The organism is Bacillus sp. FSL W8-0848, from assembly GCF_038007805.1.
Taxonomy (GTDB): domain Bacteria; phylum Bacillota; class Bacilli; order Bacillales; family Bacillaceae; genus Bacillus; species Bacillus glycinifermentans.
In genome coordinates this window covers 3786078-3901420 of the sequence record NZ_JBBOYB010000001.1, presented here as the reverse complement: position 1 = coordinate 3901420, position 115343 = coordinate 3786078, and the positions used below count along the sequence as shown (strand labels likewise).

Genomic DNA, 115343 nt, shown 5'->3' with positions numbered 1-115343 from the left:
TCGATTCCCAGTCTTTTCGCCGTTTCGATTTCTGAAGAGGCAAATTCATCTCTGATCCAGCGAAGCACGATTCCTCCATTGTTAACCGGACCGCCGATGACCCAATGCTTTTCCGTCAAGGCGTAGCAAAAGATTCGCCCTTTTTCGTCGGTTTGCGGCTTGTCGATGATCGTGCGGATGGCGCCGCTTGTCCCGATCGTGACTGCGATCTCGCCCTTCTTAATGGCATTGACGCCAAGGTTCGACAGCACGCCGTCGCTTGCCCCGATGACAAAAGGCGTTTCCGGATCAATTCCCATCTGCCTCGCGATATCCGGGTTGCAGCTGCGAAAGATCTCTGTCGTTGGCACGAGTTTAGATAAATGGTCAGGTGTGATGCCTGCGATCGTTAATGCTTCTTCATCCCAATCCAGCTTTTTGAGATTCATCATCCCCATGGCCGAAGCAAGTGAATAATCGACCACGTATTGACCGAAAAGTTTATGAAAGATGTATTCTTTGATCCCGATATATTTTTTTGCCTTGGAAGCGATTTCAGGATGTTCATGCACAATCCAGGCAATTTTGCTTAAAGGCGACATCGGATGAATCGGCGTCCCGGTCCGTTTGTAGACTTCGTGCCCGTTCAATTCGTCCTTGATTTTGCGCGCCCAGCCTTCGCTTCGGTTGTCCGCCCATGTGATGCAGGGCGTAAGCGGCCGTCCGTCTTCATCCATGGCAATGACGCTGTGCATGGCGCTGCTGAATGAAATAAATGATATCTTTTTTTTCTGGTGATGTTTCATGATGCCGGCAACCGCTTGCATCACCGCCTGAAAAATCTCTTCCGGCTTTTGTTCAGCCGTTGAGATATCCGGTGTGTAAAGCGGATAGCCGATATTTTCTTTTTGGATCACGTCCCCGTTTTCGCTGAATAAAACGGCCTTCGTGCTCGTTGTGCCGATATCGATGCCTAACATGTAACTAGTCATTTTCCTGTTCAGCTCCCTTCGTCAGCATTTGTTGCGACAGCCAAAGATCTTCTACTTTATCTTGAACATCATCAAAATTTTGATGTAAGGACTTTATCATCAAAGCCCGATCTTTCGTTTCGATCGCTTGAATATAAAGCTCGTGATTATCAAAAATTCTTGTGAAATCTTCGTATTTTTCTTTTAAACGGGCCCGCATCGACAACAGAATAAAGCTCTCCATAACGGGTTTTAAATTATTCCATATCATCTGAATGTACGAATGATTGATGGAGCGGACGATCGTCTCATGGAACAAAACGTCCTGATATGAGAACTCATCAGCATCTTCGTATTTGATCGAGACTTTCATCATTTCCAGTATCTTGCGAAGATCCTTGACTAACTGATCGGTGTCTATTCTGACAAGCCGCTCAAAGACGAATGTCTCGATCAGAAGGCGGACATCGTAAATCTCTCTGATCTCTTTTTCCGTTAGGCCGATGACAACTGCGCCCATTCTTTCCAGCCGGATGATTTTTTCGGTTGCCAATGTCCGCAGAGCCTCCCGTACGGGGGAGCGGCTTACCGAAAAATCGGCAGCAATTTTATTTTCAGACAGAATGGTACCGCTTTCAATCATTCCGGAAATAATCCGCATCCTCAGTTCGCTCGCCACGCGAACCCCTGTTGAAGCTTTTGAAAGCCATTTGACGGGATATAAAAGGTCATTTGATTCGATCATAAACTCACCTTCCCACACAATGAGTATACTTGTATACAAGTATGATAACTCTAATTTTATATTTGTGCAAACACTTTCATTTCTAATTTTTCGAAAAATTTTTTCCAGAAGAGGAGACTTAAGTGATTCCAGCATCTATATTAATTGTAAAATAAAAGGTTGGAGAGGAGGGTGAATATTATAATAGAAAAATGAATACACAAAGCTGATAGGAGGCAAGGAGCAGGAAGGAAGGGGGCTTTTATGAAAGGTTAAGAATTAAAACTTTCGAGAGCATAGTGGTTGTGCTTCAGAATTCATTAGCAAGAAAGGTCCTGATCTCTCAAGTAAGTCGCGAAATCTTGTAATGGTTTCGACAGCCTTTTTAAAGGACTAGCAATTGATTATAAATATCCATTCATTAATTAAATTAACTAATTATGTTACAATAAATCCAATGATATGTTCACTTGGAGGTTTTCCATGCAGCGCGGCACATTTCAATTAATGAAATCAGTCAATAAATCGATCATTTTAAATAAAATTCGTACGTCGGAACCTATTTCACGGGCGCAAATCGCCAAAGAAACGGGCATCACGCCGCCTACGGTCAGCAGCATTGTCAAAGAGCTGATAGAGCAGGGCCTGGTCACAGAGAGCGCACTCGGCCATTCGAGCGGCGGGCGGAAGCCGACGATGCTGCATATCAACAGCGGCGCGTTTTACGTGATTGGGGTCGATGCGGGGCCCGAGACGGTGGAATGTATACTAACCGATTTAACCGGCGAGATTTTTCACCGAACGTCAAGTTTGCTGAAAAAACCGTTAACAAATGAGCAGTTTATCAGTATTCTAAAGGAAAATATCTATACCATCTTGCGTCTTTCCAATGCCGATCAGGAAAAAATCATCGGAATCGGGATCGCGATGCACGGGGTGGTCGACGTTGAAACGGGGACTTCGCTCGTCGCGCCTATTTTGCATTTAACCGACGTCCCGATCAAAGAAGCGCTTGAAGAAGAGTTTGGCTTTACGGTAAAGGTCGAAAACGATGCGCGGGCGATGGCATTGGGCGAATCGTGGTTTGGCGGCCACGGCGACGACGGCAGCATGGTTGCCGTCAACATCGGTCGCGGCGTTGGTGCAGGTGTTGTGATGAACGGAAAACTGTATCATGGGGCACACGGAATCGCCGGAGAATTTGGCCATATGATCGTTGATGTCAACGGCGACACTTGCGAGTGCGGCAACCGGGGCTGCCTTCAAACGGTCATAAGCGGCCCTGCAATTGCCGAACGGGGGAAAAAGCGGATAACGGACAGTGACGCCCGCCTTACGGCTAAAGAAATATTCGATTTGGCGCAAAACGGCAGCGAGGCTTGCATTGACCTGTTCCGCGAAACGGGCAGGATGATCGGGATCGGCTTAATCAACCTCATTCATCTCGTCAATCCGAACAAAATTGTGCTTGGAGGCGGGGTCATGAAGAGCGAGAAATTCATGATGCCGGCGATTCTTGAGACGATTCAGCAGCGGGCGTTGACAGCCGAAGCGAAGCAGACAAAGGTGGCCGTCACCCAGCTTGGCGATGATGCGACACTGCTCGGCGCCGTTTCCTTGCTGTTAATCGAATTATTTGATCCGGTTTGAAAAAAGGCTGAACCAAGCTTAAAGGTTCAGCCTTTATTGACCGTATCAATAAACCGGAGGTAAGCCTCACGGTCTTTTAATACCCCTGCGTCTTCGAGCGCTTTTACAAATTTCTTTCCGAGTTCTTCCCTTACGATCGATTCAGCCTCTTTGGGGTCGGAAACCGTCCCGTATTGATCTTTCAGCTGTTCGGCCCATTCCTCGTGATACGGTTCCACGCCGCTTGGACGGCCTGACAGAAATTCCTTGACCGCCGCCAACTCGTCTTTCAGCCTCGGCGGCAGAACGGCCAGCCCCATGACCTCGATCAAGCCGATATTTTCCTTTTTGATATGGTGAACGTCTGCATGCGGATGAAAAATGCCGAGCGGATGTTGAGCTGAAGTCCGGTTGTTTCTCAGAACGAGATCGAGTTCAAATATCCCGCTTCTGTTTCTCGCAATTGGTGTAATCGTGTTATGCGGCGTGTCACCAGTAAACGCAAGGACGTCTGCTTGTGCATCCGAGTAGTTTTTCCAAGCGTGCAGAATGTCACCCGCTGCATCGGTAAGGCGGTCGATTTCTCTTCCTTTTAAGCGGATGACCGACATCGGCCATTTTAAAACAGAAGCTGCAATCTCCGGATGTTTCTTCAATTGAAACGAAAATGCATCATCCGCGCGGGTCATGGCAAACTCGTAGCGTCCGGCCTGGTAATGGTCGTGGCTAAGGATCGATCCTCCGACGATCGGCAAATCGGCATTTGACCCGATGAAATAATGCGGAAATTTGTCGGTAAACACGAGCAATCGTTTAAATGCATTTTTGTCGATTTTCATCTCGCGGTGCTCTTCGGAAAACAAAATGCTATGTTCGGTATAATACGCGTACGGCGAATATTGAAAATACCAATTTTCCTCAAGCAGCGGAATCCTGATGATCCTGTGGCTGGCCCGCGCCGGATGTCCAAGACGCCCTGCGTATCCTTCATTTTCCTTGCACAACAGGCATTTCGGGTAGCTCCCTGCCTGCTTTGCCGCGCGCTCCCGTTTGATTTGTTCAGGGTCTTTTTCGGGCTTTGACAAATTGATCGTAATATCCATTTGACCGTAGAAGGTGTCCGCTTGATAAGAAATATTTTTGGCGATCTGCTTCGTTTGGATGTAATTGCTGTTTTTGCTGAGACGGTAAAAATAGCCGGTTGCCGCAAGGGGCGATTGATGATACTTTTGGTTGAAAATCGCATTGATCACGGAAGGTCTTGCGACAAAGCAATTCATGATATTTGCCGACAATATTTCTTTCGCCTCCGGGGCGTCTGTTATAACGCCCTGTTTGACGGCGCATGCGATTAAGCTTTCAAGCAGGTCGGGAATGGATTCATCGATTGTTTCAATCTTCTCTTCGGGGAACGACGCCAGCCCGAGCTGGTTCAATACTTGATTTCGCGCGTAATTGACGTCGGCCGGTTCGATTAATTCCGCTGCAAGCGCTTTTTGAATAAGGCTCTCAATATATTTGTAAACCAATGTTACTCTCCTTTTCCGTAGCCGTGTGGATGTGAGGAATGCCATTTCCAGGCGTCTTCGATGATTTTGGCGACGGACGTGCGCGACGGTTTCCAGCCGAGCACTCGTTTTGCTTTAGAGGAGCCTGCTATTAAAATGCTTGGATCGCCGGCTCTCCGGTCGCCGATGTTCGCGGGGATCTCTCTGCCTGTTACCGTTCTTGCGGCATCGATCATTTCTTTTACCGAAAAACCCCGGCTGCTTCCGAGGTTGAATACGTCGCTTTTGCCGCCGTTTCGCAAGTAATCCAATGCCAACAAGTGGGCATCGATCAGGTCTTCAACATGGACGTAGTCGCGGATGCAGGTTCCGTCGGGAGTGTCATAATCGCCGCCGAAAATGGTAATGTGTGATCTTTGTCCGAGAGTCGTCTGCAATATAATCGGGACGAGGTGTGTTTCAGGGCGGTGGTCTTCGCCGATATCCCCCGTTTCCCTTGCTCCTGCGACATTAAAATAGCGCAGAGAGACATAGTTGATGCCGTGGGCTTCGTCAGTCCGCTTGATCAACTTCTCCATGATCAGCTTCGTTTCCCCGTACGTACTGGTCGGAACGGCCGGCATCTCCTCTGTAATCGGTACAGATTCGGGTTCCCCATAGACGGCCGCGGTCGAGGAGAACACGATGTTCTTCACCCCGTATTCGATCATGACCTGAAGCAGAACCTGCGTCCCATACACATTGTTATCAAAGTATTTGAGGGGATGCTTCATCGATTCGCCGACAAGCGAATTAGCGGCGAAATGGATCACATCATCGATCTGTTCTTTTTGAAAAACCGAACGAAGAAAATCGATGTCCCGCACGTCTCCTTCATAAAAATGAGCCTCGGGGTGTACGGCTTTTCTTTGGCCCGTTTCAAGATTATCAACGATTACAACGCTTTCACCTTTGTCAATTAGCTGATAGACGGCATGTGAACCGATATAGCCGGCTCCGCCTAAAACCAACACGCTCATATGAATGCTCCTTTCTCGATTTCTTTTGCACCGTCGCTAATCTCTGCTGTATAAAACGCCGGCTCATATCCTACCTTTTCACGGTATACGGCATGAATGCTTTTCTTTACATCATCAGCTTTTTCCTTCTCAACGATCGCAATCGCGCAGCCGCCGAATCCGGCTCCGGTCATGCGGGCGCCCAGCACTCCCGGCTGGTCCCAAGCGGTTTCTACAATCGTATCAAGCTCAAGTCCTGTTACTTCATAATCGTGTTTTAAGGATAGATGAGACTCGTTCATCAGCTTGCCAAAACCGATGAGATCGCCTTCTCGAAGCTTTTCCAGCGCATCTAAAGTCCGGGCGTTTTCATATACGGCGTGCCTGGCGCGTTTTCGATTGATATCATCGCGGATCAGGTGTTGGAAGGCGTCAAATTCCCCGATTGTCAATTCGCCGAGGCTTTCGATGGCTCTCTCCTTTTGCAAATCGCTCAGCGCCGCTTCGCATTGAGTGCGCCTTTCATTGTACTTGGAGCCTGCCAGATCGCGCCGCTTATTCGTATTGATGATCAGAATCACATGGTCATTCAATACGACCGGTGCGTATTTGTATTCCAGCGTGCTGCAGTTCAAGAGGATGGCATGATCCTTTTTCCCCATGCCGATTGCGAATTGATCCATGATTCCGCTGTTGAGGCCGATGTATTCGTTTTCTACTTTTTGTCCAAGTTTAATCATGGGTACGGGTTCCATATTCAATTCAAAAAGTCCGTTCAACAGAACGCCTGTTGCAAGTTCAATCGAGGCAGAAGAAGAGAGCCCGGCTCCGTGCGGAATATTTCCGTAATACAAAATATCAGCGCCGTGAGAAATGCTGCAGCCCGCTTCTTTCATAAAAAGAAACATGCCCTTCGGATAATTTGCCCACTTGTGAGATGTGTCAAAAGCTAAATCGGACAGGTCGCATTCAATGACTCCGGCGTCGGGAAAATTCATCGAGTAAAAACGGATTTTCGAATCGTCCCGCTTCACACCAAGCGCATACGTACCATACGAAATAGAAGCGGGGAAGACATGACCTCCGTTGTAATCCGTATGCTCGCCGATCAAGTTGATTCTCCCCGGGGCAAAAAAAGTTCTGGGCGTCTTTGCCGTACCAAAAATAGAACGAAATTCGTTTAATAAAGAAGAAGCAGTATTCATAATTCCTCCTATTATTTTGACATTGGCCAAACTTAATAAATTAATTTAATTAAGTTAATCCAAGTGTACTATGTCTGATGAAGCGGCGCAATAAAAAGTGTTTTGTCAATTTGTAAAATTTTCAGCGGGAGGATCAGCACTTGACTTTTGGAGAAATACAAGTTAAATTAGTAAAATATTTTACTAAAGAGATCGGCTCATGGAGGTTAAAATCGTGGCGACTATTAAAGAAGTGGCAGAAGCGGCAGGGTATTCAATTTCAACGGTTTCCCGCGTTTTGAATAATGATTCGACCCTTTCTGTGCCTGATGAGACACGGAAAAAAATATTTGAAGTGGCGGAAAAGCTGAACTACCGGAAGAAAACGGTCAGAATGCTGGTGAAAAACATTGCCTTTTTATACTGGCTGACCGATAAAGAAGAGCTGGAAGACGTTTATTTTAAAACGATGAGGCTGGAAATCGAGAAGCTGGCAAGCAAGTTTAACGTGGAACTGACCACGTATAAAATTTCCGACGGCGTCGAGGCCATCCCCGAGGATATCGGGGGATTCATCGCAGTCGGGTCGTTTTCGGAAAAAGAACTCGCCTATTTGCGGAGCATTACGCCGCACGGAGTTTTTATTGATTCTTCCCCTGATCCCGATCATTTTGATTCGGTAAGGCCCGATTTATTGCAAATGACCAAAAAAACGGTCGATTTTCTTATTGAAAAGGGGCACGAAAAGATCGGGTTTATCGGCGGAACTTATTACAACCCGAACACAGACAAAGATGAGATGGACATACGGGAACGGACATTTCGCGCTTATATGAGCGAAAAAGGGCTGCTTGAGGAACATTATATGTTTTGCCGCAGAGGCTTTTCCGTCGAAAACGGCTACCATCTGATGGGCAAAGCGATCAAAGAGCTCGGCGAAAAGCTGCCGACGGCTTTCTTCACGGCGGCGGACCCGATTGCTGTCGGCTGTCTCCAAGCGTTGAATGAAAAAGGGATCGCCATACCGGGCAGGGTCAGCATCATCAGCATCAACAACATCAGCGTCTCCAAATATGTATCGCCTCCGCTGACGACGTTTCATATTGATATCGGAGAATTGTGCAAAAACGCCATTGAGCTTCTGCTCGAACGGGTATTAGAAAAGCGGAACATCGTGAAGACGCTGTATCTTGGGGCTGAACTGGTGGTAAGAAAAAGTACAAAATAAAACAAGGGCACGGCTTTCAATAAGCCGTGTTTTATTTTTCGTAAAATATTTTACCTTTTTAAGTAAAAAAGTTGTTTACAGTTTTTCTTGGCCGTGCTATATTGATTCTGTAAAGCGTTTTCAATTCATTTAAAGGAATGAGACAAACGATGAAATTGAAAAAGTACGTTGGAATGTTCAGTATCATGGCTTTATCCGTATCATTAGCTGCATGCGGCCCGAAAGAAAGCAGCAATGAAGCCTCAAGCTCGGATAAAAAGGAACTGGTAATCTGGGAGGATAAAGAGAAGGCGGAAGGCATTCAAGATGCTGTTGCCCAGTTTGAAAAGGAGCATAACGTCTCTGTCAAAGTCATTGAAAAACCATATGCCAAACAAATCGAAGATTTACGAATGGATGGACCGGCCGGCACGGGGCCCGATGTTCTGACGATGCCCGGAGACCAAATCGGCACGGCGGTAACGGAAGGTTTGATCAAGGAATTGTCGATCGGTAAAGACGTTCAATCGATCTATACCGACGCTGCGATGAAATCGCAAATGATAAACGGCAAAGTCTACGGACTGCCGAAAGCGGTCGAAACGACGATGCTCTACTATAATAAAGACCTGATTTCCGAGAAAGAACTGCCGAAAACGCTGGATGAGTGGTATGAATACTCGAAAAAAGTGACAGACGGCAAGAAATACGGCTTTTTGGCCTTATTCGATCAGATTTATTATGCCGAAAGCGTCATGAGCGGCTACGGCGGGTACATTTTTAAAAGCAAAGGCGACGGCAGCTATGATCCGGCTGACATCGGTTTGAACCAAAAAGGTGCAATCGAAGGCGCAGCGTACATAGAGAAGTTTTATAAAGAAGGATTGTTCCCGGCGGGCATCATCGGAGAGCAGGGCATAAATGTACTGGAATCGCTGTTTACGGAAGGGAAAGCGGCGGCGATCATTTCCGGCCCGTGGAATTTGGAGCCGTTCAAAAAATCGGGGATCAATTACGGCGTGGCGAAGCTGCCTGAGCTGCCAAACGGCAAAAATATGAGCGCTTTTATTGGCGTAAAAAGCTACAATGTCAGCGCTTACTCAAAAAATGCCAAACTTGCGGAACAATTGGCCGTCTTCCTCGCCAATAAAGAAAATTCGAAAAAGCGGTATGAGGTCACAAAAGAAGTCCCGGCCGTCAAAGCATTGGCGGATGATCCGGCCGTTACAAAAAGCGAAGCCGCCAAAGCCGTTGCCGAACAGTCAAAGTTCTCAGAATTGACGCCGAATATTCCTGAGATGAATGAAGTATGGACACCGGCCGATGCGGCGCTGCAAACCATCGCAACAGGCAAAGCAGAGCCGAAAAAAGCGTTGGATCAAGCTGTTGAAACGATTCAAGGACAAATCAAGGCCAAACACAGCGGCAAGTGATGGGGAATGGCGTCAGGCGAATTGGCGCCATTTCATCATAAGGACGTCCGTATAAAGAGGTGAAAGAGAAGGTGCAGCATCGCAAAACGGCTTTGCTATTATCGATTATTCCGGGCTTCGGCCAATTTTACAATAAACAATGGATAAAAGGTCTGCTATTCCTTATTTTAGGTGCAGCGTTCTTCGCGGTTTTTGGCGATCTGCTGAATATGGGACTGTGGGGCATCTTTACGCTTGGAACCGAAGTGCCGCGCGACAACTCGATTTTTCTTCTGGCACAAGGCATTATTGCCGTGATTGTCACGTGTTTCGGACTGGCCGTATATTACGTAAATTTAAGGGATGCGTATCAAAACGGAAAATTGCGCGATGAACATCAGGAATTAAGCTCCCTTAAAGAGCAATATCAAAATTTAATTTCTCAAGGCTATCCATACGTGATCAGCGGTCCGTCGCTGTTTATCCTAATTTTTGCCGTCGTTTTCCCGATCTTATTCAGCTTTGCATTAGCCTTTACAAACTATAATTTATACCATTCGCCGCCTGCACATTTAGTCGATTGGGTGGGACTGAAAACATTTTCTGAGATTTTCACCGTTGATATTTGGCGTTCGACCTTTTTTGATGTGCTGGCATGGACTGTCGTCTGGACGCTTGTCGCTTCTTCCCTGCAGGTCGGATTGGGGATTTTGCTGGCGGTCGTCGTCAACCAGAAAGACATTCGCTTTAAAAAATTGTTTCGTACGATTCTCGTTTTGCCTTGGGCAGTGCCCGGTTTCGTCACGATCCTTGTCTTTGCCGGTCTTTTTAATGACAGTTTTGGCGCGGTCAATCATACGATTCTGGCTGCTTTAGGAATCGATCCGATTCCTTGGATGACAAATGCGGGCTGGGCGAAACTGGCGCTGATCCTTATGCAGGGCTGGCTCGGTTTTCCGTATGTGTTCATCGTCACGACCGGCGTCCTTCAGTCGATCCCGGATGACCTTTATGAAGCGGCAACCATTGACGGTGCATCCGTTTTTGCTAAGTTCAGGCACATTACGCTGCCGCTGATCTTAATTGCCATGGCTCCGATTATTATTACGCAGTTCACCTTTAATTTTAATAACTTTAACATTATCTATCTCTTCAATGGCGGCGGCCCGGCAGTTCCCGGATCGACCGCGGGGGGAACCGATATTTTAGTGTCCTGGATTTATAAGTTGACGATGCAGTCGAGCCAGTATTCTTTGGCGGCGGCATTGACGATTCTATTGTCCGTCTTTGTCATTTCGATTGCACTGTGGCAGTTCAGGCGGACGAATTCTTTCAAAGAGGGGGCTTAAGACGATGCTGACAGACATGAGAAAAAGAAAGTTTTTCCGCCTTTTTTTCTCTTACGCGCTATTGATTTTCATGATCGTTGTCATCATTTATCCCCTGCTTTGGACCGTGGGAGCCAGTTTTAATCCAGGCAACAGCTTGATCAGCACATCGATCATTCCGGACAATCCGACATTGGATCATTATAAAGAATTATTTGCCGGAAAACAGAGCCTTCAATATGGGAAATGGTATCTCAATTCGCTGAAAATCAGCATATTTACGATGATCGGAGCGGTCATCAGCGTTTCTTTTACAGCTTATGCTTTTTCCAGATTCCGGTTTAAGGGCAGAAAAAACGCGCTGATGCTATTTTTGCTGCTGCAGATGATCCCGCAGTTTTCGGCTTTAGTCGCGCTCTTCGTTTTGGCGCAAATGCTGGGAATGATGAACAGCCACTGGCTGTTGATTTTGCTGTATATCGGCGGACAGATTCCGATGAACACCTATTTGATGAAAGGCTATATGGACTCGATTCCGGTTGATTTGGATGAAAGCGCCAAGATAGACGGCGCCGGCAACACAAGGATCTTTTGGCAAATCATCATGCCTTTATCAAAGCCGATGATTGCGGTAGTCGCCATGAACGGATTTACCGGGCCGCTCGGAGACTTCGTATTGTCGTCGACTATCTTGCGCTCGCCTGAATCTTATACGCTGCCGATCGGCTTATACAATTTAGTGAATGAGGTCATGGGAGCAAGCTATACGACGTTTGCCGCCGGAGCCATTCTGATCAGCATACCGGTCGCCGTCATCTTTATCATGCTGCAGAAGAATTTTGTGTCAGGATTAACGGCAGGCGGAACAAAAGGATAAACGAATGAAAAGGAGAGTATTATGTCTAAATCTTATACGACAGAGGCAAAATTCATGCTTCACGGAGGAGATTACAATCCTGAGCAGTGGCTTGATCGGCCCGATATTTTAGCGGACGATGTAAAATTGATGAAGCTTGCCCATGCTAATACGTTTTCTGTGGGGATTTTTGCATGGAGCGCACTTGAGCCTGAGGAAGGCTTCTATACGTTTGACTGGCTGGACGGGATTTTCGACAGCATCCACCGGATGGGGGGGCGGGTGATTTTGGCGACCCCAAGCGGAGCGCGCCCGGCCTGGCTGTCGCAAACATATCCCGAAGTGCTGCGCGTGAATGCAGCCAGGGTGAAACAGCTCCACGGTTCAAGGCATAATCATTGTTTTACTTCCCGCGTATACCGCGAAAAAACGAGAGACATCAATCGCTTGCTGGCCGAAAGGTATGGCAGGCATCCGGCGCTCCTCATGTGGCACGTGTCGAACGAATACGGCGGGGAATGCCACTGCGGGGAGTGTCAGAACGCGTTCAGAGACTGGCTTAAAAAGAAATACAACGATGATCTGAAGGCGTTGAATGACGCCTGGTGGGGGCCTTTTTGGAGCCATACGTACAGCGACTGGTCGCAAATCGAATCCCCTTCTCCGATCGGGGAAAGCGCCGTACACGGTCTGAATTTGGACTGGCGCCGGTTTGTCACCGACCAAACGATTTCGTTCTATCACAATGAGATCGCTCCTTTAAGGGAAATCACGCCGAACATTCCCATCACGACAAACTTCATGGCAGATACATACGATTTAATTCCTTTTCAGGGCCTCGATTACAGCAAGTTTGCCAAGCATGTTGACGTGATCAGCTGGGATGCGTATCCCGCATGGCACAATGATTGGGAGAGCACGGCCGATCTGGCGGCGAAAGTCGGTTTTATTAATGACTTATACAGGAGCCTGAAGCAGCAGTCGTTCCTGTTAATGGAATCCACGCCAAGCAGCGTCAATTGGCATGATGTGAACAAACCGAAGCGCCCGGGGATGAATTTGCTGTCATCGATGCAGATGGTCGCTCATGGATCTGACAGCGTCCTCTATTTTCAATGGCGGCAATCCCGCGGTTCTTCAGAAAAATTTCACGGAGCGGTCGTCGGCCACGACAATAGCCCGGAAAACCGCGTGTTTCAAGAAGTCTCCAAAATCGGTCAAACATTGGAACGCCTTTCCGATGTCGCCGGGACCAATCGTCCGGCGGAGACGGCCATTCTTTACGATTGGGAAAACAATTGGGCGATTCAGGATGCACAAGGGTTCGGGATGAAGACGAAGCGCTATCCTCAGACATTGCAGCAGCATTACCGGGCGTTTTGGGACCGGGATATTCCCGTCGATGTCATTACGAAGGAACACGATTTTTCATCATATCGATTGCTGATTGCGCCGATGCTGTATTTAGCAAGTAAAGAAACGATAGCCCGGCTCAAGGCATTTGTTGCAGACGGGGGCACATTGGTGCTGACTTATATCAGCGGGATCGTCAACGAGCATGACTTAACCTATTTATCCGGGTGGCCTCAGGATCTCCAAGAGATGTTCGGCATGGAGCCCGTAGAAACAGACACGCTGTACCCAAGCGATAAAAATGCAGTCCGTTATCAAAACAAATCGTATGAAGTGACGGACTATGCAACCGTCATTCGCACGCACACGGCGGTTCAGGAAGGCGTCTATGAGGACGATTTTTACGCAAATACGCCGGCCGTAACAAGCCATCAATACCAATACAAAAAAGGGAAAACATACTATATTGGTGCGAGGTTAAATGACGAATTTCACGGCGATTTTTACGGGCATTTGATGGAAGAGCTGTCGATCAAACCTCCATATTCGGTGAAGCATGAAAAAGGCGTGTCCGTTCAGGTTCGGTGCGACGGGGAGCATGACTATATTTTTGTCATGAACTTTACAGAGGAAAAACAGCCTGTTGTGTTTGAATCAAGCGTGAGAGATATGGTGACAGGGGAAGTCATTACGGATGATTTGACACTGGACAAATATGAAGTCAGAATCGTGGCGAACGCAAAAAAAGACTAGCTTCTGAGAAACATCCGCCCATAGAGAGCGGATGTATTTTTACTCATTTATGATAACGCTTTCATTATGAGGAGGGTGATTATGGGAGGAAAAGGGGTTAAAACGCTGTTTGCGGTTTTTTTCACGCTGATAATGATCATTGGTTCTTTTCAAGGATCGGCCCGGGCAGCCGCTCAGAAGCCGGTCAAGGCTGATATTTTTGTGGAAAAAGTGCCGGGTCTTAACAAAGATTTTATAAAGGGTGTGGACGTTTCAAGCATCATTGCCCTTGAAGAGAGCGGTGTAGCGTTTTACGATGAAGCCGGAAAAAAGCAGGACATTTTCAAAACGCTGAAACAAGCGGGCGTCAATTATGTAAGGGTGCGCATATGGCATAACCCTTATGATGCAAAGGGAAACGGCTACGGGGGAGGCAACAATGATCTGAAAAAAGCCATTGCCATCGGAAAAAGGGCGACTGAAAACGGTATGAAACTGCTGGCGGACTTCCATTATTCCGACTTCTGGGCCGATCCGGCTAAACAAAAAGCGCCAAAGGCATGGACAAACATGAATTTCGAAAACAAAAAAGCAGCGCTGTACAACTATACAAAAGAAAGCCTGCAAGCAATGAAGACAGCGGGAATTAACATCGGGATGGTGCAGGTCGGAAATGAAACGAACGGCGGGGTGGCCGGGGAAAATGATTGGTCAAAGATGTGCGAGCTCTTTAATGCTGGAAGCACAGCGGTTCGGGAAACAGATTCGAACATTCTCGTCGCCTTGCATTTTACGAATCCCGAGCGAACCGGAGGCTATGCTTCGATCGCCCGCACGCTCAACAACAATCGCGTCGACTATGATGTATTTGCAAGCTCGTATTACCCGTTTTGGCACGGTACGCTGCAAAATTTGACGTCCGTGCTCAAACATGTGGCCGGTACGTACGGCAAAAAAGTGATGGTGGCCGAGACATCGTACACCTACACGGCTGAGGACGGAGACGGGCATGCAAATACGGCGCCGAAAGACGGCCAGACGCTCCGCTATCCGATTACGGTTCAAGGCCAGGCAAATGCGGTAAGGGATGTCATTAAAGCTGTAGCCGATGCAGGCGATGCGGGAATTGGGGTTTTTTATTGGGAAGCGGCGTGGATTCCGGTCGGACCCGCGCGCAATCTCGAGAAAAATAAACGCATCTGGGAGACGTACGGTTCAGGATGGGCCACAAGCTATGCCGCAGAATACGATCCCGAAGACGCCGGAAAGTGGTATGGCGGCAGCGCCGTCGACAGTCAGGCATTGTTTGACTTTACGGGCCGTCCGCTGCCGTCCATTAACGTGTTAAAGTATGTCGATACATGTGCGATTGTCCGTTGACCACGAATCGAAAGAGGCCGGGGCCATTAGCGTCAGGCCTCTTTCTAACTTAACGAGACGATTGAATGTGCATTTTCATGACAATCTGTTCTCCGATGGGGCCGATTTTTCTTTCTCCGGTATCGGCAAAACCGGCTTTCTCATACAAACGCCGGGCCGGAACATTTTTTTGATTGACAACCAACACGATTTCATCGCAGTGTTTGAATTCTTGTGTAATAAAGGACGCAAGTTTCAGCAATCCTTTTTTGGCAAAGCCTTTTCTCTGCTGTCTATGATCAATGGATAACGCGGTTAACAGCATGGCGTTCGGATTCGTTGAATAGTCTTTGACTCTTTCTGTTGAGTGAAGCAAAAAAAATCCGACAGGCGTTGCTTCACTGACAATGACGATCGGATATTGTCCGTCAGCCGCTTGCATAACATCGCGAGGAAACGCGGTGAAGCGTCTTTGTTCTTCCGGAAGCTCAAACCCTTTCAAAACGGGCAAATGCTCTTCAGAGCAATGCGCAAGTTCAATGCTCATTTAATAATCCCCTTTCGGCAGCGGGTAAGGTTCTTTCTTATAGAATAGAACATTTGTTTGCTGTTTGCAAAGAAAAAATGAAGGGGAGTGCCCCCTTCACCACGATCTATATCAAACAAATAAAAAGCTGACACTCGGCTTATTTCATCTCCGCCAAAGCGCCTTGAGGCACTTCCTCCCGCTCGATCTCAATCCAGCCTTTTCCGTAGGTTCCGACGGTATACATTTTGAGATAAGCTCCTGCCCGCAGCTTTCTGTCCATCACCCTGACGATTTTTTGCTTGTTTCCGTTTTTATCGTATCCGGTGAATGTGTAGCGGTATTTGCCGTTCCATAGCTTTTCGTAAGCGTCCGTCGTTTTGACGTAGTATGCTTCAACCGGAAGGCCTTTCAGAAAATTATCAGACAGCGGGGTGAGGCCCGCTGTCGTCTTTTGGAGGGCAAACAGTCCTCCAAAAACGATCAAAACAGAGGCGGCGAGTCCGATTCCCAGCTTTTTCATTGCATCTTCTCCCCTTTTCTATTGTTCAGTCCCATTTTATAAATTATCGGCGGGCTAAGACATTGATTCAAATTACAGTACGCTTACATTTTTGTAAGATTAGATTTTGTGAATCGCGGGGCAACGTGTCATAATAGACGCAAACAAAGGAGAGACGGAACATGCAAACCATTATGATTGTGGAAGACGATCCGAAAATCGCCGAACTGCTGCGGTCCCATATCATCAAATACGGCTATCGCGTACACGTCGTTCATGATTTTGACCGCGTGATGGACGAATTCAGAAATGAACGGCCTGACCTTGTACTCCTCGACGTCAATCTGCCGAGCTTTGACGGCTATTATTGGTGCCGGCAGATCCGGCAGGAATCGATCTGCCCCGTTTTGTTTATATCGGCGCGGACAGGTGAAATGGATCAGGTCATGGCGCTTGAAAACGGAGGGGATGATTTTATTACGAAGCCGTTTCATTCTGAAATCGTCATGGCGAAAGTTCGCAGCCAGCTGCGCCGGGCTTACGGCGAATATGCGTCAAAGGCCGATGAGCGGATGCTGGAAAGGGATGGGCTCAGGCTTTTCCCGGAAAGGCTTGAATTAGCATTTGGAGCAAAAACGGCTGCTTTGACGAAAAAAGAAGCCGATATAATCGAAAGCTTAATGGAGCGCTATCCGAGGGTCACCGGCCGCGAAGACCTGCTTGCCAAGCTTTGGGACGATCAGGCGTATGTCGACGAAAACACCCTCAATGTCAACATTACACGGGTCAGAAAGAAATTTTTGGAGCTTGGCATCGAAGACGCGGTAGAAACGGTCAGGGGCGCCGGGTATCGCCTGAATGTATCCTGGGTGAAGGCGGGAGAAGAATGAAGCTGTTTTTCAAGGAGCATTATCTGCTGATCGGCGTGCAAATCGTGCAGTTTACCGTCATGTTATCGGTGTATTGGCTTGATGGATACCGGAGCATCAAGCCCCTTTTGTATGCCGTTTTTCTCGGTTTTTTCTTTCTCGGCTGCTATCTTTTTTATCATTACTATACGCGCCGCAAATTTTACAGGCGCCTCGCAAGGCCCTTAGAGACGCTTGACGAATCCATTCAAAAAAACGGCGGGGCCCCTGCGGCAGAAGCGCTTGAGGAGCTTTTGAAAAGCCAGTACAGGCATTACCGGCACGAATTGAAAACGTTGGAACGTGCGCAAAAAGAGCATCTTACGTTTATGGAGCAATGGGTGCACCAAATGAAAACGCCGCTGTCCGTCATTGAGCTGACGGCCCAGGATCTCGATGAGCCGGAATCGTCGAGCATTCGCGAGGAGACCGAGCGGATGAAGACCGGATTGAACACGGTTCTGTACATGGCCCGCCTTCGGACGATTGAGCAGGATTTCCGCGTCAAGCCGGTCGTTTTAGCTGATATCGTCCATGAAGTCAACCGCGACAACAAACGGCTCTATATCCGCAGCCGGGTGTATCCGAAGTTCAAGGAAGAAAAGCAAGGCCTCACGGTTGAAACAGATGAAAAATGGCTGTTCTTTATGCTGTCTCAGCTCGTGAATAATGCGGTGAAATATTCTGCGGGAAAAAGCAGCACGATCATCATCTCCCTTTATGAAAAAGGAGCGGAAGCGGTATTGGAAGTGACGGATTTCGGCGTCGGAATTCCTGAAGCGGACCGGAAGCGGGTGTTTGATCCGTTTTTTACGGGCGAAAACGGCCGCAGGTTTAGAGAATCAACGGGAATGGGCCTTTATTTGACAAAGACGGCGGCCGATCAGCTCGGCCATCGCCTTGAGCTCGATTCAGAAGAAGGCAAAGGTACGACGGTCCGGATAATGTTCACTTCGACGCAAAACCTTACACCGATGTAAGGAAAGTGAAAGAAGAATCGATAGTTTTGACTTTGCTTTTTTAGATAGACTAAAGTCACAGATCGAAAGAGGAAAGGAGATCTTGTGATGCTTCAAGTTAAACAAGCGAGCAAAATATACGAAGGAAAAATCGCCTACAGGGCGTTAACCGATATTAACTTAACGATTGATGAAGGCGAGTTTGTCGGGATCATGGGGCCGTCCGGAAGCGGGAAAACGACCCTTTTGAATATGATCGCAACCATTGACGAGCCGACGACTGGAGAAATTCTGATCAACGGCAGGAACCCGCATGTGCTGAAAAAAGAACAGCTGGCCAAGTTCCGCCGCAGGGAACTGGGATTCGTCTTTCAGGACTTCAACCTTCTGCACACATTAACGGTTGAGGAAAACATCGTTCTTCCTTTGACGCTTGACGGGGAAAAGGTCAGGGAGATGAAGCGGAAAGCGAACAGCCTTGCTGAAAAACTCGGGATTACACACATTATGAAAAAGCGGACATTTGAGATATCAGGAGGGCAGGCGCAGCGTGCCGCTGTGGCAAGGGCAATGATTCATTCGCCGAAGCTGCTGCTGGCCGATGAACCGACGGGAAATCTTGATTCCAAATCGTCCAAAGACGTCATGGAAATGCTTGAATCGATCAATCGCCATGAGAAAACGACGATGATGCTTGTCACGCATGATCCCCAGGCGGCAAGCTACTGCCAGCGGGTGATCTTTATTAAAGACGGAAAGCTGTATTCGGAAATTAACCGCGGCGATCACCGCCAAGCCTTTTTCCAAAGGATTCTGGACACGCTTTCCTTATTGGGAGGGGATGCAAATGACTTTTCGTCAATTCGCGTTTAACAACGTCCTCCGCAATAAAAGGCTTTATGCCGCTTATTTTCTCAGCAGCATGTTTACGGTGATGGTGTTTTTTACGTTTGCCATGTTTACGTTCCATCCGGCGATCAATGGCGATGCAGGGCAGTCCGGAATGGGTCTTAAAGCGCTGTCAGGCATGTATGTATCGGGCGGCATCATCTTCGTCTTTTCGTTCTTCTTTATTCTGTATTCGATGAGCTCGTTTCTTCAATCAAGGAAAAAAGAGTTCGGGGTATTAATGATCCAAGGGATGTCGATGCGCCAAATCCGCATGATGGTTTTCCTGGAAAATATGCTGATCGGGTTTTTTGCCACCATCGGCGGAATTGCTGTCGGCCTTATATTCGCGAAATTGATCTTGCTCGCAGCCGAAAATGTGCTCATTATTGAAAACAGGCTTAATTTTTACTTCCCGCTGATGGCGGTCATTGTCACGTTCGTTTCGTTTACGGCTTTATTTTTGTTTATTTCGTTTCTCGTGACGTTCGTGCTCAGGACCGGGAAGCTGATCGACCTGTTAAAGGGAAATAAGAAACCGAAGGGAGAACCGAAGGCATCCGTCTTTTTGGCGATCTTAGCGGCCGTTCTCCTTGCATCGGGCTATTATGCAGCTTTGACCGCCAAAGGAAACGGCGTTTTTCTGGCCATGCTTCCGGTGACGGTTGTCGTAATTCTCGGAACGTACCTGCTCTTTACGCAATTAAGCGTCTATGTCATCCGCAGGATCAAAAAACGGGAAACTCTTTTCTGGAGAAAAACGAACATGCTCTTATTTTCCGACCTTTCCTACCGCATAAAGGATAACGCCCGGACGTTTTTTATGGTGGCGATCATTTCTACCGTGGCGTTCAGCGCAATCGGGACGCTCTACGGTGTGCAGTCGGTCTTGCTCGGAGCGACAAAAAGCGTGAACCCGAATACGTTCACATATCAGTCGCGGGGAGATGACAAAAAGGCAGAACAAGATACAGCTTTTATCAATCAGACGCTGCGAGACAGGAATGTGAAGGCGCAAAAGGCAGAAGCGGAATTCAAGTATGTGAAGATAAACGGTGAAGAGCAATTGCTCGTTAAGCTGTCCGATTACAATCGGCTTGCTGATCTGATCGGCGAGAAGCCCCTTAAGCTGGCTGAAGGAAAAGCCGCGGCGGTTGAATTCGACGGCTATGCCGGCAGCTATGAAATCGAGAGGAACAAAGAGACCATCGAGCTAAAAACAGGCAAACGGGTTCAGGCCGATCACGCCATGTATTCAAGGGCAGTGGGCAAGCCGGGAATGTATTATGTCGTTTCTGACGAAGATTTTGAACAATTGAAAAAGCCGGTATCAGAGGAACGGTTTTATGCGTGGCAGGCACAAGGGGAAGACGAGACGTCTTTGATTAAAACAGGAGAGATATTAAACAATAAGCTCGACCCGCTCAATTTCATGGCCGTTGATTACGAGGTTTATGATCTCAGCAGGGGATATGGCCCCATGTTGTTCATCGGGTTGTTTATCGGAATCGTCTTTTTCGTTTCTGCGGGAAGCTTCCTTTATTTCCGCCTGTACACCGATTTGGATGAAGACAAAGAGAAATTTAAAGCGATATCCAAGATGGGCTTGACCAGCCGCGAACTGAAAAAGGTGCTGACAAGGCAGATGGCGATCCTTTTCTTTGCGCCTATTATCGTTGCGCTGATTCATGGAGCGGTGGCGCTCACGGCATTATCGAATGCGTTTCGGTACAATCTCTTTACGGAATCTGCAATCGTTCTCGGCGTGTTTTTCGCGATTCAGGTCATCTACTTTTTCATCGTGCGTTTCTACTATACGAAGCAGATTAAAGCTGCGCTTCGTTAGGAGATTAGACCGCTGTCTAATCTCCTTTTTATATTTCATGCGGCCTGAGCACTTCGCCTCTTTTTTGATTTGGATGATTATGTTAATTTTAAAATATTTCAAATTTGAAAGAGGAGTGGTAGATGTGCAAGTGAAAGAAATTTTCGTCATTCGCTGTATATCCTGCTTAAGCGTCGTTTTGCTCCATACGATTTCCATGGTCCTTTTCTTTCGGGGAGACATGCTTAGTGATACCGTCCGCGTTGTTGAATCTTTCAGAACCCTCCTGATGTTCAGCACGCCGGCGTTTATTTTCATTTCCGAGTTTTTGCTGGCGCACGCATATCCCGGCGGTGTTCCGCAGGGGTTTTTGAAAAAGAGATTCAAGACGATTTTCGTTCCCTTTCTATTCATCGCCGTTCTTGATGCGTTTGTCATGACCGGCTTGATGATGCAGCAGTTTCATATGACGGCGATCGTAAACAAGCTGTTGGCCAACATTTTCTTAGGGAATTTCATCGGCTACTTTATTCTCGTCATCTTTCAGTTTTACCTTCTGCATATGTGCTTTCACTCTTTTTTGCAAAAGGCCTCCCCGAAATGGGTGCTTTCCGTTTCTTTTGCGGCCACCGCTATTTACTTAAGCTATTTTACATTCATCAACCCGCCCGTTTTAAAAGAGATGGCGCCGTTTCCGTTTTCATGGGTGCCTTTTCCCGGCTGGCTTTTTTACTTTTGCCTGGCGTATTATTGCGGAAAGAACTACAAGAGCTTTTTGGCTCTGTTGGACAAGTACAAGTATGCGGTGTACGGTACAGCTCTCATTTCGGCTGCTGCGATTGTCGCCATATCGTTTTTCGGGGAGAATATTGCTGTTAACTCAAAGCGCCCGGATATCATGTTTTACTCCACGAGCATCATTTTCTTGTGCTTTCACCTGTTTTCCAAGCTGAACGCAGTTCCGAGGCTGATCATGATGATCAGCAACTATTCTTTTTCCATCTATTTATTGCACGCCTTCCTGCTCATCTTCGGACTCGTGATTTTAACCGCCTTTGAGGGGCTCCATGCGGCGGCTGCCTGTGTGCTGCTTTTTGTCATTTGTACAGGCGGTGCGATGTTCATCTCATGGGCGGTCAACAAGTGTAAATACGGTTATATGTTCGTCGGCAAAATCTATCAGCCGAAACAGCGGAAAACAGAGCAGAACATACAGCATCACGCAGGGTAGAATCCAAGCGGAAAATCGACAGATTTTCCGCTGTTTTTTTTGCTAAAATATTCACTTGCTTTTTAAATGACGAGTTACCTATAATCATAATATGATAACGAGAATCATTTTCATCAATGGAGGCACCGATGATGGTTTTAGCAGAATTGAATCAAAGGGATAAAGCGAGAATCATAGATTTTTCAGACGTCAATGAGCTGGTGCAGCAGCGGCTGATTCATCTCGGAGTAAAAGAAGACACAGAGATTTGTATGAAGCGGAAACTGCCGTTCGGCGGGCCGTGTATGTTTGAAACATCCGGGCAATCGATCGGCATTCGATTAACCGATGCGAAAAAAATAAAGGTTGAAAAACGATGACTGGACAGCAAATTGCGCTTTTTGGAAACCCGAATACGGGAAAAACCTCATTATTTAATGCATTGACAGGTTCCTATGAATACGTGGGGAACTGGAGCGGCGTCACCGTCGAGAAAAAAGTCGGAAGGATCCGCAATAAAAAAGGGATGATGATTGATCTTCCCGGCGTATATACGTTAAGCCCCCTGTCGCGGGATGAAGGGGTTGTCACCGATTTCTTATTGCACGAGCCGTTTACCGAAGTCTTAAATATTGTGGATGCTTCTCAATTAAAACGAAACCTCCATTTGACGGTACAACTTCTCGAATTCGGGAAACCGCTGACGATCGGTTTAAATATGACAGATGTGGCCAGGCAGCGCGGCATCATCGTCAATCATGCCGGCTTGTCAAAACAGCTTGGCGTTCCGGTCATTCCGATCATCGCCCGGAACGGCACAGGGTGCGACGAACTCAGCCGCCATCTGCTGTCGCGGAACGGCGAAGGGCAAAAGCCGCTGGTGATCGATTACGGCAGCGTGTTGGAGCAGGCAATTCGTCAGCTTGAAACAGTGATACCGGAACGGCCCGGCGTTCCGAAGCGCTGGATGGCCCTTCAATATTTAGAAGGCAATTCGAAAATGAAGGAGCAGCTGGAGTCTTCGGCTGATCAAGCCGCCTTGGAAAAGATCCGCCAGGCGGCCGAAGAAGAAATCGTGAAAGAGAAAACGGCGAAGCCCTTGCACCAGCACATTTACCATGTCAGGGAACAGTATATCGAACGCGTGATTTCGAACTCCGTTCAATTCGAATCAAGCGGAAAACGGACGTTAACCGAGCGGGTTGACGCGATTGTGACCCATCATGTGCTGGGGATTCCGATTTTCCTCGGATTCATGTATCTCATGTTTATGCTGACGTTCGACTGGCTCGGCGTCCCGCTGTCTGATGCGCTTGACGGATGGATGAGCGGTCCGCTGACAGACTGGACGTCTTCGGTTTTAGCGGCGGCTGGGGCGAGCACGTTCATCAAAGCGTTGATTCTCGACGGGATTATTGCCGGGGTCGGCGGTGTTCTCGTATTCGTACCGCAAATATTCATTCTGTTTTTCTTTATATCGCTCCTTGAAGATTCGGGATATATGGCGAGAGTCGCGATGGTGATGGACCGTCTGATGGAGGCGATCGGCTTAAACGGAAAAGCATTCATTCCGCTTATCATCGGCTTCGGCTGCAATGTGCCGGGCGTCATGGCGGCCAGAACCGTTGAGCAGCCGAAAGAGAGGCTGTTGACCATCATGCTGACGCCTTTTATGTCTTGTTCGGCGCGGCTTCCGGTATACGCGCTGTTTGCCGGAGCCTTTTTTGCGGCTCACCAGGCGCTGGTCGTGCTTTCCTTATACGTCCTTGGCATCGCAGCAGCATTGGCGCTGGCAGCCTTTTTATCTTCGTCCAAGCTGAAGGAAGAAAAGTCGTTCTTTGTCATCGAACTGCCGCCGTACCGTCTGCCGCAGGCCCGTACGCTATGGCGGTCGACGTGGGAAAAAGGAAAAGGATTTGTCCGCAAAGCCGGGACATATATTTTTGGCGGGTCTGTCCTCATTTGGATCTTGTCTTATACAGGACCGGGCGGAACGGGAGTAGAAATGGATCACAGCTTTTTGGCAATGATCGGCGGCGTAATTGCCCCGCTGCTTGCGCCGCTCGGCTTTGGAACGTGGCAGGCCGCCGCATCGCTGTTAACGGGATTTCTCGCCAAAGAAGTCGTCGTCGCTTCAATGAGCATTATTTACTTTGTGCCAGAATCACAATTGCAGGGGGTCATGGCGCATCAATTTTCGCCTTTGGCAGCGTACGGATTTATGGCATTTGTGCTGTTGTATGTTCCGTGCCTGGCGACAGTAGCCGTGATAAAAAAAGAGACAACCTCGAAAAAATGGATGTTTTTGTCGATTTTATACGGTCTGGCGACCGCTTACGCCTTGACATTCGTGATTTATCAGGGCGGAAAATTGCTGGGGCTATCATAAGGAGGGATCTGGCGGTATGCTGTTTAATATTACGGTCGGGACGCTCATCTTCGGATATGCGGCTTGGACGCTGTTTAAGTTTGTAAAAAGAAGCCGGAAAGGAAAATGTGCCGCCTGTGAGCTTAATCGCACATGCCAATCCGCCTGTGACGACGTGAAAATGAAAAACAGTTGAGATTGTCTCAGCTGTTTTTTTATGTCCGCACTTCGCTCATAAGGGCATGGGTATTTTCTTCCGAATCCTTGTAGTTCTCATTCCAAATTTTACGGTGTTTTAAATCCATTGCCATTATCCACTCCTATTAAAGTAATATAGGTATTATTAGGTTAACTTATATTAATTTCCTTTTTTTGCTTGAAAAATAAAAAAGCAGTGTGATTTCAATTGCGAAATCCACTGCTTTTATCATGTATCTTATACTAACAACGCAATATAGTTCGGTTGGAAGCGCCTTTTTTATTTTTTCTGATTTTCCTTCTCGCGCTTCACCAGCATATCAGTAATCAAATCGATCTGCCTGCTGACAGAGATCGGATCGTATGGATAGAAGGTGTCAAAGTCATTGATGAAAACGCGGTTGTTTTTAACGGCGTCAAGGTTTTTCCAAACTGCAGATTCCTTCAGCTTGTCGAGCGTTTTGCTGTCTCCGTTCGGATTGTAGTCGGTAACGAACATGTAGTCAGCCGCATATTCAGGCACGACTTCAAGCGAAAGTTCTTTCATTTCCCCGGTTTTGATGACGTCTTTTTCGATTTTTTCAGGGGCTTTTAAGCCGAGGGCATTATAGACGGCTTGGCCTCCGCGGCCTCCGTTGTCGTTGAATACCCAGAACTTTCCTTTATCCGTGTTTTCGTAAATTCCGAATGTGGCGTTTTTATCGATGACTTTATCAATTTTTTTCCTTGCGGCCTTCGCTTTTTGATCAAAATCGGCAAGGAATTGTTCCGCTTCTGTTTTTGCACCCGCGATATCGCCGAACATCTTTACGGTTTCCTGAACGTTTTTGGCGGTGTTGTAAGGGATGACGACAGTCGGCGCGATTTTAGAAAGCTTGTCATAATTGTCATCTTTCATGACGACGATTAAATCAGGCTTCAGCTTCATCACTTTTTCGATGTTGATCGGGTCGCCCACATCAGTGACATCCTTCATTTTATCCTTTAAAAATGGGTTTGTAAAAGACCAGGACCCGGAGCCGACAACGTTCGCGCCTACTGAGAACAGCTCCCCTGCGTAAAAGTCTGTGACGATCCGTTTTGGCTTGACGGGAATTTTTACATTGCCGCGTGTCGATTTATAGGTTCTTGTCGCCGCCTCGGCAGCCCCTTTTTCACTGCCGGTGTTCCCGTTGGACTGTGACGAGCTGCAAGCGCTGACGAACAAACATAATATCATAATCAATCCGATAATAAACGAACGCTTTTTCATTTGACCCTCCGTATATATGTATATAATTGATAATGATTCGCATTATCAAAGTAAATATAGCAGAAAAAGTCCTCATTCGTCCATCACTTTTTTTGCTTTGTATGATGATTATTGTTTTGGATAATTTGTTACTATAAACAGAAAAGGATTGATCAAGAGATGGCGGAAACACATCCGATTATAAAAAAATTGCAGTTTAAGGACTTCGGGCAGCCTGTGCTCATCGTAAACGCGCCAGAGCCTTACAATGAAATCAAGGCAGCATTTCAAGGTGAAGTGCATGACAGGGCTGAAAATGGCAAATATGACTTTGTGCAAGTTTTTGGCACGGCAAATGAAGATCTGCAGGCATCAGCCCGGGAAGCGGAGCATCATGTGGCAGAGGATGGATTATTTTGGCTTTGCTATCCGAAAAAATCCTCCAAAGTGTACAAGGGTTCGGATTGCAGCCGCGAGACGGTAGCCGCATTGCTTGCTGATCAAGGCTATGAGCCGGTTCGCCAGATCGCAATTGATGATGATTGGTCTGCCCTGAGGTTTCGAAAAGCGGAAAAGATCAAGAAAATGAAACGGAAATTTGCCGTGACGGAAAAAGGGAAACAGCGTACTGGGAAAGAATCATAAACACTTGACGATGTATTTTTAGCCCGGCAGGAATGTTCACCTTGTGAAATAAAGGACACAAAAAAGAAATATCATCATGTTCAATATTTCACAAACTTCTGTATAATATATCTTATATTTTAAATTCCATAGAGAAAAGAGGTATGCAGCATGAAGGAATGGGCATTTGTATCAGACTTTGACGGGACGATTTCCAAACAGGACTTTTATTGGATGGTCATTGATAAATATTTTCCTGAAGGCCATGAATTGTTTAAAAAGTGGAAGGCGGGAGAATTAAAAGATATTGAATTTTTAGGCACCGTTTTCGCTTCAATCAATCAAAGCGAACAAACAATCATCGATGACATCCATTCCATTCCGATTGATGAGTATGTACCAGACTTCATTCAGCATGTCCGGGAAAATGGCGGCGACTTTTTCATTCTAAGCGCAGGAACAGATTATTATATTCATTATATTTTGAAAAAATACGGCATTAAAAATGTCGAGGTTTATTCAAATAAAGGCTTTTTTAAAGAAGACAACGTCCATACGACAATTGATAAAAACCATTGGCACTACTCTGAACGATATGGCATTGATAAATCAAAGGTTATACAAAGGTTGAAGGAACAGTATCAGACGATTTATTTCGCGGGTGACAGCGAACCTGATTCCCATCCGGCAAAGTTTGCGGATGTTACGTTTGCAAAAGACGCGCTCCAGGATATATTGCGTGAGCAGGATGTGCCGTTTGTAGCGGTTGAGACTTTCGAGGATATCGAACGGCACTTAAAGCAAAAAGGAATGATCGTCTAATGCCGCGCCGGGTGACGAATATCGCCATTCCATCGGTTTTGGATATTAGTGAAGGCGTATTTGGCCGGTTGGAGGCGATCTTGGAAAAGCACCAGTTTGATAAGGCCATTATGTTTTTTGATGACTTTTCATATCAGCAATATGAGAATTCATTAAAATCCGCTTTTCAAAAAGTCAAAGTCGAAGCCGTTAAACTGCCGTCCGGCCTCGATCTTCAGCAGCTGATTCAGAAAGCATTTTCCATCGGGAATTATGATGTCATGATCGCCATGGGCGGTGGATATGTCGTTGATTGCGGAAAATATATCGCTTTTTCAAAACGCACCCCGTTCATCAGCATTCCGACATCGGCATCCAACATCGGGTTTGCGAGCAGCAATTGCTCTCTTCTGGTCGAGGGCAAAAAAACGACGGTGCCGGCCCGGGTTCCTTATGGGATTATTGCCGATTTGAATATCATTCAAAAAGCACCAAAATGCTTTATTTTAGCCGGGATTGGAGACCTGATGTCCAATATTACCGCCCTTTATGATTGGGAATTTGAAGAGCGGCACGGAGCCGGCAATGTGAATGCGTTCGCGTCTATGCTCAGCAAAAAGGCAGTGAACAGTTTCGTCCGTACGCCGATGAAGGATATTAAACAGCCGATCTTTTTGAAAGAGTTGGTCAGTTCATTAACAATGGGCGGCATCGCCACGGAAATCAGCGGGAACAGCGCACCCATCAGCGGTTCAGAGCACCTGATATCCCATGCGCTCGATAAAATCTCAAAAAAACCGCAGATGCACGGTATACAAGTAGGGTTGGCCACCTATATAATGGCCCATGTCCAGGATCACCGTGCTGAGAGAATTGAAAAGGTGTTTACAAGAACGAGTTTTTTCGATTATGTAAAAACGCTTCATCTTGACAAACATGAATTTCGTGAAGCGATCAGCCTTTCCCACACGGTGAAGCCAAATCGTTATACATATTTGCATGAAAAGGCATACCGTGAAAAAGCGCTTCGTTTGCTTGATGAAGACCCCATTCTTCAAGACATATTTTAAGACATGCAAACAGTCTCCGCGAGAGGCTGTTTTTTTGCTGTGGGGGGTTTTCCGGATGATGTCATAAAGGAAAAGGCAAGGACTGTGGTAAAATAAAGGAGAAATAGGTCATAGGTATGAGTTTGAGGCACGATTTTAATCAGGGAGAGTGGAACATGTACAAACTAATCGCGATAGATATGGATGGAACATTGTTGAATGACCTTCATGAGGTAACAGAGGAAGTGCGTGATGCCCTTCATGCGGCGAAAGCGCAAGGCGTGAAGATCGTCCTTTGTACCGGACGCCCTCTCGGCGGAGTAAGCCGCTATCTGGAAGAACTGAATTTAAATGAAGATGGCGATTATGTTATCGCCTATAATGGCGCGCTTGTTCAAAATACGCATACACAGGAGGTCGTATCAGAGCTGACGCTTCGCTATGAAGATTTGAAATCTTTATATGAACTCAGCCAAACCCTTGATACCCCGATGCACTTTTTCGACTCATCTTATTTATATACGCCAAACCGCGATATCAGCCCCTATACAGTCTATGAATCAAACGTCACCCAGGTTCCGCTCCGTTTTCGGACGATGGAGGAGATACCGGAAGACATACTGGTGACGAAGGCGATGTATATTGATGAGCCGGGGAAGCTTGACAGGACCATCGCCGCTATACCGGAGGAAGTAAAGGAACGTTACACAATGGTGAAGAGTTCGCCGTTCTTTTACGAAATTCTTCATCCTGCGGCCAGTAAAGGAAATGCCGTTCGGCAGCTCGCCGATCTGTTAGGCGTCGCAAGAGAAGAGGTGATGACGATAGGTGACAACGGCAATGATCTGACAATGATCGAATGGGCAGGCTGCGGAGTTGCGATGGGGAATGCCATACCTGAGGTGAAGGCCTCTGCAAATTATGAAACGAAATCAAATAATGAAAACGGCGTTGCCCACGCCATTCACGAGCTTGTATTATCCAAATAAAAAAGCCGGCCTTTCGAAAAGGCCGGCTCTTTCTTTACTTGCGCCGCCAGTCTTCAATCTGCCAGACGTGCGTCACCCAGTCTTCATAAAAGGACGGTTCATGGGACACGAGCAAAATCGTTCCGCTATAGTTCGAGAGCGCTTTTTTTAAAGCGTGCTTTGCCGATCTGTCAAGGTGGTTCGTCGGTTCGTCAAGGACGAGCAGGTTGCTTCTTGAAAGCATCAGCTCCGCAAGCCGGACTTTTGCCTGTTCGCCTCCGCTGAGCGTGGCAAGCGGCTGGCTGATATGCTCCTGTGTCAAACCGGACATCGCCAGCGTCTGCCTGATGTCTTTTTCTGCTACATTCGGAAAGAGCGCCTGTACTTTTTCAAGCGGCGTCTCGCGTGAGGCGAGGCTTTCCTGTTTAAAATAAGCGGCCTGCAAATGCTGTCCTGCCGTGACAATGCCGCTTAAGGGCTTAAGCTCGCCTAGCAGCGTGTTGACAAGCGTCGATTTTCCGGCGCCGTTTTCTCCGACGATGGCGATTTTATCGCCCCGCTTTACAGTCAGGGAAAGCGGTTTGAATAATGGCACCGCATAACCGGCCTCAAGCTTTTCCGTCTTGAGCACGGTCATCGCCGGATTTCGCCCTGTCTGAAATGCAAAGCGGGGGGCGGGAGGATCTGCCGGTTTTTCGATTCGCTTGATTTTGCGCAACGTTTTTTCCCGGCTTTTTGCCTGCTTCGCCTTCCGGATTCGATTCCGGTCAATAAATGCTTCCAATTTTTCGATTTCCCTGCTTTGTTTGGCGTAAGCAGCTTCCATTTGCGCCCTGCTTTGTGCATATTCCTTCTGAAAGTATTGATAGTTCCCAGGGTAGCGCTTGATCGTTTGATGCTCCAAATGAAATGTCACCGTCGTGATCTCATTTAAAAAACGTTCGTCATGCGAGATGACGAGAAACGCGTGTTCATAGTGCTTCAAATATCCGGTAAGCCAGTCAATATGCGCTGCATCCAAATAGTTGGTCGGCTCATCCAATAAGAGCACATCTGGTTCCTCGAGCAAAAGCCTGGCCAGCAGCAGCTTTGTTCGCTGACCGCCGCTTAATGCCGTGACATCCTGATGAAGCCCGATCTCCGTCAGTCCGAGTCCTTGGGCCGCATCCTCGATTTTTGCGCCGATACGGTAAAACCCCGAAGCATCCAGTTCAGCCTGAAGCTCTCCGTATGTTTTCAGCATGGCGTCCAAGCCGTCTCCGGCGTTCGCCATCTTTTCGGCAAGCATATTCATTTTCTTTTCAGTTTCAAAAAGCCGTTCATAGGCTTTTTCCAGGTATTCCATGATGGTGGTGCCCGCCGTCAGCTCGGCGTGCTGCTTGAGAAAACCGGCCCGGATATTCGGATGCTATTCGATGTACCCGTCATCAGGCAGCAGGCTTCCGGTCAAAAGCCGGAACAATGTCGACTTTCCGGCGCCATTTGCCCCGACGAGGCCGGCATGCTCGCCTTTCAGCAAGCGGAAGCTGACATTCCGGAATATGATCCGGTCTCCGTACATATGGGTAAGGTTCGTTACATTGACAATACTCATGATCATTCTCTCCTTCAGGCTTATTTTTGAAAAACAAGCCATCTAAAGAGAACAGCGCGAAGCATCGCCATCCTGCCGGCAAAAAAAGCGGGTAAGGCAAATACACCTCACCCGCTACATATGAACATACAGCAAGAAAGGATGTGAAATCGTATCAAACTGTTCCCGAGATGGCTTGTCTAAAAAAGGGCAGACTTCTCCCGTCTTTAAGCCAATTCTCTTTTAAGAACAGTTGATAAGATTTTCATTCCTTTCCACCTCATGCAGTCAAAATTTCCTTCATTATCAAATTATATGAAGGACGGGTACGGATGTCAAATTGCTCATTTCCATTACATATTGACATCAATCAGACGGTATGTTATTTAAGATGTGAATAGGAAGGATATTGAAAAATCGTTTTCATCACAAAAAGGAGAGAGAAAAGATGGCTAAAAAAGAATTCAAAGCAGAATCCAAAAGATTGTTAGACATCATGATTAACTCAATTTACTCCCAAAAGGAAGTCTTTTTAAGGGAGCTGATCTCCAACGCGAGCGACGCCATCGATAAAATCTACTACAAAGCGCTCACGGATGATTCTTTAACATTTCACAAAGATGACTATTACATAAAAGTGAAGGCCGATAAGGAAAACAGAACATTGACCGTATCAGATACCGGGATCGGCATGACAAAAGAGGAGCTGGAAGAGCACCTCGGAACGATCGCAAAGAGCGGTTCGCTTGCGTTTAAGCAGGAAAATGAACTGAAAGACGGGCACGATATCATCGGCCAGTTCGGCGTCGGATTTTACGCCGCGTTTATGGTGGCTGATGTTGTCACCGTTATCACAAAGGCGCTTGGCAGCGATGAAGCGTATAAGTGGGAATCTGCGGGAGCCGACGGGTATACGATCGAGCCCTGCCAAAAAGATAACGTCGGTACAGACATCATTCTGAAACTGAAAGAAAATACGGATGATGAAAGTTATGATGAATACCTTGACGTGCACCGTTTAAGATCAATCATTAAATCGTATTCCGATTTCATCCGCTATCCGATCAAGATGGATGTCACCGTCAATAAGCCGAAAGAAGACGGCGAAAACGAATTCGAAGAAGTCCAGGAAGAGCAGACAGTCAACAGCATGGTGCCGATTTGGCGGAAAAATAAAAACGAGCTCACAAAAGAGGATTATGAAGCGTTTTATGCGGAAAAGCACTACGGTTTTGACAAACCGCTCGCCCATATTCATACGAGCGTCGACGGTGCAGTCAGATACCATGCCATATTGTTCGTACCGGAGAACATTCCGTTCAACTATTATTCAAAAGAATTTGAGAAAGGCCTGGAGCTGTATTCAAACGGGGTCTTGATCATGAACAAATGCCCGGATCTGCTCCCTGACCACTTCAGCTTTGTGAAGGGAATGGTAGATTCAGAGGATCTATCCCTCAACATTTCAAGAGAGATGCTCCAGCATGACCGCCAGCTCAAGCTGATCGCCAAAAACATCAGCAAGAAAATCAAAAATGAGCTGAAAAGCCTGCTGAAAAATGACAGGGAAAAATACGAGTCTTTTTATCAATCGTTCGGCAGACAGCTCAAGTTTGGCGTCTACAACGAATTCGGCGCCAACAAAGACATGCTGAAGGACTTGCTGCTGTTCTACTCTTCCAAAGAGAAAAAGCTTGTCACGCTGGATGAGTACGTATCGAGAATGCCTGAAGATCAGAAATTTATTTACTACGCGTCAGGAGACTCGTATGCCCGGATCGAAAAGCTTCCGCAAACTGAGCTCGTTTCGGAAAAAGGATACGAGATTTTATACTTTACCGAAGACATTGACGAGTTTGCCATTAAAATGCTGGGGCAGTATCAGGAGAAAGAATTCAAATCCGTCTCAAGCGGCGACCTCGGAATCGAGGCAGACGAAGACCAAAACAAATCTGATGCGGACGAGAAAGAGCACAAAGCCCTTTTCGATGAAATGAAAAGCATACTGGCCGACAAAGTCAAAAGCGTAAGGGCGTCAAAACGCCTGAAAACCCACTCTGTATGCCTTGCTGCCGACGGCGAAGTCACGATCGAAATGGAGAAAATTTTAAACGCCATGCCTGACAATCAGCATGTCAAAGCCGACAAAGTACTGGAGATCAATACAAATCACGACGTTTTCAAAACGCTTCAGGACGCTTTTGAAAGCGATAAAGAAAAATTCAAACTGTACACAGGCCTCCTGTACAACCAGGCCCTTCTCATCGAAGGTCTGCCGATCGAAGATCCTGTCGAGTTTACGAACGATATCTGCAAAGTAATGTCGTAAAAATAAGCTGCGTCTCGAGAAGCCTCGAGACGCAGCTTTTACTTTGCTTTTTTTTACGTCTTTGCCAAGGACAAGAATGCACCGGAAGTCTTGAAACTCTTCAGCAGCCAGCTCTTTGATATTGGGGGATCACCCATTTCTATCCTTTCACTTAATGCTTGACGACCTCCTGTCCACGAACATTCCAAGTCATCGCAAAGATGAGGGCAGCAATCGCGCAGGAAGCCGTTAATAAAGTAAATCCTGCGTTCCAGCCGGCTGCATCAACGATGGCTCCCATTAAAGCGTTGGCTGTCATCGTTCCGCCAAGGTAGCCGAACAGGCCTGTAAGCCCTGCGGCGGTTCCGGCTGCTTTTTTCGGTACAAAGTCAAGCGCCTGCAAGCCGATCAGCATGACCGGGCCGTAGATGAGAAATCCGATCGCAATCAAGGAAATCATGTCGACCAACGGATTTCCCGCAGGGTTGAACCAGTATACGAGCACGGCGATCAACACGCCGAGCATAAAGACAAAGCCGGCAGGTCCGCGGCGTCCTTTAAACCATTTATCAGAGATCCAGCCGCATAAAAGCGTTCCCGGAATACCCGCCCATTCATACAGAAAATAGGCAACGCTTGATTTGCTCATATCAAACCCTTTTTCTTCGCTTAAATAGGTAGGCGCCCAGTCCAATACGCCGTAGCGGACGAAATAGACAAAAATGTTCGCAAGTGCGATCGCCCAAACCCATTTATTATTTAATACGTATTTAAACAGGATTTCCTTTGTCGATAATTCGGTTTCAAACGTTTTTTTCGTTTTTGTTGAATAATCGTTGCGATATTCTTCAATCGGCGGCAGTCCGACAGACTGCGGCGTATCGCGGATTAAGAAATATGAGATAAATGCGATGACGATTGCGACGAGTGCAGGCAATATAAACACGCCTTCATATCCTGAAGAAGATGTGCCGGCGATTCCGGCGAATACTGCAACACCCGCAATGGCAATTGGAGCCATCAATCCGCCTCCGACATTGTGGGCGACGTTCCAGATCGCCGTTTTATTTCCCCTTTCGCTCACGCTGAACCAGTGAACGAGGACGCGTCCTGACGGAGGCCAGCCCATCCCCTGAAACCAGCCGTTTAAAAACAGCATAATAAACATGACGGCTACAGAAGAAGTAAAGAAAGGAACAAACCCCATAAGCAGGCTGATGATGGCGGAAAGAATCAAACCTGCCGGCAGGAACATTCTCGGATTGCTTCTGTCCGATATCGTCGCCATCACAAACTTGCTGATGCCGTAAGACAGCGAAAGGGCTGACAAGGCCAGGCCCAGCTGTGATTTTGAAAACCCTTCTTCGATAAAATACGGCATGGCGAGCGAGAAATTTTTGCGAATTAAATAGTATGCTGCATATCCGATGAAAATGCCGAGAAACACTTGCAGTCTGAATTTCTTATATTCAGCATCGATTTTTTCATCAGGCAATCTGTCAATCGGCGGTGCAGGTTTAAAAAGCTTAATCATGTTGTCCTCCTGTGTCTGTATTACTTGTTTTCGTTTAACACTTCATGCAGGCGATCGGGAAAGTTGGTGAACATTCCGGTGACGCCCCAATCGAACAGTCTCTGCATGTCTTCTTTTTCATTGACAGTATAAGGGTGAACGAGCAATCCGTGTTTGCGCACCTTTTGGACGTATGCTCGATCAATTTGATCAAAGTTCATCCCGAGACCGACGCTGTAAGATTGATACGCCTCAAGCTCGTCATCCGAAACGGCCGCCGGCCCATCGTACCAAAGCAGCTGCACAAGAGGGATGCCAGGGTCCAGGCGGTGAATGATCTTTAAGCTTTCAGTGCTGAACGATTGGATGATGACTTTGTTCGAATGAACGCTTGGCCCCGTTAATTTATATTTTTTTAGGATTTGCAGCAGCTTTTCTTCCATTTTTGGATAGACTTCGGGCGATTTTGTTTCAATATAATAGCGGGCGTTTCTGCCGAACTTTTGAATCACCTCTTCGAGCGTTGGAACCTTCAACCCGGCGTACTCATCTTTCGCCGATTCGGGATATTTTTTATTAAACCACGAGCCGGCATCCAGTTTTTTGATTTCTTTTAATGTATGATCTTTGACCGGTCCCGTTCCGTTTGTTGTGCGGTCCAGTGTTTCATCATGCATGGCAATCAATCGGCCGTCTTTTGTCATTTGCAGATCGATTTCTATGTAATCTCCTTTCATACGCTGTCCAAGCTCATAGGCTGATAGAGTATGTTCAGGGGCATGGCCCGATGCACCGCGGTGGGCGATGTTTAGTATTTTATTAGGATTGAGCGGTTTGGCGGCCGGTTGCGCAGCCTCCGCCTGAACGCCCGCTCCTAAGCCGGTTCCGATCAGAGCGGCGCACATGAATACACTGCGTAAAAGTCCTTTCACTTTGTTCGTTTCCCCTTTCTTTTTTTGGATCAAAAATTCACTTTCCCCCTTTGGATATGAATCTGCTAATAAAGCGACATAGAAAAAAGACCCCAAAAAAACCTCTGAAACTAAAGGGTTTTTCTGTGGATCTCCTGAATCTCCGTCACTATTATTAACTTAATCCCTATCATATCAGAGTTGGAAGCGCTGTCAATATTTTTTGTAAAAAAACCTATCATGGAAGATAGGTTTTTTAAATGTTTATTTTGCAAACAATTGGTCGATGTCATCGATATCGTCTTGAGACAGTTTGACATCAGCCGTTTTTAAGTTATCCAGCAGCTGGTCTGCGCGTTTTGCTCCCGGAATCAACATGTCAATCTCCGGTCTTGCAAGGTACCAGGCTAATACGACGTGAGCGATGTCAACATTGTGCTTCTCAGCGATCGGGACCAGCTCGTTCACTTTTCTGATATTTTCTTTAAAACGGTCGCTTTGGAAATGTTCCATCTCCCTGCGGAGGTCGCCTTCAGGGAATGTCGTGTCTTCTGTATATTTACCTGCGAGCAGTCCTGATACGAGCGGGAAGTACGGAACAAACGAAATATCATGCTCCTGGATATACGGGAAATAGGTCGTTTCCGCTTCCCTGTTCAACAGGTTGTATTCGCCTTGGAAAACATCAACAAGTCCGTCTTTATTCGCTTCTTTAAGCTGTTCGAGAGAGAAATTGGAGACGCCGATCGCCCGGATTTTCCCCGCTTTTTTCAGCTCGTTGAGCGCTTGGACGGCTTCATCTTTCGGCGTATGTTCGTCTGGGAAGTGAATGTAGAAGAGATCGATGTAATCTGTTTGCAGACGCTGTAAGCTCTCGTCCACAGACTTCTTCAAAAATGCCGGAGAGTTGTCAAAGACAAAATCGTTTCCTTCTTTCCTGTGAGCCGCTTTCGTTGCAATCACAACATCTTCGCGGTTGAATTCGCGGAGGACTTCACCGATCAGCTCCTCAGAACGGCCGATTCCGTATATGTATGCAGTATCCAGCATCGTCACGCCGTTTTTGAGCGCTTCCCTAACCAGTTCTTTTCCCGTTTCTTCATTCAGGTTCGGATAGAGGTTATGGCCGCCGACTGCATTTGTTCCCAAACCGATCGGAAATACGTGAAGATCAGACTTGCCCATTCTTACTTTTTTCATCGTTTCCCCTCCAAAAAATTAATAGACAGACTTGACCGGCCCGGCCGGCCAAGTTGTTCTCTTTCACTATAAACGCTATGCAAGATGGATTTCAATTTTATGCTCTTGGCAGAACTGATTGTAATCCTCATCAAGAGGCTTGGATGTTACAATGGCGTGCAGCCTGTCAAAGCGCGCATACGTCAGCAAGGTTGATTTGCCGAATTTGGAGTGGTCAGCCAGCAAATAGACTTCCTTTGCTTTTTCAGAAATCTTCTTTTTGATTTCATATTCGAGCAAATCGGAGTTTGTCAGCCCGTGTGTCAAAGTTGCTCCTGTGGCCGACATGAAGGCTTTGTTGATGTTGTATTTATCCAATGTCCCCGGATCATCCATCCCGACAAAGGACTGCGTTTTCCGCTTAAAGTTGCTGCCGATGATAATAAGGTTTATGTTTTTCAAGGCTGCCGCGGCATTGATAATATCAAGACTGTTCGTTAAAACGGTTACATTTTTATTTGGATCAAGCGTTTCTAAAATGGACCGCGTCGTCGTCCCGGAATCGATAAAGACGAGATCGTGATCTTCGATAAACCGTGAAGCGTAATGTGCGATTTTCGTTTTGGCGTCTTTATTTTGGATTGTGCGATTTTCGAAAGGGATCAAAACCGTTTTTTCAATCGCCGTCACGCCGCCGTATACCTTTTTGATAACCCCTTTCTCAGTCAATTTGTTGATATCGCGTCTGACCGTGTTTTTAGAAACATTAAAGACCTGGCACAGTTCGTCTAATGAAACGGTGCCATTTGTCAAAATATACTCTTCCATCTCCTTTATCCGCATCAATTTCATATTTTAAAATCTCCTTCATGGAATCTTTAATTAAAATATAGATAAAAACCAAGAGTTAATCAATAATTGCTTAAGAAATGATAACATTGGTGATTATTTTTTGCAAGGATTGGCTGTATTCCATATTATTACACATATATTATACTAAGATTTTCAAGGAAAAATTTATTTTTTTAATGATTGACTTATGGGTATGATCGGATTAGAATATAACCAAGAAGTGACCAAAACGTGATAATTTTTATGAAATGTTGAGCTTAAAAAGGCTTTACATATCGTTTTCGGTTCTTTTATTGTAGCGAAGTTAGTTGTTTTTTTGTAAGCGTTTAATTTTTTTCGAATCGGTCATGCATGCCGTCTATGACGCCCTATCTGTACCAGAGGATTAATAATTAAGGAGGTTATAAGAATGGCAGAAATCAGAAAGTTAAGAAACTATATTAATGGCGAATGGGTTGAAAGCAAAACCGATAAATACGAAGATGTCGTCAATCCTGCAACGAAAGAAGTACTGTGCCAGGTGCCGATCTCCACGCGGGAGGATATAGAATACGCCGCCCAAACAGCGGCGGAAGCGTTCAAAACTTGGTCGAAAATAGCCGTGCCGCGCCGGGCGAGAATCCTATTTAACTATCACCAGCTTTTGACTCAGCATAAAGAAGAGCTTGCCCGCCTGATCACGATCGAAAACGGAAAAAACACAAAAGAAGCGCTTGGCGAAGTGGGACGCGGGATCGAAAATGTCGAATTTGCCGCGGGGGCTCCGTCTTTAATGATGGGTGATTCGCTCGCAACGATCGCAACTGACGTTGAAGCGGCAAACTATCGCTATCCGGTTGGTGTCGTCGGCGGAATTGCCCCGTTCAACTTCCCGATGATGGTTCCGTGCTGGATGTTCCCGATGGCGATTGCTTTAGGAAACACGTTTATTTTGAAACCGTCCGAGCGCACGCCGCTGTTGACGGAGAAGCTGGTTGAGCTGTTTGAAGAAGCCGGACTTCCAAAAGGCGTATTCAATGTGGTATACGGCGCGCATGATGTCGTCAACGGCATCTTGGAGCACCCGGAAATTAAAGCAATTTCATTTGTCGGCTCCAAACCGGTCGGAGAGTATGTTTATAAAAAAGGAAGCGAGCATTTGAAACGCGTTCAATCGTTGACGGGAGCCAAAAACCATACGATTGTGCTGAACGACGCCAACCTGGAGGATACGGTGACAAATATCATCGGCGCAGCCTTCGGTTCTGCCGGAGAACGCTGCATGGCCTGTGCGGTTGTAACCGTAGAGGAAGATATCGCCGATGCATTTATGGAAAAATTGGTTGAGAAAGCGTCCGAAGTCAAAATCGGAAACGGCTTGGATGACGGTGTATTCTTAGGCCCGGTCATTCGCGAAGAAAACAGAAAGCGCACGCTCGGATATATCGAAAAAGGGATTGCAGAAGGCGCCAGACTCGTCTGTGACGGACGCGGAAACGTATCTGACGAAGGTTATTTCGTCGGCCCGACGATCTTCGACAATGTGACAACCGATATGACGATTTGGAAAGACGAAATTTTCGCGCCGGTTCTGTCGGTTATCCGCGTGAAAAACTTAAAAGAAGCGATTGAGATCGCCAACAAATCTGAATTTGCAAACGGTGCATGCCTGTTTACCTCAAATTCCAACGCGATCCGCTATTTCCGCGAAAACATTGATGCGGGCATGCTCGGGATCAACCTTGGCGTTCCGGCTCCAATGGCATTCTTCCCATTCTCAGGCTGGAAGTCATCGTTCTTTGGAACGCTGCATGCTAACGGAAAAGACAGCGTCGATTTCTATACGCGCAAAAAAGTCGTAACTGCAAGATATCCGGCGCCTGATTTCAACTAAACAGATCATTTCCGAACGGCGTGAATCCCGCGCTGTTCGGTCCATGTTTCAAGATATAAAAAGGAGGCTGTTTCAATGAGTCATTTGCTGCGCAAGCCGCAGGCGGTTGAGCTTTCTCAAGGCGTGAAGGTTGTACACGAAGTCAAAACGTCAAATTCGGATCTTCAATATGTGGAATTTAAAGTCATCGATCTCGCACCCGGCGCCCGCTACTCGGAGGAATTAAACAAACAGGAATGCTGCATCGTCGCGGTTACCGGAAAAATCACGGTGTCTGATCGAGATGTGACATTTGAGAACATCGGCACGAGGGACAGCGTGTTTGAAAAAAAACCGACGGACAGCGTCTATGTGTCAAATGACCGCACGTTTGAAGTGACAGCGGTTACACAGGCGAGGATCGCCCTTTGTTATTCCCCTTCAGAAAAACAGCTGCCGACGAAATTGATTAAAGCGGAAGACAACGGCATTGAGCACCGCGGAAAATTCAGCAACAAACGGACCGTCCATAACATTCTTCCCGATTCAGACCCTTCGGCGAACAGCCTTTTGGTCGTCGAAGTCTACACCGAAAGCGGAAACTGGTCCAGTTATCCGCCGCATAAACACGATCAAGACAATCTGCCAGAAGAATCGTTTTTAGAAGAAACGTACTATCATGAGCTTGACCCTGCACAGGGCTTTGTATTCCAGCGCGTGTATACGGATGACCGCTCCATTGACGAGACGATGACCGTCGAGAATGAAAACGTTGTCATCGTGCCGGCGGGATATCATCCGGTGGGGGTTCCTGACGGCTATACATCCTACTATTTAAATGTCATGGCAGGACCTGTGCGCAAGTGGAAGTTTCATAACGATCCAGACCATGAATGGATCCTGGAACGCTAACAATCAGGCGAGGAGTGGCTGTTGAAGATGAAATATACGTTTAACGAAGAGAAGGAATTTGACATTGTGGCGATCGGCCGCGCATGCATTGATTTGAACGCTGTCGAATACAACCGGCCGATGGAAGAAACGATGACGTTTTCGAAATATGTCGGCGGCTCGCCGGCCAACATTGCGATCGGCAGCTCAAAGTTGGGATTGAAAGCCGGCTTTATCGGCAAGATTCCGGATGACCAGCATGGCAGATTTATAGAATCATATATGAGAAAAACGGGCGTCGACACCTCTCAAATGGTCGTTGACAAAGAGGGGCATAAGGCGGGTCTTGCCTTTACCGAAATCAAAAGCCCCGAAGAGTGCAGCATTTTAATGTACCGGGATGATGTTGCAGACCTTTACCTCGAACCTTCAGAGGTAGACGAAGGCTACATCGCCAAATCGAAGATGCTCCTTGTCTCCGGTACGGCGCTGGCAAAAAGTCCGTCGCGCGAAGCGGTTTTAAAAGCGGTGAATCTTGCGAAAAAACATCGCGTCAAAGTCGTATTTGAGCTTGACTACCGCCCGTATACATGGACATCACAGGAAGAGACTTCGGTTTACTATACGCTGGTTGCCGAGCAGTCTGACATCGTTATCGGTACGCGCGATGAATTTGACGTGATGGAAAACAAGAGCCGGGGAAGCAACAAAGAGTCTGTCCAGCATTTATTCGGGCACTCTGCAGACCTCGTCGTCATCAAGCACGGTGTGGACGGCTCATACGCCTACAGCAAATCGGGTGAGGTCTTCCGCGCAAAAGCCTATAAAACAAAGGTCTTGAAAACATTCGGGGCGGGCGATTCGTATGCTTCGGCCTTTATCTACGGCCTCGTGACAGGAAAGACAATCGAAACGGCTTTGAAATACGGAAGCGCCTCAGCCTCTATTGTCGTCAGCAAGCATAGCTCATCAGAAGCCATGCCGACCGTTGAAGAAATCGAACAGCTTATTGCGGCACAGTCTTAAAAAAGAACGAATAAAGGTGGGATCGTTTGTGGGTAAGAAAATACGTTTAACAACGGCACAAGCGTTAATTAAGTTCTTGAACCAGCAGTATATCAATTTCGACGGCGAAGAAACACCGTTTGTCGAAGGAATCTTCACAATTTTCGGACACGGGAACGTCGTTGGAATCGGTCAGGCGCTTGAACAGGATGCCGGCTGCTTAAAAGTGTTTCAAGGCAAAAATGAACAGGGAATGGCGCATGCGGCAATGGCTTACAGCAAGCAGATGCTGAGAAGGAAGATATATGCCGTGTCGACATCTGTTGGACCGGGAGCGGCTAACCTGGTGGCCGCCGCAGGTACGGCGCTTGCGAACAACATCCCCGTCCTCTTGATTCCGGCTGATACATTTGCGACAAGGCAGCCTGATCCGGTTCTTCAGCAAGTTGAACAAGAATACAGTGCGGCGATCACGACAAACGATGCATTAAAGCCGGTTTCGCGGTATTGGGATCGTATTACGCGTCCCGAACAGTTGATGAGCAGTTTGATCCGCGCTTTTGAAGTGATGACAGATCCTGCAAAAGCTGGTCCGGCAACGATTTGCATTTCTCAAGACGTTGAAGGCGAAGCATTTGATTTTGATGAGAGCTTCTTCCGGAAGCGCGTTCACTACATCGACCGCATGGAGCCGAGCGAACGCGAGCTAAAGGGAGCGGCAGAGCTGATCAAATCAAGCAAAAAACCGCTTATTTTAGTCGGCGGCGGTGCGAAGTATTCCGGCGCACGCGACGAATTAATCGCGATGTCTGAAGCTTACAACATTCCGCTGGTTGAAACCCAGGCCGGAAAGTCTACGGTAGAAGCCGATTTCGCCAACAATTTGGGAGGAATGGGGATCACAGGTACACTGGCAGCTAACAAAGCCGCACGCCAGGCCGATCTGATCATTGGAATCGGCACGAGATACACCGATTTTGCAACATCCTCCAAAACGGCATTTGACTTTGACAACGCAAAATTTTTGAACATCAATGTCAGCAGAATGCAGGCTTATAAACTGGATGCTTTCCAGGTTGTCGCGGATGCGAAACTGTCGCTCGGCAAGCTGCACGGCTTATTGGAAGGCTACAGTAGCGCGTTCGGTTCAACCATCAAGGAGCTGAAAGACGAATGGCTGGCTGAACGCGACCGCCTAAGCAAAGTAACATTTAAACGCGAAAACTTTACGCCTGAAATTAAAAACCACTTCTCCCAAGAAGTGATGAACGAATATGCAGATGAACTGCAAACCGAACTGCCGCAAACAACGGCATTGCTCGCCATCAATGAAACGGTTGATCCAGACAGCGTCGTCATTTGTTCAGCGGGCTCTCTTCCGGGCGACCTGCAGCGGTTGTGGCATGCAAACGTGCCGAATACGTACAACTTGGAATACGGCTATTCATGCATGGGATATGAAGTATCGGGCGCGCTCGGCCTGAAATTGGCCCATCCGGATAAAGAAGTCTATTCACTGGTTGGGGACGGAAGTTTTCTGATGCTTCACTCCGAACTGATTACGGCCATTCAATACAACAAAAAAATCAATGTCCTGCTCTTTGACAACTCAGGCTTCGGCTGCATCAATAACCTGCAGATGGACCATGGAAGCGGCAGCTACTATTGCGAGTTCAGAACAGAGGATAACCGGATTTTGAATGTGGACTATGCAAAGGTTGCCGAAGGCTACGGCGCCAAGACGTACCGCGCCAACACGGTCGAAGAGCTAAAAGCGGCAATTGAAGATGCGAAGAAACAAGATGTCTCTACATTGATCGAAATGAAAGTGCTGCCAAAGACGATGACGGACGGCTATGACAGCTGGTGGCACGTAGGTGTTGCAGAGGTTTCAGAACAGGAAAGCGTTCAAAAAGCGTATGAAGCCAAAGAAAAAATGCTCGAATCTGCAAAGCAGTATTAAAGGAGGCACCAGGATGGTCAAATCGGAAATTCTATGGGGCATCGCCCCCATAGGATGGCGGAATGATGACATGCCGGAAATCGGAGCGGGCAATACCCTTCAGCATTTGCTGAGCGATATCGTCGTTGCAGGCTTTCAAGGGACAGAGGTTGGGGGCTTTTTCCCGGAACCTGTGATTTTAAATAAAGAGCTTGAGCTGAGAAATTTAAGGATTGCAGGAAAGTGGTTCAGCAGCTTTATTCTCCGCGACGGCATTGAGGAAGCTGCCAAAGAATTCAAGGCCCACTGCCAGTACTTGAAAGAAGTCCGTGCGGATGTTGCGGTCGTGTCTGAACAAACGTACAGTGTTCAGGGACTGGATAAGAACGTGTTTAAAGAAAAGCCGCATTTTTCTGATGAAGAATGGCAGCGTCTTTGCAAAGGGATGAATCATCTCGGGGAAATCGCCGGCGAATATCAGCTCAAGCTTGTTTACCATCACCATCTCGGGACGGGAGTGCAGACGGAAGAGGAAGTCGACCGCCTGATGGCAGGCACTGATCCGACGCTCGTTCATCTTCTTTATGATACGGGGCATGCCTATATTTCCGACGGTAATTACATCAATATCCTTGAAAAACATATTGACCGCATCAAGCATGTTCATTTTAAAGACGCCCGCCTTAATGTCATGAAGAAATGCAAAGAGGAAGGAAAATCGTTCAGGCAATCGTTTTTACAAGGCATGTTCACAGTTCCCGGCGACGGCTGCATCGACTTTACGGAAGTGTATCAAATGCTTTTAAAGCACGGCTATTCCGGATGGATCGTAGTAGAAGCCGAGCAGGACCCTGAAGTTGCAAATCCTCTTGAATACGCGCTGATCGCCAGAAAATATATCGACCGTCATTTGTTAAATCCCGCAGCAACCAATTAAGGGGGCTTTACATTGAGCAATGGAAATGCAGCAGTTTCACCATTCAATAAACGAACCATAGCAGCAGCTTTGGCAAACTACATCGACGCGGGTTCCATTGTAGCAGGATCAGCCGGTTTATCTTTATGGGTCAGTTATTTAAAGCTTACGGATACACAGATCGGACTGCTCGGCGCGTTGAGCGCAAACGCCATCTCAGCAGCAATCGGAGCGCTGCTCGGCGGATTTCTTGCTGATAAAATCGGGCGCAAGGCTGTCTATACGAACAGCATGTTAATTTACGCGCTTGGGATTTGTCTGGTTTTATTCGGCTTCAACTTCCCCATTTTGTTAAGCGGTTACATTATCATCGGTTTATCAGTCGGAGCTGATATTACAGCTTCTTGGACGATTATCGCAGAGAATGCTCCGAGAACAAACAGGGCCCGCCACTGCGGCGTTGCCCAAGTCGCCTAGGCTGCCGGAGCGGTTGTCGTCCTCCTGCTGTCAGTATTGCTGGGCGGGTTTGGCTTATTGGGCAATAAGATTGTCTTTGCACATCTGCTTGTTATTGCATTGATCACTTATGTACTTCGGATGAAACTGCCGGAATCTGACGCCTGGCAGGATAAATCCGAGACGGTGCAAGTCATTCACAAAACTTCTTATTTGGATCTGCTTCAGCCTAAGTTTTTAAAAAGCATTCTGTTTTTAATGGGCGTGTACTTAGTCTGGAATCTCGCGGCCGGCGTGATGGGATTCTTTATGCCTTACATTTATCAGCAAGTCGGCGGTGTTTCGGCAAACATGGCAAACATTCTGCAGATGGGGCTGTTTATTTTCACCGGGCTTGGCGTCGCTTTTATATTCATGCCTTTCGCAGACAAATATAGAAAGACGGTTTTTGGTATTGCGGCATCAATGGCCGTCATCGGCTGGTCGTTGTTTTTGCTTCCGGCAGAAGGATTGCCGATTCTCGTTCTGTTTATCGTGATGATCGGCATTAACAACGGAGCCGGACAACAGGCAAACTACCAACTATGGGCCAGCGAGATCTTTCCTACGGAGTACAGTGCATCTGCACAAGGATTGATGTTCTTTCTTGTTCGTATCTCAATAGGAGCCTGGAGCCTTTTTGTCCCGATGGTTATCACGAATATGGGCATTGGATTCATGGCTGCCATTCTCCTCGGGTGTGTGACTGTCAGCATGATCATCGGGCTCGCTTTCGCACCGAATACATCAGGCAAATCGCTTGAACAAATTCAGGAAGAACTGTACGGAACTCCGCCAGCTCAAGCTGAACAAGGACAAACAAGAAAAATTATGTAACTACTTTTGAAGGAGTGGCTATCAATGAAATTACGCATAGGTGTTATTGGTACAGGAGCAATCGGAAAAGAGCATATCAACCGCATCACGAATAAATTAGCCGGCGGAGAAATCGTTGCGGTTACAGATGTGAATCAAGAGGCAGCTCAACAAGTCGTAAGTGACTACAGCTTGAATGCCAAAGTCTATCCGGATGATGACAGCCTGATCGCAGCCGAAAATGTAGATGCGGTTTTAGTGACAAGCTGGGGACCGGCTCACGAGACCAGCGTCTTAAAAGCCATTAAAGCGAAGAAGCATGTATTCTGCGAAAAGCCTCTCGCAACAACCGCCGAAGGATGCATGCGCATTGTCGAAGAGGAAATCAAAGCGGGAAAACGCCTCGTGCAAGTCGGTTTTATGCGCCGTTATGACAGCGGTTACGTCCAGCTGAAAGAAGCGATCGACAACCGGATAATCGGCGAGCCGCTGATGATCCACTGTGCGCACCGCAACCCGTCTGTAGCGGAAAACTACACGACGGATATGGCTGTCGTTGATACACTTGTTCATGAAATCGATGTCCTGCACTGGCTGATCAATGATGATTATGAGTCTGTCCAAGTGATCTATCCGAAAAAATCGAAAAATGCACTTCCTCATTTACGGGATCCGCAAATTGTTGTCATCGAGACAAAAGGCGGGATCATTATTAATGCGGAAATCTATGTCAACTGCAAATACGGCTACGACATTCAGTGTGAGATCGTCGGGGAAGACGGCATCATCAGGCTTCCTGAACCGTCAAGCATTTCTTTGAGAAAAGACGGGAAATTCTCTACAGATATCCTGATGGATTGGCAGCGCCGCTTTGTGGATGCGTACGATGTGGAAATTCAAGACTTCATTGATTCGATTCAACAGAAAGGCGAGGTCAGCGGACCGAATGCATGGGATGGTTATATCGCCGCCGTGACAACGGACGCTTGCGTAAAAGCCCAGGAATCCGGGCAGAAAGAACCTGTGGCGCTTCAGGAGAAACCGGAATTCTATCAAACGTTTACAACTGTTAAAAAATAAAAACTTTTCGAGGAGTGAAAACTATGAAGTTAGCATTGGATCCATCGATGTATCGTGATGATTTAACTTTGGAGGAAACGGTCTATAAAACGGCGGAGCTTGGCTACGAATATATCGAACTATCGCCGCGCGAAGATTTTTGTCCATTCTATAAATATCCGAAAGTCGATTCAGCAAAGATCAAACAACTCAAGCGGTTTTTAAGAGATACCGGTGTTAAGCTTTCATCGCTCCTTCCGCTTTACCACTGGGCAGGTCCTGATGAAGATCGCCGTCAGGCAGCCGTGCGCAATTGGAAAAGGGCGATCGAAATTGCGGTTGAGCTTGAAGTCGACTTGATGAACAGCGAATTCAGCGGTTCAAAATACGATCCTTTAACAAGTGAAGAGAAATTTATCAAATCCATGGATGAGCTTCTGCCAATCTTTGAAAAAGAAGGCATTAAACTCAATCTTCAAGCCCATCCATATGATTTTATTGAAACACACAAAGGTGCGATGGATATGATCCGCGCGCTTGACAAGGATTGGATTAATCTTGTCTACTCGACTGCGCATACATTCTTCTATGATGACGGCAAAGGCGACATCGAGACAATGTTTGACGAAGCCGGCGACCGCCTCACACATGTTTTATTTGCAGATACCTATAATCATAAAGCGGCTCATGGTCTTCGCTACATCGTCAATCCGCCTGACGCAAAAGTTACGGTTCACCAGCATTTGGACATTGGTCAAGGTGAGGTCGATTTTGATACGATTTTCAGAAAGTTGAGAGAAATGAAGTTCGACGGAATTGCAACTAATGCCGTTTTTGCTTGGGTCGACGAAAGAGCGGATGAATCAAGCAGATTTATGCTTGAAAAATTGAAACAAGAACTATTAGGCTAAGCCCCTGGAGTTCGGCGCCCTGCCGAACTCATCTTCACAAGGATATGAGAGAAGGAGAATCTAATATGAAGCTATGCTTTAATGAAGCAACGACGTTGGAAAATTCAAACCTTGCAAAGGATCTCGAATACTGTGAGAAGCACGGATACGATTATATCGAAATCCGGACGATGGATAAGCTGCCTGAGTATTTAAAAGACCATTCTCTCTCAGAGTTAGCCAAGTATTTTCAAACTCATCATATTAAGCCGCTGGCCTTGAATGCGCTTGTCTTTTTCAACAATCGCGATGAAAAAGGGCACCGTGAAATCATCGAAGAATTTAAAGGCATGATGGAAACATGCAAAACGCTTGGTGTGAAATACGTGGTCGCGGTACCGCTTGTCACCGAACAAAAAATCTTAAAAGAAGATATTAAAGCAAGCTCCGTCGAAGTGCTGACAGAGCTGTCAGACATCGCTGAGCCGTACGGCGTTAAGATTGCTCTTGAGTTTGTCGGGCATCCGGAATGTACGGTCAATACTTTCAAACAGGCTTATGACATCGTCAGCACCGTAAACCGTGATAATGTCGGGCTTGTGTTTGACAGCTTCCACTTCCATGCAATGGGCTCAAGTCTTGAGGATTTGAAGAAGGCGGACGGCAAGAAAATCTTCATTTATCATATCGATGACACGGAGGATTTTCCGATCGGCTTTTTAAGAGATGAAGACCGTGTTTGGCCGGGACAGGGAGCCATTGATTTGGATGCACACTTATCCGCGTTAAAAGAAATCGGCTTTTCAGACGTTGTCTCTGTTGAACTGTTCAGGCCGGAATATTATAAGATGAGCGCTGAAGAAACGATTAAAACCGCAAAGGAAACAACAGTTGATGTCGTTTCAAAATACTTTAAGATGTAACACGAGAAGGAGGGGTGAACGTGGCTTTCGTTTCCATGAAGGAGCTTCTTACAGAAGCAAAGGAACAGCATTATGCAATCGGACAGTTTAATATTAACGGCCTTCAGTGGACAAAGGCGATTTTACAGGCGGCGGAAGAGGAACGCTCACCCGTCATTGCGGCCGCCTCAGATCGCTTAATCGATTATTTGGGCGGATTCAAAACGGTTGCCGCCATGGTCGGCGCGCTCGTTGAAGAGCTGTCGATTACAGTTCCCGTCGTGCTGCACCTTGATCACGGAAGCAGTGCGGAACGCTGCAGACAGGCGATTGACGCGGGGTTCAGTTCAGTGATGATCGATGGTTCGCATTTTCCGATCGACGAAAACATTGCCATGACGAAAGAAGTCGTGTCATATGCCCGGCTATACGGCGTTTCGGTTGAAGCTGAAGTAGGGACGGTAGGCGGTATGGAAGACGGCCTTATCGGCGGGGTGAAATACGCCGACCTGCATGAATGTATCCGCCTTGTCAAAGAAACGGATATCGATGCGCTGGCTGCCGCTCTCGGATCGGTTCATGGCAAATATCAAGGCGAGCCAAAGCTTGGATTCAAGGAAATGGAGGAGATTTCGGAAGCGACGGATGTTCCGCTCGTTCTTCACGGGGCCTCGGGAATCCCGGCTGATCAAATTGCAAGAGCGATCAGGCTCGGCCATGCGAAAATCAACATCAATACCGAATGCATGGTCGCCTGGACCGAAAAAACCCGAACCATGTTTAAGGAAAACTTGGATTTATATGAACCGCGCGCGTATATGACGCCTGGGATCGGCGCCGTAAAGGAAACGGTGAAAAATAAAATGAGGGAATTCGGTTCAGCCGGAAAAGCGGCAGGTGCCCGCGAAATGAAAGTATAAAACACTCACAGCTTCATAGTGAGTGTTTTTTATTATATTGTTAAGAGATTTTAAATGTTGTTGACTGGTATTGATATAAAAGTTATAATTTCCCTCATAATCCATTTTGATCAGATTTTTCAGAAAATAAACCGCAAGACGATAACAAACAAGGTGAAGTGTGTGATATGTTGACAAACGTTTTAAAGTACCGCGTGCATGTGCTGTTTGGACTTTTATGCTTGATCGGCGGAACGACGTGGGCTGTGCAAAAAGCGGGGCTCAAGGACAGCCTGCCGTTTTGGTCGGCCGGCATGCGCTTTATGATCGCCAGCGTCATGATCGCCGTCTTTCTGTTGATCCGCAAACAATTTGTTGTTTCAAAGGAGCTGCTCGTACTATCCTTCTTCAACGGCATCATGTATTTTTCGATCCCTTTCGGTTCCGTCTATTGGGCTTCTCTGTATTTGCCAAGCGGGCTGGTCTCCATTCTGGCCGCAAGCATCTCCGTCTTCGCCCTGATCATCAATCGGCTTGTCAAAGGAACCCCGGCTACAAAGATTCAAAAGTGGGGCATCTTCCTCGCGTTGCTCGGCATTACGATCGTATTCGGCAATCAGCTGTTTATCAAGGTTGAAGTCATCGAAATCATCTCCATGGCTGCCATCTTATGTGCAATGTTCGGATCTGCCTTTATACAAATTAAAGTGCAGCAGAAAATCCAAACCCTTCCGATACTAAGCTTCAATTCTCTGTCCATGCTCTCGGGCGGAACGATTTTGCTCATCAGCAGCTTAGTAGTAGAAAGCGGAACGCGGACATTTTCCGGCATCAGTCTCTACTCATTGTTGTACTTGGCGATTATCGGTTCTATATTGGGATTTTGGATCAATATTTACTTGCTTAAAAACTGGCACATCTCAAAAGCGACTTCCCATCTGTTTATCTCTCCAGTCATCGCCCTTTATATCGGCTTTCTGTTTTTGGACGAAACATTAAACGCAAATATTTACTTAGGGACGTTGTTTGTGATTTTCGGAGTCATGTTTATCAACATTAAAAAAGAAGAGAGGGCAGAAAAAATTGACAAAGCTAAACAAACGCTTGGCCATCATTTGCCAAAATAAGCAATTGCCGTTTATTTTTGAAGAAGCTGAACATTTAGGCCTCGATGTTACATTTTTCTACAACTCGCAAGAAAATTGCCCGGGAAATCTCCCGGCAGTTGACCGAAGCGTTCCGATCCCGCTGTTCGAGGATGAAGAGAAAGCAATGAATATCGTCAAGCAAACATTTGTCGAATCTCCTTTTGATGGAGTGGTGACATTGTTCGAGCCGGCGCTTCATTTCACTGCAAAAGCCGCGGCGGAATTAAATCTTCCCGGACTTCCTTTACAAACGATTGAAAACTGCCGGAATAAAAGCGAAACCCGCAGGATTCTTCGGCAGCACGGGTTGAATATCCCTTTCTTCCAAGAAGCTGCTGCTTATGAAGACTTGGAACATGTTCAGCTGACGTTTCCTTTGGTCGTGAAACCGATCAACGGTTTTTCAAGCCAGGGGGTCGTTCGGGCCGATGACCGCAAACAGCTTAAGGAGGCGATGCGCAAAGCAGAGGATATCAATAAGGGCGATCTTAGCCGGTTTGTCACAGGAAAAAAAGGCATCATTGTTGAGCAATTTGTCGACGGCCCTGAATTTGCGATTGAAACATTGTCAATTCAAGGAAAAGTCCACGTATTGTCGATCGGTTATAAAGGCGATTGTAAAGGGCCGTTTTTTGAAGAAGGCGTCTATATTGCACCGGCTAAATTGGATGAGGAGGCGCACGATTCGATCATACGGGAAGTGACGGCGGCCGTTTCAGCTTTAGGCATTCATCAGGGGCCGGCTCATACCGAACTAAGGCTCGATAAAAGCGGACAGCCTTATGTCATCGAAGTCGGGGCGAGAATCGGCGGCTCGGGTATCTCCCATTACATCGTTAAAGAGAGTACGGGCATCAACTTCATGCAACTGGTCATTCAAAATGCCCTTAAACCGCTGGACAGGCATCTAGAAGACGGGATTCGCGCCAAGAGGACGGCCGGCAACTACATCATTCCCGTGCAGGGCTCGGGGACGTTTGAAAAAATCGACGGTCTTGAAGACATCAAACAAAGGCCGGAAGTCAAACGGGTTTTTCAATTTATCAAACCAGGAGCCGAAATTCTTCCGTATCCGCATTTTTCCGGATACCCGGGGTTTATTTTAACAAGCCATGATTCATATGAAGAATGCGAAGCTTTTTACCGGAAATTAGATGGTGACCTTGCCATCATCTATAAAAATAATCTGACGGGTACAATGGGAGGTTAAGATGATCTCGACAAAAGTGCAGGAAGATCAAGCGGTGATGGTTGTTCACACATTGGGTCCGAAAGGTACAAACTGTGAAAAAGCGGGTTTTTTATGGCTTGAGAACCAAGGGCTTCAAGGTGAGGTCAAGCTTTATGAAACGCTGGAAGAGGCGCTGCTTCATGTAAAAGAGACTGAAAATTCAGTCCTTTTGGGCTGCGCGGTGTATCCGTTTTTGCACAATATCGTATTTGAGAATTTGCTCGATTTACAAATCATAGATAGCTTTGTCATGCCGACATACAATATGGTGTTTGCCGTGAAGCAAAACACGAGGGAACCGGATGTCAAAATAGTCGCATCACATCCTGCACCTGCTCATCTTGCAAAACTGTTCAGCGATCATGTGGATTTGGTCAGCCAATTCCCAAGCAGCGCTTGCCTGCGCATCAGGAGCAGCCGACGGCTGTATTACGACGATTAAAGCAGCCCATGAAAACCATTTGCATGTCATAAAGGATTTCGGCGAGGTGCCGATGTGTTTTACCATTCACGGAAAAAGCGAGGGAGGAAGCCGATGAAGACGTTGACGCGTGGCATCGTAAATATGGTAAACGAACAAATTGTACCGCAGGTTCATGAATTGCAAATGTATCAAAACGAAAAAGGACAGATTACAGAGCAGCAGGTCAGGGCGAAACAGCTTCTCCTTCAATTAGCCGAAGCTGCCGGAATCATATATGAGGCGGTACATGTGCCTGAGGCCGGCGCAGCGTTTAAAGAGGATGTCTTGGACTGGATCGGCCGCGGATTGGACGACACGCCGTATTTTGACCGTTTATTAACGGCATATCGCCCTCCGCAGGATCAGGAGACGACCTTCTTTCTCGCCCCTGTCGTTACGCCTAACGGGCCGCATACGAAAGGCTGCTTTTTTGAGGCTTTCCTGGCCGTTCGCGATGAGCCGGCGATGATGAAGCCGATTGAGGTGGAGATGCCTCACCCGGAAAACGGCTGCCAGTCGCTGAAGCTGATAGCGGGAACCAGGGGGTTCACAGAAGAAAAATGCATTGTATTTTTTCCTGAAAATGTGAAGACAAAAGAAAAAATAACAGAGCAGACGTTTGCGATTTTTTATTTCAATAAGTTCTACCAAATCTACCATGAGGATACGCTGAAGAGGGCGCGGGCCATTTTTGAACATGTTCCTTTCAAGTCGGCGCACATTTCTCCTGAAAACACGTATGAAGCAAGGGTCCTTTGGGGTTATTTGCACGACTATTACCATCACTGCGGCAACAAGCCTTTTCACAAGCACATTCAAGCGAAAATGAATTTTTTTGCGGGAATATTGGAGGAAATCAAAGTGGATTGCCAGTCTATCCTCGCTTTAGCAGAACGAAAGTACGATTATTGGGAGGAAATTATCGAATTTGTCCTGTTTGAACGTCTGCTGCGCTACCCGAGCCAGCATAATGCGACACACAACTTTGATTCCGGGACGGGATTTTTTCTGTTCAGCTGGATCATCGACAACGGCCGCTCCATCCAAAAGGGAAAAGATAAGCCGGCATCGCTCGATCTTTCATTATGCATGGACGACTTGAAAAAACTAGTTGCCGAAATCGAAGAGCTGGAAGAAATAGAGGATGATTCGGTTTATAAAAGAGAGGCTGAACGCTATGTGAGGAAATATTTGCCTCCCGGAAATGAGGGAGGGCGGTTCGGCGTCCCGACGCAGTATTTTATCCATGATATAAACAACGCCGTCAAAACGGACCGTATCATGTTTAGGGGGTAAAACATTGAAGCCGAAGCTCAGCATCATAGGCGAAAAAATGAATGAGAAGACGGGGATCAGGGCGGTGATGGGCGATATTCAGGAAATCCTTCATGTCGGCTCGCGTGAATATCTCAATTTGAGCGCCGGCAATCCGATGATCCTTCAGGAAACGGCCGCGATGTGGCAAGCAGTTTTAGAGAGACTGCTTGAGAATGGTACGTTCCTTTCGGCCATCAGCCAATACGGATCAAGCTATGGAACGGACGAGCTGATCAACAGCGTCGTCCGGTTCTTTTCACACCGCTATGGTCATGACATTGAGAAAGAAAATGTGCTGATTACGGCGGGAAGCCAGCAGTTGTTGTTTTTTGCGATCAATTTATTTTGCGGCATGGGAAGCGACGGTGTCGTGAAAAAAGCTTTGATTCCGATGCTTCCGGATTATGCGGGGTACAGCGGTGCGGCGTTGGATATGGACACGGTCGAAGGCATCCCGCCGTTAATTTCAACATTGGATGATCACATGTTCCGGTACGAACTGGACCGGGAACGCTTTTTAAAGAGGATGCAAGGCGCTTGCGATATCGGCGCCGTCGTGCTGTCCCGGCCGAATAATCCATCAGGAAATGTTCTTTCTGAAGAAGACGTGCTGCTTATTTCTGACGCCTGCCGTGACGCCGATGTACCCCTTCTCATCGATTCCGCATATGCGCCGCCTTTTCCGGCTATCAACTTCATCGAAATGGAGCCCGTTTTTACCGATCAAATTATCCATTGCATAAGCCTTTCAAAGGCGGGCCTCCCCGGTGAAAGGGTCGGGATCGCCATCGGTCATCCGCGTTACATGAAGGTGATGGAGGCTTTTCAATCAAATGCGGCGATTCATTCTTCAAGGCTGGGGCAATATATGGCGGCAGCTGTGTTGGATGACGGGCGCCTCGCCGCCGTTTCGCAGCATGAGGTGCGGCCTTACTACCATAACAAATTTTTGCTGCTGAAGGACGCTTTGCTTCGAGAAATGCCGGGCGATATCAAATGGCATTTGCACAGAGGGGAAGGCTCGCTTTTCGGTTGGCTGTGGATCGAGGATCTCCCTGTTGCTGATATCGAGCTGTACGCCCGGTTGAAAGCAAACGGCGTCATCATCGTCCCCGGTGCGTCTTTCTTTCATCATGTTCCGTGGGATTCGCCGCATGTCCGGCAGTGCATTCGCATCAGCCTGACGGCAGCCGATGAAGATATTAAAAAAGGAGTCGGCATTTTGGCCGGTGTCGTCGAAGGCGTGTGTCAAGATGAGAAACTAATAAAAAACAGGGGCTGATCGTTAGCCCCTGTTCTTTCCGTTGTCAGTCTTCCGTTTTCTGCGTCTTGCCATGATCCAAATCAGAACGGCCGCTACCGCTATGATCAATGCGATGACGCCGAAATATATCATATTCTGCTGACCGTTTTCCTTCGTTTTTTCGGTCTGTGTTCCGCTTGGTTTTTCTGCAAGCTGCTGATGGTTTGTGAAGAGCTGACTGCTGTCCGTTTCATTGATGACGGTCGCTGTGTTATCGTTGCTGTTCAGAAAGCTGATCATTTCTTTTGTGACGGCAGCGCCTTGCCCGTTAAACGGTGCAAACACGGCCATCGAGTAGTTTGAATCCCACGGCGATGTCTGTGTAAACGCAACTTGTTTTGCCGTTTCGTTCAGCATTTGGAAGGATGACACGTCGAGCGTCCCGTTTTTCGCTGCCGGCACGGCCAAGTCCGATGCTTTCTCTTTCAGAAGAGGAAACTGGCCAATGCCGCCGATGAACATGACGTTCCGGCCTTTCATATCATCTGCTTTCACTTCAGAGGATTTTTTGACCGTGAATGAATGCTGGGATTCACTGCCGAATGAATCTGTCACAAGCGAAAGCTCCTGAAGCTTCGATTGATCGACTTTGTCAGGCAGGACAATCAGCGTTGTCTTAGCTTGAATTCCCGCGAAGGGAAGCGGCCATTCCTGAAAGTCGGCTGACGCTGTCGTGCTGCTGACAGGGTACGTGAGTGCGCTGCTTTTATCAATGAATACCCATTTGTCATCGTCTGTTGCATAGCAGGGATTGTTCTCCTTCAAGCCGGAAGTGGCAAATTGAATATCGATGTAGCGGTTTTTTTGCAAAAGCTTCGGATCGACTTTTAAGGTCACATGATAAAAGCCGTTTTTGTCTTCTTTTCCTAAATCGTCAAGCCGGACGGAGTGAGGCTGGCCGTTGATCATGACCTTCAGCTCCGCCTCTTCGGCGGATAAATCGCTTTGGGACGTTAGCTTTTGAATCGTTTTTGATTTTTTTAATGCAAGGGACAGCTTCGCCGATTGATCCTTGTCCAAAATTGCAGGTGCAGGATAATAATAATGCTCAGAAGAAGATTGCCCTGCGCCGATTGTCAAATCGCCCGCTCCGAAATCCTCAAGCGTCAGCTTACCCGCGTCCCGTTTTGTTTGATATTGCAGCTTCCCGATTGCGAGCGTTTCGCCGCTGAGCTGGCCGGCGTATGTTTTATCGGTGATGACGCTGATTTTCCCGGAAAGCACGTCATCAGACGCCGCGTTGACAAACAGAACAGGCTGCTGTTTACCGTTTGCCGTGAGCACCCGTTCCGCAAGCAGAAGCTTATCTTCTTGCGCTTTTATATCGCTTTGTGCCAAAAGCTTTTCCACTTTGCCTTTCCAATGCTTTTGAACGCCGATTAAAATCGACGGCCTGTCGATGCGCTTCATGTCTGATTCGTTCAAAGTCGTGATGCTGATGCTGCTGTCAATCGTTTTTAGATAGCTTTCCGTTTTAACAGCCGCTTCTATTTCTGCGGAACTCGGATCGTCCGGAATGACGATTGCCGTTTTTTCCACGGTGTTTCCTGATTGGGCAAATGGATACGGATAGTGCTCAAGCGCCGCTCCCTTTGCTTCGTTCTTGTCCCCCAATGTCAGATGGCTGTCCGGATAAATTTTGATCCAGTTCCCGGAGGAATCCTGCCGGACGCAGACGCCTTCCTTCACCACTCCGTAAAACTTCAATGACAGGCTGTGAAAACCCTGAGACGCTTGGCTTTTGTTCAGCGTCAGCTTTAATGTTTTGCGCTCTGCATTCCCTGTAAGCTTTACCGTTTTGACCGGTTCGTTATCGATCTCAACCGTCAGGGAAGAAGGGGAGATTAACAGGTCAGAGGCTTCATATTCAAGCGCAAGCTGCTGATGGGAGGAAGAGGCGCCGGCTGGAATTTGATACGTCAGCTCCGTGCTGTCCTTTGTACCATACATTGTGATGAGATCGCTCGTAAGCACTTGCTGCTTTGCTTGTTCACGGCTGTTTTCTCCGAGGATCGAGCCGTCCACCTTTACTTCTTTGGCTAAAGCGGCTTCCCCTGTCACTGCCGCCAGCATGAAGCCTACGAGACATATGATTGCATATTTCAAAAACGTCACCCGCTTTTCTTTTGATTGTATCGTTCTGTCTTGTACCATTTAACCTCCTGCTTGAACAGACGGTGCTTGATTTCCACGAATAACGAATAAATGACAAGCACGATCCATGCCTGCGAGTATGTAAAGTACATCAGAAAAACGATAAAAAAGTTTTGCCTGTTCATTTCCGTTTTTTCGATGCTCAACGTTATCATGACCTCCGTCATAAAGAGAAAGAAAGCCAAAATCCACAGGATCATCGACAAAAAGCCGACAGACAAGTGCAAATCGTAAAATAAATTAATAACAAAAATCGCATTTGACATGATCACGCCGAAGAAAAACAAAAAATACGTAAAGAAGAAATAAAACAAATCAAAGATAATCCGTTTTCGTTTCAGCTTAAAAAACTGCGATAAAAATTTCAGGACGACGTATTGGTTGCCGCGCGCCCATCTTGTCCGCTGGCGCCACCAGACCTTCCACGTTTCCGGTTCCTGCTCCCATGTAACAGCCGCCGGAAAGAAACGGATATGGTAGCCGAGGTTGTACACCCGGATCGTCAGCTCGGTATCCTCAGCCAGCGCTTTATCATCCCAGCCGCCGAGCCGTTCGATAATGCTTCTGCGGATGGCAAAATTCGTGCCGGGGATCGTGGCAATTTTGAACCATTTCCAGCGCCCGCCCTGCGCCATCCACTGAAAGCAGATCGTTTCAATGTTGATGAATTTTGTCAGCAGCGTCTTCGCCGCATTGATGACGCGGAATTTTCCCACAACGGCGCCCGCCTTCGGATCGTTCATCAGGCCGAGAACGAGGTAATAGACAGCCATTTTCTCCGGTGTGTTGTCGGCGTCATAGACGCAAATGACATCACCGTTCGATTCGGCAAAACCGCAGTTGAGAGCCGAGGATTTTCCTTTTCCGGCATGCGGCGGTTTCGTTACGACCATTTTAATAAAGTCGTATTGTCTGGAAAATTCGGTCACGATCTCACCCGTTCGGTCGGACGAATTGTCGTTTACGACGATAATCTCCAGCCTGTCCTTCGGATAATAGAGGTTCACCATCGCCTTCAGTGTCTGCCGAATCACGACCTCTTCATTATGTGCCGGGATCAGAACGCTGACCTTCGGAAGGTTCTTCACATTTTCTTTCCACTTCGGAATGTTCAGTTCGTAGGTCATGTAATGGCGGAAGCCTCCCTGCATCAGAAACATGTGATACAGCAGCATGACCCATATTAAGCTTAGCGAGGCAAAGAACAGAACATTACCCACGGCTTTTTCTCTCCTTAAAGATTCGTTTTTTTAGTGTGGCTCTCAAATAAAGGGTGTAGATAACGAACATCACCACAAACAGGAGCACAATCGCTGAGAGAATCCACAGCGCCTTTTCCAGCGGACTTTGCTGATGATGGTCGAAAAACTCCTCAACGGCATTCACCTTATTGTTAACGTGAATCGTTCCGTCTCCGTTTGTATGGATTTCCACTTTGTCCGTTTTTACGGTTTGTTTTGTTTTCTTTATATCGAGCCATTCGCTGTTCGGAATGCGTTCCATTTGATCGACAAGCTCAGGCAAATATTTCATGCCGAGATAAGGGTGGTAAAATGCTCCGGCTACCCCGCCTTCGAAATCGATCATTTGAGAAATGCGCTCATCCACGCCACCGAGCGGATTCTCGGCTGATGCATCGACATAGCCCAGCGTTTCAGGGTACAGCGTCATCCCGTGCAGCATGGCCGGCTTTGTCACGAACGGTGCCGTACCCGACGTTTTCCACGTTGTATCGCTGAGCTGAACCTGGCCGAAAATGCTTGAGAAATACTCGGAGGTGATCTGATAGCCGTGCTCTGACATCGTATAGTGAGGCGCTTCAAATCCGAGCGGATAGAGTCCTTCCGCAGTTAAATCCTCAATGGCGTGCGTCAGCTTTTGCCGTGTGTACGTTTCTTCGTTTTTTCTAAACGGCTTCAAATAGCTGTTATAGGCTGCTTCATTCGGAAAGTCCTGTGCTTTTTTTAAAATCGACGGCGGATCATCTGCATTTTGCGATGTGATCGGCTGATCAGCCTTGGCATCCCAAAATTCGAATCCTTCTCCGGTTTCGCTGTAGCGGTAAGCATGGGTATATCCGTGGACGATCACGCTTCCGCCCATGTCTTGCAGTTTTCTCAACACTTTGACAAGCTTCGGCTTATCAGACATATAGACTTTTTCGCCTGTTTCAGGGTTCACGTATACCGGGATGACAGCCAGAATAAAAGGAATATTCCTTTTATGCAGATACGAACCCGCTTGAAGCAGCAATTTTTCGTCTGCCATCGGACTGATATCCTCAAGCCGCAAGTATAAAAGCGTGCTGTCCGCTTTCTCTCCGAACGCTTGTCTCAGCTCCTTCGCCGTGAGCTGGCTGTCGTTTAACAAATTCGTTAAGCCGATGTATACGTTTGACTTGTCCGTTTTCCACATAAAAGGGTGCGTTTTCCCATCGTCGGATTGATGGGTGTACAATGCCTTCCCCTTCAGTCCCGAGACTTCGAGCACATGAAGCGCGCTTTCCAATGAAACCTCGCTTTTCTCACTGCTGCTTTTGATCTCGTACACGTTTTCTTTGCTTTTTAAGGAAAGGCCGGAAAACTGGCTGAATTGCCCGGCATTAAAGCCGATCGCAATCACGGGTTTTTTGTATGAGCCGATCAGGGATACGAGCTTCCTGCCGAGCTTTCGTTTCGTTTGGCCGTAATAGATGACGCGCATTTTGCCCGACAGGTCCGCTGCTTTGACATCCTCGTCTTTTTTGACGGTTACGCTGGATGAGAAATGGCCTGAGATCAAATCGAGCATTTTTACATGAGCCGATTCTGTTCCGTCCAACGTTGAATAGATGATAAGAATTCCGTTCTCCTTCTCTTTCGCTGCGGCGGAGTCCGGCTGATATAAAGCCGCTGCGATTATGAGCAAGGCCGCCCATAAAAGGCATATTCTTTTACAATTCATTCATCATCATCTCGTTTTCCAGTTCTTCTAAAAATTGCTCAGCCGTCTTGATATCGTTGCGATACGGCAGGTAACACACATGGAAGGTTAAGGTTACATATTTGCCGTTCTGAAGCTGATACGTTTCAAGCTGTGTTTTCAGCTTGGACAGGACGGCGGGCATATGCTCAACCGGCGTATGGGTCAGCACAATGCCGAACCGTTCTTCAGAGGGACGGAATTTCTTGTCCGTCTCCCGTACGCTTGACCTGATTTGACTGCCGACAAATTGGAAGAGCCTGTCGGTTTCTTTTTCTCCGTACAACGATTTAAACTCTTTGAAATAATGCATTTGAAGCAGCAGAAAAACAAACGAATTGCCGTACCGTTCTGCCCGTTTGATCTCTTCTGAAAGCTCAAGCTGCATTCGCTGTTTATTATCAAAACCCGTCACTCTGTCAATCGCGACAAAGCTGTTGATTTCAGACTGGAGCCGTTTGACAGAACGGTGAAGCTCTGCCGCGATATCGTGGATTCTTCCGGACATAAAGGAAAACACGATAAGCGCAATTCCCCAGATGACGAGCGTCCACAGCCCTTCTTCAGACGGAAACACGACTTGCCCCGCTTGAAAAAACATCATTAAAGTCCCGAGAACAAACAGGACGACGATGGTGCCGGACAGTGCATAGATCGGTCCGAGCCATATACCCGCTCCGATCACGGCAAAGGTGATGCAGGTGATTAAAGTCCCTTCCGATTGCTGGGTGGAGACATAAAAGATAAACAGAGAAAGGGCTGCTGCGAGCCCTATCGTATAAGCAAACAGTTGTTGTTTGTCATTGAATGATATTTTCATCGAAAAGCTTCCTTTCAGCCAGCAGCGGCAGCAGGTTGTCAAATGAGTGCGTCTCATTGCCGCTCATATATCCCCCGTAATACGTCTTGGTCGGGTCAAGAATTTCAAAATCATTCATTCTTTCATATATCGCCTTGATCACGGTGCTGTCTGCATTTTGCTTTGTTAAAAACATAATGGCTAAAGCGTAAACGGATGGGGACTCATATTGGACTGCCGGTTTTTTTGTATCCGCCAAATATCGTCCATAAAGCTTTCCGTTCGTCTGAAATTCGTGAATGATCCAATCAGCCAAAACAGCGGCATTTTCATCTCCCGGCCGCAAATGCCAAGCCGCATACAGCTGATCGATGATATTGACTTCGCTGTCATAGCTGTATTCCTTTGTTTCCGTATTGTATGTTTTCGGCAGAAAACCGTTTTTCAAAGGAGCCGAGAAAAGGATATTTTTGTTCCGCTGCAGGGTTTCTTTATCTATGATTCCGTTCTTTTTTAAGACTGATAGTGCATCAGGCATGATATACGAAAGCGTAATATCCTTAGATGCTGCCTGTGAGGCGGAATCGTAAAAATCAGTGAATACCCCGTTGTTCATGTTGTACGTTTTTAATGCGTCTCCGATTTTCTGAGCGGTTTGCTCATACTGGCTGTTTCCCCAAAGAGCGGCAGCTTGATCAAGGCTCCGCATGATTCTGAGATCATCGATCAGGGCGTTCACCCCGCTTGCTTCTCCGTTTTGAATTTCCCAAGAAACCAGGCCGTTCTTCATGAGAAAGGATTCGGTCAGACGCTGGTATTGCTCCTGAAAATGCGGGGCGTCTTTTCTGTTGACCAAAAATTCCATCCATAAGCCGAGAGATTCCGATAAGTAAACCGGCTGATCAGAGAGATCGGTTTTGATGAGCCCTTGATCATTCATTAAATGATGATAGACAAAGTACTCGGCAGGCTGTAGCGGCTCATTGGCTGCATCAGCGGCCGACCGTTTTTGGAGATTGCTTTCGGCTGTGAAGCCGCCGGCGGAAAGACCGATGAATAAACAGCATAAAATCAGACCCATCAATACATGCCTCACGGGCACATCCCCCCTGTGTCAGATCTGTGACTAATGAAATATATTATAAATGAAAAAACGAAGATTGCCAGCTTTTTTGCGCCTTTTTGATTATTAAACAACGGGACTATAAGACTGATAAAAGTGGGGGATATTTGTGGAATGTCAGCATAACTAATGAGAACAAGAAAAAAAGGCGTTGTGATAACACAACACCTTTTTCCTGAATATTACTGCCCGAATCAACCAAAACCGGCGTTTTCCGTGACTTTGACCGGAATTTGGCTTACCGCCTTATGATCCGATACCTCATGGGTAGTGAGCCCCGCTGCCAGTATACCCAATAGCAAAGTGACGCCTGTCAGCTTTTTCATGAAATCGCCTCCGTTAATTTGAATATTTGATCTTTCGCATAGCACGCTTTCTCAAAGTATTTTGCTGAATGCTCATAGTTGTTTTGGTTTTTGAAGTATTTTGCACAGTTGATGGCGAGGTCGGCTACGTCTGACCAATGCTGTTTCATTTCCAGATACTTGAGGCCTTGATCGATTCTGTCTGGATCGTTTTTCTCATAAAGGGAATGTATGATGAAGAGTTTTGACTGACATTCAGTCTGCTGTTTTTTCGCAGCTCGGGCTGCAGCTTGTTGATACCACTCGCGCGCCTCGGCATACAACTCCATCTTGTACAGAACGCGGCTCAGCATATACTTCGTCCGCAAAGAAAAGACGGATTGCCTGTGTTCGGGGATGCTCAATGCTTTTTCCAGGCACCGCCTCGCTTCTTGCAGCTGATCATGGCGCTCATAGCAAATCCCCAGGTTCATGCAGGCAAGTCCGGCCGAACGGAAATCGCCGTCTGCGGACGCGCCCTCATACACCCTCTGATAAAGCGCCTCTGCTTCTTGAAACCGCTGAAGATCTACATAGTTGGCCGCGATCACCATTTTGCTTTTGAGCGTTTTGCTCGTATATTCGTCGTGTGCCTTAAACGATTCCAGCGCTTTTTCAGCATGGTTTAATGAAAAGATATTTTGTCTGATTTCATAATAGGCAATGGCCAGATGATAATGGAACTCGGCTAATTCGATTTCATCAGGGATTTTGTGGAGTGAAAGTTCAGCGATTTTATAGAAATTAATAGCGGTGATGAAGTTCTTTTTGTAAAATTCATACATTCCGCTGAAGAAATAAAAATAGTATTGAATCATGTTGTCCGTGCCGATTTCTTCCGGTGTTTTATTGATGTTTTGTAAGAGTGTCCCGGATTCCTCATACCGTTCTGTCAACAGTTTGAATCGTGAATCGATGAGGTTGAAATACAAAAGCACATCCTGATTTTCTTCCATTGCATCAAGCGTCCTTTTAATTTCTTCCCTCATGGCGGCTGCCTCGGTAATGTTGTTCTGTCTGATCAGCCCGTACCATTGATTCAAGCTGTTTCCCACTGCCTCGAACGCGATTTTTGCTGCCACTCTTCACCCTCCGTTCACCGATATGGTAACCTGCCCTACATTACCCATTTTATCATAATAATGGTATGTGAATAGTTATAAACAGTACAAGTTTACTATAGTCAACATGGCATACAACTTGATTTCCTGCCGGAGCATATCTGCGCCTTCCAGCCCCCCAAAGGGCTAAAGCAGGTTGAAAAAGTCCGCCGGTCTATATATGATTGTATGAAGCGATAACGATAGGGGAGGCTTGTGATGGACAGGGAAAAACAGCAATTGAGCATTGAAGCTGCCAGGCTTTACTATCAGTCCGATTACAGCCAGCGGCAGATCGCCGAACAGCTTCAAATTTCAAGGCCGACGGTATCCAGGCTGCTCCAATTTGCAAAAGAAAAGGGGTATGTCCAGATCCGCATCGTCGATCCGTTTGAGGACATGGGCGCACTCGGGGCGATGCTGGAGGAGAAATACGGGCTCCTTGAGGCGCATGTCGTCTTTTCTCCGACTGAGGATGATTCGACCATCACGCACTACCTCAGCCGCTATGGTGCGGAATATATGCACGATACCGTTAATGACGGCGACATCGTCGGGGTCAGCTGGGGAATGACGATGTACCAAATTGCGCAGCACCTTGAAGCCAAACAAGTGAAAGGCGTAGAGGTCGTCCAGCTGAAAGGCGGTATCAGCCACTCACAAGTCAATACATATTCGGCAGAAACGATTCAGCTGTTTGCCGAGGCCTTTCAAACCATGCCGAGGTATCTCCCGCTCCCGGTAGTGTTTGATAACGCAGAGGTCAAACAGATGGTGGAGCAGGACCGCCATATCAAACGCATTATTGAGATGGGCAAACAGGCAAACATCGCGCTCTTTACGGTTGGAACGGTTCGCGACGAAGCGCTGCTGTTCAGGCTGGGCTATTTCAGCGAGAAGGAAATAAAGCTGCTCCAAACGCAGGGGGTCGGCGATATTTGCTCCCGCTTTTTTGACGCCGACGGGAACATTTGCAGCGAAGCCATCGACTCCCGGACGATCGGCGTGGAACTGGCTGATCTAAGGCAAAAAGAAAAATCAATCCTCGTCGCCGGCGGCATTAGAAAAACGGCTGCCATTCACGGAGCGCTCAAAGGAAAGTATGCCAATGTGCTGATTATCGATCAGCATACGGCAAAGGAACTGCTAAAAGAGGAGGAAGATTAAACCTTTTTCTGGGCTATTTCCCATTGAACAAAATTTCATATCGTAATTTACATTTGTTCAAAAATCAGTTATGCTGAAACTATCATAGAACAAAGGAAGTGCTCGTATATGACGATTGCAAAACAAATTGATCATACAGCATTGAAACCGCATACAACAAAATCAGACATCAAAAAATTAATAGAGGAAGCAAAAACATACCAATTCGCTTCAGTCTGCGTCAATCCGACATGGGTCGAATTTGCCGCTAAAGAATTGGCCGGTACCGGCATTGACGTTTGTACCGTCATCGGCTTTCCGCTCGGAGCGAATACAACTGAAACGAAGGCGTTTGAGACGAAAGACGCCATCGCAAAAGGCGCGACAGAGGTTGACATGGTCATCAACATCGCCGCTCTAAAAGACGGCGACGACGAATTGGTCGAAGCCGATATCCGCGGTGTCGTAGAAGCGGCAGCCGGAAAAGCTCTCGTCAAAGTCATCATTGAAACATGCCTTTTGACAGATGAAGAAAAAGAGCGTGCATGCCGTTTGGCAGTTGCGGCGGGAGCAGATTTCGTAAAAACGTCAACAGGATTTTCAACAGGCGGCGCAACGGCGGAAGACATCGCTTTAATGCGTAAAACCGTCGGACCTGACATCGGTGTAAAAGCATCCGGGGGCATCAGAACGAAAGAGGATGTTGAAAAAATGATCGAAGCGGGAGCAAGCCGCATCGGCGCAAGCGCAGGGGTTTCAATTGTCGGCGGTGAAGCCGGGAAAAATGAAGATAATTATTGATATGATATGAGAGCGGGAAGCTTTTAAGCTTCCCGCAGAATATTGAAGATATATTTGTACAAAATTGTAAGCGAATACAATTTCAGGAGGACGCAACATGAAGTTTTTAATTGGGATCGCAGGATTAATCGTATTCTTGGCCCTTGCATGGGTGGTATCTAGCGCGAAAAACCGGGTGAAGTACCGCCCTGTCATCGTCATGATTGTTCTGCAGTTTGTTTTAGGGTATGTTTTGCTGAATACGGGTGTCGGTAATTATCTTGTCGGCGGCTTTGCTCAAGGCTTTGGCTATCTCCTTCAATATGCCGGAGAAGGGGTAAACTTTGTTTTCGGCGGGCTGGTGAATGTGAATGAATCTACATTCTTCATGAATGTTCTCCTCCCTATCGTGTTTATTTCGGCTTTAATCGGAATTCTTCAATATTGGAAAATACTACCGTTTATTATTAAATATCTTGGGCTTGCGCTCAGCAAAGTAAACGGAATGGGAAAACTGGAATCATTCAATGCCGTTGCGTCAGCGATTTTGGGCCAATCTGAAGTGTTTATTTCTTTGAAAAAGCAATTAGGTGGGCTTTCTAAACAGCGCCTCTACACATTGTGCGCTTCAGCAATGTCTACGGTGTCCATGTCAATCGTCGGTTCCTATATGACGATGCTGAAGCCTGAATACGTTGTAACCGCCCTTGTCTTGAACTTATTCGGCGGATTTATCATTGCTTCCATTATTAACCCTTATGAGGTGACAGAGGAAGATGATGTCGCAGAGACGGTAGAAGGAGAAAAACAGTCCTTCTTCGAAATGCTCGGCGAATACATCATGGACGGCTTTAAAGTTGCGGTCGTCGTGGCAGCTATGCTGATCGGATTCGTTGCCATTATCGCTATGATTAACGGTATTTTCAATGCGGTTTTAGGAATATCCTTCCAGCAACTGCTCGGGTACGTATTTGCTCCATTTGCTTTCTTAATGGGCATTCCATGGAACGAAGCAGTTAATGCAGGAAGCATCATGGCAACGAAAATGGTGTCGAACGAATTTGTCGCTATGCAGTCGCTTGCACAAGGCCATTTCGGTTTCAGCGGCCGCACGGAAGCAATTGTCTCCGTCTTCCTTGTCTCTTTCGCCAACTTCTCATCAATCGGCATCATTGCCGGCGCGGTGAAAGGCTTGAATGAAAAACAGGGGAATGTCGTCGCACGTTTCGGATTAAAATTATTGTACGGTGCAACACTCGTTAGTTTCTTGTCAGCGACAGTCGTCGGTTTGATTTACTGAACATTATAGAAAAGGATCGGTGATGATCATGAGAATGGTCGATATCATTACGAAAAAGCAGAGCGGTCAAGAGCTGTCTACGGAAGAAATCAACTTCTTCGTCGACGGCTATACGGACGGCAGCATTCCCGACTACCAAGCCAGCGCACTGGCTATGGCGATCTATTTTCAAGATATGACAGACAGAGAGCGGGCTGATTTAACGATGGCGATGGTCAACTCGGGGGAGACGATTGACCTCTCCGCCATCAAAGGCATCAAAGTCGACAAACACTCGACCGGAGGCGTCGGCGACACGACGACGCTCGTCCTCGCGCCGCTAGTCGCCGCTCTTGATGTGCCGGTTGCCAAAATGTCAGGCCGCGGGCTCGGACATACGGGAGGAACGATTGACAAGCTGGAAGCGATTGAAGGGTTCCACGTGGAACTTTCGAAAGACGAATTCATAGAGCTTGTGAACCGCGACAAGGTCGCCGTCATCGGGCAAAGCGGTAACTTGACTCCTGCCGATAAAAAGCTGTACGCCCTTCGCGATGTCACGGGAACGGTTAATTCTATCCCGCTGATCGCGAGCTCGATCATGAGCAAAAAAATCGCCGCCGGGGCGGACGCCATCGTCCTTGACGTAAAAACGGGTGCAGGCGCCTTCATGAAAACGGAAGAAGACGCCGTCAACCTTGCAAAAGCGATGGTTCGCATCGGCAACAATGTCGGCCGCCAAACGATGGCTGTCATCTCCGACATGTCCCAGCCGCTTGGGTTTGCAATCGGAAATGCCCTTGAGGTGAAAGAAGCGATCGATACATTAAAAGGCGAAGGTCCTGAAGACCTGCATGAGCTCGTCTTAACGCTTGGCAGTCAAATGGTCGTCCTCGCCAAAAAAGCGGACACACTCGATGAAGCCAGAGAAAAATTAATCGAGGTCATGAAAAACGGCAAAGCGCTGCAAAAATTCAAAGACTTCCTGCAAAACCAAGGCGGCGACAGCTCTGTCGCAGATGACCCGTCAAAACTGCCGCAGGCCGCTTACAAAATCGACGTCCCTGCAAAAGAAGCAGGCGTCGTCTCAGAGATTGTCGCCGATCAAATCGGAGTCGCAGCCATGCTGTTAGGCGCCGGACGCGCAACAAAAGAAGACACAATTGATCTTGCTGTCGGCATTATGCTCCGCAAAAAAGTCGGCGACCGTGTTGAAAAAGGCGAACCGCTTGTCACGCTTCACGCCAACCGCGAGAATGTCGATGATGTCATTGCCAAAGTGTATGAAAATATCCGGATCGCAGAAAAGGCGGAAGCGCCGAAGCTGGTGCATACGGTGATTACGGAATAGAGAAATGGGAAACAGCACATACCCTGTGGGTGTGTGCTGTTTTTATATCAAGTGGGCCTTTTTTTTTATTTACCTATTTTAATCTTTCTTGTAGCATGAAACAGGTCTTAGGTGTCATCTTTTTACATGGACGGAAAGGTATAGATAAATAGGAGGTTTTTTAAAACGTGGCCAAACGTATTCTGGTATCTTCTGGAATTAATGTTTTAATCTTTATCATTGTTGGTATATTCTCGCTTATTCTATATGCTGTACTGTCGTTTTTTTTCATGCAATCTTTTGCGACGGGAGAACCATCCCAGGATGAAGCGCTGGGATGGGGGTATTTGGGTTTCTTGTTTATTTCAATTATATTGGCAATTTTGACAGGTATAATTGGCGGAGTCATTTCCTTTTGTATATGCTTCAAAAAATTTAGGAAATGGAGCAGTTAAAGAGGAACTGCCGGAAAATCCGGCGGTTTTTTTAAACGAATATTTTGAGAAAATCGTGGATGAATTTTTTGATTTATAGAAGAAAGGGTTCCTGTCTATGTGCTCTTTCAGAAAAAGCTTCTTTTTTTGGCTTAGAAGCAACACAGTTCTTTTGTTGATTGTATTGCTTCTGCTGACGTTTTCCATGCTGGAAACCGGCATTAAAACAAGGAGGCACGACTGTCAACAGGGCCAAATGAATGGATGAACGATTTTCAAGGTAAAATCATTTATCCCGCCTTCTTTTGGTGCTGCAGGGTCTCTTGGACGTTATGTTCATGTACGTGCTTACGACAGTACAGTTTTAAGGGCTGTGTTTATACAGCCTCTTTTTCATGTCTTTTTGAAATCAAGGATCATTAGCGTATAATCACATTCATAACACCATCATTCACTGGAAATCATATGACCAAAAGGAGTCCGTTCATGAGCAAAGCCAGTTTTAGAGACTATGCATTAAGCGGTGATATTACGAAAGCGCTCGATCATTTAGGGTATAAGCAGCCGACTGTTGTGCAGAGCAAAGTGATTCCCGAGGCGCTTAAGAAGCGGGATGTTGTGGTGAAATCGCGGACGGGGAGCGGGAAGACGGCCGCGTTCGGAATTCCGCTTTGCGAACTGGCCGAATGGGAAGAGAACAAACCGCAAGCCTTGATTTTGACACCGACGCGCGAGCTTGCCGCTCAGGTTAAAGAGGATTTGACCAATATCGGCCGATATAAAAGAATAAAAGCGGCGGCTGTTTACGGGAGGTCGTCCTTTGAACGGCAAAAAACGGAGCTCAAGCAAAAATGCCATATCGTTGTCGGGACGCCGGGACGCGTATTGGATCACATTGAAAAAGGAACCCTTCCATTAGAAAAACTGAAATGCCTTGTCATCGATGAGGCCGATGAAATGCTGAACATGGGATTTATCGATCAAGTGGGGGAGATCATCCGCCATTTGCCAGGAGAAAGGATGACGATGCTGTTTTCAGCGACCTTTCCTGAGGATGTGGAGCATCTTTCCCTTCAATATATGAAAACCCCTTTGAAAATCGAGATCAAAGCAAGCGGTATGACAACCGCAGACATCGAGCATCAACTGATCATTGTAAATGAAAATGATCCATTTTCGCTTTTAGTGGATCTGTTAATTGTTGAAAACCCGGACAGCTGCATCGTTTTTTGCCATACACAGGAGCGTGTGAATGAGCTGCATCGGCGCTTAGCCGGTTTGGGTTATCCGTGCGCGAAAATTCACGGCGGCATGCCTCAGGAGGACCGTTTTGCCGTGATGAACCGCTTCAGACGGGGAGCGTTTCGCTATTTAATCGCGACAGATGTGGCGGCAAGAGGCATCGACATTGAGAACATCACACATGTGATCAACTATGAACTGCCATTAGATAAAGAAAGCTATGTGCATCGTACCGGAAGAACAGGCCGGGCCGGCAGGCGGGGGAAAGCGATTACCTTTGCCAGTCCGCGTGAAAAAAGGATGGTCGCTGACATTGAAGAATATATCGGTTTTTCCATTCCTGTCATTCAGGCGCCGTCAAAAGAAGAAATTGCGCGGGCAAAAGCGGCCTTTCTTAAGAAAATCAATAGGAAGCCGGAGCCCAAAAAGGATAGGAGTGAACCGTTAAATAAGGAAATCATGAGGCTCTATTTCAACGGGGGAAAAAAGAAGAAGCTGAGAGCCGTTGATTTCGTTGGAACGATTGTGAATATTGACGGCGTCTCTGCTGAGGATATCGGGATTATCACGATACAAGAGCAAGGTTCATTCGTTGAAATTTTAAACGGCAAAGGTCAGTTAGTCTTAGACGCGATGAAAAAGACGACTGTGAAAGGGAAATTGCTGAAAGTGCATAAAGCAAGGTAATAAACTTAGGCTGCCGACTTTGTCGGGAGCTTTTTTGCTCGTAATAAACCTTGGATAAGCAGCATATGATGGATTGTCAAAAAATGAAAGCGCTTCAAAAGAGAGGAGAACAAATGAAGATGAGAAAGTGGTTCATCCAAGTCCTTGCATTGCTTTTCATCATTGCTGCATGTTTTGCGCCAAGCCAAGCCTCTGCACAAACTCAAAAACCTGGTTTTTCAGAAGTGACGGTTCATGATCCATCTATTATTAAAGCGAATGGGACATACTATGTCTTCGGCTCCCATTTAGCTTCGGCCAAATCGACGGACCTTATGAATTGGACGCAAATTTCCTCGAGTGTCCACGACGGCAATCCCCTGATTCCGAATGTATATGAAGAATTAAAAGAAACCTTTGAATGGGCTGAATCTGATACGTTGTGGGCGCCTGATGTCACCCAGCTTGAGGACGGCAAATTTTATATGTATTACAACGCCTGCCGCGGGGATTCTCCGAGATCTGCCCTCGGGCTTGCTGTCGCAGACGACATTGAAGGTCCATACAAAAATAAAGGCATTTTTCTGAAGTCGGGAATGGACGGGATCAGCAATGACGGCACCCCGTATGACGCGACAAAGCATCCGAATGTCGTCGACCCGCATACATTCTTCGATAAAGACGGCAAGCTGTGGATGGTCTACGGCTCCTATTCGGGCGGTATTTTTATTTTGGAAATGGATCGGAAAACCGGGTTCCCTCTTCCGAATCAGAGGTACGGAAAAAAGCTGATCGGCGGCAACCACAGCCGGATTGAAGGCGCATACATTCTCTACTATCCTGAAACACAGTATTACTACCTGTATATGTCCTTCGGCGGACTCGCCGCTGACGGCGGGTACAACATCCGCGTCGCACGCTCCAAAAACCCTGACGGCCCATACTATGACGCTGAAGGCCATCCGATGATCAACGTGCGCGGCAAAGAAGGAACTCTTTTCGATGACCGCTCAATCGAACCGTACGGCGTCAAGCTCATGGGGAATTTTCTGTTTAAAAATAAAGGCGGATCAGACGCCGGCTACGTCTCACCGGGCCATAACTCAGCCTATTACGATGAAAAAAGCGGCAAATCGTATTTAATCTTTCACACCCGCTTCCCGGGAAGGGGCGAGGAGCACGAAGTCCGCGTCCATCAGATGTTCATGAACAAAAACGGCTGGCCCGTTGTCGCGCCTCATCGCTATGCTGGAGAGAAGCTCATGAAGGTAAAAAAATCGAAGGTGATCGGGAACTACAAATTGGTGCGGCACGGAAAAGACATCTCTGCGGAGATCAAAGAGTCAGAAGAGATCCGATTAAATCGCAATGGCAAAGTATCCGGCGCAGTGTCCGGCACCTGGAAGAAGACCGGGCATAACAGGATTGAGCTGACGCTGGATGGAAAGCGGTATGACGGTATGTTTTTAAAGCAGTGGGATACAAGGACCGGGAGGAAAGTGATGACGTTTAGCGCGTTGTCTCGTGAAGGTGATGCGGTTTGGGGGAGTACGTGGTAAAAATAGTCTAAGTAATTTGCTCAAGTGTACTTCATTGCAAAGGATAAACAAATAAGATTGGTCCATAGGAATATACTTAGTGTACAGTGAGATGGATAAAAAAGGGTGGTTTCATATCCACTCTTTTTTATTGAACAAAGCTATGAACTTTAAAACTGTATGCGGCTTTTAAACAAACTTATATTGAAATATAAAGATGAACAACCGATAATATAGATATACTTGTCTTTAATGGAATAAGAAAGATTTTTTGATGGGTTTCTGTAAATCGGTTTTAATGTCTAACATATGTTTTTTGAATATTATAAGCGCTGTTAAGTAGACCTAATTTATAAATATTTATTTAAGATAAAGGGGATTGATTACATTATGTTAATATCATCTTTTATAAATGGTTATAAATCATATAATAAGGCTTATTTTGTTCCAATACAATTGGATTAGAGGATAAATATTCAGTCTACATTGGCAATAATGGGGTTGGAAAAAGCGGAATTTTAGAAGCGATAGATGTTTTCTTTAATAATAGAGATTGGAATATTTATAAAGGTTCAAAAAAAGATGAGGTCTATATATCACCGGTTTTCTTAATTAATAAAAAAGAATTTAATTCAAGATTTGAGAATGATTCTAGATTTAGTAGATCAGAAATTAATGAATTTAAAAGTACTATTGCTGATTTAACTAAAATAAGTGATTACATATGGAATAATTTAGACAGCCTTGTGCAGGGGAGTTCTAGAAGAGAGCATATTGATAAATTCTTTGAAATTAAAAGGAAATTAGAAAGTAAATATAAAGAAGATTATTATCTCTTAGTTATTGGTGTTAAGAGTAATGGTAAGGCTACCTTAAGTCCTTTTCATGGATACCTATCAAAGTTACTTGAAGGAAAAGAACCAGAAAGAAAACTTGAAAAAATAAAGAAATTAATTTTATTACATTACTCTTATGTATATATTTCAGTAGAACAAAGGGCGAATGATATTCTTAAAATTGAAGCAGAACAGATGCAAAAATTAATGAGTAGAGATGTACTAGAGTTAGTAGATAAAATTATTGAAAGGCCTTTAAATATTGACGGTAGAAATATTAGTTTTTTAAGCTTTATTAACCAAAATCTTGATGAGTTCATGAATGAAATAAATGAAAAAATAAAAAGTATAGATAAAAGATATGATTATGGGGTTAGTGCAAATTTTAAAAAAAGACTAACAAGAACTGATTTAAGAGATAAAATATTAGAAGCTTATTTTTTAAAAAAATCCTTAAGACATAATCAACGTGAAATTTCCAAATTAAGTTCAGGAGAGCAGAGAAAAGCACTAGTAGATATAGCATATGCATTTCTTTCTAATTTTAATCAAAAGGAAAAAGAGATTGTACTAGCTATCGATGAACCAGAGGTTTCTTTAAATGTAGCAAACTGTTTTGCTCAGTTTACGAGGATTGAGGACTTAGCTAATAAATTCAATAGTCAGATAATAATAACAACACATTGGTATGGATTTTTACCTATTACCACTAAGGGACAGTTAATACATTTAGAAAAAAATCTCGACAATTTAAGAATAAGCCAATATAGTTTTTTTAATTACTTAGATAATCAAAGAAGCTTTCCTGAAGATGTAGAGTTGAAAAGCATGTTTGATTTAGCTACTAGTATTTTGAGTTATATAAAAACCAATGAAGAAAATAGTAATTGGATAATATGTGAAGGAGGGGATGATAAAATTTATCTGGATACCATATTGCCAGATAGTAAAGAGTACAGAATATTACCAGTGGGCGGATGTGGAAATGTAGTAAAATTATTCAATCTGTTACTTAATCCGCTTCTGATAGATAAAAAAGAAAGAAAGGATTTTAAAGGAAAGATTCTTTGCATAATCGATACAGATGAGACAAAAATGAATTATAAATTTGAAAATTTAAAAGATATGCCTATATCTTTAAGACGTTTACAAGTTTTTAGATCTAACAACGAAGAAGTTATAAAATTGTTAGACGTTGCAAAACAAGGAACAATTTATGAAAAAACAGAGATAGAAGACTGTCTTGATCCTGAAATTTATTATAACTCAATCAAAAAGGTAATTTTAGCAAATCAAGACAGCACTATCATAGACTTATTTAACAATTATGAACTTAATAGGGAAAAGAAATTTTCAAAAATAAGCGGAGACGATTCATTGCTATTACCTAATGGAAATGAAGCATATAGAAGAAAGAATGAGCTAGTTTCCTTTCTAGAAAAGCCTGAAGTTAAGATGTTAGTAGCAAAGGAATATAGTCAGGAGGCTCAAGATAAAAAAATAACACATTCATTAGCTATCGAAATTATAGAGTATTTTGAAGAATCGATGATAACAGTCTGTTAGCATAATATTTATAAACTTAAATTTCTTTAATATGAACGGTTTTTAAAATAATTATTAAGTACATTTAACACCTTGAATGCAAGAACAATGGCAATCAAGGTGTTTATTGGATATTACACCTTTTTAGGGCCGGGATTTTGACTAATCCTTTCCAATTCGTTAAGATGAACATAAATTGTTCACTAAGTGTAATAACCAAAAAGGACTGAGGCACAATGTGTACGAGTGTGACGTTGACGACTGCAGATCAGGTGCATCTATTGGCAAGAACGATGGATTTTACTTTTCAGCTTGACGGAGAGGTGCTGTTGCATCCGCGCATGTATCAATGGATGAGTGAAGCTGACGGCAGGGAACATAGGGGGCCATACGCGTTTATCGGAATGGGCAGGCGGTTTGAAAACGCTTTGTTTGCCGATGGTGTGAACGAAAAAGGCCTGTCGTGCGCTGCGCTTTATTTCCCGGGTTATGCCGTGTATGAAAAAGAACCAAAGGATAACCATGATAACATCGCGCCGCATGAATTTGTGACATGGGTGTTGTCGAACTGCGTCAGCCTGGAGGATGTGAAGGCTGCGTTGTCTTCTCTTGCGATTGTGGAGAGAGAGGTAAAGCTGCTCGGTACGGTTACGCCGCTGCACTGGATATTGTCGGACCGTTCCGGACGGAGCATCGTTGTCGAACCGACGGCAGACGGCATTCAGGTTCATGATAATCCTGTCGGCGTAATGACGAACAGCCCTGAATTTTCGTGGCATTTGACCAATTTGAGAAATTACATCGGGCTGCGGCCCGGGCAGTGTAAGGCTAAAAAATTAGGTGAACTGACGTTGTCGGCTTTTGGCGAAGGATCGGGTTTAGCTGGACTGCCGGGAGATTTCACCCCGCCTTCCCGCTTTGTGAGGACGGCCTATTTGAAAGAACATATGAAACCCGTCACAGGCGAAACAGAGGGAGTGTCTGCAGCTTTTCATATTCTTTCAAATATGAATATACCGAAAGGCATCGTCATTACTGAGCAGGGGGAAGATGACTATACGCAATACACGGCGGCCATGTGCAGCCATTCGGGGAGCTATTATTACCATCATTATCAAAACCGACAGATTCAGAAGGTTTGCCTGTTTCAAGAAGACCTTGACCAGAAGGAACTCAAATCGTTTCCGGCAAATGCTGAAGAGGCGATTCACTCACTTCAATCATAATTCGAAAAAAGGAACATCATGCAAAACAAAGCAGCAAACAATCTCACTTTATTAGGAATAGTGTTGCATATTGGGTACTGGTTCGGCATCTTATTCGTTTTCCTGCGCATCAAAAGCGGGTGGTTTGATTCTTACACCGTTTGGAATCCGGATGCCGTGAGCGGATATACGCAGTCTGATACTTTGTATGCTGAGAGCGATGATTTATTCGGGGACACTGTTTAATTGGGGCTGTTTTTTCCTTTTGATCATGTTAATCGTCATTTTGGCGCAGTCGCTTATTTTTATTGCCCTGGAAATCACCGCGTATATCAAAATCAGAAAAAATCCGTTTTCTGCGTGGGGTTCTTTTATTTTGGCGATGGGCATTAAAAACATCTTTACGAATACATCCGGAATTCCGTTTCTCATTGCAGGCTTTCTCCTTCATAAACAGCAAAAGGAACCGCAGGAACCTGAAACAAAGGCTGTGCGCCGCAAGAACAGAAGAAGGGCTTCCGCATTCACCAAACGAAAAGCAGCAGCGGTGAAAAAACGGAGAAAACCAGGAAGAAAGTCTTAATAGAAAAGGAGATTTTCAGAAGAAAAAAGCTGCCAAATTCCGATTTTACAAGGAATGGCGGCTTTTATTTTTTTATCCGACAATTGTAATGAAAGCGTTGACATAAAGATAGGCAGGTGCTACAGTATAGATACAAACTAATATCAGCAAGTTCTTAAGGATTGTTACTGCTTTAGCAGGCAAAACCTAAGTTACGAGAGTATCATCGGGACATTGTCCCGGGAAGCTGTCCGTAATTTAGGTTTTTTTTGTGCCTGAAATTAAGGAGGTGATGCAAAAACGAGCAGATATGTTTCCAGAAAAAAAGCCGGGTGAAGGCGGCCACCTTCAGTCCGGCATATTCCCCCAAAAGGAGGAGGTACTCATATGGATTATAATAAAGTATCAAAAGACATTTTACAACTCGTCGGCGGTGAGGAGAACGTACAGAGCGTGATTCACTGCATGACAAGACTGCGTTTCAACCTTTATGACAATGGCAAGGCTGATCGTGCGAAATTGGAAAACGTGCCCGGTGTAATGGGAACGAACATCAGCGGTGAACAGTTTCAGATCATTATCGGAAATGATGTGCCTAAGGTGTATAAGGCGATGCTCGCCAACAGCGGCCTGAGCGACGCAAAGGCCGGGCAGCCATCTTCTCAAAAGAAAAACGTGCTTGCGTCCATTTTTGATGTCATTTCAGGCGTATTTACCCCGATTCTCCCGGCGATTGCCGGTGCGGGTATGATCAAGGGAATTATTGCGTTAGCCGTGACATTCGGCTGGATGAGCGAGAAGAGTCAGGCGCACACCATTCTGTCTGCCATCGGCGACGGAGCTTTCTACTTCCTGCCTTTACTGCTCGCAGTCAGTGCTGCAAGAAAATTCGGCAGCAACCCTTATGTAGCAGCGGCTATCGGAGCGGCGATTTTGCATCCGGATCTGACGGCTCTGCTTGCTTCAGGCAAAAGCATTTCCTTTATCGGGTTGCCTGTAACCGCTGCCACGTATTCGTCGACGGTCATTCCGATTTTGCTTGCCATCTGGATTGCATCTTATGTAGAAAAATGGATTGATAGAATTACGCCGACATCTTTGAAGCTCATCTTTGTACCGACTTTCACCCTGCTGATCGTCGTGCCCGTCACATTGATCACGGTCGGTCCGCTCGGTGCGATTATCGGAAACTACCTTTCCGTCGGCGTGAACTATCTGTTCCAGCATGCCGGTCTGATTGCGATGATCCTGTTGGCCGGAACGTTCTCCCTTATCATTATGACGGGGATGCACTATGCATTGGTGCCGATCATGCTCAACAATATCACTCAAAACGGATACGACTATTTGATGCCGGCTATGTTCCTGGCCAATATGGGACAGGCGGGAGCGTCATTCGCCGTCTTTTTACGATCAAAAAATGCGACGTTTAAATCGTTGTCGATGACCACAAGCATCACGGCTTTGATGGGAATTACGGAGCCGGCGATGTACGGTGTCAACATGAGGCTGAAAAAGCCGTTTGTTTCCGCGCTTCTTGGGGGAGCCGTCGGCGGTGCATTTTACGGCATCACAGGAGTTGCATCTTACATCGTTGGCGGAAACGCCGGATTGCCAGGTATTCCGACGTTCATCGGCCCTACGTTTGTTCAGGCGATGATCGGGCTCGTCATCGCGTTCTTTGCAGCGACCATTATTGCTTATCTGTTAGGATTTGAAGACATTCCTTCAGACGAAGCCGATGAACAAGCAGCTGCTCCATCTCCATCTGAAGCGGGAGCGGGAGAGATCATTCAAAGCCCGCTGAAAGGCGAAGTCAAAGCATTGAGTGAAGTGGATGATGCGACATTTTCTGGAGAAGTCATGGGAAAAGGCGTCGCCATTGAGCCTGAAGAAGGCAAAGTGGTGTCCCCGGTATCAGGCACGATCACAACCGTTTTTCAAACGAAGCACGCCCTCGGCATTACAAGCGACAATGGGGCGGAAATTATTATCCATATCGGAATCGACACGGTGAAATTGAACGGTGAGCACTTTACCGTGCATGTCAATAAAGGCGACGCTGTAAAGCCGGGAGACCAGCTTGTCTGTTTTGATATGGATGCGATTAAGGATGCTGGCTATCAGTTGATCACGCCGGTTATCATTACAAATACGGACCGGTACCAGTCGATCAAGCCTTTGAAAACAGATGAAAGCGTTGACATTGAGGAAGCGCTGATCGCGCTGGCGTAGAGAAAGGAAAGCCTGACAAATTAGGATGAGGTGAAATGATATGACTGAACAAATGAAAAGGTTTCCTGAAGGTTTTTTATGGGGCGGAGCGGTTGCCGCAAACCAAGTGGAAGGCGCCTATAATGTCGGCGGAAAAGGACTCTCGACAGCCGATGTGTCGCCGAACGGCGTCATGTATCCATTTGACGAATCGATGGAGTCATTGAACCTGTATCATGAAGGCATCGATTTTTACCACCGCTACAAAGAAGATATCGCTCTTTTCGCCGAAATGGGATTTAAAGCATTCCGGACATCGATTGCCTGGACACGGATTTTTCCTAACGGCGATGAGATTGAACCAAATGAAGAGGGCCTCCAATTTTACGATCGTCTCTTCGATGAGCTATTAAAACACGGTATTGAGCCTGTAGTGACGATTTCCCACTACGAAATGCCGCTCGGTCTGATTAAAAAATACGGCGGCTGGAAAAACCGGAAAGTGATCGAGTGCTATGAACATTATGCGAAAACGGTTTTCACCCGCTATAAAGACAAAGTGAAATACTGGATGACGTTCAATGAAATCAACATGGTTCTGCATGCGCCGTTTACAGGCGGAGGCCTTGTATTTGAAGAAGGCGAAAACAAGTTAAATGCGATGTACCAAGCGGCGCATCATCTATTTGTCGCAAGCGCCCTGGCGGTCAAAGCCGGACACGAAATCATCCCGGACGCTAAAATCGGCTGCATGATCGCCGCAACGACGACATACCCGATGACGCCAAAGCCGGAAGACGTGCTCGCCGCGATGGAGAATGAGAGAAGAACGCTGTTTTTCTCGGACGTACAGTCGCGCGGAGCTTATCCGGGCTATATGAAGCGCTTCTTTAAGGAAAACGGAATTACCATTGAAATGGCTGAAGGTGATGAAGACATCTTGAAGGAAAATACCGTCGACTATATCGGTTTCAGCTACTACATGTCAATGGTCGCGAGCACGAGTCCGGAAGACTTGGCAAAAACGGAAGGCAATCTCCTCGGCGGCGTCAAAAATCCGTACTTGGAATCGTCTGAATGGGGCTGGCAGATCGACCCTAAAGGGCTGCGCATTACGTTGAATACGCTGTATGACCGTTACCAGAAGCCGCTGTTCATCGTAGAAAACGGCCTTGGCGCGGTCGATGCCGTCGAAGAAGACGGCTCCATTCAGGATGATTACAGAATCAATTATTTGCGCGATCATTTAAAAGAAGCAAGGGAAGCGATCGCCGACGGCGTCGACTTAATCGGCTACACATCATGGGGACCGATCGATTTGGTGAGCGCCTCCACCGCCGAAATGAAAAAACGCTACGGCTACATTTACGTCGACCGGGACAATGACGGAAAAGGAACGCTGAAAAGAACGAGAAAGAAAAGCTTTTACTGGTATAAAAACGTGATTGAAACGAATGGTGAAAGCTTGTAATGTGAACCGGATCGGCTGCCTCTATGAAGGCAGCTTTTTAAATGCAGAGCCGGATTTTTCTGTAGAATGTAACATCATTTTGCTATACACTTGAGAAAAAACAGGTATTCGGATTAGAGGCATGGTCCCCGATGATTATGGTGATGGTATTGAATACTGTTCTGTATTCTATTTTCGGCTTGTTGTCTGTTCTGTACTATAAGAAGGTCATTAAATCGGCGTTATGACATTAAGAAAAAGCCCATCGGACATATCCGATGGGCTTTCAGCTTGTAGAGAAAAGCCCTTTTTTAATATCTGTAAAAAGAAAAAGGCCTCACACACACTTAGCCAAGCTAGGCTAAGTGTGTGGTAATCATAACCGTATTCCGGAAATCAACTTTAAAACTAAGGTTTAGGTGACGAGACAACATGGGCTAATACGTCTGGTATATACTTTAGCTACAGTAAATCTCTCTATTTACATTAAAGGAAAATCCCTTCCTACAGTCAGAATAAAACTTACTCTACTGGATAGGAAGAGGCCATACTATAACAGTCTAGAAAAGTTCAGTTTTCCAGGATTTTTTAGGAGCCCAGAACCACAAATTCCAAAAGTCATCCTTTGATTTAACCGCATATCTGTAGATTGTCGTTGACTTAGAAGCAGATGGCGCGCTTAAATAGAACTCATGGTTTGGAGCTTTATCGTGTTTACCTGAAATGGACGCCATTCCCTTCGTCAGAATTACATTGTAACTGTAGGCAATCTTTGGATAATAGTCTGCGAATGGTATTCCAACTGCATGAGTTACAGTCCAATGTAGATAGTTGCTCTTTTTACTGTTAATATAAAGTTTTATTCCGGCGCTGCTTGCGGTTTTTCTTTCGATAACCTTTTTGCAGTCCGGGTCACTACATCTTGAGGATTGTCCAACTTTTTTATATAAAGTTATACTTGTTGGTGAATGGAATTGCGTATTGACCAATGCCTGTGTCCTGATTTTATTAGAAGTGTCTGAAAACCCTCTATTATCTCCCTTTAAGTATGTATTTTTAAACTCTGGTTTAGGGTCAGAAACAGACTTGTAGGGAATAAAAGTTTTATAATCCCACCCCTTCATATTATCCTTTGGTAGTTTTTCTTGTACTGAAAAGTTATCGTTATTCGTTACATCATCTAATATAGAATCTTTCGAATCTAGGTATGATTCTTTGTTTTCCGGCATGTCTACAACTGCAGAGAGTGAACCTTCGACACTCATGATTTCAGATTTTTCTTCCTCAGAAAGGTTTGAACCTAGCTCTTGCATCTTTTTCTCGATCTCTTTTTGCTCTGGTGCGGAAGGGTCTATGCTTACATGTATAGAGTAGTTGTACCTTTCACCCGATTTCACATTGTTGTCTGTAAACTCCCTATTTTTAGTTTCACCTATTTTTTGGTCGTCTCTATAAACCTCATATATCCCGTCCTTATCAGGGAGTTCATCCCATGAAAGCTCCACGCTTTCAGTATCTGCTACAATATTTAAATGACCCTTTTGAATTTGATAAGCCATTAAATCTTCGGCATATGATCCCTCGAACGAATTTGGAGTCTCTTGTTGCAAATCATTAGGGACGTTGAGAGTGACCACTTTTTTTAGTTTGTCATTTTGAAAAATTCCAATTTTATATTTGGCTCCAATCATTGATATATCACCACTGATTTCATTAGAAGAGCCTTCGTAAACAGGTTCCCCATTTTTGAAGAACTTGTATTTATCCCCATTTTCGTTTACCTTTAATATAAAATGTCCATTTTTCACTTTTGTATCAATAGAGGCTAGAGGCTTCTTTTGCATAGCTTTTCGGTGTTGAACATAAACAAAGAAACACTATTAGTAAGAATGGTAAAACAAAAAACCTTTTCACAAAAAATCCTCCGATCTTTGGTTAAATTAATTGAATTTTAGAAGAAAAGGAGTTTACTAATGGGTATTTTGAGTGGGATTATCGGTTATTTGTGTACTGTTGTCTTTTCCGTTTTTTCAGCGACAATAGTTTACACATTGATGTTCTTAGAGGGTTTTGGTTTTGCGTCTTTTAGATCGATAAGTTTGTTTATGTTGGTCGCATATCTTATTTTTGCAACTCCAGTTCAAATCTTTTTAAATCGCAATCCCCAAAAATTTCATGTTTGGTATTTAGTGATTTACTTCATAGTTTCTCTAGTTGTTTGTGGGATATTGGCCTTATTGGCTGGCTATGGCCTTATTGTTTTTTTGTGGTATAAATTGTACGTTTTCAGTTTTCTTTTGGCTTTGGTTTACTGGTTTTGGGATTCTTTCTTTATCCAAAAGAATTGAGCACAAAAGATTTAAGTCAAATTTCACCCCTTTTTGTTTATTTGCCCGAGTCAATTGTATCACATTTTGTAGTAATAAAAAGAAAATTATCTATTTTTTTCAATTTAGTAAGTCCAAGTCGTACAGTTGTAATTGTGCCCAATGTGAAAAGAGCGCCCTAATTGGGCGTTCTCAGTTTAAAGAGAAAGTGGGGGGGTGAAGACGCAGGTCAAAAAATCATCATTTTTTTATTTCAGCAGTTTCAAGACACTATATATAGAGGATTTCTCGATAAAATCATCTGCATACTTTGTGGTCATAATTAAAAAGGCTATCGAGATTTTCTCGACAGCCGGAAAGCCCATCGGACATCTCCGATGGGCTTTCCGCATCTCTTACAATTCAACTTTATAAAGCGTCGTCTCTCCTCCGCCGCCGGGGCCGCCTCTTGTGCCCTGCTGAATGGTGCTTGAGGAACTGCTGTATTCGTCTGACGAAATTTTTTCACCGTGTTTTTTGATCCAGGAAACCAGCTCGCTGTTGCCTGAGTTGTTGCCCGGGATCAGGAAGTACTTCACTTTTCCTTCTTTGACCAGTTTTTTCAGCTCGCTGACCGTCAGGATCGGGTCTGTGCCGTTGAAGCCGCCGAGCGCCATGACATTTTCGTCGGCATTGATGATATACGGTGCGGCGGTGACCGTCGTCAGCGTAGCGAATAGGTATTCTTCGCCTGTATTATTTTTGCGAAGGTAGGAGAGCAGCCCTGTGTCCACATCTGAACTGAACATGCCGCCGCCTGATGAGCTTTTGAGCTGCGGGCCTGCTTCTGGAAGGACGCTGCTGTTGCCGTACATGAGCGGCGTTGCCGACCAGTAGACCGGTGTGAGAAGCAGGACGCACAAGCTGATGATCGTCAGCTGATTTCCAAACGGATGGCTGCGCTTGAGCATGAGAAGGGTGATCGTCAGGCCGACTCCCAAGGTGCCCAGAACGTATATCCAGGCGCTGCCGATTTGATTCGTATAACCGCTTAAAATATAGACCTGGAATGCAGCTGTGATGAACACGGCTGCCGGCAGCAAATAGCTTGCCCAGTCTTTACGGTTTTTGTACAAGCCGTACATCGCATGCCATCCGATTCCGGATAATGCGGCGATCGGCGGTGCCAGCATAATCAAATAGTAATGATGGAAAAAGCCCGCAACGCTGAAAAAGCCTGCGACAGGGATGAGCCATGCCGCCCAGAAAAGGGTTTCTTTCATTTGCCCCGCTTTTTCGCGGCGGTCGCGGAACCAGCTGATCATCATGCCGAGCAATCCGAACAGTGCGAATGGAAGCATCCAGCTGATTTGTCCGGAAAGCGCAGATTGGAACAGTCTCAGCGGACCTGCAGTACCGGTGCCGAACATGTTCATGCCGCCGCCCCCGCCTGGGCCTCCGTTTCCTCCGCCGAATCCGCCATGGCCCCCTCCGCCAGACGGCTGCCCGCCTCCGTTTTGGCCTTGAGCATCACCGCCGGCCGGGCCGTTACCGTTCGGCGGCTGCATGCTTCCGTTTTGCGATTTGGAGCTTCCGCCAGTCGAGCCGTTTCCGCTCGGCGGCTGCATGCCTCTGTTTTGCGATTTAGAGCTTTCGCCGGCCGGGCCGTTACCGTTCGGCGGCTGCATATCTGCGCCAAATCCGTTCATATCGCCGCGGGAATTGCCTGTCGTCTGTCCGAGCAGGCGTTCTGTACCGTTGTATCCGAAAGCCAGTTCAAGCACGGAGTTTTTCTGGCTGCTTCCGACATATGGACGGCTGTCCGCCGACGTGTAGTCGACAACGAGTGCCCACGAAAGGGAAACGCCGGTAAGGACGATAAGCGACAGTACGGCCGACGCGATTTTTTTCCTCCATTTGGCTTTTGCCGCAACCAGGTAGAATAGCAAAAAGGCCGGGATGACCATAAAGGCTTGAAGCATCTTCATATTGAATCCGATTCCGACGATTCCAAACGCGGCGAGCAGCAAGATCAGCTTTCCTTGTTTGACCGCCCTCATCAGGCACCATGTACCGAGAAGCAGCGTGAATACGAGCATGCTGTCGATATTGTTCGTCCGGCTGACGGCGACTGCGATCGGCGTCAGCGCCATAACAAGAGCGCTGATTCGCGCTGCACCTTTGCCGAATCTCGGCTTGATCATGATGTAGAGAAGGAAGACAGAACCGACTCCTGCTAGCGCCTGCGGAAGGATCACGCTCCACGTATGAACGCCGAATACGAGCGCGAAGATCGTCTGTATCCATAGGACGAGCGGCGGCTTATCAACCGATACAAATCCCGAAGGATCGAATGAAGCATAGAAGAAATTGTGGAAGCTTTTCGTCATGCTTTTAACTGCTGCCAAGTAATACTGGTTGGCCGCATCATCCTGCCAGATGTTATATGTATTCAGAATAAGTGCTGCCAGCAAAATCAAGATAAGTGCGATATCCGGTTTTTTTAATTTCATCATCTCTCACCTCTTTATGGTTACCTATTTTAGATAAAAAATATGAATAAGTTATGAATAAAAAAAGAAATATTCTTTGTTATTGCACGATGGGAAAAAATAAATAATTTTGGAAAAAGTGTGTACATTTTCGATTTCCCGCTGTATACTGTACTACAACAGAAATAAAAAAACAAAATCTGTTGTATAAAAAGGAGGGGGAAACAATGAGCATGAAAAGCCCGCTCGAATTCTTTCGAACGCTTCCAAAAAAAACGTGCCCAGAATGCGGGGAGCAGGTGGAAGAACAGGCTGAATCCTATTTCATGGAATGCGAGCGCTGCCTTGCGAAGAAGGGAGAGTAACTGTTTTATAACAAAATGCGAAAGGGGCTAGAGAGATGAAGACAGAAGAGAGAAGGCTGCAGATCAAGGGAGACATGAATCCGGAATATGAAGCAATTTTAACAAAGGAAGCGCTTCAGTTCGTCGGGCGTCTTGAACGCCACTTCGGCAAAAGAAGGCGCGATTTACTGCACTTGCGAAATATCGTTCAGGCGGAAATTGATCAAGGAAAGAACCCCGATTTTCTAAAAGAGACGCAGTACATTCGGGAAGGAAACTGGACGGCTGCGCCGGTCCCGCCGGATTTGGAAGACCGCAGGGTAGAGATTACCGGGCCGGTGGACAGAAAAATGGTGATCAACGCTCTCAATTCGGGGGCGAAGGTGTTTATGGCCGATTTTGAAGACGCCAACTCACCGACGTGGAAAAACTGTGTAGAAGGACAGATCAATTTAAGGGATGCAATCCGCGGGACGATTGATTTTACAAACGAAAACGGCAAACGGTATCAGCTCAATGAGAATCCGGCGGTCATCATGGTCAGGCCGCGGGGCTGGCATTTGGAGGAAAAGCACGTGCTGGCTGACGGAAAACCGGTTTCTGCAAGCTTGTTCGATTTTGGCCTCTATTTTTTTCATAACGCAAAAGCGCTGATCAACAAAGGGAGCGGCCCTTATTTCTACCTTCCAAAAATCGAAAATCATCTTGAAGCAAGGCTATGGAATGACGTATTTGTTTACGCCCAGAACGATTTGGGCATCCCGCAGGGCACGATAAAGGCGACCGTCTTAATCGAAACAATCCTGGCAGCTTTTGAAATGGATGAGATCTTGTATGAATTGAAGGAACATTCGGCAGGCCTCAACTGCGGCAGATGGGATTACATTTTCAGCTTCATTAAGAAATTCCGCAGCAGGGAAGACGTCATCTTTCCCGACCGTTCAGCCGTGACGATGACGGTTCCGAACATGAGAGCCTATTCCCTTTTGGTCATCAAAACGTGCCATAAGCGGAATGTCCATGCGATCGGGGGAATGGCGGCGCAGATTCCTGCAAAAGACAATCCTGATATCAACGCTGCGGCTTTCGCGAAAATACGCGAGGATAAGGAGCGCGAAGTAAAAGACGGGCATGACGGGACATGGATCGCGCATCCCGGCATGATTCAAACGGCTCTCGACGTATTTGATGAACATATGCCTGAAGCAAATCAGATTCATAGAAAGCGTGAAGACATCAAGGTTGAAGGGAAAGATTTGCTGGAAGTGCCGACAGGGCGGATCACGGAAAAGGGCGTCCGCACGAATATCAGCGCCGGCATCCGCTATATGGCTTCCTGGCTGTCCGGAAAAGGCGCTGCCCCGATTGACCATTTGATGGAGGATGCGGCAACGGCCGAAATTTCAAGAGCTCAATTATGGCAATGGATCCGCCATCCGCAAGGCATTCTGGATGACGGCCGGGAAGTGACTGCAGAAATGTTCAAGACGATGAAAGAGGAAGAAATGAAGAGGATCATCGATGACATCGGGTTGAAGCGTTATCAAGAAGGCCGCTTTGAAGAGGCCGGACGGCTCTTTGAAGCAATGATTTTGGATGATCAATTCGCTGAATTTTTGACAATACCCGCTTATGAAAAATTATAAGGAGGAATGGGAGATGAGGTCTGAACAGGCAAAACAATTGGAGGAGAGCTGGCAGGATGAACGGTGGAACGGAATCACAAGGCCGTACAAGGCTGAGGATGTGATCCGCCTGAGGGGGTCCCTTGAAATCGAATATACCATCGCAAGGCGCGGCTCTGAAAAACTTTGGCGGCTTCTCCATTCGGAAGATTTCGTTCCAGCGCTTGGAGCGTTGACGGGAAACCAGGCAATGCAGCAAGTAAAGGCCGGATTGAAAGCGATTTATTTAAGCGGCTGGCAAGTGGCGGCCGATGCAAACCTTGCGGGGAGCATGTACCCTGACCAAAGCCTGTATCCGGCAAACAGCGTTCCGGAAGTCGTCAAAAGAATCAACCGTACGCTCCAGCGCGCAGACCAGATTCATTTCATGGAAGGAAAAGAAGAGATCGATTGGTTTGCACCGATCGTAGCGGATGCTGAAGCGGGATTCGGCGGGCAGCTGAATGTCTTCGAATTGATGAAAAGCATGATTGAGGCAGGTGCCGCTGGCGTTCATTTTGAAGACCAGCTTTCATCAGAGAAAAAATGCGGACATTTGGGCGGAAAAGTGCTGCTGCCGACGCAGACGGCGGTTTGTAATTTGATCGCGGCCCGCCTCGCCGCAGATGTCATGGGCGTCCCGACGGTTCTCATCGCCCGGACGGATGCGAATGCGGCCGATCTCATCACAAGCGACATCGACCAGTATGATGCCCCGTTTTTGACGGGAGAACGCACATCAGAAGGATTTTTCAAAACGAAAGCGGGCCTTGATCAGGCGATTGCCAGAGGGCTTGCATATGCGCCTTACGCCGACTTGGTCTGGTGTGAAACATCAGAACCTAATCTTGATGAGGCGCGCCGGTTTGCAGAGGCGATTCATGAACAATTCCCGGGAAAACTGCTTGCGTACAATTGCTCGCCTTCTTTTAACTGGAAAGCCAAACTCGATGATCAAACGATTGGTGATTTTCAAAAAGATCTCAGTGAAATGGGGTATAAATTTCAATTCGTCACACTCGCTGGGTTCCACGCTTTAAATCACGGCATGTTTGAACTGGCCCGCCAATATAAAACACGCGGGATGGCCGCTTACTCTGAGCTGCAGCAGGCCGAGTTCGCCAGCGAAGCCCACGGCTATACGGCGACAAGGCACCAGCGTGAAGTCGGAACGAGCTATTTTGATGAAGTCGCACAAGTCGTTACAGGAGGGACTTCTTCGACGACGGCGCTAAAAGGCTCGACGGAAGCGGAGCAGTTTCAGCAGTAAATCGCTGTGAAAAAGCCGCCTTGCTTGACAGGCGGCTTGCTCGTTTGTATAAAAATATTTTAGCAATTGGCATCATTGGAAGGGGCAATCAAAGGATGTTCCCGAAGCACAATCACATTCTGATGAGCTTTGTTACTTCTTTTGGCCGGCCGGTTGTCTTTGCTGAATGAGTAGAACAAATACACGGTCATTGTCAAAATCAAGATAAACATCATCATATCTATCCCCTCCAATTGAAATTTGCCTTTCAATATATAAGACGGATTGCGCCCAGTATAAGTTTCAGAAAATTTGTTTATTTCTTAAAAAATATCAATCTATACCAAATTCTGTAAATATACGTTATGATGAAGTAGAGATGAAGAAAAGGAGTGAAGTGAGTTGGGAAAGAGGGTTAAACGATTTTCATTCATGTTCGCCGTTTTGCTCATGATCTCGTCGGTCCCGGCGATGGCCGAAGGAGCAGAACCGCCGAAGAAGGAAAAAGAGATTGCAGACTACCAGCAAAAGCTTGAAGTCAAACGGGAAAACATTGCGATCGATCGGGCCAATATAAAAGATTCCTACAGACTCAATGAAGACGGGCAGTCTTTGAACGTAACAAAACCCAAAGCTTCCGTCAAATCAAACTATTCTTCTTCAGAACAATCCTTTCAGCACCAGGCCTCACTGACGGAAACCAACAAGGACGATCTGTGGTTTTTCAGCACGCCTTCAGACAGAACATTCATCGCGAGAATCCTATCAAACAATGCCGACTACACCGTGCAGCTTTACGTGGTTGACTGGGAAAAAGGACAAGCCATTCCGACGAATATCTCCGCGTCAGCCGGCAATTTGATCGCACTCAATGAGCTTCCAAAAGGCGACTATGCGCTCAGGGTTTTTTCGGCGGGAGATGTCGGAGATTCCTATACGATTCAAATGAACGCCAGGAACCCGGCCCATTTTACATCGGCAGTATCTGTCTCATCTTCCCTGCAGCAATTTGTCGCGGAATATGAAGACGGTTCAGTTTATGCCAACGGCACCTTTGTATATAACAAAAACGGCGGAAATAGCCACCTTGACTGGAAGAGAGTCTTTTATTTTCCGTATGGCGGCGGCTACACCCAGCGGACTCACGAGATTGCAGATGCAAAGGTCAAATCGGTTTCCGCACCTGTATCATACAAAGCAAGCTATGCCAGCTCTGAAGAAGCCATCATGGTCTATCTCGATAAAGGGACATTGTTTATGCACCACCAGTCCGCCTTTCAATCCGGCGTCGGCTATGAAGGTTCGTTTGTCGATACGCTTGGAAAGGTGACGCCGAGAAGGATCGATGACAACGATTTTGAATACGGCGATCATATTCTCATCGTCGATTTAAAAACGGGTAAGTCTATCGATTTCTTCAGTGTATTAAACTACTACTATGCAAGCGGGGTCGAAAAAATCCCGGCGATTCAATACTTGAATTAAAGCATTGACATGTAGTTTATAGATGTGTAGAGTAAAAGTTAATGAAATAGGAAGTCCACTGGGGGAGCCATAAAGCTGGCTGAGACAAGAGGTGATCTTGGACCCTTCGAACCTGATCTAGTTCGCACTAGCGTAGGGAAGTGGAGCCGGTGTCTTTATGAGTTCATCATCTTAAGCCGCTCCATTTTGGGGCGGCTTTTTTGCATAAAGAAGCCGTTTTCCCCTTGTGCCTTCCTTTATAAATGAATGTAAGGAGGCTTTCTTCATGAGTTTTTCAGCGCAACTTCGCCGCGAGGCAAATCCCATCTTTGAAGCCATTTTTCAGCATCCTTTTGTAAAGGGGCTGGCGTCGGGCGACCTAAAAAAGGAACAGCTCATCCATTATGTCAAACAGGATGTCGCGTATTTGAATTCCTTTGTACAAATCTACGGAATCGCTATTTCAAAATGCAAAAAACGGGAAGACATGACCATGTTCAACCGGCAGATTTCCTTTGTGCTGGACAGCGAGGTGCATCCCCACAACAATCTTTGCCGGGTTGCAGGCGTACAATATGAAGACCTGCACGGCTATCCTCTCGCACCGTCGGCTCATCATTATATCAGCCATATGCTGACGGCCGCGCACGAAGGCACGATCGGAGACATATTGGCCGTTTTGCTGCCGTGTCCGTGGACATATTGGGAGATTGGCAAAAGATTGCTGAATGAGGTGCAGCCTGATCCGTCGCATCCGTTTTATGACTGGATTCTATTTTACGGAGACCGAACCGATTCGATTACAACGGCATTTTGCGCTCGTTTGGATGAATGGGCAAAGGATGCACGCGAGGAAGAAAAAGAGAAAATGAAAGAGCTCTTTTTGTTAAGCTGCCAGCTTGAATATCAGTTTTGGGAGATGGCCTATACCCTTGAAGATTGGCCTGTGAATATGGAGGCGGCGGGACGATGAATTGGAGGATGAAAGAAGTCGTCATGACCGTGATATTGTCAGTCGCCTGCGGTGTAATTTATTTAGGGTGGTCCACCTTGTGGATTCCGGTTTCGGCTATCGTCGGTCCAGTCGGTGCAAACTTTATGTTCGGCATATGGGTGATTGCGAGTCCGATCGTTGCCTATATCATCCGCAAACCGGGGGCGGCGCTGATTGCCGAGACGGCAGCTGCGGCGGTTGAACTGCTGACGGGAAGCCATTTTGGGTTATCTTCACTGCTCATCGGCGTTTTCCAGGGGGCTGGAGCGGAAATCGCTTTTGCGATGTTTCGTTATCAGCGCTATAACCTGTTTACCCTTATGCTGTCCGGAGCGCTTGCGGCCGTCGGCAGCATGACCTACAGCCTGATCGCAAACGGCTTTGGCTACTATACGACAGAAAAGCTGGTTCTGACATTTATCATTCAGGTCATCAGCGGAATCATTCTCGGCGGCTGGCTCGCCAAAGCGGTGGTCGGGGCGCTCGCGAAAACAGGTGTGCTCGACCAATATGAGATCATGAAGGAACAGCGGAAAAAGGATGAATCAAATGAATTCGTATCTAGGATGCAATAATCTATCCGTTCGCTTTTACAATCGTTCGGAAACGGTATTGGACAGCTTGAGTCTATCGATTCAAAAAGGAGAGAAGGTGCTGATACTCGGGCCGAGCGGAAGCGGAAAATCGACATTGATTTCGGTGCTTTCCGGAATTATACCCGAACATATTGAAGCCGAAGTCAAAGGCGAGGTAGACCGCAGAAAAAGCGCCGGTGTCATGTTTCAGGACCCGGATTCGCAATTCTGCATGCTTCGGGTTGATGAAGAAATCGCCTTTAGTCTGGAAAATCGCCGTGTTCCCCCCGAAGATATGGAGCGGATGATCTCTTCTCTCATGGATCAGGTCGGGCTGAATGTTGATAAGAAAACGCCGATTGAGACTTTGTCAGGGGGCATGAAACAGCGGCTCGCGCTGGCGTGTCTTTTGGCTTTGGAACCGGAAGTGCTGTTTTTTGACGAGCCGACGGCGCAGCTTGATCCGGTCAGCCGGAACGCGATCTTCGCCCTGCTGAAAGACGTCTCTGAAAAAACGGGGCAGACGATGGTGTTTGTCGAGCATGTGTTGGACGGCTGCATCGAATGGATGGACCGCGTCATCCTTTTAAACGAAAACGGACGCATGATCGGCGACGGAAAACCCGGGGACATTCTCCGTCTCTATCAGCGGCAAATGAAGGAGGCCGGCATTTGGCTGCCCAAGCTGTATCCGGCTGTATGGGAGGAAGTCGTCCGGGACGAGACCCATCCGCTTGCCGTCAAGCTGTCTGCCGAACTGAAAAAAAAAGAACGTGAGGAAGAAAGCGGGACGCCCAAAAGCAGGACATTGATCCGCACCGAAGATGCAGCGATCGGCTATCGAAAAAAAACGGTTGCGGACGGCATCAGCGTTCAGATTCCAAAAGGCGCCTGGGTATCGGTCATCGGGGAGAACGGCAGCGGGAAAAGCACGTTTCTCAAAAGCCTGATCCGCTTGGAAGCGGTGAGAAAAGGACGCATTTATTTGGAGGATTGCGAGCTGAAAAAATGGTCTGACAAGGACTTGTATGACAAGGCCGGCTTCGTCTTTCAAAACCCGGAGCTCCAATTTATTCAGGATTCGGTCTTTGAGGAAATCGCGTACGGAGCGAGACAGAGAAACTGGTCTGGGGAAGAGATTGAGAAAAAAACGTCCGGCCTGTTACAAGAGTTCGGGCTTACATCACACCGAAAGGCCCACCCGTTCACATTGAGCCTGGGGCAAAAACGTCGTCTGAGCGTGGCGACGATGCTTTTGTTTGATCAAGATTTGCTTCTCCTTGATGAACCGACATTCGGACAGGACGAAAAAACGTCAGGAGAGCTGATTAAACGGTTAAAAGAACGGCAGGAACGGGGAACCTCAATCATCATGGTGACCCATGATATGGATATCGTCGACCGGCACTCTGATCAAGTCATCGTGTTTCACAAAGGAAAAGCGGCTTATCAGGGAACGCCTTACCGTTTATTTTCCGATCGGAGCCTCATCAGCCGGTTCTCGATCGTTCCGCCGCTTCACTATAAACTGATGCATGCCAGAGAAAAGAAGGTGCCTGTATGAAAAGCAATGATTCATACCTTTCAACATTGAATCCTGCGGGAAAGCTTTTTTTCCATCTGCTTGTCATGTGTATATTAATGACCGTTTCAAACCCGAAGCCGACTTTTTTCATATGGCTTCTCGCGGTGATGACCGGCATCGTTTTCGGAGGCTGGACGGCTGCATATTTGGCGAAGCGCCTGCTGCCTTATCTGCTTTTTTTCGTTCTCGTCTGCTGGATGATGGCCGCTTTTGGAAAAGGAGAGGAAACGCTTTGGCAATGGGCATGGTTCCATGTGACGAAGGAGAGCCTTGGAAACGGCCTGACGATCGCTTTGCGGATGCTCGGGTTTGTCACATACGGACTCCTGTTTACGTCAACGACCGATTTAACGGCGTTCATCATGAGCTTAATTCATCAATGCAGGCTGTCGCCGAAATGGGCGTATGGACTGCTGGCCGGATTTCGGTTTGTTCCGCTCTTTCAATCAGAGCTCTCGCAAATGAAAGCCGCGCATAAAATCAGGGGCTATAAACAAAAAAACAGCTGGAAAGCCTTTATCACATATTCGCTCCCATTGTTCTCCCAAGGCATCCGCAAATCGGAAAGAATTGCGGTGGTAATGGAAGCGCGGGGTTTTACGGGCACGAGAAACCGGACGTATTATCAAACGCCCCGGCTTGGCGCAAAAGATGCGCTTTACGGAATCGTTCTGCTTCTCGCCGTGCTGGGGATATTGATAGTATTTTCCTGAAAAATACATTTGTTAGAGCCGTGAAAGCGGCTCTTTTTTAATAATGAGAATAGAAAAACTCCGGAACAATTGACTTAAACATATTGACCTGGTCTAAAAAGGTTGTACAATCAATGTGTAACATGTGAAAAAAGAAATATAAATCATCCCCTTCATTCTAATAAAACGGGAGGTGCACCAGTGAAAATAGCCAAGGTGATCAACAATAATGTGGTCAGTGTTTTAGACGAACGGGATCAGGAGCTTGTGGTCATGGGCAGGGGAATCGCCTTTCAGAAAAAACCCGGTGAAATGGTTGATGAATCAAGGATAGAGAAGATTTTCAGGCTTGATAATAAAGACATCTCAGAACGATTTAAAACGCTTCTCGATGAAATACCGATCGAATTTATGGAGATGACGGAGGAAATCATCAGCCTGGCAAAAATGCGGCTCGGAAAAAAGCTGAACGACAGCATATACGTGTCGCTGACCGATCACATCCATTTTGCCATTGAAAGGCATAAAAAAGGGATGGATATTAAAAACGCTTTGCTCTGGGAAACGAAACGGCTTTATAAAGATGAATTTGCCATCGGCAAAGAGGCGCTTTTGATGATTAAAAACAAAACCGGCATTGAACTTCCTGAGGATGAAGCCGCCTTTATCGCGCTTCATATCGTAAACGCCGAGCTCAATGAAGAAATGCCGAACATCGTCAATATTACGAAGGTCATGCAGGAAATATTAAGCATTGTGAAGTACCACTTTCATGTCGATTTTGACGAAGAGTCGCTTCACTATTACCGGTTTATTACTCATTTGAAGTTTTTCGCGCAGCGGCTGTTCAGCGGGTTCTACATGGAAATCAAAGACGATTTTTTATTTGACACCGTAAAAAATAAATACCGGGACGCTTATGGATGTACAAATAAAATCAAGCAGTATATTGAAAAAGAATACGGCTACAAGCTGACGAGCGAAGAATTGCTCTACTTAACGATCCATATTGAAAGGGTTGTTCATCAGGCGTGATCAGAAAATGAAAGCGTTGACAATAGGGGAAATGTGTGCTAATTTGAATATAAACAACACCACCACCATCTATTTTAGGATTGTTACTGGTGATGCAGGCAAAACCTAAATTGCTATGGGACAGGGGCGGAAGTCTCTTTTCATGGCGATTTAGGTTTTTTATTTTCATACGCTCACATACGGATTGTTACTGCTTACGGCAGGCAAAACCTAAATGAAGCCTTTTCACAGGCTTTGTTTAGGTTTTTTCTTTTTCATAGATACATAGGTTCCAAGTGAGATGAGGGGATGATCACAGATGGATTTTCAATCATTAGCCAAACAGATTTTGACTCATATTGGAGGTGAAACAAATGTTGCTTCTCTTGTCCATTGTGCGACAAGGCTGCGCTTTAAGCTGAAAGACCGTTCAAAGGCCGATAAGGAGGCGATTGAAAGCATCGACGGCGTCGTGACGGTTGTCGAGAGCGGGGGACAGTTTCAAGTTGTCATCGGCAATCACGTCCCTGAGGTTTACAAAGAGATCGGACTCATGTCCGGCGTTCTGGAGAATGCACAAGCAGGCGGAAGCCGGGACGAAAAAGGAAGTCTCGCCGGCAGACTGGTCGACATTATATCCAGCATCTTCATGCCGCTCCTCGGCGTCATGGCCGGGGCGGGGATTTTAAAAGGGCTGCTTTTAATATGTACGAACGCCGGATGGCTGACTGCCGAGGAGACGACATATACGATTTTATACGCGGCCGCAGACAGTTTATTTTACTTTTTGCCACTACTATTGGCCGTTACGGCAGCGAAGAAATTCGGAGCGAATATGTTTGTGGCGCTCACGATAGCCGGGGCGCTCATTTATCCGTCGATTATTGAATTGAAAAACAGCGGCGCAGATGCGGAATTTTTCGGTATTCCCGTCGTTTTGATGAATTATACGTCAACCGTTATTCCGATTATCCTTGCCGTATTCGTGATGAGCTATCTCGAAAAATTTTGTATGCGCTTCATCCATGAAAGCGTCAAAAACTTTATCACCCCTCTCATTTGCCTAGCGGTCATGGTACCGCTGACCTTAATCGTGTTCGGTCCGCTCGGGGTTTATACGGGAAACGGCATTGCCGCAGCGATTTTGTCGATTTTTGATGTCAGTCCGATTCTGGCCGGGGCGCTCATCGCGGCATTGTGGCAGATCCTTGTTATCTTCGGGATTCATTGGGGCATCGTCCCGGTCATCCTCAACAACATTGCCGTCCATGGAAAGGATTACATCAAACCGGCGACGGCGGCGGCCGTTTTTGCCCAAACAGGAGCCGCCTTCGGCGTGATGTTGAAGACGAAGAACAAAAAGCTGAAGGCTTTGGCAGGATCTGCCGCGATAACGGGAATTTTCGGCATTACCGAACCTGCCGTTTACGGGGTGACCCTGAGGCTGAAAAAGCCGTTTGTATGCGGTGTCATCAGCGCGGCGGCGGGCGGAGCCATTATCGGCTATTCCCACAGCATCGCGATCGCGTCAGGCGCCCCGGGGCTGTTGACCATTCCGATTTTTTACGGACCGGGCTTTCTCGGGTTTATTATCGGCATCTCCGTCTCGTTCATATTATCGATCGTGCTCACCTACATCGTCGGATTCGATGATCCCGCGGATGAGAAAAAGCAGCAGCATGGCGGCGAACAGATTTACAGCCCATTGCAAGGAGAAGTGCTTCCGTTAACCGAAGTATCTGATACAGTCTTTTCGTCTGAGGCGCTTGGCAAAGGCGTTGCGGTGCTCCCGGCGAAAGGAATCGTCACCGCACCGGCGGCCGGCGTTGTCTCAACGGTATTTCCGACAGGGCATGCATACGGCATCACGACGGAAAGCAAAGCCGAAATCCTCATTCATATCGGAGTGGACACCGTAAAGTTGGAAGGAAAGCATTTTTATCCGAAAGCCGTACAAGGGCAAACCGTGAAACGGGGTGATATTCTCGCAGAATTCGATTTAGAGGCGCTGAAACGGGAAGGATTTGACGTGAAAACGCCGATCGTGGTGACAAATTCAGATCGATACGGCGATGTCATCAGGACTGACCAAAAACGGATCAAACCGGATGACTGGATCATCACATTAATGTAATCTGCATAGGAGGAATAGAAGATGAAATACAGCACTTTAGCCAAGTTTCCGGAAGGTTTTTTGTGGGGGGCGTCCACTTCCGCATATCAGGTGGAAGGCGCTTGGAATGAAGACGGAAAAGGACCGTCCGTCATTGATGCGCGAGAAAGCTATCCGGAAGGAACGACCGATTTTAAAGTCGCGAGCGACCACTACCACCGCTATAAAGAGGATATCGCGCTGTTTGCCGAAATGGGATTCAAAGCGTACCGTTTTTCAATTGCCTGGACGCGCATCATTCCGGATGGGGACGGTGAGATTAATCCGAAGGGCATTGAATTTTACAGCAATCTGATCGATGAGCTTCTCAAATATAACATCGAGCCGATCGTGACAATGTACCACTTCGACCTGCCGAATGCGCTTCAGAAAAAAGGCGGCTGGTCTGACAGGAGAACGATTGACGCCTTTGAAACATATGCAAAAATCCTTTTTGAACACTACGGCGACCGCGTGAAATACTGGCTGACCATCAACGAGCAAAACATGATGATCCTGCACGGCTCCGCGCTCGGCACGCTTGATGAGAACCTGGAAAATCCGAAAAAAGAGCTGTATCAGCAAAATCACCATATGCTGGTCGCCCAGGCGAAAGCGATCAATCTGTGTCATCAGCTTCTGCCAGATGCAAAGATCGGGCCGGCTCCAAATATCGCGCTGATTTACCCCGCTTCATCGAAACCGGAGGATATTTTAGCCGCATTTAACTATAATGCCATCCGAAACTGGCTGTACTTAGACATGGCCGTGTACGGCCGCTACAATACGACAGCATGGGCATATATGAAAGAAAAAGGCTGTACGCCGGTTATTGCTGAGGGGGACACGGAGATTCTGCGCTCCGCCAAACCGGACTTTATCGCGTTCAATTACTATACGTCGCAAACGGCTGAAGCGAGTAAAAACGACGGCAGCGATACAGCTGCCCGCGGCGGAGACCAGCATTTGCAGACAGGCGAGGAAGGCGTATACAGGGGAAGCAGCAACCCTCATCTGAAGAAAAACGAATTTGGCTGGGAAATCGATCCCGTCGGCTTCCGTTCCACACTGAGGGAAATTTATGACCGTTACCAGCTTCCGCTCATCATTACCGAAAACGGCCTCGGCGCATTCGACAAGCTTGAGGACGGAGACGTCGTTAATGATGACTACCGGATCGACTATTTAAAGCAGCATATTCAGCAAATCCAATTGGCGATAACGGACGGTGTCGATGTCTTCGGCTATTCTCCGTGGTCGGCGATCGATTTAATTTCGACGCACCAAGGCTGCTCAAAGCGTTACGGATTTATATACGTGAACCGCGACGAATTCGATTTGAAAGACTTGCGCCGAATTAAAAAGAAAAGCTTTTACTGGTACAAAGAGCTGATCGCTTCAAATGGCGAGAACCTGGATTAACCCAGTTTAAAGCACCCCTTGTCACGAAGGGGTGCTTTTATCATTAAAATGAAATAATGCCGAGTATCACCGCTGCAATCGTCATCACAATGGTCGTACCGATCGCCCATTTTAATGTGAATTTTTGATGATCGCCGAAGGTGACGCCGACCATTCCGACGAGAAGGTATGTTGACGGAACAAGCGGGCTGAGCAAGTGAACAGGCTGCCCTAAAAGCGAAGCTCTGCCGATTTCAGCCGCGTCGATTCCGTAGTTTGACGCCGCTTCTGCGATAATAGGAAGGACGCCGAAATAATAGGCATCGTTTGACATGAAGAACGTAAACGGCATACTTGTGATCGCCGTAATAATCGGCAAATGCGGACCCATTGAATCCGGTATTAATGAAACGAGGGAATTCGCCATGGCATCAACCATCTTCGTCCCCGACAGGATACCAGTGAAAATCCCGGCCGCAAACACCATGGAAACGACCGACAAAGCATTTCCGGCGTGAGCGGATATGCGGTCCTGCTGCTCTTTAAGCATAGGATAATTGACCATTAAAGCGATGGCAAAAGCGGTCATGAACAAAACCGGCAGCGGCAGCAGGCTGGTAACTAGCGCAACCATCAACACAACCGTCAGCAAAAAATTGAACCATAGCAAGGACGGGCGTTTGAATGACGGCGCATCTGAGGCCGCTGACGTTTCCGATGTCGTTTTGACGGAAGATTGATATTCAATATCCACAACTCCGAGCCTTTTGCGTTCTCTTTTGCCGAGGACATAAGCAACAAAGATGACCCATAGAAGTCCCAGGATCATTGCCGGAATCAGCGGGGTAAACACTTCCGATGTATCAAGCTTGAGGGAGGTCAGCACGCGCGCGGTCGGACCGCCCCACGGAATAATGTTCATCACGCCTGAGCCGAGCATCGCGACCCCCGCCAGTATAAGCGGATTCATTCCGAGCCGCTTGTAGAGCGGAAGCATCGCCGCTATCGTAATCATGTATGTCGTGGTGCCGTCGCCGTCCAACGAAATCATCATCGTCAAAAGGGCTGTGCCGACTACGATTTTTAACGGATCTCCTTTAACAAATGTCAGGATTTTCTTAATAATCGGATCAAACAAGCCGGCGTCTATCATAATGCCAAAATAAAGAATGGCAAACAACAGCATGATTCCCGTCGGCGCTATGTCGGATATGCCTTTCAGCATCATGTCGCCGAGTCCGCCCGCAAAACCGCCGATAAGCGCAAAAACGATCGGGACAAGGATCAAAGCGGTCAAAGCGGATACACGGTTGGACATAATCAGGTACATGAACACAATAATCATCATAAATCCTAAAATCGACAGCATAAACCGTTCCCTCCAAATGATGTTTTCGTAAGGCAAGTTTTTTTTAAGTCGACATAAGAAAGCGTTTACAAAAAACAGTTTAATAAAATTCAGAATTATCTAAATAATTATTTCTAATTTTACACAAATATAATCTGCTGTCAATTTAATCTTTTGCCCGCATCTTCAAGTTTATGAAGCTTCAAAACAGGGTATATCATAAAACAGCATCCTAAAAGAATCCGCATGAAACAAAAAACGGGAGGGAGCTGTCATGAATAAGAATGAGCGCCGCAAAGCCGATAAAAACAGCAAGGATGAACAGCTTGAATACTACCGGACCGACAACCGCGGCAAAAAAATGACGACAAACCAGGGCGTGCGCATATCTGAGGATGAGCATTCATTAAAGGCCGGGACGCGCGGCCCTACGCTGATGGAGGACTTCCACTTTAGGGAAAAGATCACCCACTTTGACCATGAACGGATTCCGGAACGCGTCGTTCACGCGAGGGGATTCGGAGCGCATGGCCATTTTCAGGTGTACGAACCGATGACAAAGTATACAAAAGCGAAATTTCTTCAGGACCCTTCTGTGAAAACGCCTGTCTTCGTCCGGTTTTCGACGGTTGCAGGCTCAAGGGGGTCAGGCGATACCGTCCGCGATGTCAGGGGATTTGCCGTGAAATTTTATACGGAGGAAGGAAACTATGACCTCGTCGGCAATAACATCCCCGTTTTTTTCATCCAGGACGCCATTAAGTTTCCTGATTTGGTGCATGCATTCAAACCTGAGCCCCACAATGAAATCCCGCAGGCATCCACGGCGCATGATACCTTTTGGGATTTTGTCGCCAACAATCAGGAGACGGCGCACATGATCATGTGGGCGATGTCGGACAGGGCGATTCCGCGCAGCTATCGGATGATGGAAGGTTTTGGCGTCCATACGTTCAGATTCGTGAATGATAAAGGCAAGGCCCGTTTTGTGAAGTTTCATTGGAAGCCGCTGCTGGGCGTCCATTCTCTTGTCTGGGACGAAGCCCAAAAAATAACCGGCAAAGATCCGGATTTTCACAGGCGCGATCTGTGGGAGGCCATCGAAAGAGGAGCCGATGTAGAATACGAACTTGGCGTACAAATGATCGATGAAGAAGACGAGTTCAAGTTTGATTTTGATATCCTCGATCCGACGAAACTGTGGCCGGAGGAGATGATTCCGGTTCGGATCATCGGGAAAATGACGTTAAACCGAAATCAGGACAACGTCTTTGCGGAAACGGAACAGGCGGCGTTTCACCCGGGCAACGTTGTTCCCGGCATCGATTTTACGAACGACCCGCTCCTTCAGGGCCGGCTGTTTTCCTATACCGATACACAGCTGATCCGCTTGGGCGGCCCGAACTTTCACGAAATTCCGATCAACAGGCCGGTCTGCCCGTTTCACAACAACCAGTATGACGGCTATCACCGCATGACGATCAATACCGGGCCTGTCGCATATCATAAAAATTCGCTGCAGCAGAACGATCCTGCCCCTGCTTCTGAAGAGGAAGGCGGATATATACATTATCAGGAGAAAGTCGAAGGCCGGAAAATCCGCAGGCGCAGCGACAGCTTTAAAGATCATTTTTCTCAGGCGAAGCTTTTTTGGAACAGCATGTCTCCGGTCGAAAAAGAACATATTGTATCAGCGTTCCGATTTGAGGTCGGAAAGGTCAAAAGCAAGGACGTCCGCAAGCAGGTCGTCGAGATGTTCAACAAGGTCGACGGGGAACTGGCGAAACAAATTGCTGCGGGCGTCGGCGTAAAGCCGCCTGAAAAAGACGAAGGCTCAAAAGTGATGCTCAAATCCCCGGCACTAAGCCAGGAGAACACGAGGAAATCGCCGTTGACAAGAACGGTTGCGATTTTAGCCGAAGACGGCTTCAGCCATTCCGAAGTTATCCGGGTCATCACAGCCTTGATTAAAGCGGGGCTTGTTCCCGATGTCATCAGCTCGCATTTAGGCGCAGTCAAAGGCGACAACGGCAAAGAAATCGAAGCCGGAAATACATTGCAGACCGCCGATTCTGTGCTGTATGACGCCGTTTATATTCCAGGCGGCAAAGACAGCATTGAACGGCTGAAGAAACAAAAAGCCGCGTTGGACTTCATCAATGAAGCGTTCAGCCATTTTAAAGCGATCGGAGCCGCAAGCGAAGGAGTTGACCTTCTGGCGTCCGCGGCCGGCACCCGTGCGCTCTCAGAGTCCGGTATCGTAACGGCGGCCGGCGGCGCGCCTGATGCATTCAGTAAAAAGCTGATCGAAGCGGTCGGTCAGCATCGTCATTGGGAGAGAACGGTATAAAAAAAAGCAGGCCGTTAAAGGCCTGCTTTTTTCGTCTAGCGATTACCACACAAACAACCCGACAATCGCCGCGCTCAACAGTGAGACGGCAATTCCGCTGACAAGCAGCTTCCAGACGTTTTTACCGATAACCGCAGATTTTTCTTCTTCTTTAAATAAAGAGTTATATGTTCCGTAGATCATGCCGACGGTGCTGAAATTAGCAAAGGAGACTAAGAACGTCGTTGCGACCGCAGCTGTGTGCGGCGGAAGCGATTGTAACTGCGTTTTTAAATCCATCATCGCCACAAATTCGTTTGTGGCAAGCTTCATGCCCATCAGCTGTGCGACATACATCGTGTCATTCCATGATAAACCGAGCAAGAACGCGAACGGGCTGAAGATGTACGAAAAGATTTTTTGGATCGTCAAGCCGTGCATGATCAGACCCAAGATGCCGTTTACGCATGACGTGAGCGCGACATATCCGATGACCATCGCCAAAATGACGATTACCATGTTCATGCCGACCATCATGCTGTTGGAAATTGTTGAGAAGAAGTCCTTCTTTTCTTCTTTCGGCGGCACGTAAATGATGTCTTCGTCTTTCTTAACTTCAACCGGGTTTAAAATGCTCGCCAGGATCAACGCGTTTAAACAGTTTAAAGGAATGGCCGTAAATACATATGTGGCCGGAACCATCGCCAAATAAGAGCCGATGATCGAACCGCTGATGCTGCTCATGCTCATGATGCCGAACGTCAATAGACGGTTTGTCTTTAGCACGGACAATTGCTGACGAATGACGGCCAGCGCTTCCGTGTTGCCCAAAAACATCATTTGAATCGAAAAGAAACTTTCCAATTTAGGCAGCTTGGATACTTTTGAAATCACCCAGCCGATCTTATCGATCAGCCACGTCAGGATTCCAAAATAAGACAGAATGTCAAAGAATGTGACGACAAAAATAATCGGCAGCAAGGCGCTGAAGAAAAAGTCGACCGTCGGATTGCTCATCACGGACGGAAAAGCAAACGCGATACCGTCTTTCGCGCAGTCTATCAGCCAAGAGAAGAATGAGGCGATGACGTTAATGACGGAGCCGCCAATCTTCGTCCCGAGCATAAACCATGTTACCAACAGTTCAAGTACAAAGAGAGAAAGGATCGGTCTCCACTTTACTTTTTTCTTTTGCGGGGAACATAAAAAAACAACGGCCATGACGACAAATATACCCAAAATATTAATTAAAAAATACATGATCCCAACTCCCAAAATATTTTTTGAAAATAAAAAGGCTCTTATTTTTTCATAGATTCTGACAATACAGAAAGCATGAAAAATAAGAGCTGACGTAAAATAGATGGATTGGCGAAACCGTCCTATTTTCGTGTTCAAATCTATCAAACTTTCTTGTAGTCTAGCGATTTACGGTTGCTAGGTAGAAACAATCAGACCCTATTACTGATTATATACAAGAATGCTATTTGTTATTTTGACTGTATTTTATCCTGACAACCGTTAAAAATCAACCCGCCATTATATTTTCACAATAATAAATTATTTCCAATACTCCTGTGACATATACAAAAAAGCCGGTGTTAATGTTCTCATAGATTTACAAAAAACCAAAAAACAGCCGACTGCTTATTTAGCCGATTTGGACATTAGCGGTTTGAATCACGGCTTACTTTGAATAAATTGCAAAGCGTAAATTTTGTTGTCGGATTTTCCAAGTCTGGCTCTAAGCAGTCGATTAGCTTTTGAAGACAAGTCAAATTCACCATGAAAAAAACTGCACCCTATTGCCAGACAGCGTCTAACACTAAGGTGCAGTTCACATTTCCCGGCTTTTTCAACCCTGCCTCATCTGACGCGACCCATATCCATTCGGATTCGCAGAGTGCCAGTTCCAGGCGTCGCGGATAATTGCGATCAGGCTGTTGTGTTTGGGGATCCAGCCCAGCTCTTTCCTGGCTCTGGAGGAGGAAGCGATCAGCGTGTCGGGGGCGCTGCAGCTGCCTTCCGCATAACGCGTGCTGATCAGGCTGATGCCTGTAACATACTGGGCGGCCTGGATGACTTGTTCGGCGGAATAGCCTTCTTCGTAACCTAGGTTGAATGTCCGGCTTTCCCCGCCCTTTCTTAAATGGCTGACAGCGAGTACATGGGCTTCTGCCAGGTCCTGAACGTGGACGTAGTCGCGGATGCATGTCCCTTCTGCCGCCGTGCGGCCGTTGCATGATAAAGATACAAAAGGTTTTTGCCCAATTGCGGCGCGAAGAACGCTTGAGATGAGATGCGTATCGCTGTCATCGTCCTCGGCTTCGGCAAGAAGCGCGCCTCCCGCATTGAAAGAGCGGAGAATCACATATTTCAGTCCGTATGCTGTTTCGGCTTCCATCAGCATTTTCTCCATCGCCCATTTTGCTTTTCCGTGCGGGTGTACGGGCCGGGGTTCTGTTTCCTCTGTAATCGGTCCGTCTATTGCGTCCCCGTAGACAGATGCGCTTGAAGCAAAGACGATCCGGCCGACGCCGAATTCCTTCATGACCGCAAGCAGCGTTTCCATGCCTGTGATGTTTTCATTAAAGGAGGCAAACACGTTTCCGGATTTTGAGGAAATCGGAGTGGCGGCAAAATGCATGACGGCTTCGATGTCCTCGTTGGCGAATACCTGCTTGAGAAAATGCCGGTCCCTGATGTCCCCTTGATAAAAAACAGCTTCGGGATGGATGGCTTCCGCTTGCCCTGTTGCAAGGGAATCGACAACAACGACTTTTTCATGTTTCTCAATTAACGTGTAAACGGCGTGGGAGCCGATATAGCCGGCTCCTCCGGCAACGAGTATGCTCATCGAAATCTCTCCTTTTGTATCTCTTTATTTGTTACACGATATGCCGCTGAGGTGCGGCAGCCTGTCTCTTTTCTTCAAATCCGTATTTTCCGTCTATGATATAAAGCGGCCGGTCTTTGACTTCGTCATAAATCCGTCCGATGTATTCGCCGATCGCTCCGAGGATGATCAGGATAAATCCGCTGAACAAGCACTGCAGGATGATCATCGAAGACCAGCCGGTAATGGTGCTTGTCGTGAACAGCTTCAGGCAGACGACGATAAAGGCGTATATAAAGCCGATCGCCGAAAGCACGATTCCTGAGTAGCTCGCCAGTTTCAACGGCTGGAAGGAGAACGATGTAATTCCGTCCAGCGAAAGTTTCAGCATTTTCTTGAGCGGATACTTCGTTTCGCCGGCGAGCCGTTCGCGGCGTTCATAGTACACGGCCGTCTGGTTGAATCCGAGCCAGCTGACGAGTCCGCGTACAAACGGATTTTTCTCTTTTAGTTTGTTCAGTTCTTTGACGACTTTGCGGTCCATGAGCCTGAAGTCTCCCGTATCGACGGGGATGTCAACATCTGTGAGCTTTCTCAGGATGCGGTAAAACATGGAGGCCGTCTGTTTTTTGAAAAACGTTTCTCCTTCCCGCTTCGTCCGGACGGCATAAACGACGTCATAGCCTTCACGCCATTTCTCCGCCATTTCCAAAATCAGTTCGGGCGGGTCCTGCAAATCCGCGTCAATGACGACGATCGCTTTTCCCGCTGCGTAGTCCGTTCCTGCGGTGATCGCTATCTGGTGTCCGAAGTTTCTTGAGAAATTCAGGCATTTTACGGCCGGATCAGTGTTTGCCAGCGACTTCAGCATATGAATGCTGTCGTCGCTGGAGCCGTCATTTACAAAAATCAGCTCATAGGCTTCACCGGTTGAATCCATGACGTTTTTGAGTCTGTCATAAGTGTTGTGAAGAACCTCTGCCTCGTTGTAGACAGGGATTACGATTGAAAATGTGATTTCTTTCTGCACCTTCATCACCCTTCCTTTATCAGTCTAGCTCCACTTTATAGAGAGTCTGGTTTCCTCCCGGTCCGTTTGCTTGTGATTTGCTTGTTGAAGACGAGCCGTTCCACTTGCTCTCAGAAATCTTTTTGCCGTGCTTTTTAATCCAATTTGTAATGTCAGAGTTTTGCATTCCTTTGTCATCGCCGATCAGGAAGTATTTGACTTCACCGTTTTTGACGAGCTTTTCGAGCTTGCTCACGGTCAAAATCGGGTCGCTGCCGGAGAATCCGCCCATCGCCATCACTGCTTTGCCGGTTTTGATGATGTAAGATTGAGCAGAAGTTGCGCTTGAGACTGCAAATAAGTATTTTTCTCCGGTATTGTTCTTTTCCAGGTATGACAGGAGGGCTTCATTGACTGATTCGCCGCCGCCCATTCCGCCTGATCTCATTTGCTTTTTCTGATTAGGGCTGCTGCCTAGCTGGTTTTGGCCGGAGCTGCTGCCGGCGTTGTCATTGTCCTGCCCGGTTTGGCCGGAATTCATGTTAGGCGGTGCGCCATTGCCGCTTTGACTGCTGTTGTTTGACTGGCCTTCTTGGCCGCCAAATCCCGGAGGCCCGTCACCGTTTTTCATTTGCATCTTGCCGCCGCCTCCGCCAAACGATTGCGCCGATTTAGGCCCGGCTTGCGGGATCATGCCGTTCACTCCGTCAGCGAGAGTCGCCGTCGTCCAGTAGAAAGGACCGATCAGCATGCCGAGAAGCGCTGCAAGCGAAACGTAGTAGCTGAACGACTTTCCTTTTTTGGCAAAGAAGAAGAGAAGACAGCTTGTGCCGATTCCGAAAGCGCCGATGAGAATGCTCCAGCCGATTCCGATGTCGCTGAGATAAGGGCTGAAGATATACAATTCAAACGCTGTTGTCAGCAAAACGCCGATTGGCAATAGCCGTTTTTTCCAGCCGTTTTCTTCCTGATAAAGTCGAACAAGTGCCGTCCAGCCCGCACCTGACAAGGCTGCAATCGGTGCTGCCAGCATGATCAGATAGTAGTGGTGGAAGAATCCGGCGATGCTGAAGAAGCCGGCGACAGGGACAAGCCACATCGTCCAGAAAATCGTTTCATTCGTTGTATCATTGAATTTTCTTTGACCGCGAAGGCCTGTGATCAGCAAGCCGATGATGCCGAACAATACAAACGGGATCAGCCAGCTTGCCTGACCTGAAAGCTCAGATTGGAACAATCTAAGAGGTCCCGGTGTCCCCGTACCGAAAGAGCCTGCACCGTTGCCCCCGCCTCCTGGACCGCCGCCGCCTTTTTGAACATCGCCCGTCTGGCCGCCCGGACCGCCTGAAGGCATTTCTCCGCCGCTTGGCGGATTCATCTGTCCGTTTGAGGAAGATGAACTGCTGCTAGATGTGCCGCTTTGCTGCTCTTGGTTCGATTTCTTTTGTGTTTGATCAGAAGCCGCTTTGCCCCCGCCTGCTCCGGACTGTCCCGTCAGACGCTGGACTCCGTTGTAGCCGAAGGCGAGCTCCATGACAGAGTTCGTCTGGCTGCTGCCGATATAAGGCCTGGAGCTTTCCGGCTGGCTGTCAACAACGACTGCCCATGATACGGAAACCGCCGCAAGAACGATGACCGATGTAATCAGAGACACAATTTTTTTGCGAGTCGTCGTCTTTGCTGCAATCAGATAAAACAGCATAAATGCAGGTAACACCATGTACGCTTGCAGCATCTTGACGTTAAAGCCGACGCCGACCATACAGAATGCGCCGAGCAGCCAGCCGATTTTTCCTGTGCGGACTGCTTTAAACAGCATCCATGTTGCAATCATCAAACAAAGGACAAGAATGCTGTCAACGTTGTTTGTATGGCTGACAGCGACGGCAATCGGTGTACAAGCCATAACGAGTGCGGAAATTCTTGCTGCCGTTTTCCCGAAAGTAGGTTTTACAATGAAGTAGAGCAGTGCTACGGAAATGACTTCCGCGATTCCCTCGGGAAGCACGACGCTCCAGCCGTGCACGCCGAACACAAGCGCGAAAAGGGTCTGTACCCATAGTGCGACCGGCGGTTTATCGACGGTTACAAAACCTCCCGGATCAAAAGAAGCGTAAAAGAAGTTGTGAAAGCTTTGCGTCATGCTCGTAACGGCTGCCGTGTAGTAGGCGTTGTCTGTATCGCTGTTCCAGATGCCGTACAGGTTGAGCGCTGCGGATAATAAGAGAATGAGAACTAGGAATATATCAATTTTCCTTTTCTTTATCATGATTCGATCACCTCACTAACAAGCATTATAGAAGCCAAATATGATCAAACTATGAACAAATCAAGAAGGATTTTTAAAAGAAGACATAAAAAAAGCCATACCTGATATCAGGTATGGCTTGAAACATGTCCTTATTTATTTCCAAACGTCTTCGGCAATTTCGATCACGTGGCGCAGTTTTTCCCACTGCTGTTCTTCGGTCAGCAGGTTGCCTTCTTCCGTTGAAGCAAAGCCGCACTGCGGGCTTAAGCACAGCTGGTTCAGGTCGACATATCGGGACGCCTCTTCAATGCGCCGCTTAATATCATCCGGGTTTTCAAGCTCTCCGAATTTAGATGTAATTAAGCCGAGGACGATTTGCAGGTCTTTCCGTTTCACGAAGCGAAGCGGTTCAAATCCGCCGGAGCGCTCATCATCGAATTCAAGGAAGAGCCCGTCAAGGTTCAGTCCGTCGAAAATCGTTTCAGCAGCGGCGTCGTATCCGCCTTCTGCCACCCATGTTGACTGGAAGTTTCCGCGGCAAATATGCATTGTGACAGTCAAATCATCCGGACGTCCTTCGATTGCTTCGTTGATCGTATTGGCGAAGGACTGGCGCAGCTCATCAGGCTGGCGGCCGAACGCCTTGATTTGCTCATGTCCCTTTTCTGAGAAAAATACGGACCAGGCAGTGTCATCAAGCTGCAAATAGCGGCAGCCGGCATCGTAGAACGCGCGGATCGCTTTTTTGTAAGCCTGCGCCACATCGTGGTGGAATTCATCCAGATCCTCGTACGGGCTTTCTTCCAGCTTTCCTCTGAAAAACAGCATATTCGGGCTCGGGATCGTCATTTTCGGCGTATGCGTTCCCGCAATACTATGAAGAAACTTATAATCTTCCAGCATCGGATGGTTTGTAAAGTCGACTTTGTCGGTTACTTTTATGCCGCGCGGTTTCGTTACGACATTGTGAAATTGAATACCTTTGTCCGCTACATAGCCTTCAACACCGTCAAGACCTTCGAGAAAATCGAAATGCCACCATGAGCGGCGGAATTCGCCGTCCGTTACGGCTTTCAGGCCGATTTCTTTTTGTTTTTCGACAATGCGTTTGATCTCTTCGTTTTCAACTTCACGCAATTGTTCCGCGGTAATTTCCCCGTTTGCTTTTTGCAGGCGCGCTTTTTTAACAGGCTCAGACCTGAGCAGGCTGCCCACCTGGTCCGCCCTGAACGGCCCTATTTTTCTTCCTGGCGTTTGCTGCAGTACATCGGTTGATTGTGTCATGCTTCATCCCTCTTTCTTTATTAACATAAAAAAGCTCTTCCCGATAAGGAAGAGCTTGGCAGACAATCTCCTCCTTATCTTCAAGAGCACAGCCGTGCTCTTAAGGAATTAGCACCATTCTGTCAAAAAGACAGCGGTTGCCGGGCTTCACAGGGCCAGTCCCTCCACCACTCTTGATAAGGAAAACCTTTTTATGCGATTTTTATAATAATTTTAATATTAATACTTTTTGCGAAAATGTCAATGGGTTTTGATATTTATTGCTAAGAACGCGATTTATGCAATTTCTCAAGCTTATGTCCAGCCGCTTTGAAACAAACCCTGCCGAAATACGGTTTCATTTTAATGAGACCGAATTTTTTTATTGAAATGAAAACTTTTTCACGGGGCTGTCAGTCTTACATGTGTACCCGTTTTGAAAATGGGTAATATAACAATGAAACGAAAAAGGAGGCCATATGATGAACAAAAAACCGTTTTTCAAAGCAGCGGCGATCATGCTTTCAGGGCTATTAATGCTGATGTTGTTCAGCGGAGCGGCGATTCCTTCGGCTCAGGCTGCGAATGGGAAAAAACCGGTGGTGACGACCCATACATACAAAAACGTGAAGGAATTGAAGTACCCGCAGGTTAAAAACGTCGGCAGCAGATCTTTGCAAAACAAAATCAACAAAGACTTTAAAAACTATATCGAACAATCCTACAAAGACTATCTGAAAAACAAAAAGGACGGCCAACAGCACGGGTATCAAACGGCATACCAAACGTCTTTTGACGTCAAATATCTGACGGGCGAAAAGATCAGCATCCTGACGAAAAACTACGTGTATTCCGGCGGGGCGCACGGCAATACAGCCGTCCGCTCGTTCAACTACGATTTAAAATCAAAAAAACGCGTCTATCTGACAGACGTATTAAACAAAAAATCAAAAATCGATAAAACGAGAACATACATTTACAAATACATTCAAAAGCATCAGGACACGTTCTTCCCGGATGTGAAGAAAAAAGACATTGTCCTTCTTAAAAACACGGCATTCTACTTTACAAAAGACGGGATTGCGATCGTTTTCCAGCAATATGACGTCGCACCTTATGTCGCCGGAAACCCGGTTGTTGCCGTTCCGAAAACGGTCTATCAGTAAATGACAGCCCCTGTTTCGCAGGGGTTTTTGTTTTGAGGTGAGAAAGAATGAGGAGATTTCGGAAGCCCTTTCATAAAACTGTAGCTGACGGGCATGATTCAGCCCGCTGTCAGTCTGCAGATTTTTTCTAAATCAAACAGTTCGGAGACGTGGAAGATGCACTGCTGTCCGCTGATGATCTGGTATCGCTTAAAAACGTATTCCCTGTCTGTTGAAACAGGCACAAGATGTGTAAAGTGTTTTCCAAGGGACTCACCGGTGCTGAAGATTTCACGCCTTGACTCCAGTTCGGAAATGATTTTGCCGATGGGGAGCCGTTCTTCTTTCAGATATCGTTTAACGGCTGGCGGCAATGCATTTGTTTTGACATAGACATAGTTAAATGACAAATAATCATCGCCCCGTTTTAATGAGGAGGTCCTGAATAAAATCTTATCATCAGGCTGAAACAGCTTTGCTTCCTCAGGGGATAGATGATCGTAATCGACATAGGCCTGCCGGAAAACTTCAATATCAACCTTGCCGCCTATTAGCGTTTCGATTGCCTTGGTTGTTGAACCATCCGTTTTGGTCAGCATCTCTTTCACAAGGGAAGTAAGCGATTCAGGCAGAACTTTGCTCATTTCCAATTATGGCACCTCCACACATAGATAGAATATTTTGAAAACTTGTACTATACATTATCACAGGGAGGGTGGTTTGTCTAGAAAAAAAGTTAAAATTTATCTTATTTTTACAAAAAGCGGGGAAGAGGTATAGGAGAGATGAAGGCTGCAAATCTCTCCGTAACAAAATGTGAATATTAAGTGGTTTCACCTTCCAGAACCTTAACAGGCAAGTAGGTTTCAAGCGGCAAATCGTTAAAATCACCATCGACCGCTTTTAGCAGGATATCGATTGCTTTTTGCGATATTGATTGAATAGGCTGCTGGATGGTTGTTAAAGAAGGGAGCAGCGACTGAACCGTTTCCGTTCCATCGTAACCGATCACTTTTAAGCGGCTGGGAATATCTTTGCCGCGTTTTTTGGCTTCAGTCAAGACGGCAGCAGCTATAAGGTCGTCACTGGCAAAAATGCCGTCGGCATTAGGTTGTTCATCAAAGAGCCTTGAGATACATTCTTGATAATTTTGATGAAAAGGAACTTCATATGTAACAGGCTGCCTTCCGTGTTCTTTCATGATGTCTTCATATGCTTTTCTCCTAAGATTTGCAGGTGTTTCAAGCTCGAGCGGTCCATTAATATGGACAATGTGCTTGCATCCTTTTCCGAGCAGCAATTCTGTCGCCTTTTTTCCGCCGGCATAGTTGTCTGATCCCACTACCGGGATATGATTGGATAAATAGTGATCGATTGCGACAATCGGAAGGTTTTGTTTGTGATAATCTAAAATGCCCCTGTTAAACGTTACGGCGATAACGCCGTCAACCTGATTTCGTATCAGCATTTCCAAATATTTTTCTTCTTTATCCTTGCGGTTTAAACTGTTGCAAAGAAGAAGTTTATACCCTTTTTGTGTGCAAATGCTTTCAATATGAAAGGCCAGTTCCCCGAAGAAAGGATTGCTGGAGTTCGGAATAATGAGGCCTATTAAATTTGTGCGTTTTCGGAATAAAGAGCGGGCAAGATCGTTTGGAAAATAGTTGATTTCTTCCATCGCCTTGTACACTCTTTCTTTCGTTTTTTCGCTGATATAACCGCGGTTATTCAGCACCCGTGAAACGGTGGTTGATGAAACACCTGCTATTTTTGCAACATCGTGAATGTTAGGCTTCATGCATTTGCCCCCTGTGTTATTGAAATGGCTTACAATTCTCATCACGCACTTATTTTAGAGAATTGAACCGCTGTGTGCAAGGATTTTCCATGAATCTCCGCGAGGGTCTTTTTTGTCGCCTTTGTAAAAATGTATGTCAACCGGTTGACATATGAAACCGGTTGACATAAAATTCATTTGAAAGCGCTTTTAAATTTTGTTGGAATGATGGTTTAAGGTGAAAAAAGCGTCTGGCATGGAAACGTCCATGTGAAAAACGGCTTCAAAAGAAAACGTTTTCGCGAGATGGTGTCCAAACGATTCAAAGCCGGCAGAGGCAAATGTCATGTTAAACATCCGTATTTTCGTGTAAAGAGAGGCGCCCGGAATGCGGAATGACGGCACAAATGCAGTTAAGCAATTTCAAATAATGGTCAAGGGAGCAGTGAAAATGAAAGGCTCAAAAATTCTGTATTGGAAACTAAGCGCTTATTTTTTCTTTTTCTTTTTTACTTGGTCTTCCAGCTATTCTTTATTTGCGATTTGGTTAGGGCAAGAAATCAATTTGACCGGGTCTGCGACGGGCATTATCTTTTCTGTAAACGCTATCTTTACTTTGTGCATGCAGCCTTTGTACGGTTTTATTTCCGATAAGCTCGGGCTGAAGAAAAACATATTATTTATGATCAGTTTGCTTCTCGTATTTACGGGTCCCTTTTATATTTTCGTCTACGGACCGCTTTTGCAATACAATGTCTTTCTTGGGGCTATCGTCGGGGGAGTTTATTTGGGAACTGCTTTTCTCGCCGGAATCGGCGCGATTGAAACCTTCATTGAAAAAGTCAGCCGAAAATATCAATTTGAATATGGAAGAACAAGGATGTGGGGTTCCCTCGGCTGGGCTGCGGCGACATTTTTTGCAGGTCAGCTGTTCAACATCGATCCGAATATCAACTTCTGGGTTGCGTCCGTTTCAGCAGTCATATTGGTGGCCATTATTGTTTCTGTAAAAATTGAGATGACAGATGATGAAAAGGAAAGGGCAGACTCGGTCAGGTTAAAAGACGTCGGAGGGCTTTTTCTCTTAAAAGACTTCTGGTTTTTGATGTTGTACGTGATCGGCGTAACATGCGTGTACGGCGTCTATGACCAGCAGTTCCCGCTTTACTACGCTTCCTTGTTTCCGACTCCGGCCTTGGGGAACCAAGTATTTGGATACCTTAACTCATTCCAAGTATTCATTGAAGCGGGCATGATGTTTCTTGCACCTTTCATCGTCAATAAGCTCGGCCCTAAAAAAAGTTTGATTTTAGCGGGGCTTTTAATGGCTTTCCGTATTATCGGTTCCGGACTTGTCAGCGGACCGGTCGGAATTTCGTCGATGAAACTCATTCATGCTTTAGAATTGCCGATTATGCTGATTGCGATGTTTAAATATTTGGCGACTAATTTTGATACTCGTCTTTCATCCGTTCTTTACCTTGTCGGCTTTCAATTCGCATCCCAAGTAGGCACGTCGATTTTTTCGCCGCTTGCGGGAGGTTTATACGACAGCATCGGATTTCGGCAGACTTATCTCATCATGGGAGCAATGGTTCTTTGTTTCACCATTATTTCGATTTTCACTTTGCTAGACTCAAAGAAAGACATTGAATTGGCTCAAAGTCTACAAAGAAAACATATATAGAGAGGATGTCACAGATGAATAGAATTCAGCAGGCGGAAGAAGCATTGAAGAAAGCCGGGAAAAAAGTGAAACACCGCTACCGAATGGGCTATCATATGATGCCCTGTGCAAACTGGATAAATGATCCAAATGGTCTTATTCAATATAATGGGGAGTACCATGTCTTTTATCAGCATCATCCGTATGATGAGAATTGGGGACCGATGCATTGGGGCCACTTGAAGAGCAGGGATCTCATTCACTGGGAGCACTTGCCGATCGCTTTAGCACCAGGAGACGAATTTGATGAGAGCGGCTGCTTCTCAGGAAGCGCAGTCGAATATAACGGCGAACTCGCTTTAATCTATACAGGGCATAATATGATAGATGAAGAGAAAGATGATTTCTATCAAAATCAGAATATAGCTGTCAGCAAAGACGGTATCGTCTTTGAAAAACTGAAAGAAAACCCTGTCATTGCAGAGCCGCCGGAAGACAGCGCACGCCACTTTCGCGATCCGAAAGTATGGAAGCATCATGAGACCTGGTATATGGTTGTCGGAAATTCCTCAAAAGAGAACGTTGGACGGGTCATTTTATACCGCTCGCTTAACTTTGTAGATTGGGAATATGTAGGCATACTCGCCCAAAGCGACGGAAATCTCGGCTTTATGTGGGAATGTCCGGATTTCTTTGAATTAGACGGCAAACACGTTTTGCTGATTTCCCCTCAGGGTATAGAGGCGGATGGTGATTCATATCAAAATCTGTATCAAACAGGCTATTTGATTGGAGACTATGATGAAGAAACGAATGAGTTTGTACATGGCTCCTTTAAAGAGCTGGACCATGGCCATGACTTTTATGCCGTGCAAACTTTGTTGGATGACAAAGGGCGCAGAATTGCGATTGGCTGGATGGATATGTGGGAGTCAGAGATGCCGACGAAAGCGGACGGATGGTGCGGGGCTTTAACTTTGCCGCGTGAATTGACGTTGAAGGATGATCACAAAATTTTAATGAATCCCGTCGAGGAGACTAAATTACTTCGTGAATCGGAACATCATGAATGTGCCAATCAATCGATTTCCAGCAGCTATTTTATAAAGACAGCCGAAAAGCTTCTTGAAGTGATGGCCGTTTTTGATTTGACAATTTGCAGTGCCGAAACGGTTGGCTTAAAGATTAGGGGGATTGAACAGGAAGAGACAATCATCCAGTACAGCTTGGTTGATCAGAAGCTGACGCTCGACTGTTCAAAGTCCGGCAAAACGCGGGACGGTGTGAGAAGCGTACGGCTTGAGGCGGAGGAGAAGCTCACCTTGCATCTGTTTCTTGACAGATCGTCTATTGAAGTATTTGCGAACCATGGTGAAGCGACAATGACCAGCCGCATATATCCCAATGAAGGAAGAGCCGGGATTGAGCTGTTTTCTGAGAAAGGCAATGTACGGGTTGAAGAGTTCACTTACTGGACGTTGAAAGATATTTGGAAAGGCGATGAAGCCAAATGAGCAGAATATTTTGCATCGGTGAGACGTTAATCGACTTTATACCGATCCAAAAAGAAACCCCCTTGCAACATGTCACGGGCTTTGAGCGCGTAGCCGGAGGAGCGCCTATGAATGCCGCGATTGCCGCTGCTAAATACGGCGCCCGTGCGGCATTGCTGACGAAGGTTGCCAACGATCATTTTGGCGATTACTTAATCAGCGTTCTTGAAGAAAATGGAGTTGACACTTCCTATATCGTTCGAAGCGACGAAGGTGAAACCGGATTGGCATTTGTATCCGTAGACAAGTCCGGCGAAAGAAGCTTTCATTTTTATCGGAAGAATGCAGCCGATTTGCTGCTTTCGGCAGATGAGGTTAAATCTGAATGGTTTCATAAAGGGGATCTTCTTCATTTCTGTTCAATTGATTTAGTTGAAAGTCCAATGAAACTGGCGCATATGAAGGTAATCAATGACTTCCGGGAAGTCGGCGGAATTGTTAGTTTTGATCCAAATGTCAGGCTCCCGTTATGGCCTGATGAAACAAGCTGTCGTCATACGATCAAGCAGTTTTTACCGCTGGCGGATATTGTAAAAGTATCACTTGAGGAATTGCCGTTTATCACAAATATTGATGATGAGAAGGAAGCGATTGCTTCGCTTTTTACCGGCAATGTTAAAATCGTTGTGTTGACAAAAGGGGGAAACGGTGCGTCGATTTATTTGAAATCCGGCGAAACCTACGAAGATAAAGGATTTAAAGTCGCTGTTTCAGATACAACCGGCGCGGGCGACGCCTTTATCGGAGGCTTTTTATCAGAGTTG

Annotated in this window: 94 protein-coding genes, 4 pseudogenes and 3 riboswitches (2 of these 101 cut by a window edge); of the genes and pseudogenes, 66 read left to right on the top strand and 32 right to left on the bottom strand. The window is 46.6% G+C overall.

Translation table 11 applies throughout. From position 1 onward, the window contains the following. Both gntK and NSQ39_RS20395 read right to left on the bottom strand, forming a co-directional pair. Nucleotides 1-971, bottom strand: the 5' portion of a protein-coding gene (gene gntK, locus NSQ39_RS20400) for a gluconokinase (protein WP_175075928.1). 568 nt of this gene lie to the left of the window's left edge; the window shows 971 of its 1539 coding nt (coding positions 1-971); the start codon lies at nt 969-971; its stop codon lies off the left edge, out of view. Continuing rightward, the gene (locus tag NSQ39_RS20395) at nt 964-1695 is read right to left on the bottom strand and encodes a GntR family transcriptional regulator (protein WP_175075929.1); all 732 of its coding nucleotides are present in this window, start codon (nt 1693-1695) and stop codon (nt 964-966) included. The genes gntK and NSQ39_RS20395 overlap by 8 nt, the downstream gene beginning before the upstream one ends. Before the next feature lie 462 nt (nt 1696-2157). Between NSQ39_RS20395 and NSQ39_RS20390 the strand changes: the two genes are divergently transcribed. After that, entirely contained in the window at nt 2158-3324 is a 1167-nt protein-coding gene (locus tag NSQ39_RS20390; protein WP_046130559.1) for an ROK family transcriptional regulator, read from the top strand. A gap of 26 nt (nt 3325-3350) precedes the next feature. Here NSQ39_RS20390 and NSQ39_RS20385 read toward each other — a convergent pair whose 3' ends face one another. From NSQ39_RS20385 to NSQ39_RS20375, 3 genes are read right to left on the bottom strand one after another with little or no spacing between them, the layout of a single operon-like run. Next, complete coding sequence (locus tag NSQ39_RS20385; protein ID WP_373688008.1) at nt 3351-4877, bottom strand: UDP-glucose--hexose-1-phosphate uridylyltransferase; 1527 nt, start codon at nt 4875-4877, stop codon at nt 3351-3353. Next, nucleotides 4835-5830 (bottom strand): UDP-glucose 4-epimerase GalE, encoded by a 996-nt coding sequence (gene galE, locus NSQ39_RS20380; protein ID WP_175075931.1) that lies wholly within the window; start codon nt 5828-5830, stop codon nt 4835-4837. Before galE (NSQ39_RS20380) ends, NSQ39_RS20385 begins: the two co-directional genes overlap by 43 nt. Then, a complete protein-coding gene (locus NSQ39_RS20375) occupies nt 5827-7014 on the bottom strand; it encodes a galactokinase (RefSeq protein WP_046130556.1) in 1188 nt (395 codons plus the stop codon). Before NSQ39_RS20375 ends, galE (NSQ39_RS20380) begins: the two co-directional genes overlap by 4 nt. Nucleotides 7015-7228: 214 nt before the next feature. On the opposite strand from NSQ39_RS20375, the gene NSQ39_RS20370 reads away from it, so the two are divergent. The 6 genes from NSQ39_RS20370 (at nt 7229) to NSQ39_RS20345 (ending at nt 15261) form a co-directional block, all read left to right on the top strand. Then, on the top strand, nt 7229-8221 hold the full coding sequence (locus NSQ39_RS20370) for a LacI family DNA-binding transcriptional regulator (RefSeq protein WP_046130597.1): 993 nt from the start codon (nt 7229-7231) through the stop codon (nt 8219-8221). Nucleotides 8222-8370: 149 nt separating this feature from the next. Next, nucleotides 8371-9633: a sugar ABC transporter substrate-binding protein gene (locus NSQ39_RS20365; protein WP_046130555.1), complete on the top strand. Its 1263-nt coding sequence runs from the start codon at nt 8371-8373 to the stop codon at nt 9631-9633. Between the two features lie 71 nt (nt 9634-9704). Beyond that, nucleotides 9705-10961, top strand: a complete 1257-nt coding sequence (locus NSQ39_RS20360; RefSeq protein ID WP_046130554.1) for a carbohydrate ABC transporter permease — start codon at nt 9705-9707, stop codon at nt 10959-10961. Between the two features lie 4 nt (nt 10962-10965). Further along, nucleotides 10966-11817 carry a sugar ABC transporter permease gene (locus NSQ39_RS20355; protein WP_099047083.1) on the top strand — a complete coding sequence of 284 codons (852 nt, stop codon included), beginning with the start codon at nt 10966-10968 and terminating at the stop codon, nt 11815-11817. 21 nt (nt 11818-11838) lie between these two features. Then, nucleotides 11839-13902: a beta-galactosidase gene (locus tag NSQ39_RS20350; RefSeq protein ID WP_272901827.1), complete on the top strand. Its 2064-nt coding sequence runs from the start codon at nt 11839-11841 to the stop codon at nt 13900-13902. Between the two features lie 132 nt (nt 13903-14034). Then, the gene (locus NSQ39_RS20345; RefSeq protein WP_341017006.1) at nt 14035-15261 is read left to right on the top strand and encodes an arabinogalactan endo-1,4-beta-galactosidase; all 1227 of its coding nucleotides are present in this window, start codon (nt 14035-14037) and stop codon (nt 15259-15261) included. A gap of 49 nt (nt 15262-15310) precedes the next feature. Here NSQ39_RS20345 and NSQ39_RS20340 read toward each other — a convergent pair whose 3' ends face one another. Continuing rightward, nucleotides 15311-15787, bottom strand: coding sequence for a GNAT family N-acetyltransferase (locus NSQ39_RS20340; RefSeq protein WP_175075933.1), 477 nt, complete (start codon nt 15785-15787; stop codon nt 15311-15313). A gap of 139 nt (nt 15788-15926) precedes the next feature. Beyond that, nucleotides 15927-16289, bottom strand: coding sequence for a YxeA family protein (locus tag NSQ39_RS20335; protein WP_046130550.1), 363 nt, complete (start codon nt 16287-16289; stop codon nt 15927-15929). Nucleotides 16290-16450: 161 nt separating this feature from the next. Between NSQ39_RS20335 and NSQ39_RS20330 the strand changes: the two genes are divergently transcribed. From NSQ39_RS20330 to NSQ39_RS20295, 8 genes are all read left to right on the top strand, one after another. After that, the gene (locus NSQ39_RS20330) at nt 16451-17158 is read left to right on the top strand and encodes a response regulator transcription factor (protein ID WP_046130549.1); all 708 of its coding nucleotides are present in this window, start codon (nt 16451-16453) and stop codon (nt 17156-17158) included. Continuing rightward, nucleotides 17155-18156 (top strand): sensor histidine kinase, encoded by a 1002-nt coding sequence (locus NSQ39_RS20325; protein WP_046130548.1) that lies wholly within the window; start codon nt 17155-17157, stop codon nt 18154-18156. Before NSQ39_RS20330 ends, NSQ39_RS20325 begins: the two co-directional genes overlap by 4 nt. 87 nt (nt 18157-18243) lie before the next feature. Next, nucleotides 18244-19008 (top strand): ABC transporter ATP-binding protein, encoded by a 765-nt coding sequence (locus NSQ39_RS20320; RefSeq protein WP_046130547.1) that lies wholly within the window; start codon nt 18244-18246, stop codon nt 19006-19008. After that, a complete protein-coding gene (locus NSQ39_RS20315) occupies nt 18983-20869 on the top strand; it encodes an FtsX-like permease family protein (RefSeq protein WP_175075934.1) in 1887 nt (628 codons plus the stop codon). The genes NSQ39_RS20320 and NSQ39_RS20315 overlap by 26 nt, the downstream gene beginning before the upstream one ends. 124 nt (nt 20870-20993) lie before the next feature. Continuing rightward, a complete protein-coding gene (locus NSQ39_RS20310) occupies nt 20994-22079 on the top strand; it encodes an acyltransferase family protein (RefSeq protein WP_046130595.1) in 1086 nt (361 codons plus the stop codon). A 128-nt stretch (nt 22080-22207) separates the two neighbouring features. Continuing rightward, nucleotides 22208-22438 carry a FeoA family protein gene (locus tag NSQ39_RS20305; protein WP_373688007.1) on the top strand — a complete coding sequence of 77 codons (231 nt, stop codon included), beginning with the start codon at nt 22208-22210 and terminating at the stop codon, nt 22436-22438. Beyond that, on the top strand, nt 22435-24447 hold the full coding sequence (gene feoB / locus NSQ39_RS20300) for a ferrous iron transport protein B (RefSeq protein ID WP_175075935.1): 2013 nt from the start codon (nt 22435-22437) through the stop codon (nt 24445-24447). Before NSQ39_RS20305 ends, feoB begins: the two co-directional genes overlap by 4 nt. A 16-nt stretch (nt 24448-24463) precedes the next feature. Then, on the top strand, nt 24464-24622 hold the full coding sequence (locus tag NSQ39_RS20295) for a FeoB-associated Cys-rich membrane protein (RefSeq protein ID WP_046130543.1): 159 nt from the start codon (nt 24464-24466) through the stop codon (nt 24620-24622). A gap of 282 nt (nt 24623-24904) precedes the next feature. On the opposite strand, the gene NSQ39_RS20290 is transcribed toward NSQ39_RS20295, so the two are convergent. Then, on the bottom strand, nt 24905-25876 hold the full coding sequence (locus tag NSQ39_RS20290) for an iron-hydroxamate ABC transporter substrate-binding protein (protein WP_175075936.1): 972 nt from the start codon (nt 25874-25876) through the stop codon (nt 24905-24907). 159 nt (nt 25877-26035) lie between these two features. Here NSQ39_RS20290 and NSQ39_RS20285 point away from each other — a divergent pair, with 159 nt between their 5' ends. The 4 genes from NSQ39_RS20285 to yidA all read left to right on the top strand — a co-directional run bounded on the left by NSQ39_RS20285 (nt 26036) and on the right by yidA (nt 29318). Then, nucleotides 26036-26500 carry a hypothetical protein gene (locus tag NSQ39_RS20285; protein WP_046130541.1) on the top strand — a complete coding sequence of 155 codons (465 nt, stop codon included), beginning with the start codon at nt 26036-26038 and terminating at the stop codon, nt 26498-26500. A 150-nt stretch (nt 26501-26650) separates the two neighbouring features. Continuing rightward, a complete protein-coding gene (locus tag NSQ39_RS20280) occupies nt 26651-27301 on the top strand; it encodes an MtnX-like HAD-IB family phosphatase (protein ID WP_175075937.1) in 651 nt (216 codons plus the stop codon). Continuing rightward, on the top strand, nt 27301-28350 hold the full coding sequence (locus tag NSQ39_RS20275) for an iron-containing alcohol dehydrogenase family protein (protein ID WP_175075938.1): 1050 nt from the start codon (nt 27301-27303) through the stop codon (nt 28348-28350). Before NSQ39_RS20280 ends, NSQ39_RS20275 begins: the two co-directional genes overlap by 1 nt. 155 nt (nt 28351-28505) lie before the next feature. Beyond that, nucleotides 28506-29318, top strand: coding sequence for a sugar-phosphatase (yidA, locus tag NSQ39_RS20270; protein ID WP_175075939.1), 813 nt, complete (start codon nt 28506-28508; stop codon nt 29316-29318). 34 nt (nt 29319-29352) lie between these two features. On the opposite strand, the pseudogene NSQ39_RS20265 reads toward yidA, so the two are convergent. Further along, nucleotides 29353-30891 (bottom strand): annotated as a pseudogene (locus NSQ39_RS20265) (ABC-F family ATP-binding cassette domain-containing protein). Between the two features lie 427 nt (nt 30892-31318). Between NSQ39_RS20265 and htpG the strand changes: the two are divergent. Further along, entirely contained in the window at nt 31319-33199 is a 1881-nt protein-coding gene (gene htpG, locus NSQ39_RS20260) for a molecular chaperone HtpG (RefSeq protein WP_046130536.1), read from the top strand. 151 nt (nt 33200-33350) lie between these two features. Here htpG and glpT read toward each other — a convergent pair whose 3' ends face one another. The 4 genes from glpT to NSQ39_RS20240 form a co-directional block, all read right to left on the bottom strand. Then, nucleotides 33351-34712 (bottom strand): glycerol-3-phosphate transporter, encoded by a 1362-nt coding sequence (gene glpT, locus NSQ39_RS20255; protein ID WP_046130535.1) that lies wholly within the window; start codon nt 34710-34712, stop codon nt 33351-33353. A gap of 20 nt (nt 34713-34732) precedes the next feature. Beyond that, on the bottom strand, nt 34733-35596 hold the full coding sequence (locus tag NSQ39_RS20250; RefSeq protein ID WP_175075983.1) for a glycerophosphodiester phosphodiesterase: 864 nt from the start codon (nt 35594-35596) through the stop codon (nt 34733-34735). Nucleotides 35597-35866: 270 nt separating this feature from the next. Continuing rightward, nucleotides 35867-36802, bottom strand: a complete 936-nt coding sequence (locus tag NSQ39_RS20245) for an aldo/keto reductase (RefSeq protein WP_046130534.1) — start codon at nt 36800-36802, stop codon at nt 35867-35869. 75 nt (nt 36803-36877) lie between these two features. Beyond that, the gene (locus tag NSQ39_RS20240; RefSeq protein ID WP_046130533.1) at nt 36878-37633 is read right to left on the bottom strand and encodes a DeoR/GlpR family DNA-binding transcription regulator; all 756 of its coding nucleotides are present in this window, start codon (nt 37631-37633) and stop codon (nt 36878-36880) included. 409 nt (nt 37634-38042) lie between these two features. Between NSQ39_RS20240 and iolA the strand changes: the two genes are divergently transcribed. The 15 genes and pseudogenes from iolA (at nt 38043) to NSQ39_RS20165 (ending at nt 54741) form a co-directional block, all read left to right on the top strand. Beyond that, on the top strand, nt 38043-39506 hold the full coding sequence (iolA, locus tag NSQ39_RS20235) for a methylmalonate-semialdehyde dehydrogenase (protein WP_046130532.1): 1464 nt from the start codon (nt 38043-38045) through the stop codon (nt 39504-39506). A gap of 75 nt (nt 39507-39581) precedes the next feature. Then, nucleotides 39582-40397 carry a 5-deoxy-glucuronate isomerase gene (gene iolB / locus NSQ39_RS20230; RefSeq protein ID WP_046130531.1) on the top strand — a complete coding sequence of 272 codons (816 nt, stop codon included), beginning with the start codon at nt 39582-39584 and terminating at the stop codon, nt 40395-40397. Nucleotides 40398-40424: 27 nt separating this feature from the next. Then, complete coding sequence (gene iolC / locus NSQ39_RS20225) at nt 40425-41402, top strand: 5-dehydro-2-deoxygluconokinase (RefSeq protein ID WP_046130530.1); 978 nt, start codon at nt 40425-40427, stop codon at nt 41400-41402. Between the two features lie 28 nt (nt 41403-41430). Then, nucleotides 41431-43344 carry a 3D-(3,5/4)-trihydroxycyclohexane-1,2-dione acylhydrolase (decyclizing) gene (gene iolD / locus NSQ39_RS20220; protein WP_341016745.1) on the top strand — a complete coding sequence of 638 codons (1914 nt, stop codon included), beginning with the start codon at nt 41431-41433 and terminating at the stop codon, nt 43342-43344. A 13-nt stretch (nt 43345-43357) separates the two neighbouring features. Next, nucleotides 43358-44260, top strand: a complete 903-nt coding sequence (gene iolE / locus NSQ39_RS20215) for a myo-inosose-2 dehydratase (protein ID WP_046130528.1) — start codon at nt 43358-43360, stop codon at nt 44258-44260. Between the two features lie 12 nt (nt 44261-44272). Beyond that, nucleotides 44273-45571 (top strand): annotated as a pseudogene (locus NSQ39_RS20210) (MFS transporter). A gap of 24 nt (nt 45572-45595) precedes the next feature. Then, nucleotides 45596-46630 (top strand): Gfo/Idh/MocA family protein, encoded by a 1035-nt coding sequence (locus NSQ39_RS20205; RefSeq protein ID WP_175075942.1) that lies wholly within the window; start codon nt 45596-45598, stop codon nt 46628-46630. A gap of 23 nt (nt 46631-46653) precedes the next feature. Further along, the gene (locus NSQ39_RS20200) at nt 46654-47520 is read left to right on the top strand and encodes a sugar phosphate isomerase/epimerase family protein (RefSeq protein ID WP_175075943.1); all 867 of its coding nucleotides are present in this window, start codon (nt 46654-46656) and stop codon (nt 47518-47520) included. A gap of 65 nt (nt 47521-47585) precedes the next feature. Beyond that, nucleotides 47586-48422 carry a 2-keto-myo-inositol isomerase gene (iolI, locus tag NSQ39_RS20195; RefSeq protein WP_175075944.1) on the top strand — a complete coding sequence of 279 codons (837 nt, stop codon included), beginning with the start codon at nt 47586-47588 and terminating at the stop codon, nt 48420-48422. A 20-nt stretch (nt 48423-48442) separates the two neighbouring features. Continuing rightward, nucleotides 48443-49321, top strand: a complete 879-nt coding sequence (gene fba / locus NSQ39_RS20190) for a class II fructose-1,6-bisphosphate aldolase (protein WP_046130524.1) — start codon at nt 48443-48445, stop codon at nt 49319-49321. 167 nt (nt 49322-49488) lie between these two features. After that, a complete protein-coding gene (locus NSQ39_RS20185) occupies nt 49489-50427 on the top strand; it encodes a DMT family transporter (protein ID WP_048406471.1) in 939 nt (312 codons plus the stop codon). Further along, complete coding sequence (locus NSQ39_RS20180) at nt 50384-51658, top strand: ATP-grasp domain-containing protein (protein ID WP_048354201.1); 1275 nt, start codon at nt 50384-50386, stop codon at nt 51656-51658. The genes NSQ39_RS20185 and NSQ39_RS20180 overlap by 44 nt, the downstream gene beginning before the upstream one ends. 1 nt (nt 51659) lies before the next feature. Continuing rightward, nucleotides 51660-52218, top strand: a pseudogene (locus NSQ39_RS20175) (hypothetical protein). Continuing rightward, nucleotides 52215-53438 (top strand): DUF6421 family protein, encoded by a 1224-nt coding sequence (locus NSQ39_RS20170; protein ID WP_175075945.1) that lies wholly within the window; start codon nt 52215-52217, stop codon nt 53436-53438. The pseudogene NSQ39_RS20175 and the gene NSQ39_RS20170 overlap by 4 nt, the downstream one beginning before the upstream one ends. A gap of 4 nt (nt 53439-53442) precedes the next feature. Continuing rightward, entirely contained in the window at nt 53443-54741 is a 1299-nt protein-coding gene (locus NSQ39_RS20165) for a valine--pyruvate transaminase (RefSeq protein WP_175075946.1), read from the top strand. 3 nt (nt 54742-54744) lie between these two features. Here the strand turns inward: NSQ39_RS20165 and NSQ39_RS20160 are convergent, their stop codons facing one another. The 7 genes from NSQ39_RS20160 to NSQ39_RS20130 form a co-directional block, all read right to left on the bottom strand. Continuing rightward, nucleotides 54745-56868 carry a cellulose biosynthesis cyclic di-GMP-binding regulatory protein BcsB gene (locus NSQ39_RS20160; RefSeq protein WP_373688011.1) on the bottom strand — a complete coding sequence of 708 codons (2124 nt, stop codon included), beginning with the start codon at nt 56866-56868 and terminating at the stop codon, nt 54745-54747. 5 nt (nt 56869-56873) lie between these two features. Then, nucleotides 56874-58136 (bottom strand): glycosyltransferase family 2 protein, encoded by a 1263-nt coding sequence (locus NSQ39_RS20155; RefSeq protein ID WP_046130519.1) that lies wholly within the window; start codon nt 58134-58136, stop codon nt 56874-56876. Next, complete coding sequence (locus tag NSQ39_RS20150) at nt 58129-59859, bottom strand: DUF2334 domain-containing protein (RefSeq protein WP_175075948.1); 1731 nt, start codon at nt 59857-59859, stop codon at nt 58129-58131. The genes NSQ39_RS20155 and NSQ39_RS20150 overlap by 8 nt, the downstream gene beginning before the upstream one ends. Then, entirely contained in the window at nt 59849-60697 is an 849-nt protein-coding gene (locus NSQ39_RS20145) for a diguanylate cyclase domain-containing protein (RefSeq protein ID WP_048354205.1), read from the bottom strand. Before NSQ39_RS20145 ends, NSQ39_RS20150 begins: the two co-directional genes overlap by 11 nt. After that, nucleotides 60678-61772 (bottom strand): hypothetical protein, encoded by a 1095-nt coding sequence (locus NSQ39_RS20140; protein WP_046130516.1) that lies wholly within the window; start codon nt 61770-61772, stop codon nt 60678-60680. Before NSQ39_RS20140 ends, NSQ39_RS20145 begins: the two co-directional genes overlap by 20 nt. Before the next feature lie 221 nt (nt 61773-61993). After that, a complete protein-coding gene (locus NSQ39_RS20135) occupies nt 61994-62125 on the bottom strand; it encodes a hypothetical protein (protein ID WP_269082038.1) in 132 nt (43 codons plus the stop codon). Next, entirely contained in the window at nt 62122-63225 is a 1104-nt protein-coding gene (locus tag NSQ39_RS20130; protein ID WP_048354207.1) for a response regulator aspartate phosphatase, read from the bottom strand. The genes NSQ39_RS20135 and NSQ39_RS20130 overlap by 4 nt, the downstream gene beginning before the upstream one ends. Before the next feature lie 237 nt (nt 63226-63462). Here NSQ39_RS20130 and NSQ39_RS20125 point away from each other — a divergent pair, with 237 nt between their 5' ends. The 14 genes and pseudogenes from NSQ39_RS20125 to NSQ39_RS20060 all read left to right on the top strand — a co-directional run. Beyond that, complete coding sequence (locus tag NSQ39_RS20125; protein ID WP_046130514.1) at nt 63463-64410, top strand: sugar-binding transcriptional regulator; 948 nt, start codon at nt 63463-63465, stop codon at nt 64408-64410. A gap of 108 nt (nt 64411-64518) precedes the next feature. Next, a complete protein-coding gene (gene deoC / locus NSQ39_RS20120) occupies nt 64519-65190 on the top strand; it encodes a deoxyribose-phosphate aldolase (RefSeq protein WP_046130513.1) in 672 nt (223 codons plus the stop codon). 97 nt (nt 65191-65287) lie between these two features. Then, on the top strand, nt 65288-66469 hold the full coding sequence (locus NSQ39_RS20115; protein WP_046130512.1) for a NupC/NupG family nucleoside CNT transporter: 1182 nt from the start codon (nt 65288-65290) through the stop codon (nt 66467-66469). 28 nt (nt 66470-66497) lie between these two features. Continuing rightward, nucleotides 66498-67799, top strand: a complete 1302-nt coding sequence (locus NSQ39_RS20110; RefSeq protein WP_175075984.1) for a pyrimidine-nucleoside phosphorylase — start codon at nt 66498-66500, stop codon at nt 67797-67799. Between the two features lie 167 nt (nt 67800-67966). After that, the gene (locus NSQ39_RS20105) at nt 67967-68233 is read left to right on the top strand and encodes a hypothetical protein (protein WP_175075949.1); all 267 of its coding nucleotides are present in this window, start codon (nt 67967-67969) and stop codon (nt 68231-68233) included. Between the two features lie 465 nt (nt 68234-68698). Then, complete coding sequence (locus NSQ39_RS20100) at nt 68699-70141, top strand: DEAD/DEAH box helicase (RefSeq protein ID WP_175075950.1); 1443 nt, start codon at nt 68699-68701, stop codon at nt 70139-70141. A 113-nt stretch (nt 70142-70254) separates the two neighbouring features. Next, the gene (locus tag NSQ39_RS20095; protein WP_175075951.1) at nt 70255-71679 is read left to right on the top strand and encodes a glycoside hydrolase family 43 protein; all 1425 of its coding nucleotides are present in this window, start codon (nt 70255-70257) and stop codon (nt 71677-71679) included. 434 nt (nt 71680-72113) lie between these two features. Beyond that, on the top strand, nt 72114-74060 hold the full coding sequence (locus tag NSQ39_RS20090; RefSeq protein ID WP_309245910.1) for an AAA family ATPase: 1947 nt from the start codon (nt 72114-72116) through the stop codon (nt 74058-74060). 215 nt (nt 74061-74275) lie between these two features. Further along, nucleotides 74276-75265 (top strand): choloylglycine hydrolase family protein, encoded by a 990-nt coding sequence (locus tag NSQ39_RS20085; protein WP_175075952.1) that lies wholly within the window; start codon nt 74276-74278, stop codon nt 75263-75265. Between the two features lie 18 nt (nt 75266-75283). Further along, nucleotides 75284-75490: a hypothetical protein gene (locus tag NSQ39_RS20080; RefSeq protein ID WP_335497666.1), complete on the top strand. Its 207-nt coding sequence runs from the start codon at nt 75284-75286 to the stop codon at nt 75488-75490. A gap of 19 nt (nt 75491-75509) precedes the next feature. Then, complete coding sequence (locus NSQ39_RS20075; protein WP_236809652.1) at nt 75510-75827, top strand: hypothetical protein; 318 nt, start codon at nt 75510-75512, stop codon at nt 75825-75827. Nucleotides 75828-76193: 366 nt separating this feature from the next. Further along, a complete protein-coding gene (locus NSQ39_RS20070; RefSeq protein ID WP_175075953.1) occupies nt 76194-78041 on the top strand; it encodes a beta-glucoside-specific PTS transporter subunit IIABC in 1848 nt (615 codons plus the stop codon). Between the two features lie 40 nt (nt 78042-78081). After that, nucleotides 78082-79491, top strand: a complete 1410-nt coding sequence (locus NSQ39_RS20065) for a glycoside hydrolase family 1 protein (RefSeq protein ID WP_175075954.1) — start codon at nt 78082-78084, stop codon at nt 79489-79491. 104 nt (nt 79492-79595) lie between these two features. After that, nucleotides 79596-79718 (top strand): annotated as a pseudogene (locus NSQ39_RS20060) (hypothetical protein); the annotation flags it as partial. Nucleotides 79719-80030: 312 nt separating this feature from the next. Here the strand turns inward: NSQ39_RS20060 and NSQ39_RS20055 are convergent. Next, nucleotides 80031-81314, bottom strand: coding sequence for a hypothetical protein (locus NSQ39_RS20055; protein ID WP_236809654.1), 1284 nt, complete (start codon nt 81312-81314; stop codon nt 80031-80033). A gap of 129 nt (nt 81315-81443) precedes the next feature. Here NSQ39_RS20055 and NSQ39_RS20050 point away from each other — a divergent pair, with 129 nt between their 5' ends. After that, entirely contained in the window at nt 81444-81818 is a 375-nt protein-coding gene (locus NSQ39_RS20050; RefSeq protein WP_175075955.1) for a UPF0715 family protein, read from the top strand. 374 nt (nt 81819-82192) lie between these two features. Here the strand turns inward: NSQ39_RS20050 and NSQ39_RS20045 are convergent, their stop codons facing one another. Further along, nucleotides 82193-84289 (bottom strand): ArnT family glycosyltransferase, encoded by a 2097-nt coding sequence (locus NSQ39_RS20045; RefSeq protein ID WP_175075985.1) that lies wholly within the window; start codon nt 84287-84289, stop codon nt 82193-82195. A 206-nt stretch (nt 84290-84495) separates the two neighbouring features. On the opposite strand from NSQ39_RS20045, the gene yhfH reads away from it, so the two are divergent. From yhfH to aceA, 3 genes are read left to right on the top strand one after another with little or no spacing between them, the layout of a single operon-like run. Beyond that, nucleotides 84496-84633 carry a protein YhfH gene (yhfH, locus tag NSQ39_RS20040; RefSeq protein WP_077735948.1) on the top strand — a complete coding sequence of 46 codons (138 nt, stop codon included), beginning with the start codon at nt 84496-84498 and terminating at the stop codon, nt 84631-84633. A 35-nt stretch (nt 84634-84668) separates the two neighbouring features. Continuing rightward, the gene (gene aceB, locus NSQ39_RS20035; protein WP_175075956.1) at nt 84669-86258 is read left to right on the top strand and encodes a malate synthase A; all 1590 of its coding nucleotides are present in this window, start codon (nt 84669-84671) and stop codon (nt 86256-86258) included. A gap of 13 nt (nt 86259-86271) precedes the next feature. Then, the gene (gene aceA / locus NSQ39_RS20030; RefSeq protein WP_175075957.1) at nt 86272-87546 is read left to right on the top strand and encodes an isocitrate lyase; all 1275 of its coding nucleotides are present in this window, start codon (nt 86272-86274) and stop codon (nt 87544-87546) included. Between the two features lie 59 nt (nt 87547-87605). On the opposite strand, the gene NSQ39_RS20025 is transcribed toward aceA, so the two are convergent. Beyond that, on the bottom strand, nt 87606-87764 hold the full coding sequence (locus NSQ39_RS20025; protein ID WP_164918187.1) for a hypothetical protein: 159 nt from the start codon (nt 87762-87764) through the stop codon (nt 87606-87608). A gap of 163 nt (nt 87765-87927) precedes the next feature. Here NSQ39_RS20025 and NSQ39_RS20020 point away from each other — a divergent pair, with 163 nt between their 5' ends. The 8 genes from NSQ39_RS20020 (at nt 87928) to NSQ39_RS19985 (ending at nt 97423) form a co-directional block, all read left to right on the top strand. Next, nucleotides 87928-89010, top strand: a complete 1083-nt coding sequence (locus NSQ39_RS20020; protein ID WP_335497891.1) for a hypothetical protein — start codon at nt 87928-87930, stop codon at nt 89008-89010. A gap of 50 nt (nt 89011-89060) precedes the next feature. Next, a riboswitch (TPP riboswitch) is annotated at nt 89061-89166 on the top strand. Between the two features lie 109 nt (nt 89167-89275). Then, nucleotides 89276-89962 carry a thiaminase II gene (tenA, locus tag NSQ39_RS20015; protein WP_175075958.1) on the top strand — a complete coding sequence of 229 codons (687 nt, stop codon included), beginning with the start codon at nt 89276-89278 and terminating at the stop codon, nt 89960-89962. Continuing rightward, a complete protein-coding gene (locus NSQ39_RS20010) occupies nt 89959-90558 on the top strand; it encodes an ECF transporter S component (protein WP_175075959.1) in 600 nt (199 codons plus the stop codon). The genes tenA and NSQ39_RS20010 overlap by 4 nt, the downstream gene beginning before the upstream one ends. After that, entirely contained in the window at nt 90533-92122 is a 1590-nt protein-coding gene (locus NSQ39_RS20005; protein WP_046130500.1) for an ABC transporter ATP-binding protein, read from the top strand. The genes NSQ39_RS20010 and NSQ39_RS20005 overlap by 26 nt, the downstream gene beginning before the upstream one ends. Further along, the gene (locus NSQ39_RS20000; protein WP_175075960.1) at nt 92119-92856 is read left to right on the top strand and encodes an energy-coupling factor transporter transmembrane component T family protein; all 738 of its coding nucleotides are present in this window, start codon (nt 92119-92121) and stop codon (nt 92854-92856) included. Before NSQ39_RS20005 ends, NSQ39_RS20000 begins: the two co-directional genes overlap by 4 nt. Nucleotides 92857-93036: 180 nt before the next feature. Continuing rightward, entirely contained in the window at nt 93037-93870 is an 834-nt protein-coding gene (licT, locus tag NSQ39_RS19995; RefSeq protein ID WP_175075961.1) for a BglG family transcription antiterminator LicT, read from the top strand. A 298-nt stretch (nt 93871-94168) separates the two neighbouring features. Continuing rightward, nucleotides 94169-95983 carry a beta-glucoside-specific PTS transporter subunit IIABC gene (locus NSQ39_RS19990; protein WP_175075962.1) on the top strand — a complete coding sequence of 605 codons (1815 nt, stop codon included), beginning with the start codon at nt 94169-94171 and terminating at the stop codon, nt 95981-95983. Between the two features lie 21 nt (nt 95984-96004). Beyond that, a complete protein-coding gene (locus tag NSQ39_RS19985; protein WP_046130496.1) occupies nt 96005-97423 on the top strand; it encodes a glycoside hydrolase family 1 protein in 1419 nt (472 codons plus the stop codon). 43 nt (nt 97424-97466) lie between these two features. Here NSQ39_RS19985 and citH read toward each other — a convergent pair whose 3' ends face one another. Beyond that, a complete protein-coding gene (gene citH / locus NSQ39_RS19980) occupies nt 97467-98771 on the bottom strand; it encodes a citrate transporter CitH (RefSeq protein ID WP_175075963.1) in 1305 nt (434 codons plus the stop codon). 253 nt (nt 98772-99024) lie between these two features. Here citH and NSQ39_RS19975 point away from each other — a divergent pair, with 253 nt between their 5' ends. Then, complete coding sequence (locus tag NSQ39_RS19975; RefSeq protein ID WP_216898906.1) at nt 99025-101100, top strand: catalase; 2076 nt, start codon at nt 99025-99027, stop codon at nt 101098-101100. 42 nt (nt 101101-101142) lie between these two features. On the opposite strand, the gene NSQ39_RS19970 is transcribed toward NSQ39_RS19975, so the two are convergent. The 5 genes from NSQ39_RS19970 to NSQ39_RS19950 all read right to left on the bottom strand — a co-directional run bounded on the left by NSQ39_RS19970 (nt 101143) and on the right by NSQ39_RS19950 (nt 108459). After that, nucleotides 101143-102339, bottom strand: coding sequence for a NupC/NupG family nucleoside CNT transporter (locus NSQ39_RS19970; RefSeq protein WP_046130590.1), 1197 nt, complete (start codon nt 102337-102339; stop codon nt 101143-101145). 136 nt (nt 102340-102475) lie between these two features. Continuing rightward, nucleotides 102476-102577, bottom strand: a riboswitch (purine riboswitch). A 357-nt stretch (nt 102578-102934) separates the two neighbouring features. Then, nucleotides 102935-103936, bottom strand: a complete 1002-nt coding sequence (gene galE, locus NSQ39_RS19965; RefSeq protein ID WP_046130493.1) for a UDP-glucose 4-epimerase GalE — start codon at nt 103934-103936, stop codon at nt 102935-102937. Between the two features lie 31 nt (nt 103937-103967). Then, a complete protein-coding gene (locus tag NSQ39_RS19960; RefSeq protein WP_082094088.1) occupies nt 103968-104951 on the bottom strand; it encodes a glycosyltransferase family 2 protein in 984 nt (327 codons plus the stop codon). 13 nt (nt 104952-104964) lie between these two features. Beyond that, nucleotides 104965-107193 carry a glycosyltransferase family 39 protein gene (locus NSQ39_RS19955; protein ID WP_335497908.1) on the bottom strand — a complete coding sequence of 743 codons (2229 nt, stop codon included), beginning with the start codon at nt 107191-107193 and terminating at the stop codon, nt 104965-104967. A 135-nt stretch (nt 107194-107328) separates the two neighbouring features. After that, a complete protein-coding gene (locus tag NSQ39_RS19950) occupies nt 107329-108459 on the bottom strand; it encodes a 5-methyltetrahydropteroyltriglutamate--homocysteine S-methyltransferase (protein ID WP_046130048.1) in 1131 nt (376 codons plus the stop codon). 71 nt (nt 108460-108530) lie between these two features. After that, a riboswitch (SAM riboswitch) is annotated at nt 108531-108642 on the bottom strand. Between the two features lie 278 nt (nt 108643-108920). Here NSQ39_RS19950 and NSQ39_RS19945 point away from each other — a divergent pair. Next, entirely contained in the window at nt 108921-109604 is a 684-nt protein-coding gene (locus NSQ39_RS19945) for a DUF3298 and DUF4163 domain-containing protein (protein WP_216898902.1), read from the top strand. A gap of 98 nt (nt 109605-109702) precedes the next feature. On the opposite strand, the gene NSQ39_RS19940 is transcribed toward NSQ39_RS19945, so the two are convergent. The 3 genes from NSQ39_RS19940 to NSQ39_RS19930 all read right to left on the bottom strand — a co-directional run bounded on the left by NSQ39_RS19940 (nt 109703) and on the right by NSQ39_RS19930 (nt 111708). Then, complete coding sequence (locus tag NSQ39_RS19940) at nt 109703-110227, bottom strand: chorismate--pyruvate lyase family protein (RefSeq protein ID WP_341016998.1); 525 nt, start codon at nt 110225-110227, stop codon at nt 109703-109705. Between the two features lie 179 nt (nt 110228-110406). Beyond that, nucleotides 110407-111381 carry a LacI family DNA-binding transcriptional regulator gene (locus tag NSQ39_RS19935; RefSeq protein WP_046130056.1) on the bottom strand — a complete coding sequence of 325 codons (975 nt, stop codon included), beginning with the start codon at nt 111379-111381 and terminating at the stop codon, nt 110407-110409. A gap of 189 nt (nt 111382-111570) precedes the next feature. Then, nucleotides 111571-111708 carry a hypothetical protein gene (locus NSQ39_RS19930; RefSeq protein WP_216898900.1) on the bottom strand — a complete coding sequence of 46 codons (138 nt, stop codon included), beginning with the start codon at nt 111706-111708 and terminating at the stop codon, nt 111571-111573. 103 nt (nt 111709-111811) lie between these two features. Here NSQ39_RS19930 and NSQ39_RS19925 point away from each other — a divergent pair, with 103 nt between their 5' ends. The 3 genes in view from NSQ39_RS19925 to NSQ39_RS19915 are tightly spaced (at most 14 nt apart) and all read left to right on the top strand, a layout consistent with a single transcriptional unit that may run on beyond the window. After that, a complete protein-coding gene (locus NSQ39_RS19925; RefSeq protein WP_216898898.1) occupies nt 111812-113047 on the top strand; it encodes an MFS transporter in 1236 nt (411 codons plus the stop codon). A 14-nt stretch (nt 113048-113061) separates the two neighbouring features. Further along, the gene (locus NSQ39_RS19920; protein WP_216898896.1) at nt 113062-114540 is read left to right on the top strand and encodes a glycoside hydrolase family 32 protein; all 1479 of its coding nucleotides are present in this window, start codon (nt 113062-113064) and stop codon (nt 114538-114540) included. After that, nucleotides 114537-115343, top strand: the 5' portion of a protein-coding gene (locus tag NSQ39_RS19915; protein WP_216898894.1) for a carbohydrate kinase family protein. The gene runs 180 nt beyond the window's last position; only the first 807 of its 987 coding nucleotides appear in the window; it begins with the start codon at nt 114537-114539; its stop codon lies off the right edge, out of view. The genes NSQ39_RS19920 and NSQ39_RS19915 overlap by 4 nt, the downstream gene beginning before the upstream one ends.

What these genes read in the sequence shown, in the direction of transcription:
- NSQ39_RS20395 (WP_175075929.1), bottom strand. Translation starts at nt 1,695, where the DNA reads ATGATCGAATCAAATGACCTTTTATATCCCGTCAAATGGCTTTCAAAA.
- NSQ39_RS20390 (WP_046130559.1), top strand. Translation starts at nt 2,158, where the DNA reads ATGCAGCGCGGCACATTTCAATTAATGAAATCAGTCAATAAATCGATC.
- NSQ39_RS20385 (WP_373688008.1), bottom strand. Translation starts at nt 4,877, where the DNA reads ATGGCATTCCTCACATCCACACGGCTACGGAAAAGGAGAGTAACATTG.
- galE (WP_175075931.1), bottom strand. Translation starts at nt 5,830, where the DNA reads ATGAGCGTGTTGGTTTTAGGCGGAGCCGGCTATATCGGTTCACATGCC.
- NSQ39_RS20375 (WP_046130556.1), bottom strand. Translation starts at nt 7,014, where the DNA reads ATGAATACTGCTTCTTCTTTATTAAACGAATTTCGTTCTATTTTTGGT.
- NSQ39_RS20365 (WP_046130555.1), top strand. Translation starts at nt 8,371, where the DNA reads ATGAAATTGAAAAAGTACGTTGGAATGTTCAGTATCATGGCTTTATCC.
- NSQ39_RS20355 (WP_099047083.1), top strand. Translation starts at nt 10,966, where the DNA reads ATGCTGACAGACATGAGAAAAAGAAAGTTTTTCCGCCTTTTTTTCTCT.
- NSQ39_RS20350 (WP_272901827.1), top strand. Translation starts at nt 11,839, where the DNA reads ATGTCTAAATCTTATACGACAGAGGCAAAATTCATGCTTCACGGAGGA.
- NSQ39_RS20345 (WP_341017006.1), top strand. Translation starts at nt 14,035, where the DNA reads ATGATCATTGGTTCTTTTCAAGGATCGGCCCGGGCAGCCGCTCAGAAG.
- NSQ39_RS20340 (WP_175075933.1), bottom strand. Translation starts at nt 15,787, where the DNA reads ATGAGCATTGAACTTGCGCATTGCTCTGAAGAGCATTTGCCCGTTTTG.
- NSQ39_RS20335 (WP_046130550.1), bottom strand. Translation starts at nt 16,289, where the DNA reads ATGAAAAAGCTGGGAATCGGACTCGCCGCCTCTGTTTTGATCGTTTTT.
- NSQ39_RS20330 (WP_046130549.1), top strand. Translation starts at nt 16,451, where the DNA reads ATGCAAACCATTATGATTGTGGAAGACGATCCGAAAATCGCCGAACTG.
- NSQ39_RS20325 (WP_046130548.1), top strand. Translation starts at nt 17,155, where the DNA reads ATGAAGCTGTTTTTCAAGGAGCATTATCTGCTGATCGGCGTGCAAATC.
- NSQ39_RS20320 (WP_046130547.1), top strand. Translation starts at nt 18,244, where the DNA reads ATGCTTCAAGTTAAACAAGCGAGCAAAATATACGAAGGAAAAATCGCC.
- NSQ39_RS20315 (WP_175075934.1), top strand. Translation starts at nt 18,983, where the DNA reads ATGACTTTTCGTCAATTCGCGTTTAACAACGTCCTCCGCAATAAAAGG.
- NSQ39_RS20305 (WP_373688007.1), top strand. Translation starts at nt 22,208, where the DNA reads ATGATGGTTTTAGCAGAATTGAATCAAAGGGATAAAGCGAGAATCATA.
- feoB (WP_175075935.1), top strand. Translation starts at nt 22,435, where the DNA reads ATGACTGGACAGCAAATTGCGCTTTTTGGAAACCCGAATACGGGAAAA.
- NSQ39_RS20295 (WP_046130543.1), top strand. Translation starts at nt 24,464, where the DNA reads ATGCTGTTTAATATTACGGTCGGGACGCTCATCTTCGGATATGCGGCT.
- NSQ39_RS20290 (WP_175075936.1), bottom strand. Translation starts at nt 25,876, where the DNA reads ATGAAAAAGCGTTCGTTTATTATCGGATTGATTATGATATTATGTTTG.
- NSQ39_RS20285 (WP_046130541.1), top strand. Translation starts at nt 26,036, where the DNA reads ATGGCGGAAACACATCCGATTATAAAAAAATTGCAGTTTAAGGACTTC.
- NSQ39_RS20280 (WP_175075937.1), top strand. Translation starts at nt 26,651, where the DNA reads ATGAAGGAATGGGCATTTGTATCAGACTTTGACGGGACGATTTCCAAA.
- NSQ39_RS20275 (WP_175075938.1), top strand. Translation starts at nt 27,301, where the DNA reads ATGCCGCGCCGGGTGACGAATATCGCCATTCCATCGGTTTTGGATATT.
- yidA (WP_175075939.1), top strand. Translation starts at nt 28,506, where the DNA reads ATGTACAAACTAATCGCGATAGATATGGATGGAACATTGTTGAATGAC.
- htpG (WP_046130536.1), top strand. Translation starts at nt 31,319, where the DNA reads ATGGCTAAAAAAGAATTCAAAGCAGAATCCAAAAGATTGTTAGACATC.
- glpT (WP_046130535.1), bottom strand. Translation starts at nt 34,712, where the DNA reads ATGATTAAGCTTTTTAAACCTGCACCGCCGATTGACAGATTGCCTGAT.
- NSQ39_RS20250 (WP_175075983.1), bottom strand. Translation starts at nt 35,596, where the DNA reads ATGTGCGCCGCTCTGATCGGAACCGGCTTAGGAGCGGGCGTTCAGGCG.
- NSQ39_RS20245 (WP_046130534.1), bottom strand. Translation starts at nt 36,802, where the DNA reads ATGAAAAAAGTAAGAATGGGCAAGTCTGATCTTCACGTATTTCCGATC.
- NSQ39_RS20240 (WP_046130533.1), bottom strand. Translation starts at nt 37,633, where the DNA reads ATGAAATTGATGCGGATAAAGGAGATGGAAGAGTATATTTTGACAAAT.
- iolA (WP_046130532.1), top strand. Translation starts at nt 38,043, where the DNA reads ATGGCAGAAATCAGAAAGTTAAGAAACTATATTAATGGCGAATGGGTT.
- iolB (WP_046130531.1), top strand. Translation starts at nt 39,582, where the DNA reads ATGAGTCATTTGCTGCGCAAGCCGCAGGCGGTTGAGCTTTCTCAAGGC.
- iolC (WP_046130530.1), top strand. Translation starts at nt 40,425, where the DNA reads ATGAAATATACGTTTAACGAAGAGAAGGAATTTGACATTGTGGCGATC.
- iolE (WP_046130528.1), top strand. Translation starts at nt 43,358, where the DNA reads ATGGTCAAATCGGAAATTCTATGGGGCATCGCCCCCATAGGATGGCGG.
- NSQ39_RS20205 (WP_175075942.1), top strand. Translation starts at nt 45,596, where the DNA reads ATGAAATTACGCATAGGTGTTATTGGTACAGGAGCAATCGGAAAAGAG.
- NSQ39_RS20200 (WP_175075943.1), top strand. Translation starts at nt 46,654, where the DNA reads ATGAAGTTAGCATTGGATCCATCGATGTATCGTGATGATTTAACTTTG.
- iolI (WP_175075944.1), top strand. Translation starts at nt 47,586, where the DNA reads ATGAAGCTATGCTTTAATGAAGCAACGACGTTGGAAAATTCAAACCTT.
- NSQ39_RS20185 (WP_048406471.1), top strand. Translation starts at nt 49,489, where the DNA reads ATGTTGACAAACGTTTTAAAGTACCGCGTGCATGTGCTGTTTGGACTT.
- NSQ39_RS20170 (WP_175075945.1), top strand. Translation starts at nt 52,215, where the DNA reads ATGAAGACGTTGACGCGTGGCATCGTAAATATGGTAAACGAACAAATT.
- NSQ39_RS20150 (WP_175075948.1), bottom strand. Translation starts at nt 59,859, where the DNA reads ATGAATTGTAAAAGAATATGCCTTTTATGGGCGGCCTTGCTCATAATC.
- NSQ39_RS20145 (WP_048354205.1), bottom strand. Translation starts at nt 60,697, where the DNA reads ATGAAAATATCATTCAATGACAAACAACAACTGTTTGCTTATACGATA.
- NSQ39_RS20135 (WP_269082038.1), bottom strand. Translation starts at nt 62,125, where the DNA reads ATGAAAAAGCTGACAGGCGTCACTTTGCTATTGGGTATACTGGCAGCG.
- NSQ39_RS20125 (WP_046130514.1), top strand. Translation starts at nt 63,463, where the DNA reads ATGGACAGGGAAAAACAGCAATTGAGCATTGAAGCTGCCAGGCTTTAC.
- deoC (WP_046130513.1), top strand. Translation starts at nt 64,519, where the DNA reads ATGACGATTGCAAAACAAATTGATCATACAGCATTGAAACCGCATACA.
- NSQ39_RS20115 (WP_046130512.1), top strand. Translation starts at nt 65,288, where the DNA reads ATGAAGTTTTTAATTGGGATCGCAGGATTAATCGTATTCTTGGCCCTT.
- NSQ39_RS20110 (WP_175075984.1), top strand. Translation starts at nt 66,498, where the DNA reads ATGAGAATGGTCGATATCATTACGAAAAAGCAGAGCGGTCAAGAGCTG.
- NSQ39_RS20100 (WP_175075950.1), top strand. Translation starts at nt 68,699, where the DNA reads ATGAGCAAAGCCAGTTTTAGAGACTATGCATTAAGCGGTGATATTACG.
- NSQ39_RS20095 (WP_175075951.1), top strand. Translation starts at nt 70,255, where the DNA reads ATGAAGATGAGAAAGTGGTTCATCCAAGTCCTTGCATTGCTTTTCATC.
- NSQ39_RS20085 (WP_175075952.1), top strand. Translation starts at nt 74,276, where the DNA reads ATGTGTACGAGTGTGACGTTGACGACTGCAGATCAGGTGCATCTATTG.
- NSQ39_RS20080 (WP_335497666.1), top strand. Translation starts at nt 75,284, where the DNA reads ATGCAAAACAAAGCAGCAAACAATCTCACTTTATTAGGAATAGTGTTG.
- NSQ39_RS20070 (WP_175075953.1), top strand. Translation starts at nt 76,194, where the DNA reads ATGGATTATAATAAAGTATCAAAAGACATTTTACAACTCGTCGGCGGT.
- NSQ39_RS20065 (WP_175075954.1), top strand. Translation starts at nt 78,082, where the DNA reads ATGACTGAACAAATGAAAAGGTTTCCTGAAGGTTTTTTATGGGGCGGA.
- NSQ39_RS20055 (WP_236809654.1), bottom strand. Translation starts at nt 81,314, where the DNA reads ATGCAAAAGAAGCCTCTAGCCTCTATTGATACAAAAGTGAAAAATGGA.
- NSQ39_RS20050 (WP_175075955.1), top strand. Translation starts at nt 81,444, where the DNA reads ATGGGTATTTTGAGTGGGATTATCGGTTATTTGTGTACTGTTGTCTTT.
- NSQ39_RS20045 (WP_175075985.1), bottom strand. Translation starts at nt 84,289, where the DNA reads ATGAAATTAAAAAAACCGGATATCGCACTTATCTTGATTTTGCTGGCA.
- yhfH (WP_077735948.1), top strand. Translation starts at nt 84,496, where the DNA reads ATGAGCATGAAAAGCCCGCTCGAATTCTTTCGAACGCTTCCAAAAAAA.
- aceB (WP_175075956.1), top strand. Translation starts at nt 84,669, where the DNA reads ATGAAGACAGAAGAGAGAAGGCTGCAGATCAAGGGAGACATGAATCCG.
- aceA (WP_175075957.1), top strand. Translation starts at nt 86,272, where the DNA reads ATGAGGTCTGAACAGGCAAAACAATTGGAGGAGAGCTGGCAGGATGAA.
- NSQ39_RS20025 (WP_164918187.1), bottom strand. Translation starts at nt 87,764, where the DNA reads ATGATGATGTTTATCTTGATTTTGACAATGACCGTGTATTTGTTCTAC.
- tenA (WP_175075958.1), top strand. Translation starts at nt 89,276, where the DNA reads ATGAGTTTTTCAGCGCAACTTCGCCGCGAGGCAAATCCCATCTTTGAA.
- NSQ39_RS20010 (WP_175075959.1), top strand. Translation starts at nt 89,959, where the DNA reads ATGAATTGGAGGATGAAAGAAGTCGTCATGACCGTGATATTGTCAGTC.
- NSQ39_RS20005 (WP_046130500.1), top strand. Translation starts at nt 90,533, where the DNA reads ATGAATTCGTATCTAGGATGCAATAATCTATCCGTTCGCTTTTACAAT.
- NSQ39_RS20000 (WP_175075960.1), top strand. Translation starts at nt 92,119, where the DNA reads ATGAAAAGCAATGATTCATACCTTTCAACATTGAATCCTGCGGGAAAG.
- NSQ39_RS19990 (WP_175075962.1), top strand. Translation starts at nt 94,169, where the DNA reads ATGGATTTTCAATCATTAGCCAAACAGATTTTGACTCATATTGGAGGT.
- NSQ39_RS19985 (WP_046130496.1), top strand. Translation starts at nt 96,005, where the DNA reads ATGAAATACAGCACTTTAGCCAAGTTTCCGGAAGGTTTTTTGTGGGGG.
- citH (WP_175075963.1), bottom strand. Translation starts at nt 98,771, where the DNA reads ATGCTGTCGATTTTAGGATTTATGATGATTATTGTGTTCATGTACCTG.
- NSQ39_RS19975 (WP_216898906.1), top strand. Translation starts at nt 99,025, where the DNA reads ATGAATAAGAATGAGCGCCGCAAAGCCGATAAAAACAGCAAGGATGAA.
- NSQ39_RS19970 (WP_046130590.1), bottom strand. Translation starts at nt 102,339, where the DNA reads ATGTATTTTTTAATTAATATTTTGGGTATATTTGTCGTCATGGCCGTT.
- galE (WP_046130493.1), bottom strand. Translation starts at nt 103,936, where the DNA reads ATGAGCATACTCGTTGCCGGAGGAGCCGGCTATATCGGCTCCCACGCC.
- NSQ39_RS19960 (WP_082094088.1), bottom strand. Translation starts at nt 104,951, where the DNA reads ATGAAGGTGCAGAAAGAAATCACATTTTCAATCGTAATCCCTGTCTAC.
- NSQ39_RS19955 (WP_335497908.1), bottom strand. Translation starts at nt 107,193, where the DNA reads ATGATAAAGAAAAGGAAAATTGATATATTCCTAGTTCTCATTCTCTTA.
- NSQ39_RS19950 (WP_046130048.1), bottom strand. Translation starts at nt 108,459, where the DNA reads ATGACACAATCAACCGATGTACTGCAGCAAACGCCAGGAAGAAAAATA.
- NSQ39_RS19945 (WP_216898902.1), top strand. Translation starts at nt 108,921, where the DNA reads ATGAACAAAAAACCGTTTTTCAAAGCAGCGGCGATCATGCTTTCAGGG.
- NSQ39_RS19940 (WP_341016998.1), bottom strand. Translation starts at nt 110,227, where the DNA reads ATGAGCAAAGTTCTGCCTGAATCGCTTACTTCCCTTGTGAAAGAGATG.
- NSQ39_RS19935 (WP_046130056.1), bottom strand. Translation starts at nt 111,381, where the DNA reads ATGAAGCCTAACATTCACGATGTTGCAAAAATAGCAGGTGTTTCATCA.
- NSQ39_RS19930 (WP_216898900.1), bottom strand. Translation starts at nt 111,708, where the DNA reads ATGACATTTGCCTCTGCCGGCTTTGAATCGTTTGGACACCATCTCGCG.
- NSQ39_RS19925 (WP_216898898.1), top strand. Translation starts at nt 111,812, where the DNA reads ATGAAAGGCTCAAAAATTCTGTATTGGAAACTAAGCGCTTATTTTTTC.
- NSQ39_RS19920 (WP_216898896.1), top strand. Translation starts at nt 113,062, where the DNA reads ATGAATAGAATTCAGCAGGCGGAAGAAGCATTGAAGAAAGCCGGGAAA.